The 95,478-nt window shown below is 43.5% G+C and carries 101 protein-coding genes and 1 tRNA gene; 40 read left to right on the top strand and 62 right to left on the bottom strand.

The genetic code is table 11. The annotated features are described in order from the left end of the window. Positions 1 to 597: 597 nt before the first annotated feature. Together F9817_RS04280 and F9817_RS04275 are read right to left on the bottom strand one after the other, a co-directional pair. Complete coding sequence (locus F9817_RS04280; protein WP_161153725.1) at positions 598 to 1,863, bottom strand: cyclic di-GMP phosphodiesterase; 1,266 nt, start codon at positions 1,861 to 1,863, stop codon at positions 598 to 600. 578 nt (positions 1,864 to 2,441) lie between these two features. Next, positions 2,442 to 2,526, bottom strand: a tRNA-Leu gene (locus F9817_RS04275). A gap of 319 nt (positions 2,527 to 2,845) precedes the next feature. Here F9817_RS04275 and F9817_RS04270 point away from each other — a divergent pair. The 3 genes from F9817_RS04270 to F9817_RS04260 are packed head-to-tail and all read left to right on the top strand — an operon-like array spanning position 2,846 to position 5,976. Then, on the top strand, positions 2,846 to 3,601 hold the full coding sequence (locus tag F9817_RS04270) for a glycosyltransferase family 2 protein (protein ID WP_161153724.1): 756 nt from the start codon (positions 2,846 to 2,848) through the stop codon (positions 3,599 to 3,601). After that, entirely contained in the window at positions 3,588 to 4,262 is a 675-nt protein-coding gene (locus F9817_RS04265) for a TVP38/TMEM64 family protein (RefSeq protein WP_161153723.1), read from the top strand. The genes F9817_RS04270 and F9817_RS04265 overlap by 14 nt, the downstream gene beginning before the upstream one ends. Further along, a complete protein-coding gene (locus tag F9817_RS04260; protein WP_161153722.1) occupies positions 4,255 to 5,976 on the top strand; it encodes an ArnT family glycosyltransferase in 1,722 nt (573 codons plus the stop codon). The genes F9817_RS04265 and F9817_RS04260 overlap by 8 nt, the downstream gene beginning before the upstream one ends. A 71-nt stretch (positions 5,977 to 6,047) precedes the next feature. Here F9817_RS04260 and F9817_RS04255 read toward each other — a convergent pair whose 3' ends face one another. The 3 genes from F9817_RS04255 to lptF all read right to left on the bottom strand — a co-directional run bounded on the left by F9817_RS04255 (position 6,048) and on the right by lptF (position 9,628). After that, the gene (locus F9817_RS04255; RefSeq protein WP_161153721.1) at positions 6,048 to 7,160 is read right to left on the bottom strand and encodes a glycerol dehydrogenase; all 1,113 of its coding nucleotides are present in this window, start codon (positions 7,158 to 7,160) and stop codon (positions 6,048 to 6,050) included. 290 nt (positions 7,161 to 7,450) lie between these two features. Further along, positions 7,451 to 8,521: an LPS export ABC transporter permease LptG gene (lptG, locus tag F9817_RS04250; RefSeq protein ID WP_161153720.1), complete on the bottom strand. Its 1,071-nt coding sequence runs from the start codon at positions 8,519 to 8,521 to the stop codon at positions 7,451 to 7,453. A 3-nt stretch (positions 8,522 to 8,524) separates the two neighbouring features. After that, positions 8,525 to 9,628: an LPS export ABC transporter permease LptF gene (gene lptF, locus F9817_RS04245; RefSeq protein ID WP_161153719.1), complete on the bottom strand. Its 1,104-nt coding sequence runs from the start codon at positions 9,626 to 9,628 to the stop codon at positions 8,525 to 8,527. Positions 9,629 to 9,819: 191 nt separating this feature from the next. On the opposite strand from lptF, the gene pepA reads away from it, so the two are divergent. The 3 genes from pepA to F9817_RS04230 all read left to right on the top strand — a co-directional run bounded on the left by pepA (position 9,820) and on the right by F9817_RS04230 (position 14,790). Then, positions 9,820 to 11,328, top strand: a complete 1,509-nt coding sequence (gene pepA / locus F9817_RS04240; RefSeq protein WP_161153718.1) for a leucyl aminopeptidase — start codon at positions 9,820 to 9,822, stop codon at positions 11,326 to 11,328. A gap of 59 nt (positions 11,329 to 11,387) precedes the next feature. Further along, positions 11,388 to 11,837 carry a DNA polymerase III subunit chi gene (locus F9817_RS04235; protein WP_161153717.1) on the top strand — a complete coding sequence of 150 codons (450 nt, stop codon included), beginning with the start codon at positions 11,388 to 11,390 and terminating at the stop codon, positions 11,835 to 11,837. Positions 11,838 to 11,928: 91 nt separating this feature from the next. Next, positions 11,929 to 14,790: a valine--tRNA ligase gene (locus F9817_RS04230; protein ID WP_161153716.1), complete on the top strand. Its 2,862-nt coding sequence runs from the start codon at positions 11,929 to 11,931 to the stop codon at positions 14,788 to 14,790. Between the two features lie 81 nt (positions 14,791 to 14,871). Here F9817_RS04230 and F9817_RS04225 read toward each other — a convergent pair whose 3' ends face one another. Together F9817_RS04225 and rluA are read right to left on the bottom strand one after the other, a co-directional pair. Then, the gene (locus F9817_RS04225; RefSeq protein ID WP_161153715.1) at positions 14,872 to 15,834 is read right to left on the bottom strand and encodes a D-2-hydroxyacid dehydrogenase; all 963 of its coding nucleotides are present in this window, start codon (positions 15,832 to 15,834) and stop codon (positions 14,872 to 14,874) included. A 42-nt stretch (positions 15,835 to 15,876) separates the two neighbouring features. After that, positions 15,877 to 16,614 (bottom strand): bifunctional tRNA pseudouridine(32) synthase/23S rRNA pseudouridine(746) synthase RluA, encoded by a 738-nt coding sequence (gene rluA, locus F9817_RS04220; protein ID WP_161153714.1) that lies wholly within the window; start codon positions 16,612 to 16,614, stop codon positions 15,877 to 15,879. A gap of 439 nt (positions 16,615 to 17,053) precedes the next feature. Between rluA and F9817_RS04215 the strand changes: the two genes are divergently transcribed. Beyond that, on the top strand, positions 17,054 to 18,325 hold the full coding sequence (locus tag F9817_RS04215) for an NRAMP family divalent metal transporter (RefSeq protein WP_161153713.1): 1,272 nt from the start codon (positions 17,054 to 17,056) through the stop codon (positions 18,323 to 18,325). Between the two features lie 76 nt (positions 18,326 to 18,401). Here F9817_RS04215 and rapA read toward each other — a convergent pair whose 3' ends face one another. Continuing rightward, complete coding sequence (rapA, locus tag F9817_RS04210; protein ID WP_161153712.1) at positions 18,402 to 21,311, bottom strand: RNA polymerase-associated protein RapA; 2,910 nt, start codon at positions 21,309 to 21,311, stop codon at positions 18,402 to 18,404. 534 nt (positions 21,312 to 21,845) lie between these two features. On the opposite strand from rapA, the gene F9817_RS04205 reads away from it, so the two are divergent. The 5 genes from F9817_RS04205 (at position 21,846) to F9817_RS04185 (ending at position 26,508) form a co-directional block, all read left to right on the top strand. After that, positions 21,846 to 23,222: a PhoH family protein gene (locus F9817_RS04205; RefSeq protein WP_161153711.1), complete on the top strand. Its 1,377-nt coding sequence runs from the start codon at positions 21,846 to 21,848 to the stop codon at positions 23,220 to 23,222. 132 nt (positions 23,223 to 23,354) lie between these two features. Further along, positions 23,355 to 24,359, top strand: a complete 1,005-nt coding sequence (gene argF / locus F9817_RS04200) for an ornithine carbamoyltransferase (protein WP_161153710.1) — start codon at positions 23,355 to 23,357, stop codon at positions 24,357 to 24,359. Between the two features lie 266 nt (positions 24,360 to 24,625). Further along, a complete protein-coding gene (pyrB, locus tag F9817_RS04195) occupies positions 24,626 to 25,555 on the top strand; it encodes an aspartate carbamoyltransferase (RefSeq protein ID WP_161153709.1) in 930 nt (309 codons plus the stop codon). 14 nt (positions 25,556 to 25,569) lie between these two features. Then, positions 25,570 to 26,031, top strand: coding sequence for an aspartate carbamoyltransferase regulatory subunit (gene pyrI, locus F9817_RS04190; RefSeq protein ID WP_161153708.1), 462 nt, complete (start codon positions 25,570 to 25,572; stop codon positions 26,029 to 26,031). Positions 26,032 to 26,118: 87 nt separating this feature from the next. Then, entirely contained in the window at positions 26,119 to 26,508 is a 390-nt protein-coding gene (locus tag F9817_RS04185; protein ID WP_161153707.1) for a RidA family protein, read from the top strand. A 351-nt stretch (positions 26,509 to 26,859) separates the two neighbouring features. On the opposite strand, the gene F9817_RS04180 is transcribed toward F9817_RS04185, so the two are convergent. The 8 genes from F9817_RS04180 to mlaF all read right to left on the bottom strand — a co-directional run bounded on the left by F9817_RS04180 (position 26,860) and on the right by mlaF (position 32,219). Then, a complete protein-coding gene (locus tag F9817_RS04180) occupies positions 26,860 to 27,585 on the bottom strand; it encodes a 1-acylglycerol-3-phosphate O-acyltransferase (protein ID WP_161153706.1) in 726 nt (241 codons plus the stop codon). Positions 27,586 to 27,654: 69 nt separating this feature from the next. Beyond that, positions 27,655 to 28,920, bottom strand: a complete 1,266-nt coding sequence (murA, locus tag F9817_RS04175; protein WP_161153705.1) for a UDP-N-acetylglucosamine 1-carboxyvinyltransferase — start codon at positions 28,918 to 28,920, stop codon at positions 27,655 to 27,657. 9 nt (positions 28,921 to 28,929) lie between these two features. Beyond that, positions 28,930 to 29,184, bottom strand: coding sequence for a BolA family iron metabolism protein IbaG (gene ibaG / locus F9817_RS04170; protein ID WP_161153704.1), 255 nt, complete (start codon positions 29,182 to 29,184; stop codon positions 28,930 to 28,932). Next, the gene (locus tag F9817_RS04165; protein WP_161153703.1) at positions 29,177 to 29,506 is read right to left on the bottom strand and encodes an STAS domain-containing protein; all 330 of its coding nucleotides are present in this window, start codon (positions 29,504 to 29,506) and stop codon (positions 29,177 to 29,179) included. The genes ibaG and F9817_RS04165 overlap by 8 nt, the downstream gene beginning before the upstream one ends. Next, positions 29,503 to 30,141, bottom strand: coding sequence for a phospholipid-binding protein MlaC (gene mlaC / locus F9817_RS04160; protein ID WP_161153702.1), 639 nt, complete (start codon positions 30,139 to 30,141; stop codon positions 29,503 to 29,505). Before mlaC ends, F9817_RS04165 begins: the two co-directional genes overlap by 4 nt. Continuing rightward, positions 30,141 to 30,635 (bottom strand): outer membrane lipid asymmetry maintenance protein MlaD, encoded by a 495-nt coding sequence (gene mlaD, locus F9817_RS04155; RefSeq protein ID WP_161153701.1) that lies wholly within the window; start codon positions 30,633 to 30,635, stop codon positions 30,141 to 30,143. The genes mlaC and mlaD overlap by 1 nt, the downstream gene beginning before the upstream one ends. Before the next feature lie 2 nt (positions 30,636 to 30,637). After that, positions 30,638 to 31,426: a lipid asymmetry maintenance ABC transporter permease subunit MlaE gene (mlaE, locus tag F9817_RS04150; protein ID WP_161153700.1), complete on the bottom strand. Its 789-nt coding sequence runs from the start codon at positions 31,424 to 31,426 to the stop codon at positions 30,638 to 30,640. After that, positions 31,410 to 32,219: a phospholipid ABC transporter ATP-binding protein MlaF gene (gene mlaF / locus F9817_RS04145; protein ID WP_161153699.1), complete on the bottom strand. Its 810-nt coding sequence runs from the start codon at positions 32,217 to 32,219 to the stop codon at positions 31,410 to 31,412. The genes mlaE and mlaF overlap by 17 nt, the downstream gene beginning before the upstream one ends. A 336-nt stretch (positions 32,220 to 32,555) precedes the next feature. Here mlaF and F9817_RS04140 point away from each other — a divergent pair, with 336 nt between their 5' ends. The 12 genes from F9817_RS04140 to mgtE all read left to right on the top strand — a co-directional run bounded on the left by F9817_RS04140 (position 32,556) and on the right by mgtE (position 41,864). Then, positions 32,556 to 33,521 carry a calcium/sodium antiporter gene (locus tag F9817_RS04140; RefSeq protein WP_161153698.1) on the top strand — a complete coding sequence of 322 codons (966 nt, stop codon included), beginning with the start codon at positions 32,556 to 32,558 and terminating at the stop codon, positions 33,519 to 33,521. A gap of 33 nt (positions 33,522 to 33,554) precedes the next feature. Beyond that, positions 33,555 to 34,529, top strand: coding sequence for an arabinose-5-phosphate isomerase KdsD (gene kdsD / locus F9817_RS04135; RefSeq protein WP_161153697.1), 975 nt, complete (start codon positions 33,555 to 33,557; stop codon positions 34,527 to 34,529). Further along, a complete protein-coding gene (gene kdsC, locus F9817_RS04130; RefSeq protein WP_161153696.1) occupies positions 34,529 to 35,086 on the top strand; it encodes a 3-deoxy-manno-octulosonate-8-phosphatase KdsC in 558 nt (185 codons plus the stop codon). The genes kdsD and kdsC overlap by 1 nt, the downstream gene beginning before the upstream one ends. Next, the gene (gene lptC, locus F9817_RS04125) at positions 35,083 to 35,646 is read left to right on the top strand and encodes an LPS export ABC transporter periplasmic protein LptC (RefSeq protein WP_161153695.1); all 564 of its coding nucleotides are present in this window, start codon (positions 35,083 to 35,085) and stop codon (positions 35,644 to 35,646) included. Before kdsC ends, lptC begins: the two co-directional genes overlap by 4 nt. Continuing rightward, the gene (gene lptA, locus F9817_RS04120; RefSeq protein ID WP_161153694.1) at positions 35,627 to 36,142 is read left to right on the top strand and encodes a lipopolysaccharide transport periplasmic protein LptA; all 516 of its coding nucleotides are present in this window, start codon (positions 35,627 to 35,629) and stop codon (positions 36,140 to 36,142) included. The genes lptC and lptA overlap by 20 nt, the downstream gene beginning before the upstream one ends. 7 nt (positions 36,143 to 36,149) lie before the next feature. Beyond that, the gene (gene lptB, locus F9817_RS04115; protein WP_161153693.1) at positions 36,150 to 36,875 is read left to right on the top strand and encodes an LPS export ABC transporter ATP-binding protein; all 726 of its coding nucleotides are present in this window, start codon (positions 36,150 to 36,152) and stop codon (positions 36,873 to 36,875) included. A gap of 51 nt (positions 36,876 to 36,926) precedes the next feature. Continuing rightward, positions 36,927 to 38,405: an RNA polymerase factor sigma-54 gene (locus F9817_RS04110; RefSeq protein WP_161153692.1), complete on the top strand. Its 1,479-nt coding sequence runs from the start codon at positions 36,927 to 36,929 to the stop codon at positions 38,403 to 38,405. Positions 38,406 to 38,428: 23 nt separating this feature from the next. Next, the gene (gene hpf / locus F9817_RS04105; protein ID WP_161153691.1) at positions 38,429 to 38,716 is read left to right on the top strand and encodes a ribosome hibernation promoting factor; all 288 of its coding nucleotides are present in this window, start codon (positions 38,429 to 38,431) and stop codon (positions 38,714 to 38,716) included. 2 nt (positions 38,717 to 38,718) lie between these two features. Then, positions 38,719 to 39,171 (top strand): PTS IIA-like nitrogen regulatory protein PtsN, encoded by a 453-nt coding sequence (gene ptsN / locus F9817_RS04100; RefSeq protein WP_161153690.1) that lies wholly within the window; start codon positions 38,719 to 38,721, stop codon positions 39,169 to 39,171. 17 nt (positions 39,172 to 39,188) lie between these two features. Further along, positions 39,189 to 40,049 carry an RNase adapter RapZ gene (gene rapZ / locus F9817_RS04095; RefSeq protein ID WP_161153689.1) on the top strand — a complete coding sequence of 287 codons (861 nt, stop codon included), beginning with the start codon at positions 39,189 to 39,191 and terminating at the stop codon, positions 40,047 to 40,049. 15 nt (positions 40,050 to 40,064) lie between these two features. Beyond that, the gene (locus tag F9817_RS04090) at positions 40,065 to 40,343 is read left to right on the top strand and encodes an HPr family phosphocarrier protein (RefSeq protein WP_161153688.1); all 279 of its coding nucleotides are present in this window, start codon (positions 40,065 to 40,067) and stop codon (positions 40,341 to 40,343) included. Positions 40,344 to 40,505: 162 nt separating this feature from the next. Further along, positions 40,506 to 41,864 carry a magnesium transporter gene (mgtE, locus tag F9817_RS04085; protein WP_161153687.1) on the top strand — a complete coding sequence of 453 codons (1,359 nt, stop codon included), beginning with the start codon at positions 40,506 to 40,508 and terminating at the stop codon, positions 41,862 to 41,864. A 75-nt stretch (positions 41,865 to 41,939) separates the two neighbouring features. Here mgtE and pmbA read toward each other — a convergent pair whose 3' ends face one another. Then, positions 41,940 to 43,283, bottom strand: coding sequence for a metalloprotease PmbA (gene pmbA, locus F9817_RS04080; RefSeq protein ID WP_161153686.1), 1,344 nt, complete (start codon positions 43,281 to 43,283; stop codon positions 41,940 to 41,942). 109 nt (positions 43,284 to 43,392) lie between these two features. Between pmbA and yjgA the strand changes: the two genes are divergently transcribed. Continuing rightward, on the top strand, positions 43,393 to 43,920 hold the full coding sequence (gene yjgA, locus F9817_RS04075; protein WP_161153685.1) for a ribosome biogenesis factor YjgA: 528 nt from the start codon (positions 43,393 to 43,395) through the stop codon (positions 43,918 to 43,920). A gap of 50 nt (positions 43,921 to 43,970) precedes the next feature. Here yjgA and thiQ read toward each other — a convergent pair whose 3' ends face one another. From thiQ to mpl, 4 genes are all read right to left on the bottom strand, one after another. Then, entirely contained in the window at positions 43,971 to 44,675 is a 705-nt protein-coding gene (gene thiQ, locus F9817_RS04070) for a thiamine ABC transporter ATP-binding protein (protein ID WP_161153684.1), read from the bottom strand. After that, entirely contained in the window at positions 44,669 to 46,255 is a 1,587-nt protein-coding gene (gene thiP / locus F9817_RS04065; protein ID WP_161153683.1) for a thiamine/thiamine pyrophosphate ABC transporter permease ThiP, read from the bottom strand. Before thiP ends, thiQ begins: the two co-directional genes overlap by 7 nt. Before the next feature lie 9 nt (positions 46,256 to 46,264). Then, complete coding sequence (thiB, locus tag F9817_RS04060; RefSeq protein ID WP_161153732.1) at positions 46,265 to 47,221, bottom strand: thiamine ABC transporter substrate binding subunit; 957 nt, start codon at positions 47,219 to 47,221, stop codon at positions 46,265 to 46,267. Between the two features lie 395 nt (positions 47,222 to 47,616). Next, positions 47,617 to 48,969 (bottom strand): UDP-N-acetylmuramate:L-alanyl-gamma-D-glutamyl-meso-diaminopimelate ligase, encoded by a 1,353-nt coding sequence (gene mpl / locus F9817_RS04055; RefSeq protein WP_161153682.1) that lies wholly within the window; start codon positions 48,967 to 48,969, stop codon positions 47,617 to 47,619. 271 nt (positions 48,970 to 49,240) lie between these two features. Here mpl and fbp point away from each other — a divergent pair, with 271 nt between their 5' ends. Then, positions 49,241 to 50,260 (top strand): class 1 fructose-bisphosphatase, encoded by a 1,020-nt coding sequence (gene fbp / locus F9817_RS04050; RefSeq protein WP_161153681.1) that lies wholly within the window; start codon positions 49,241 to 49,243, stop codon positions 50,258 to 50,260. A 73-nt stretch (positions 50,261 to 50,333) separates the two neighbouring features. On the opposite strand, the gene F9817_RS04045 is transcribed toward fbp, so the two are convergent. The 4 genes from F9817_RS04045 to tamA all read right to left on the bottom strand — a co-directional run bounded on the left by F9817_RS04045 (position 50,334) and on the right by tamA (position 56,613). Further along, positions 50,334 to 50,687 (bottom strand): DUF2799 domain-containing protein, encoded by a 354-nt coding sequence (locus tag F9817_RS04045; RefSeq protein ID WP_161153680.1) that lies wholly within the window; start codon positions 50,685 to 50,687, stop codon positions 50,334 to 50,336. A gap of 88 nt (positions 50,688 to 50,775) precedes the next feature. After that, positions 50,776 to 51,123: a gamma-glutamylcyclotransferase family protein gene (locus tag F9817_RS04040; RefSeq protein WP_161153679.1), complete on the bottom strand. Its 348-nt coding sequence runs from the start codon at positions 51,121 to 51,123 to the stop codon at positions 50,776 to 50,778. Between the two features lie 10 nt (positions 51,124 to 51,133). Next, positions 51,134 to 54,904, bottom strand: coding sequence for an autotransporter assembly complex protein TamB (tamB, locus tag F9817_RS04035; RefSeq protein WP_161153678.1), 3,771 nt, complete (start codon positions 54,902 to 54,904; stop codon positions 51,134 to 51,136). Then, the gene (gene tamA, locus F9817_RS04030) at positions 54,901 to 56,613 is read right to left on the bottom strand and encodes an autotransporter assembly complex protein TamA (protein ID WP_161153677.1); all 1,713 of its coding nucleotides are present in this window, start codon (positions 56,611 to 56,613) and stop codon (positions 54,901 to 54,903) included. Before tamA ends, tamB begins: the two co-directional genes overlap by 4 nt. Positions 56,614 to 56,765: 152 nt before the next feature. Between tamA and msrA the strand changes: the two genes are divergently transcribed. The 8 genes from msrA (at position 56,766) to F9817_RS03990 (ending at position 63,027) form a co-directional block, all read left to right on the top strand. Then, on the top strand, positions 56,766 to 57,404 hold the full coding sequence (msrA, locus tag F9817_RS04025; RefSeq protein ID WP_161153676.1) for a peptide-methionine (S)-S-oxide reductase MsrA: 639 nt from the start codon (positions 56,766 to 56,768) through the stop codon (positions 57,402 to 57,404). 195 nt (positions 57,405 to 57,599) lie between these two features. Further along, complete coding sequence (locus F9817_RS04020) at positions 57,600 to 58,157, top strand: YtfJ family protein (protein WP_161153675.1); 558 nt, start codon at positions 57,600 to 57,602, stop codon at positions 58,155 to 58,157. A 183-nt stretch (positions 58,158 to 58,340) separates the two neighbouring features. Then, the gene (locus F9817_RS04015; protein WP_486679362.1) at positions 58,341 to 58,559 is read left to right on the top strand and encodes a hypothetical protein; all 219 of its coding nucleotides are present in this window, start codon (positions 58,341 to 58,343) and stop codon (positions 58,557 to 58,559) included. 33 nt (positions 58,560 to 58,592) lie between these two features. Then, entirely contained in the window at positions 58,593 to 59,204 is a 612-nt protein-coding gene (zrgA, locus tag F9817_RS04010) for a zinc uptake protein ZrgA (protein WP_161153673.1), read from the top strand. 53 nt (positions 59,205 to 59,257) lie between these two features. Next, entirely contained in the window at positions 59,258 to 59,974 is a 717-nt protein-coding gene (locus F9817_RS04005; protein ID WP_161153731.1) for an ABC transporter ATP-binding protein, read from the top strand. Next, the gene (locus F9817_RS04000) at positions 59,971 to 61,230 is read left to right on the top strand and encodes an ABC transporter permease (protein ID WP_161153672.1); all 1,260 of its coding nucleotides are present in this window, start codon (positions 59,971 to 59,973) and stop codon (positions 61,228 to 61,230) included. The genes F9817_RS04005 and F9817_RS04000 overlap by 4 nt, the downstream gene beginning before the upstream one ends. 8 nt (positions 61,231 to 61,238) lie before the next feature. Beyond that, complete coding sequence (locus F9817_RS03995; RefSeq protein ID WP_161153671.1) at positions 61,239 to 61,757, top strand: DUF3299 domain-containing protein; 519 nt, start codon at positions 61,239 to 61,241, stop codon at positions 61,755 to 61,757. Between the two features lie 367 nt (positions 61,758 to 62,124). Further along, a complete protein-coding gene (locus tag F9817_RS03990) occupies positions 62,125 to 63,027 on the top strand; it encodes a TIGR03899 family protein (RefSeq protein WP_161153670.1) in 903 nt (300 codons plus the stop codon). Positions 63,028 to 63,081: 54 nt separating this feature from the next. Here the strand turns inward: F9817_RS03990 and cysC are convergent, their stop codons facing one another. The 5 genes from cysC to cobA all read right to left on the bottom strand — a co-directional run bounded on the left by cysC (position 63,082) and on the right by cobA (position 68,783). After that, complete coding sequence (cysC, locus tag F9817_RS03985; RefSeq protein ID WP_161153669.1) at positions 63,082 to 63,699, bottom strand: adenylyl-sulfate kinase; 618 nt, start codon at positions 63,697 to 63,699, stop codon at positions 63,082 to 63,084. A 54-nt stretch (positions 63,700 to 63,753) separates the two neighbouring features. Continuing rightward, positions 63,754 to 65,481: an SLC13 family permease gene (locus tag F9817_RS03980; protein ID WP_161153668.1), complete on the bottom strand. Its 1,728-nt coding sequence runs from the start codon at positions 65,479 to 65,481 to the stop codon at positions 63,754 to 63,756. A 44-nt stretch (positions 65,482 to 65,525) separates the two neighbouring features. Next, positions 65,526 to 66,953, bottom strand: coding sequence for a sulfate adenylyltransferase subunit CysN (gene cysN / locus F9817_RS03975; RefSeq protein ID WP_161153667.1), 1,428 nt, complete (start codon positions 66,951 to 66,953; stop codon positions 65,526 to 65,528). Positions 66,954 to 66,970: 17 nt separating this feature from the next. Then, positions 66,971 to 67,876 carry a sulfate adenylyltransferase subunit CysD gene (gene cysD, locus F9817_RS03970; protein WP_161153666.1) on the bottom strand — a complete coding sequence of 302 codons (906 nt, stop codon included), beginning with the start codon at positions 67,874 to 67,876 and terminating at the stop codon, positions 66,971 to 66,973. A gap of 79 nt (positions 67,877 to 67,955) precedes the next feature. Next, the gene (gene cobA / locus F9817_RS03965) at positions 67,956 to 68,783 is read right to left on the bottom strand and encodes a uroporphyrinogen-III C-methyltransferase (RefSeq protein WP_427916697.1); all 828 of its coding nucleotides are present in this window, start codon (positions 68,781 to 68,783) and stop codon (positions 67,956 to 67,958) included. Positions 68,784 to 69,173: 390 nt separating this feature from the next. Here cobA and F9817_RS03960 point away from each other — a divergent pair, with 390 nt between their 5' ends. Continuing rightward, positions 69,174 to 69,758: a Crp/Fnr family transcriptional regulator gene (locus F9817_RS03960; protein ID WP_161153664.1), complete on the top strand. Its 585-nt coding sequence runs from the start codon at positions 69,174 to 69,176 to the stop codon at positions 69,756 to 69,758. 19 nt (positions 69,759 to 69,777) lie between these two features. After that, positions 69,778 to 70,233 (top strand): GNAT family N-acetyltransferase, encoded by a 456-nt coding sequence (locus tag F9817_RS03955; protein ID WP_161153663.1) that lies wholly within the window; start codon positions 69,778 to 69,780, stop codon positions 70,231 to 70,233. A 66-nt stretch (positions 70,234 to 70,299) separates the two neighbouring features. Here F9817_RS03955 and F9817_RS03950 read toward each other — a convergent pair whose 3' ends face one another. Then, on the bottom strand, positions 70,300 to 70,860 hold the full coding sequence (locus F9817_RS03950) for a LysM-like peptidoglycan-binding domain-containing protein (RefSeq protein ID WP_161153662.1): 561 nt from the start codon (positions 70,858 to 70,860) through the stop codon (positions 70,300 to 70,302). A gap of 329 nt (positions 70,861 to 71,189) precedes the next feature. Between F9817_RS03950 and bamJ the strand changes: the two genes are divergently transcribed. After that, complete coding sequence (gene bamJ, locus F9817_RS03945) at positions 71,190 to 71,810, top strand: BamJ family beta-barrel-assembly machinery protein (RefSeq protein WP_161153661.1); 621 nt, start codon at positions 71,190 to 71,192, stop codon at positions 71,808 to 71,810. A 255-nt stretch (positions 71,811 to 72,065) separates the two neighbouring features. Here the strand turns inward: bamJ and rplQ are convergent, their stop codons facing one another. The 30 genes from rplQ to rnr form a co-directional block, all read right to left on the bottom strand. Then, positions 72,066 to 72,446, bottom strand: coding sequence for a 50S ribosomal protein L17 (gene rplQ / locus F9817_RS03940; protein WP_068715278.1), 381 nt, complete (start codon positions 72,444 to 72,446; stop codon positions 72,066 to 72,068). Positions 72,447 to 72,472: 26 nt separating this feature from the next. After that, positions 72,473 to 73,465, bottom strand: coding sequence for a DNA-directed RNA polymerase subunit alpha (locus F9817_RS03935; RefSeq protein ID WP_161153660.1), 993 nt, complete (start codon positions 73,463 to 73,465; stop codon positions 72,473 to 72,475). A 24-nt stretch (positions 73,466 to 73,489) separates the two neighbouring features. Then, positions 73,490 to 74,110 (bottom strand): 30S ribosomal protein S4, encoded by a 621-nt coding sequence (rpsD, locus tag F9817_RS03930; RefSeq protein ID WP_161153659.1) that lies wholly within the window; start codon positions 74,108 to 74,110, stop codon positions 73,490 to 73,492. Between the two features lie 27 nt (positions 74,111 to 74,137). Continuing rightward, positions 74,138 to 74,527, bottom strand: a complete 390-nt coding sequence (rpsK, locus tag F9817_RS03925) for a 30S ribosomal protein S11 (protein WP_161153658.1) — start codon at positions 74,525 to 74,527, stop codon at positions 74,138 to 74,140. Between the two features lie 19 nt (positions 74,528 to 74,546). After that, a complete protein-coding gene (gene rpsM, locus F9817_RS03920) occupies positions 74,547 to 74,903 on the bottom strand; it encodes a 30S ribosomal protein S13 (protein WP_161153657.1) in 357 nt (118 codons plus the stop codon). 148 nt (positions 74,904 to 75,051) lie between these two features. Beyond that, entirely contained in the window at positions 75,052 to 75,165 is a 114-nt protein-coding gene (gene rpmJ, locus F9817_RS03915; RefSeq protein ID WP_039969906.1) for a 50S ribosomal protein L36, read from the bottom strand. A gap of 42 nt (positions 75,166 to 75,207) precedes the next feature. Further along, a complete protein-coding gene (secY, locus tag F9817_RS03910) occupies positions 75,208 to 76,539 on the bottom strand; it encodes a preprotein translocase subunit SecY (protein ID WP_161153656.1) in 1,332 nt (443 codons plus the stop codon). A gap of 20 nt (positions 76,540 to 76,559) precedes the next feature. Then, on the bottom strand, positions 76,560 to 76,994 hold the full coding sequence (rplO, locus tag F9817_RS03905) for a 50S ribosomal protein L15 (protein ID WP_161153655.1): 435 nt from the start codon (positions 76,992 to 76,994) through the stop codon (positions 76,560 to 76,562). Positions 76,995 to 76,999: 5 nt separating this feature from the next. Continuing rightward, complete coding sequence (rpmD, locus tag F9817_RS03900) at positions 77,000 to 77,176, bottom strand: 50S ribosomal protein L30 (protein ID WP_161153654.1); 177 nt, start codon at positions 77,174 to 77,176, stop codon at positions 77,000 to 77,002. 7 nt (positions 77,177 to 77,183) lie between these two features. After that, positions 77,184 to 77,684 carry a 30S ribosomal protein S5 gene (gene rpsE, locus F9817_RS03895; RefSeq protein ID WP_161153653.1) on the bottom strand — a complete coding sequence of 167 codons (501 nt, stop codon included), beginning with the start codon at positions 77,682 to 77,684 and terminating at the stop codon, positions 77,184 to 77,186. 14 nt (positions 77,685 to 77,698) lie between these two features. Beyond that, positions 77,699 to 78,052: a 50S ribosomal protein L18 gene (gene rplR / locus F9817_RS03890; protein WP_161153652.1), complete on the bottom strand. Its 354-nt coding sequence runs from the start codon at positions 78,050 to 78,052 to the stop codon at positions 77,699 to 77,701. A gap of 9 nt (positions 78,053 to 78,061) precedes the next feature. Then, the gene (rplF, locus tag F9817_RS03885) at positions 78,062 to 78,595 is read right to left on the bottom strand and encodes a 50S ribosomal protein L6 (protein WP_161153651.1); all 534 of its coding nucleotides are present in this window, start codon (positions 78,593 to 78,595) and stop codon (positions 78,062 to 78,064) included. A gap of 15 nt (positions 78,596 to 78,610) precedes the next feature. Continuing rightward, a complete protein-coding gene (rpsH, locus tag F9817_RS03880) occupies positions 78,611 to 79,003 on the bottom strand; it encodes a 30S ribosomal protein S8 (protein ID WP_161153650.1) in 393 nt (130 codons plus the stop codon). Positions 79,004 to 79,032: 29 nt separating this feature from the next. Next, positions 79,033 to 79,338: a 30S ribosomal protein S14 gene (gene rpsN, locus F9817_RS03875; protein ID WP_161153649.1), complete on the bottom strand. Its 306-nt coding sequence runs from the start codon at positions 79,336 to 79,338 to the stop codon at positions 79,033 to 79,035. Between the two features lie 17 nt (positions 79,339 to 79,355). Then, complete coding sequence (rplE, locus tag F9817_RS03870; protein WP_161153648.1) at positions 79,356 to 79,895, bottom strand: 50S ribosomal protein L5; 540 nt, start codon at positions 79,893 to 79,895, stop codon at positions 79,356 to 79,358. A gap of 14 nt (positions 79,896 to 79,909) precedes the next feature. Further along, positions 79,910 to 80,224: a 50S ribosomal protein L24 gene (gene rplX, locus F9817_RS03865; RefSeq protein ID WP_161153647.1), complete on the bottom strand. Its 315-nt coding sequence runs from the start codon at positions 80,222 to 80,224 to the stop codon at positions 79,910 to 79,912. A 13-nt stretch (positions 80,225 to 80,237) separates the two neighbouring features. Continuing rightward, a complete protein-coding gene (gene rplN / locus F9817_RS03860; RefSeq protein WP_123016978.1) occupies positions 80,238 to 80,609 on the bottom strand; it encodes a 50S ribosomal protein L14 in 372 nt (123 codons plus the stop codon). A gap of 159 nt (positions 80,610 to 80,768) precedes the next feature. After that, positions 80,769 to 81,023, bottom strand: coding sequence for a 30S ribosomal protein S17 (rpsQ, locus tag F9817_RS03855; protein ID WP_161153646.1), 255 nt, complete (start codon positions 81,021 to 81,023; stop codon positions 80,769 to 80,771). Then, on the bottom strand, positions 81,023 to 81,214 hold the full coding sequence (gene rpmC / locus F9817_RS03850; RefSeq protein ID WP_004728606.1) for a 50S ribosomal protein L29: 192 nt from the start codon (positions 81,212 to 81,214) through the stop codon (positions 81,023 to 81,025). Before rpmC ends, rpsQ begins: the two co-directional genes overlap by 1 nt. Further along, the gene (gene rplP, locus F9817_RS03845) at positions 81,214 to 81,624 is read right to left on the bottom strand and encodes a 50S ribosomal protein L16 (protein WP_161153645.1); all 411 of its coding nucleotides are present in this window, start codon (positions 81,622 to 81,624) and stop codon (positions 81,214 to 81,216) included. Before rplP ends, rpmC begins: the two co-directional genes overlap by 1 nt. Positions 81,625 to 81,635: 11 nt before the next feature. Beyond that, positions 81,636 to 82,325 (bottom strand): 30S ribosomal protein S3, encoded by a 690-nt coding sequence (gene rpsC / locus F9817_RS03840; RefSeq protein WP_161153644.1) that lies wholly within the window; start codon positions 82,323 to 82,325, stop codon positions 81,636 to 81,638. 19 nt (positions 82,326 to 82,344) lie between these two features. Continuing rightward, positions 82,345 to 82,677 (bottom strand): 50S ribosomal protein L22, encoded by a 333-nt coding sequence (gene rplV / locus F9817_RS03835; RefSeq protein WP_161153730.1) that lies wholly within the window; start codon positions 82,675 to 82,677, stop codon positions 82,345 to 82,347. Between the two features lie 10 nt (positions 82,678 to 82,687). Beyond that, entirely contained in the window at positions 82,688 to 82,966 is a 279-nt protein-coding gene (gene rpsS / locus F9817_RS03830; RefSeq protein WP_161153643.1) for a 30S ribosomal protein S19, read from the bottom strand. A gap of 20 nt (positions 82,967 to 82,986) precedes the next feature. Further along, positions 82,987 to 83,811, bottom strand: coding sequence for a 50S ribosomal protein L2 (rplB, locus tag F9817_RS03825; protein ID WP_161153642.1), 825 nt, complete (start codon positions 83,809 to 83,811; stop codon positions 82,987 to 82,989). Between the two features lie 16 nt (positions 83,812 to 83,827). Next, entirely contained in the window at positions 83,828 to 84,130 is a 303-nt protein-coding gene (rplW, locus tag F9817_RS03820; RefSeq protein WP_161153641.1) for a 50S ribosomal protein L23, read from the bottom strand. After that, positions 84,127 to 84,729 (bottom strand): 50S ribosomal protein L4, encoded by a 603-nt coding sequence (rplD, locus tag F9817_RS03815; protein WP_161153640.1) that lies wholly within the window; start codon positions 84,727 to 84,729, stop codon positions 84,127 to 84,129. Before rplD ends, rplW begins: the two co-directional genes overlap by 4 nt. A 16-nt stretch (positions 84,730 to 84,745) precedes the next feature. Continuing rightward, a complete protein-coding gene (rplC, locus tag F9817_RS03810) occupies positions 84,746 to 85,381 on the bottom strand; it encodes a 50S ribosomal protein L3 (protein ID WP_161153639.1) in 636 nt (211 codons plus the stop codon). Between the two features lie 13 nt (positions 85,382 to 85,394). Next, positions 85,395 to 85,706, bottom strand: a complete 312-nt coding sequence (gene rpsJ, locus F9817_RS03805) for a 30S ribosomal protein S10 (protein ID WP_001181007.1) — start codon at positions 85,704 to 85,706, stop codon at positions 85,395 to 85,397. A 434-nt stretch (positions 85,707 to 86,140) separates the two neighbouring features. Next, positions 86,141 to 86,881, bottom strand: coding sequence for a 23S rRNA (guanosine(2251)-2'-O)-methyltransferase RlmB (gene rlmB, locus F9817_RS03800; RefSeq protein ID WP_161153638.1), 741 nt, complete (start codon positions 86,879 to 86,881; stop codon positions 86,141 to 86,143). A gap of 7 nt (positions 86,882 to 86,888) precedes the next feature. Continuing rightward, the gene (rnr, locus tag F9817_RS03795) at positions 86,889 to 89,333 is read right to left on the bottom strand and encodes a ribonuclease R (protein WP_161153637.1); all 2,445 of its coding nucleotides are present in this window, start codon (positions 89,331 to 89,333) and stop codon (positions 86,889 to 86,891) included. 233 nt (positions 89,334 to 89,566) lie between these two features. Between rnr and F9817_RS03790 the strand changes: the two genes are divergently transcribed. From F9817_RS03790 to F9817_RS03780, 3 genes are all read left to right on the top strand, one after another. Further along, positions 89,567 to 90,970 (top strand): amidohydrolase, encoded by a 1,404-nt coding sequence (locus tag F9817_RS03790; RefSeq protein ID WP_161153636.1) that lies wholly within the window; start codon positions 89,567 to 89,569, stop codon positions 90,968 to 90,970. A gap of 198 nt (positions 90,971 to 91,168) precedes the next feature. Then, positions 91,169 to 92,911 (top strand): ABC transporter ATP-binding protein, encoded by a 1,743-nt coding sequence (locus F9817_RS03785; RefSeq protein ID WP_161153635.1) that lies wholly within the window; start codon positions 91,169 to 91,171, stop codon positions 92,909 to 92,911. After that, on the top strand, positions 92,904 to 94,700 hold the full coding sequence (locus tag F9817_RS03780; protein ID WP_161153634.1) for an ABC transporter ATP-binding protein: 1,797 nt from the start codon (positions 92,904 to 92,906) through the stop codon (positions 94,698 to 94,700). The genes F9817_RS03785 and F9817_RS03780 overlap by 8 nt, the downstream gene beginning before the upstream one ends. A 41-nt stretch (positions 94,701 to 94,741) precedes the next feature. Here the strand turns inward: F9817_RS03780 and motX are convergent, their stop codons facing one another. After that, positions 94,742 to 95,386 (bottom strand): flagellar protein MotX, encoded by a 645-nt coding sequence (motX, locus tag F9817_RS03775; RefSeq protein ID WP_161153633.1) that lies wholly within the window; start codon positions 95,384 to 95,386, stop codon positions 94,742 to 94,744. Positions 95,387 to 95,478: the final 92 nt, after the last annotated feature.

Raw genomic sequence — 95,478 nt, 5'->3', positions numbered from 1 at the left:
AATGAATACTGAATAAATTGACTGTGCCAAGACCGAAGTCTTGATTGGTCACTCAGTTCATTGAAACCAATTGGAAACCGAAGTTTCTCATTTGATTATCATCAACGAGTGCCCACACAGATTGATAGGTTTAAATTGTTAAAGAGCTTGCTTTTCAAGAACTTTTCTCTCAAAGCGGAGGTGCATTCTAGCGATTTCGTTGTCAGTGTCAAACACTTTTTTCAACTTTCTCATTCGAGCGTCTTATCCTCTTACTGAACCGCTGAAGCCTTGTGGCGTCTGCCGTGTCAGTGAGGGCGCATTATAGGGAGTTNTTCTCTCAAAGCGGAGGTGCATTCTAGCGATTTCGTTGTCAGTGTCAAACACTTTTTTCAACTTTCTCATTCGAGCGTCTTATCCTCTTACTGAACCGCTGAAGCCTTGTGGCGTCTGCCGTGTCAGTGAGGGCGCATTATAGGGAGTTATTAAAAGTTGGCAAGCGGAAAATCGCTTTTTTTATCGAAAAAAAACGCGTTCGAACAAAGTTTCAACAGAACGGATTTTATACCCATTTACCCTCAAAAAAGAAACAATTTACCCACAGATTGCTGTGGATAACTACTCATTTCCTTCGAAGAAATAGGACACCCTTGCCCGTGGGTTTAGGTATTCACGAATTTTATCGGGCAGTTTATTCGGGAGGATGGCATTCACTATCTTTATATCCTTATCAGCTAAGTCAATTATTGGGGCTTGGTTTCTTGGTACTGAGGGATCATAAATAAGTACATTGGGAAATAGCAGGTTATTGGCATTAACAGAAATGACTAGCCCTACCATCTCATTAGAGAGCTGGACGACAGTGCCAGGAGGGAAAACCCCCATAAACTTCACTAAGATACTTAGATTCTCTGGATCATAAAGATGCTTACAGTTCTTAAACATATAAGAAAGAGCAATATAGGGTATCTTTTGTTCACTAGGAATATTGGGATGACATAGATTGTCGAAAGCATTCGCTACCGCAACAATTTGTGCTAGTTCATCAATCTCTGCTCCTTTTAGACCGTTAGGGTAACCAGAACCATCATTTAGTTCATGGTGTTGCTCAATCACTCTTTTCGTTGTTTCCGGAAAACTATCTATATTCGCAGCAAGCTCAAGTCCATACTTCGTGTGTAACTTTAAGTAGTTCAATTCTGGAGCGGTCAATTGCGTCTGTTTTCTAACGATAGCAGCTGGGACTCGGACTTTTCCCATATCATGAAATAATGCGGCGAAAGCTAACTGCTTTATCTTTTCTGGTGGGTACTCTTTTACCTTACCAATCATCATAGAAATGACGGCAACGTTTAATGAATGAAAATAGATATCCTCGAATTCACTTTTGCCATTCATTAAATGTAAAGTCACATTGTCTTCACTCAATAAAGTATCAACAATATCTTCGACCAAAACACTAGCTTCATTAACAGCGTCAACTGGGCGACTACGTATTTTGTTCATCACAGCTCGCATACGCGACAATGAACGTTCAAACTCTTTTTCTACCGCACTAACTTTACGTCGATAAGCACTCAGTCTTTCTATTCGTTTTTGCTTTTCTTGCCAAAGTTTATCAGCTTCTTCGGCTAATATAGCTTCCTGCTCTACATCTTTTTCTTCATTTTCATTTTCTTCAGCTTTAGGCGGTAGCGGTTCAACATCACTTTGGTTTGTATTCAAAAATACGTGCTGGATCCCCAAATGACGAATCATAGTGATCTGATCTTGTGACTTTATTTTAAAGCTATTAAATAGAAAGGGATGATCATTCCACTTAACAGGTAGTCGAATATGTAAACCCGGTTGTAGTCGATCTACTGTTATTTTGATACTCGCCACATTTACTTTCCCAACTCAAACAACACTGCTGTAAGTCTAGGATAAGAAATGAAATATGGAGTAATGGGTTACGATAATTTATCTCTATAGATCACTTTATAAATTATTCAGAGTGAGAAGGAATACAAGCTCAAAGCGACATACTAGATGAGTAACGTTTTATTCTCTATGGAGTTAGCAGTAAAAAAGCCGCTATAAATAGCAGCTTCTTCTAATTTGGTACCACTGGGCGGACTGATTGGACAGGCATTCCTGCCGCCACACCGAAGGCAACGCTCTATTCGATACAGATTTTAGGCGTAAAAAAAGCCGCTATAAATATCAGCTTCTTCTAATTTGGTACCACTGGGCGGACTGATTGGACAGGCACTCCTGCCGCCACACCGAAGGCAACGTTCTATTCGCTCCAGATTTTGGGCGTAAAAAAGCCGCTATAAATAGCAGCTTCTTCTAATTTGATACCACTAGGCGGACTGATTGGACAGGCATTCCTGCCGCCACACCGAAGGCAACGCTCTATTCGATACAGATTTTGGGCGTAAAAAAAGCCGCTATAAATAGCAGCTTCTTTTATAATTTGGTACCACTGGGCGGACTTGAACCGCCACGCCCGAAGGCAACGGATTTTGAATCCGTCATGTCTACCAATTCCATCACAGTGGCATCAGTGAAAAGGATAACTCCCTTTCGAATGGTTGGCATTATAACTAAGAAACTGACGGGTGCAATAGTAATTTTCTGATTTACTTACCGTTTGACGATATTTTCACCAAAGCGATTCTTTTTCTTACTTTTTGGCGATCTATCCCCCATTTATTTAAGCGCTCCCATTCAACATTTTCCATAATCGCCTTACTATAGGTGAACAAAACTATAAACAATACCTCCCCATTCATGAGTCAGGTTGTATGACTTTCACATTAACTTCATCAGTACGTCATACACTACACTATAAATATCAATCGGATATCGGCTTTTATATATGCTTAAACTTTCTGTTGTATTACCTGCCAAAAATGAACAAGGCAATATAGGACGCTTAATCGAAGAAATTCATACCGCACTCGTCAATCATCACTCTTTTGAAGTTGTGCTCACCGATGACGGGAGCACCGACAATACAGCTCAAGAAGCGATCGAAACAGCTGCACGCCTCAATTGCGCATTAACTCTTTTACATCATCCCAAAAGTTGTGGGCAAAGTACTGCCGTCCATTCAGCCGTAAGACATGCTAAAGGCGAATGGATTGCAACGCTTGACGCTGATGGTCAAAACGACCCTGCGGATCTATTAGCAATGCTAGATAAAGCCTCATCCCTACATAGTGAACACTTTTGTATCGCTGGATATCGCAATAAGCGTAAAGATACTGCTTGGGTGCACTTTCAATCACTTGTGGCGAATGCTGTACGCCAATTTTTTTTAAGAGACGGTGTTCCTGATTCAGGATGTGGTCTTAAAGTATTTCCTCGTAACACCTTCTTGCTACTTCCTTATTTTGACCATATGCACCGTTTTTTGCCTGCGTTGATAAGACGAATGAATGGAGAAGTTATCGTTCACCCAGTCAACCACAGAGAAAGAACCGTAGGTGAATCCAAATATAATGTTTGGAACCGACTATGGGTCGGCATTGTCGATATGATTGGCGTAATGTGGCTGCGTAAACGAACAAAGTGGCCAACGATTGAAGTAAAGCACAGTAGTCACAGCGAACAACAGAATGAAGATATTTAAAATTCTCTTTTTATTGCTTTTATGTATCGCTGTTTACGCAGCTTCAGATAGTGATATCTGGCAACATATAGCGGATAAAAACTGGATTGCCAATTATGTTCATCAAACTGGTTTTTCTGGATTAATACTTCTCTTGTCTTTCGGGGCAGTATTTACTGCTTGTGGAGGTCCAAGGCAGCTCATTGCGTTTACGTTTGGTTTCGCATTCGGCAGTGTATCAGGCACCTTACTTTGCCTGTTGAGTACTCTTGTTGGAGCTGTATGCACCTATACTTTGGCCTCTTGGGTTTTTAGACAAGCATTGATCAAGAAAATGGGAAGGCGTTATGAAAAGTTCAAACGCTTTATAGAAGTTCAACCATTCACAAAAGTGTTACTCCTTAGAACCTTCCCTATTGGGAGTAATTTGTTTACCAATTTACTTTCAGGGGTAACGGGTATTCGACTTTTATCATTTATGCTTGCTTCATTACTTGGGTATTTTCCGCAAACTTTTATCTTTGCTCTCGCCGGTTCTGGGGTCGGTTCAGCCTCTGAATGGCAATTAATTGTGAGTATTTTATTAGGTATTGTCAGTATGTTATTAACACACCGTCTATATCGAAATTATAAACAATCGACAAAATCTTCCGATCGTTTAGGAGACCACTCCAATGTTTAAATCCTTATCGGACCGTTTCTATAGCGACGACTATCATAAAGTCCTTTCTCTGCTACTCATTTTTGCTTTTGTTATTATTGCAATGGGGATCGGGCTCAGAGGACCTTGGCCTGCAGATGAACCTCGTTTTGCTGAAGCGGCCAAAGAAATGGTTGTATCTGGCAATTGGTTTTTTCCGCTTCGAGGGGGGGAACTTTATCCCGATAAACCGCCTATTTTCATGTGGGCGATTGCTTTTTTTTACTGGCTGACCAAAAGTATTTATTGGTCGTTCCTTATTCCTAATGCTTTAGCTGGATTACTCACCCTAGTATGTGTTTACGACATTGCAGCAAAACTATGGAATGTTCGAGTTGCCCGTAATGCGTTTTTATTACTACTGACGATCCCACAATTTGTCTTGCAAGCGAAAAGTGCTCAAATCGATGCCATGGTTACTTGCTGGATCACAGTGGCCATGTATGGTTTTATCCGCCACTACTTTATCAAACAAAGTTGGTTTTGGTACGGCATTAGTTGGGCATTCATGGGGCTGGGTATCATCACGAAAGGAGTCGGTTTCTTACCTATCTTCTTTTTAATCCCTGCACTCACTTACAGTATTCGCGGTGGTCAAACTTCGGCAAAACGAGCTGTTGGAGAAATTCTATTCGGCATCATCTGTATGCTATTAGTCCTATCTGCTTGGTTTTTTCCCATGCTTCATTGGGTTGAAGTCAGCCATAACCCTGATTACATAGCTTACCGCGACAATATTTTGTTTAAACAAACGGCAGAGCGTTATGCAGATTCATGGACACATCTAAAACCTTGGTATCACTTCATTCTTGAAGTCATTCCGGGCTTTTGGTTTCCTATGTCCCTTTTCCTATTTAGTAAAAGTTTCTGGAAGAAATACCATGATGATAAGGTCGTTCGCTCACTGCTCATTTGGGTAGTACTGGTCGTCTTTTTCTTTAGTATGAGTCCAGGTAAGCGTGGAGTTTATATTTTACCAGCCGTGCCAATGCTCGCCCTTTGTTTCTCACAATGGATTAGCGAACAATCTGTTGAACGTTGGATACAACGATTGATCAAAGGCGTGTGTTGGATTTTTAATCTGGCTTTCTTTGTTATTGCCATTTTGCTTCTTAACCACAACAAAGGGCTGATAAAAAATCTTGGTGACAACCCTAACATTACTGGATTCGCAATATTCTTTATTGCGGTAGGTGTGATTTGGTTTGCCATCAATTGGTTCATGCATCACAAGCAAGCTATCTGTCAGTTCGGTGCTTTAATGGCTACAACTTGGATATTATACAGCTCTTGGGGATACGTACTTTTGGATCCCATCCGAACCCCTGCTAAAGACGTAATGGAAAATGCCGCCAATGCCATCGGCCCTAATGGCCAGCTTGCCATCGTTAATTACCGTGAGCAATTCTTGTTGTACTCACCCGTAGAATTAACTCAGTTTAGCTATTTAGCTCCAGTAGAAGATCAATATCGAAATGCATGGCGTTGGATTCAGGAGCATCCTAATCGCTATGTCATAGGTAGAGATAATGAAGGCCTTGTTTGCTTTGATGCCGACAAAGCCAAATACATTGGTGAAGCTCACCGCCGTGATTGGTATCTATTTGATCGAGATAGTATTCTACCGAACTGTGATGAACCGACCAAAGTAAAACGATATGTGATGCCTTTTGCAAAACATGCCGTCACTGACTAATTATCCAGATCAAAAAATAACTAACCCCAGCCAAAGCTGGGGTTAGTTTTATCAAGCATACAATGAATGATTTATGCGCTTTCTTTATAACGATGAGCCATATTGTTAGCTGCAATCATAGCATTATATAACTCATCTTCTGACACAGGTTTTTGCATATTGCCCATGGTGTCATCTTTATCACAGGCGATAGCTGCAACTTTACGCCATTCCGCTTCAACGAATTTAGTTAACCCCATATCTTCGAGAGTTAAAGGCAAACCGACTGTTTTCACAATTCGAACCACTTCATCAATTTCAGCTTTAGGGGCATTTTCTAACACGAGTTGAGTCAGCAGGCCAAACACCACTTTCTCACCATGTTGAGCCTTGTGTAAATCTGGTACCGCAGACATCCCATTATTCACCGCATGCGCAGCTGCTAAACCACCCGCTTCAGCACCAACACCACTTAAGTAAATTGTCGCTTCAATAGTTTGTTCCAAAGCTGGAGTCGTGATTTTGTTTTTCAACGCATCCATTGCCGCTTCGACATTTTCACTTAACAGCTCATAACATAATTTGGCTAAGCCAAGACCTGTTCGTGATGGTTTTTTCAATACTAGATTGACACCATCGCAAGCATAACAACTGCGAGCTTCAAAATAAGTGGCTAACGCATCCCCCACTCCCGCAGCAAAGAAGCGAGCTGGAGCCCCCGCAATAATATTTGTATCGGCAATAACCGCATCAGGGTTTTGCGGTAAGAATAGATAATGGTCAAACTCACCATTGTTTTTATAGATAACCGCGAGAGCTGTACAAGGAGCATCGGTGGATGCGATGGTTGGGTATAAAATAACGGGTAGCTTTTGTTGATAACCTACCGCTTTGGCGCAGTCTAAGGTTTTACCACCACCGATACCAACAATCACATTGGCATGGGTATCGATAGCGAGCTTTTCATTACGATTAATTTCTTCTTGGGTACATTCGTAATTAAATTTTTCTGCAGTTGCAGTCAGTGCGCTATCTTTTTCTATCGCAGCAATAGCGTCTTCTTTTACTTTCGGCAGAATAAATTCATCACAAATGATATAGGCGTTATTACCAAAGTCTTTAATATAGTCAGGAAGTTGAGCAAGTAATCCTGCCCCTATATAGAATTTTTTAGGGGATGTTACTGTGCGTGGTGTGATATTCACGACTTACTCCTTTGTTTTTATAAAAGCACATGCATATTTTAACAAAGGTATATTCTGAATTTTTGAAGTCAGGCACGTAAATCACGTTTATATTTCCAAGTAACCTCAAGATACAGCGTTCAGAGCTTCATCAACGAGCCTAGGTCAAGCTCAATCACGGCAGGAATGGTCATTCCCTTTTAACGTGATTGGGCGATGAAACAGCATCTTGAGGTTACTTAGGTATAGTCATTTTATTAAAAAGAAAAAGGAAGCCGACGCTTCCTTTTTCTCATAATGACATCTACGAACTAAGCTTTTCGTCTCATCAACACTACCGCAACCATTAAGAAAACTAAGCTAGGGGCAACAGCACCGATAACCGGAGGAAACCCATACACTAAACTTAACGGGCCGAAAAACTCTGAAGAGATATAGAAAGTAAACCCAGCGATAACACCAGATAAAATTCTCGCCCCCATCGTCACAGAGCGTAATGGACCAAAGATAAATGACAACGCCATCAACATCATAACTGCAATAGAAAATGGCTGAGTCACTTTACGCCAAAACGCTAAATCGTAACGAGATGCATCTTGCTCAGATGCTTTGAGATAATGTACATAACTATACAAACCGCTGAGCGACAGTTCTTCTGGTTTAACCGTCACTACCTGTAATTTATCTGGCTCTAACGAAGTATGCCATGGGTATTCAGGTACTGTTTTTTTCGAGATAACTACCTTGTCACGCATATCAGTTAAGGTGGCATTTTTCATTAACCAATGTTTGCCTTTGACGTAATCGACCTCTTTGGCAAAAATCACTTCCGTTAATTTTTTATCATCATTAAAACGCCACATATTCACGCCATATAATTTATCGTCATTAATCTTAGTAATGAAAATAAAATCATTGGCATCTCGAGCCCAAACCCCTGTTTGTACTGATAGAATTTTACCGCCAGACGTTTCAAATGCGCGCATATCTCGAGCCAATTTTTGAGCTTGAGGAGCCCCCCATTCACCCAACAGCGTAATGATGATCATCAAAGGCACTGCCGTTTTAAGTACAGAGACACCAATTTGCAGTTTGGAATAACCCGCGGCTTGCATAACGACTAATTCAGAGCTGGAAGCCAACATCCCCAAACCAATCAATGCTCCGAGTAAAGCAGCCATTGGAAAGAACATTTCGATGTCACGCGGGATACTCAAAATCACAAAATATAGAGCACCGAGTAAGTCATACGTCCCCTTGCCGACTTTGCGCAATTGATCAACGTATTTGATAATTCCAGACAGCCCGACAAAGGTCATCAAAACCATCATGGATGTTGAAATGATAGTTCGGCCTATATAAACATCTAAAATTTTAAACACGACTTACGCTACCTTTTTCTTTTGTCGGAGTTTATCTTTGAACTTTCTCACTGCAAGACTATCTAGTGAGTTCACGATCAATGCTGCAACCAATAAGCCAGCATTAATTGGCCACATTCCCACAATTGCAGGTATCGCGCCATCTTCTAACGCTGACTTCGTGGCACTAATCGCAAGGAAATACACCAGATAAATAAAGATTGCCGGCCCCATTTTCGCAAAACGACCTTGGCGAGGGTTAACTGCCGATAAAGGGACGACAAGCATGGTTAAAATTGGAATACACACCACCAGCGAAATACGCCATTGCAGTTCAGCCTGTGCTTTTGGATTGGAGTCATGGAGCAACTGCATGGTTGGTATTGCTTCCCAGTCGCGATCCTCATGTTTCACTTCTCGTTGACCAATTAAACCTTGGTATTGATCAAACGTAGTAATCATGTAGTTCAGTTGTGTCGGAACCCCTTCATAACGAGTCCCGTTATACATGTTGATTACTTGGCGACCATCACTTAACTCTTTTACTTCACCTGAATCTGAGAACATCACGCTCGGTAAAATAGAGTCGCGTGGAGCAAGCTGTGCCACAAAGACATTGGATAATTTCTTATTATCAATGTCGTCGATAAATACGACAGATGAACCATCAGGTGAACGTTGGAATTGCCCTTTCTGTAGCAAATCGACGCTGTTTTCTGAAGAGAGTTGCTCCATCAATTGCGCGACTTTGTCTTGGCACCATGGAGAAAGCCACCATGAGTTAAACGCAGCAGCTGTCGATGTAATTAATGCTAACGACAAAGCAGCACGGATCAGAAATTTGTTACCGATCCCGGTCGCGTTCATGACGGTAATTTCACTTTCCGCATATAAACGACCGAAGGTCAGCAAAATACCTATGTACAAGCTCAATGGAAGCATTAAAAGCCCCATCGATGGCATATTCAAACCCACGATCGATAAAATCATTCGTGCAGGAATTTCACCATCTGAAGCATCAGCCAAAACTCGAATAAACTTCTGGCTCAGAAACACTAAAAAGAGCACAAAAAAGATGGCAAATTGACTCTTTAGTGTCTCGCGGATCAAATATCGGACAATAATCACGCTGAAATTACCTATACAAAACTTGTTTTTTTGGTTGAATCACTATAATTTCTCGTTGAACCTTTTATTTTTGAAATTTTCACTATTTGTTAGCACTCCATATTTAAAGGTAGTTCCCTATAGGGATTCAACAAGTAAGAGTGCATTATCCAACATTTAGTTCTATTTGTCTTTAGGATGTAGGAGTACGCATGGAGTTCAGTGTAAAAAGTGGCAGCCCGGAGAAACAACGTAGCGCTTGTATCGTTGTGGGTGTATTCGAACCACGTCGCCTTTCTCCAGTTGCAGAACAACTTGATAAAATCAGTGATGGTTACCTGAGTTCATTGCTTCGTCGCGGTGATTTAGAAGGTAAGCCAGGTCAGATGCTACTGCTGCATCAAGTTCCAGGTGTTCTGTCCGAACGCGTTTTACTCGTAGGTTGTGGTAAAGAGCGCGAACTGGGTGAGCGTCAATATAAAGAAATCATTCAAAAAACCATCAGCACCCTTAACGAAACGGGTTCAATGGAAGCCGTCTGCTTCCTAACGGAACTGCACGTTAAAGGTCGTGATACCTATTGGAAAGTACGCCAAGCAGTTGAAGCGACCAAAGATGGTTTATATACCTTCGATCAATTTAAAACGGTTAAACCAGAAACCCGTCGTCCGCTACGTAAACTCGTATTCAATGTGCCGACTCGCCGTGAATTAAACCTCGGTGAAAAAGCCATATCTCACGGTCTGGCGATCGCTTCTGGTGTTAAATCGTGTAAAGATCTTGGCAATATGCCACCAAACGTAGCCAACCCGGCTTATCTTGCTTCGCAGGCTCGCCGTCTTGCTGATGATTACGAAACGATCACCACGAAGATCATTGGCGAAGCTGAAATGGATAAACTGGGGATGTATTCTTACCTAGCTGTCGGTCGTGGTTCAAAAAATGAATCCATGATGTCAGTGATCGAATACAAAGGTAATCCTGATAAGGATGCCAAACCTATTGTACTGGTTGGTAAAGGCCTAACTTTCGATTCAGGCGGTATTTCTATTAAACCTGGCGCTGCTATGGATGAAATGAAATATGACATGTGTGGTGCAGCCTCAGTCTTTGGCGCGATGAAAGCGCTGGCACAAATGAATCTACCCATCAACGTTATTGGTGTGCTTGCAGGTTGTGAGAACATGCCAGGCAGCAACGCCTATCGTCCGGGTGACATATTAACCACTATGTCAGGTCAAACCGTTGAAGTACTAAACACTGATGCTGAAGGTCGTTTAGTATTGTGTGATGCGCTAACTTACGTTGAGCGTTATGAACCTGATTGTGTCGTTGATGTAGCCACTCTAACGGGTGCGTGCGTGATGGCACTAGGCCATCACTTAAGTGGTGTAATGAGTAACCATAACCCATTAGCACACGAGATCATTAGTGCATCAGAACAGGCAAGTGACCGTGCATGGCGCTTACCAATTACGGATGAATACCAAGAACAGCTCAAGAGTCCATTTGCGGACATGGCTAATATTGGTGGCCGCCCAGCTGGTGCTATCACCGCAGGCTGTTTCTTATCAAAATTTGCTAAGAAATATAACTGGGCACACATTGACATTGCGGGTACCGCATGGAAATCTGGTGCAGCTAAAGGCTCAACGGGACGTCCCGTCTCTTTACTTGTCCAATTCCTACTTAACCGTAGTGGCCAAGAAAACGAAGAGTAACAACGTTTTATAAAGGGCCGTCAGGCCCTTTTTTGTATCGTTCTTTTAAGGTATTTCCAATGGCAATGGCGACGTTTTACATCGTACAACAAGATACTCCTCAAGCCGAGCAACTAGGCTTTGAAGACTACGTGCTGTTTCTGACGCGTCATTTTGCTCATCAAGGTGCCAAAGTGTACCTACAATGCCACGATAAAGACCAAGCAGAACATTATGCAGAGAGATTTTGGCAAACCGAACCACATGATTTTATTGCACATAATTTAGTGGGGGAAGGCCCGAAATATGGCACTCATATTGAAATTGGTCATCAAAAAGTAAAGCCGTCTTACCATCGCCAACTCATAATAAATTTGGCTGATAATCAGACAACCTTTGCGCAGAACTTCGCTGAAGTGATAGACTTCGTCCCTTGTGAAGAAAATGCCAAACAACGGGCTCGTGAACGATATAAACTCTATCGACAAGCAGGATACCAACTGCAGACTATCGAGATCCAATATCCGTAGCAGTTCATCCTTATAGTTAAGCTCTCTTCACCAGAGAACTCACTTATAAAGATTAACTGATTAACCATTAAAGTATCCATTTAAGAGCACTATGGAAAAGACATATAACCCAACATCTATCGAACAAGATCTGTATAAGACTTGGGAAGAACAAGGCTACTTTAAGCCTCACGGTGACACCTCAAAACCTGCTTACAGCATCGTCATTCCGCCACCGAATGTCACTGGTAGCCTGCATATGGGTCACGCATTCCAAGACACCATTATGGATACTCTGATTCGTTGTCAGCGTATGAAAGGCAACAACACTTTGTGGCAAGTCGGTACTGACCATGCTGGTATCGCAACTCAAATGGTTGTGGAACGTAAAATTTCCGCAGAAGAAGAGAAAACCAAGCACGACTACGGTCGCGAAGCATTCATCGACAAAATTTGGGAATGGAAAGGCGAATCCGGTGGTAACATCACTCGCCAGCTTCGTCGTCTAGGTGCTTCTGTTGACTGGGATCGTGAACGCTTCACTATGGATGAAGGCTTCTCTAATGCGGTACAAGAAGTGTTTGTACGCCTATTTAAAGAAGACCTTATCTACCGTGGTAAACGCCTCGTTAACTGGGATCCAAAACTGCACACTGCGATTTCTGATCTTGAAGTTGAAAACAAAGACAAAAAAGGTCACATGTGGCACTTCCGCTACCCTCTTGCTGATGGGGCAAAAACTGCGGAAGGTAAAGACTACATCGTCGTTGCAACGACTCGTCCAGAAACCATGCTTGGGGATACTGGTGTTGCTGTTAACCCAGAAGATCCACGTTACAAAGATCTCATTGGTAAAGAAATCTTACTTCCTATCGTTGATCGTCGCATCCCAATCGTAGGTGACGAACACGCCGATATGGAAAAAGGCACAGGCTGTGTAAAAATCACACCAGCTCATGACTTTAACGACTACGAAGTGGGTAAACGTCATAATCTGCCAATGATCAACATCTTCACTTTAGATGCGAACGTACGTGACGCTGCTGAAGTATTCACAGCTAAAGGTGAAGCAAGTGATGCTTACTCGACTGAGATCCCTGAGCGTTATCAAGGTGTTGAACGTTTTGCTGCACGTAAAGCGATTGTCGCTGAGTTCGAACAGCTTGGTCTTCTGGTTGAAATTAAAGATCATGACCTAACGATCCCTTACGGCGATCGTGGCGGTGTGGTTATTGAACCAATGCTGACTGACCAATGGTATGTTCGCACTGCTCCTCTCGCAGAACCAGCGATCAAAGCCGTTGAAGATGGTGACATCCAATTTGTACCACAACAATACGAGAACATGTACTTCTCTTGGATGCGCGACATTCAAGATTGGTGTATCTCTCGTCAGCTATGGTGGGGTCACCGTATCCCTGCATGGTATGACGACCAAGGAAACGTGTACGTTGGTCGTAACGAAGAAGAAGTTCGTCAAGAGAATAACATCGCTGCAGATGTTGCTCTGCGTCAAGATGATGATGTACTTGATACTTGGTTCTCTTCAGCACTATGGACTTTCGGTACTCAAGGTTGGCCAGAACAAACGCCAGATCTTACCACCTTCCATCCAACGGAAGTGCTAGTAACCGGTTTCGATATTATCTTCTTCTGGGTTGCTCGCATGATCATGATGACCATGCACTTCATCAAAGATGAAAACGACAAACCACAAGTACCTTTCAAAACCGTTTACGTAACTGGTTTAATCCGTGACGAAAACGGCGACAAAATGTCGAAATCGAAAGGTAACGTACTTGACCCAATCGACATGATTGACGGTATCGATCTTGAGTCTCTAGTGACTAAGCGTACTGGCAACATGATGCAGCCTCAATTGGCAGCGAAGATTGAGAAAAATACTCGTAAGACCTTTGAAAACGGTATTGAACCATACGGTACAGACGCACTGCGCTTTACCCTTGCAGCAATGGCATCGACAGGTCGTGATATCAACTGGGATATGAAGCGCCTAGAAGGTTACCGTAACTTCTGTAACAAGCTGTGGAACGCAAGCCGTTACGTATTTATGAATACTCAAGAGCAAGATTGTGGCTTTGCTGCAGGCGCTGAGCTTGAGTACTCACTAGCAGACAAATGGATCGAATCTCAATTTGAATTGGCTGCAAAAGCATTCAATGAGCATATCGATAACTACCGTCTTGATATGGCAGCGAACACGCTGTACGAATTTATTTGGAACCAATTCTGTGACTGGTACCTAGAGCTAACTAAACCGGTTCTATGGAAAGGTACAGAAGCTCAGCAACGCGCAACTCGTCGTACACTGATTACCGTTCTAGAGAAAACGCTTCGCCTAGCGCACCCAGTGATTCCATACATCACTGAAACCATTTGGCAAAGTGTAAAACCTCTTGTTGAAGGCGTATCTGGTGAAACCATCATGCTTCAAGCGCTACCACAGTACAACGAAGCAAACTTCCACCAAGAAGCGCTAGACGATATTGAATGGGTTAAATCATTCATCACTAGCATTCGTAACCTACGTGCAGAATACGACATTAACCCTGGTAAACCGCTAGAAGTGATGTTGAAAGCAGCTAACGACGTAGATGCAAACCGCCTAGAAACGTGCACACAAGTTCTAGTGTCTCTTGCGAAACTAGAAAGCGTACGCGTGATTGCTGATAATGAAACATTACCAGCATGTGCAACAGCGCTAGTTGGAAAATCAGAGCTGCTTATCCCGATGGCTGGACTGATTGACAAAGACGCTGAGCTGGATCGTCTAGCAAAAGAAATTGCTAAGACTCAAGGTGAAATCAAACGTATCGAAGGTAAACTAGGTAACGAAGGTTTCGTTGCAAAAGCACCTGAAGCGGTTGTAGCAAAAGAGCGTGAAAAACTGCAAGGCTACAAAGATACCCTGGCAAAACTTGAAGAACAGAAAGTGACTATCGCAGCACTGTAATCTTCTTGTTTAGAAATGAAAAAAGGCAGCTTCGGCTGCCTTTTTTAAATTGTCTAGCTCTTGAGGTGAATTAATCGGTAATTAGATAACGCGATTCTGTTCATGTCCTGAAAAATAACCATCAATATTATCGATTAAAATACCAACAAGCTTGGTGATAGCGGAATCACTGCCCCATGCCACATGAGGCGTCAATAATAGATTAGGTAACTGCGCATTCGCTATGAGCGGATTACCCTCATCCGCAGGTTCTTGAGTAAAGACATCCACCCCAGCTCCAGCAATATATCCCTGTTCTAGTGCCTCAACAAGAGCACTCTCATCCACTAGCCCACCACGCCCGGTATTGATTAAAATGGCACTGGACTTCATCTGCGTGAATTCATCTCTACCAATCAAATTACGCGTCTGCTCCGTTAACGGGCAATGTAGGGTAAGAATATCAGATTGCTGAAGAACATCCTGAAATGGCATGTAGCCAGAACGACATGTTGACGAACCTTTATGTTCAGCAAAGATAACCTTCATCCCCAATGCTTTAGCAAGCTGAGCCATGGCTTGTCCTAGCACGCCGCCACCAATAATACCTAGTGTTGAGCCTGCAATATCACCAATGGGGTGAGTGAAGAAACAAAACTGCTTATTACGTTGCCACTCGCCAGCCTCAATATCTTGATGGTACCCTTTCAGGTTACGCCTCAAAGCAAACATCATCGCAACAACATGTTCAGGAACACACTGAGTCGCATAACCTTGAATATTGGTTACAGCGATACCATGAGCAGCACAATAGTCGAGATCGACATTATTTACTCCCGTCGCACACACCGCGATTAATTTGAGCTCTGGGAGTTGGGACAAGATATCGGCATTAAGAACCACTTTATTGGAAATTAAGACCTGTGCACCTAGGCTACGTTCTAAGGTTAATTCTGGACTCGTAAAATCATATTCTCGCCAAATATGATCCATTTTTAGTTGAGGGAGAATAATCTGCTCTGGAATCGTCGCTCTATCTAAAAAAACCACGGTAGGTTGTGACATCAATAGCTCCTTGCTTATTCACTCCCCACCGATTGTCATTCATTACGGGCGAGGGAGCGTTTTATAATCGGGTAATTGTCTCTCAGCATCAAAATGCTCGAAGATTTCTTCTCGTGCCTCTGGATAGAAATCACATGGAACGAATATGGAACGCAACCAATGACTGTGTGGATGGTAAAAACTCAGCTCTGCAGCATGTAATTCCAGCCGATGGGTAAAATCGATCGCTTCTTGGTGGGCGTAAAACTCATCACCAACAATAGGATGGCCGATTGCCAGCATGTGGACACGCAGTTGATGAGAACGTCCTGTTACCGGCAATAGACGTACGACAGAGGTTTGCGCTTCTTTTTTTACTACTTGGTAAATCGTCTTCGACGGTTTACCGTCTTCAAAACATACTTTTTGTTTTGGTCGATTAGGCCAATCACAAATCAAAGGGAGGTCGATCTCTCCTTCATCTTGTTCAAGATGTCCCCAAACGCGCGCATAGTAGATTTTATGAGTCAGACGATACTGAAACTGCTTCTTCAATGCAGATTCAGAATGTTTATCTTTGGCAAAGACCATTAATCCTGACGTAGACATGTCCAACCGATGTACCACTTGAATCTCTGGATACTCAGCCACTAATCGACTCCACATACTGTCATAGTGTTCTTCTAATCGACCAGGTACAGACAATAACCCCGATGGCTTGTTTACTGCAAGAATGTACTTATCTTCGTATACCACATCAATCCAAGGATCGGTCGGTGGATGATACTCAGTCATAGCCATGGCTGTTTACTCTTATTACAGGTTAAGGAAATAAAAACGCCGCATTATATACTTATCTCCCTGACCAATACACTAGGTAACCCTCGCCTTATTAGCGCTATTTCAACACCAGAGAATCCCCCAACCTCAAACATCTCCCACCGTGAAAGCATCCCTACCACTGTAAAATATAATTTACAATAATCATATAAAACCTCGCATAAAAGGTTACCAACTCAACTTAAGCCTTCCATACCAGTGTGAAACGGCTCGAAAAAGTAGTTTATAACACCAAATATAGGTATTTTTTAACATTAAATACTAATAAAAAATTTATTTTAGCCCAAGTGTACATATTGATTGACACTTTAGCTGAATATGTTTCAATCGTTCGCATCAAGATAGAAAAGAAGCTCTTTCAAAAGCTCTTGAGTCATGCAAAGAATGTAAAGGAATCCACATGGAGAATGCTGTTCCATACTCCACGCAAAAGCGCGGGGCTATTGCCAAAACTGTTCAATCTTTAGGGCCTGGTATTATGATGGCAGCCGCGGCTGTTGGGGGCTCACACCTTGTTGCCTCAACCAAAGCTGGTGCTATTTATGGTTGGCAACTTGCCATTCTTATCCTGCTGGTAAACCTATTTAAATATCCATTTTTCCGTGCTGGCGTTCAATTCACGATGGGCACCAACAAAAGTTTGGTTGAAGGGTACGCCAATATGGGTCGTCCATATTTATGGCTATTTTTCGTATTAAGTGCAGTGTCCGCTGTCGTTAACACAGCAGCATTACTGCTATTTACTGCCAGCTTGTTGAGCTACTTCATCCCTTTTCAGCTTTCCATGGGCACACTCAGCATCATTATTTTGATCACCTGCTTAGTCATTCTATTTGCAGGCCATTACAAGGCGCTTGATGCACTCTCAAAAATCATCATGGCGGTATTAACTATCAGTACCTTACTGGCACTAGTCTGTGCGGTAGGTAGTCCAGAACCGGCTCATGTTGTTACGGATACACCATCACCGTGGACAATGGCGGCAATCGGATTCTTAGTCGTGACAATGGGATGGATGCCAGCCCCAATTGAAGTAACGAGTATTACTTCGATGTGGTTAAAAAACCAATCTAAAGAAACCGAGGTGACCCCAAAATCCGCATTGTTTGATTTTAACGTCGGCTACATTAGTACTGCGTTACTGGCCCTAGTCTTTTTAGCCCTCGGAGCCATCGTATTACACGGAAATGGAGTGCCGTTAGCGAAATCGGGGGTTGGTTTTACCCACCAGTTAGTTGGCCTATATGCATCAACCATTGGTGAATGGTCACGCTACTTAATCGCTGTTATCGCATTTTTCTGTATCTTCGGTAGCACCATTACTGTTATTGATGGTTACTCCCGCGTTCTCAACGAATCACAACGATTGCTAACGAAAAAAGAAACGTCTTCTCAGAAAGCATTCCAAGGTTGGATGCTACTCGTGTCAGTACTTGCTGTCGCCATCGTATTGTTCTTCACGTCAGCACTACTACCAATGCTTAATTTCGCAATGATTTTAGCATTCATGACAACGCCAATCTTTGCTCTGTTGAACTACATTTTAGTGACTCGAACAGAGTTACCAAAAGCGCTCGCAGTCGGACCTAAATTAAAATCACTTTCTATACTGGGTCTGGTCTATCTATTTGGTTTTCTTGCCGTGTTTATTTGGTGGAAGTGGTTCCTATAAACCCTCAAAAAATAATAACCAACAAAAAAGGCCTTCGCTTAAAAACGAAGGCCTTTCTTTTATCATCACTTAAAGATTAATTATGCGAAACCACAATCAAACGGAGTGAATCTAATTGGTATTGAGCACGTGCAATAAAACCTGTTAACTCATTGATTTGCTCTTGCAATGCAGACACTTCTTCATCACGAATATTAGGATTCACCGCTTTCAATGCGACCATTCGATCCAATTCACCGCGAAGTTGTGATTCCATCTCTTGTTGAGCTTGTTCACGAATTGCACCAATTTGAGCTTCAACTACTGGCGTACCACACTCAATCAAATCGTGAACTTGTGTTTGAACAGAAGACACTAGTTTACTTGCTAAATGACGGTTCACTGGGCTCAATTGTCGATTGAAACCTTCAAACTCCACTTGAGATGACAAGTTATTACCTTTGCCATCCAATAGCACACGAATTGGTGTTGGTGGTAAGAATCGACCGATACCACTGCGTTTTGGTGCTTGAGCATCAACCACATACATTAACTCGAGCAAGATAGTACCAACAGGTAATGCTTTGTTTTTCAAGAGCGATACTGCAGATGTACCCACCCCTTCACTCATAAGCAGATCAATACCACCTAAGATCATTGGGTGTTCCCAGCTAATTAGCTGCACATCTTCACGAGCAAGCGCAGTTTCACGGTCAAATGTCACCGTTGCTCCCTCGGTTGGTAACCCAGGATAGCTCGATACCATCATGTGCTCTGTTGGATGCAGCACAATCGCGTTATCGCCACGATCATCTTGGTTAATGCCTACGGTATCAAACAGGCTAATCGCAAACGTGACTAGGTTAGTATCACCATCGGTTTGAGCAATTTGCTGAGCGATACATTGCGCTTTTTCACCGCCATTAGAGTGCATTTCTAATAGACGATCACGACCTTGCTCCATCGCAGCTTTCAAGCCTTGATTCATTTCAGCGGATTGCTCAATGATTTCATCAAGCCCATCTGTACTTACCGCAGCCAATAACTCAATTAATTGCTCGCTGAACTTATCATAAACCATACGTCCGGTAGGACAGGTTTCAGAAAAGGCATTCAGCCCCTCATCAAACCAGCGCGCTAAAATTTCTTGCGCAGTGCCTTTTAAGTAAGGGACATAAATATCAATGTCTTGCGTTTGACCAATACGGTCTAAACGGCCAATACGTTGCTCTAAAAGATCAGGGTTAAACGGTAAATCGAACATGACCAATTGGTTAGCGAACTGAAAGTTGCGACCTTCTGAACCGATTTCACTACAAATTAGAACTTGAGCACCGCCCTCTTCCTGAGCAAAATAAGCGGCGGCTTTATCACGCTCTAGAATAGACATACCTTCATGGAAGACAGTGGCTCGGATACCTTCACGTTCACGTAGAGCTTGCTCTAATTGCAGCGCAGTGCTTGCTCGAGAAGCGATGACAAGAATCTTATCACTGCGTTTTTCTTTAATCTTCTCAAGTAACCAGTTCACTCGTGAATCGAACTGCCACCAGCTAGAATCTTCCCCTTCAAATTCTTGGAAGATCTCCTCTGGATAAAGCATTTTTATAGCCCGAGCTTCCGGTGCCATTTTACCACCCAACATACCCGCCACACGCATGGCAGTAGTGTATTGCGTAGGAATATCCATCGGTAACAAATGTAGATTACGCTGTGGGAACCCTTTCACTCCTGAGCGTGTATTACGGAATAAAACACGTCCAGTCCCGTGACGATCCATGAGGTTATCAATCAGATCCTGACGAGCAGTTGCTTTTTCTTCTTCGCTGGCATCACTTTCTAACACGCTAAAAATAGGAGCTAGATCTTTATCTCGTAAAAGGCCACTTATTTGATCTTTTTCTTCTATCGATAGTGTATTACCAGATAACAGCGCGGTTACCGCATTAGCCACTGGTGCGTATTTTTCTTCCTCTTCAACAAAGGCGTCGTAGTCATAAAAACGGTCTGGATCTAGAATACGTAAACGTGCAAAGTGACTCTCACGCCCTAACTGTTCAGGCGTTGCGGTTAAAAGTAGTACTCCGGGCGTTTTCTCAGCCAGCGCTTCAACCACTTGGTATTCTCGACTTGGCTTATCTTGGCTCCACTCTAAGTGATGAGCCTCATCCACCACCAATAGGTCCCAATCAGCGTCTAATGCCTGCTCAAGACGACGGCGACTTTTACGAAGAAAATCTAAAGAACACAGCACATATTGTTGGGTATCAAATGGATTATCCGCTTCAGCGAACGCTTCAACACAACGCTCTTCATCAAAAATAGAGAAATGAAGATTAAAACGGCGCATCATTTCTACGAGCCACTGATGCTGCAGAGTTTCAGGCACTACGATCAAAATTCGTTCAGCACGACCCGCTAATACTTGTTGGTGGATGATCATCCCCGCTTCAATCGTTTTACCTAATCCCACTTCATCGGCTAATAAAACGCGCGGCGCATGGCGACGTCCTACTTCATGAGCAATATAAAGCTGATGAGGAATCAAACCAGCACGCATACCGCACAAGCCACGCATTGGGCTTTTTTGCTGCTGATACTGATTATTTAGCGCGTGATAACGCAGAACGAAGTTATCCATACGATCGATCTGACCGGCGAACAACTTATCTTGCGGTTTATTAAAACGAATTTGATGACTCAAAAAGATTTCACGTAACGCAACATTCTCTTCTTGCGTATCTTGGCGAACACCAACGTAAGTGATTACACCTTGATCTTCATTGACTTCTTTTACTTCAAGAGACCAGCCTTCTTGACTGTCTACGACATCACCTACATTAAAGGCAACACGTGTTACTGGGGAATCGTTACGCGCATAAACTCGGTTTTCTTCTGATGCAGCAAACATCAATGTTACCGTTCGAGCATCCATCGCTACCACTGTCCCTAAACCTAAATCGCTTTCCGTATCGCTTATCCAGCGTTGCCCTAAAGCAAAAGTCATGAATCGACTACCTCATTAATTTTGGATTGGATATACCTAAGTAACCTATAACCGTTCTATTTCGAAGGCCGTTGGTTCTCGTTAAACCGATTGAATGAGAGATTGAATCTCACCTAAAAAGTCACTTGGGTATACGATTATATTATTCTGCTGTTCGAACCACATCTAAAGAATGCTAATTATGACGTGTCCCGAAGAGCTGTGTAGAAAAGGCCGCTAATCTTACTCGAAGGCGTGATACAGGTCACGAGCAAACCATCATAATCCTTAAGTTTTTTCAACTTTTGATGCTTGACATAAAACTGTAAAACTTTGATGGCATTTCTAACATTGTTGCTATACTGATTTTTAGATGGCGACCATTCAACAGGAAAGTTGGCACAGTGTCTGCTTATCTAAACAGTGAAGTATCAAATTGGGTTTGCAGTAAGTCGTCAAGTGATCGAGAGCCTACCCTATGCGCAAGAGCACTTAGCGACTGTCATGCAAACAACCTTTGCATAGCAAGGCTACATTAGTAGCAAGGAGACGCTTATGGGCGATACCGATCGGAAACTGTTTGTACTGGATACCAATATCCTGCTCCATGAACCTCAAGCTATTTACTCCTTCCAAGAACATGATGTGGTCATTCCCATGACCGTCCTCGAAGAACTCGACCGAATCAAAGACAGTAAACGTGACGTTGCAAGGGACGCCCGAGTTGCGATTCGTTCTTTAGAAAATTTATTCCACGATGCCACACCGGATGAAATTACCGAGGGCATTCCCTTAAACAAACAGAGTAACACCACCGGATCGATATCGATTCTTGCCGATTATGAACTGGTCGATACCTTTAAAGCCTTTACCGATAAAGAAGGCGATAATCGTATTTTAAATGCCGTTTTATATTTGCAAAATAAACGCGCCCCTCGCCCCGTTGTTTTGGTCACCAAAGACATAAACATGCGCTTACGGGCCAAAGGGGCAGGAGTCCTATTTGTTGAAGACTACCGCACTGACCAACTGATTGACGACGTTCAATACCTAACCAAAGGATTTCAAACGCGCCCAGGAGCTTTTTGGGATAGCGTGGATGACGTTAACAGCCATACACTTGATGGCCATACCTTCCATACTTTAGACCGCGAACCCTTCGACCCTACATACATCAATCAATATGCGATTGATGAAGACAGTGACTTTGCAGCTAGGGTAGAAAGAATTCACGATGATAAACTCACCTTACGCGACATGAGTCGTGAACGAATGATGCATCGCAAAGCTTGGGATATCACCCCGAAAAACATCTATCAAGCGATGGCGTTAGATGCACTGCTTGACCCTGATATCGATTTAGTCATCTTAACGGGAGCGGCTGGCAGTGGTAAAACTCTGCTTGCCATGGCGGCGGCACTCGAACAGACGGTTGAAAAAAACCGTTTCGATAAAATCATTGTCACGCGTAATACCCCAGATATCGGTGAGTCTATCGGTTTCTTACCAGGCACAGAGGAAGAAAAAATGCTGCCGTGGTTAGCATCTGTGACCGATACATTAGAGGCGCTCCACAAGCACGATCACTGTACAGAGGGATCACTCAAATACATTTGCGATAAAGCCAATATCCAATTTAAATCCGTCAACTTTATGCGAGGTCGTTCAATTCAAGATGCGTTTGTACTTCTAGACGAATGCCAGAATTTAACGGCTTCACAAATCAAAACCATCATCACACGTTGTGGTGAAGGCACCAAAATTGTCTGTTCGGGTAACCTTGCCCAAATAGACTCCCACTATCTAACCCCTGTTACATCAGGGCTAACTTATATGGTTGAACGCTTCAAAAACTTCGAAGGCAGTGCCAACATCCACCTCAATGGAGTTGTACGCAGTCGCCTAGCTGAGTTTGCTGAAGAGAATTTATAAGTATCAAAGGCGAGATATAACCCAAATATCTCGCCTTTATTTAAAATAAATATTCACTTTTGCAGCATTTATATGTTTTACTAGCCATATTATTTTCTCGTAACAATTTACCTTGCATCTAAGGACTGGGATATGGCTTTCAATTTACGTAATCGCAATTTCCTTAAGCTATTGGATTTCTCTGCAAAAGAAATTCAATTCTTGCTCGATCTCTCTGCCCAATTAAAACAAGCGAAATACACTGGCACAGAGCAAAAAAATCTCTTGGGTAAAAATATTGCCCTTATCTTTGAAAAGTCCTCTACCCGAACACGATGCGCTTTTGAAGTTGCTGCACACGACCAAGGCGCACAAGTCTCTTACCTTGGCCCGTCTGGCTCGCAAATTGGCCATAAAGAATCAATGAAAGACACGGCTCGTGTTCTTGGTCGTATGTATGATGGCATTCAATACCGCGGTTACGGGCAGAACATTGTCGAAGAGCTTGGCGCTCATGCTGGCGTTCCCGTTTGGAACGGCTTAACTGATGAGTTTCACCCAACGCAAATTTTGGCTGATTTCTTGACGATGCAAGAACACAGCCGAGGTAAACACTTACATCAAATTAAGTTTGCTTACCTTGGCGATGCGCGCAATAACATGGGTAACTCACTGATGGTTGGCGCAGCCCAAATGGGGATGGACATCCGCTTAGTTGCACCAAAAGCGTACTGGCCTGAAGAGCATTTGGTGCAAGAGTGCCTAGAAATCGCACAAAAGACTGGGGCAAAAATCACCTTAACTGAAGATGTAAAAGACGGTGTGCTCGGTTGTGATTTTCTTTATACCGATGTTTGGGTTTCGATGGGAGAAGCGCCAGAAGCATGGGACGAACGTGTTGCTGTCATGAAACCGTATCAGATTAATATGGATGTGATTAAAGCCACAGGTAACCCTAATGTGAAATTTATGCACTGCTTACCTGCATTCCATGATGATCAAACGACAATTGGCAAACAAGTAGCTGAAAAATATGGAATGAATGGGTTAGAAGTAACAGATGATGTTTTCGAATCTGATTATTCTATCGTGTTTGATGAAGCAGAGAACCGTATGCACACGATTAAAGCCGTGATGGTTGCAACACTAGGTCTCTGATTTACACCACAACAAGTTGCATAAATCTCCCCGCAAATGATGTGATGTAATCGCTTGCACTCATCAAACTTAGGGGTATAATGCCGAGCAATTTGTCTAAGGGGTAGCCAATGAAATTCACCGTTACAGTGCTCAATGCACCCGTAAATTTCCGTAAGCATCATTGCTTACGTGGCGTTATTTTTCCTCTTGATGATCATTAATTATTAAGCCTCCCAGATCGGGGGGCTTTTTTATGGCTGTTGGAAAAGATAGGGATAAAGATCATGGCGAACTCGCTGTATAAAAAACACATCATCTCCATTTCTGAGCTGTCGCGTGCAGAGCTGGAATTGATCGTAAATACCGCTGGAAAATTGAAAGCTCAGCCAAATCCTGAATTGATTAAAAATAAGGTAGTGGCAAGCTGCTTCTTTGAACCATCCACTCGTACGCGCTTATCTTTTGAGACTGCGATTCAACGTATCGGCGGAAATGTCATAGGATTTGATAACGGTGGTAATACATCGCTAGCAAAGAAAGGGGAAACACTTTCTGATTCCGTACAAGTGATTTCTAACTATGTTGATGCCTTTGTCATGCGCCATCCTCAAGAAGGTGCGGCACGTCTTGCATCAGAATTTTCACATGGCGTTCCTGTAATTAATGCCGGTGACGGTTCAAACCAACACCCATCTCAAACGCTATTAGACTTATTTACCATCTATGAGACTCAAGGTCGCTTAGATGATTTGAATGTGGCCTTTGTCGGCGATCTAAAATATGGCCGTACAGTGCACTCACTGACTCAAGCCCTATCTAAATTCAACAATATCCGCTTTTATTTCATCGCACCAGAGGCACTCGCGATGCCTGATTACATTTGTGAAGAATTGGATGAAGCCGGTATTCAATACAGCCTACATACCGATATGGAGAGCGTGATTCCTGACTTAGATATTTTGTACATGACTCGCGTGCAAAAAGAACGCTTTGATGAATCAGAATATGCTCATATCAAATCTGCTTATGTACTGACAGCTGCGCACCTAGAAAATGCTCGCGAGAACATGAAAGTACTTCACCCACTACCACGTGTTGATGAAATCACGACAGACGTAGATAAAACACCACATGCTTACTTCTTCCAACAAGCAGGTAATGGTGTATTTGCACGCGAAGCATTACTTGCACTTGTTCTTAATGAGTCACTTTAAGGAGCACTGGAATCATGATTAAACAAAACCAACTACAAGTAGAAGCCATTAAAAATGGTACCGTTATCGACCATATTCCAGCAAAAGTTGGGATCAAAGTGCTGAAGCTATTTGATATGCATAACTCTAATCAGAAGGTAACGATTGGTTTAAATCTACCGTCTTCTGCATTAGGGAGTAAAGACCTCCTTAAAATTGAAAATGTGTTTATCACGGAAGAGCAAGCGAGCAAACTGGCGCTATACGCACCTCACGCAACCGTAAACCGCATCGAAAATTACGAAGTAGTGAAAAAACTTCCTCTCGAACTACCAGAACATATTAATGATGTATTTGCTTGTCCAAACAGTAACTGTATTTCTCATAATGAACCGGTAGAAAGCAGCTTTTCAGTACAAGAAAAAGGCCACGATATTCGCCTTAAATGTAAATACTGTGAGAAAGTTTTCGACCGCGACATAGTCGCAGATCGTTAACGCTAAATATGTTCTTCCCTCTTTACCTTCACCGGAAGACAGGGCAAACTGAACATAGATTTTTCAGTAACTAATGGAACAGTAACAATGACTAAAGTACTACATACGGATTCTGCACCAGCAGCAATTGGCCCATACGTTCAAGGCGTTGATTTAGGTAATATGGTAATGACTTCTGGACAAATTCCAGTTAACCCAGCAACGGGTGAAGTCGCAGCTGATATTGCAACGCAAGCTCGTCAATCTCTTGATAACGTTAAAGCAGTAGTAGAAGCTTCTGGTCTGACTGTTAGTGATATCGTTAAAATGACTGTATTCGTTAAAGATTTGGGTGACTTTGGTACAGTTAACGAAGTCTACGGTAAGTTTTTCGATGAGCACGATGTAGCGAACTACCCTGCTCGCTCTTGTGTTGAGGTTGCTCGCCTACCAAAAGATGTGGGTATCGAAATTGAAGCGATTGCAGTACGTAAATAATCAATATACCCAAATGACCTCAAGATGCAGGATTCAGAGCTTCATCAACGAGCCTAGGTCAAGCTCAATCACGGCAGGAATGGTCATTCCCTTTCAACGTGATTGGGCGCAGAAATAGGTTTGTTGATGAGCTCCCAGAGGGCGAGTTTTATTCGCTCCTAGGCGGTGTTACTGATTTTCAACGTAGAATCACTATGTCTTCAAATCAGTGCCTTGCCTAAGAGCGAATACATTCTCGCTAAAACAACATCTTGAGGTTACTTGGGTATAGTTACGTATACCAAATAAAAGAAAGGGTTGCTTATGCAACCCTTTCTTATAACAATACTTTCTAGAAACATAGCAACAATATTATTTGCGATTGAGCTCTTCCACTTCTGCATCTAACTCAGCCAATTTTTGCTTCATCAGATCATGACATTGATTTGCTAATTTACGCACATCTTCTTTGCCACAATTTTCAGTGCTAATCGGCGGCAACATTTCAATGATGACATGGCCATTGTTCCAACGATTCAATTTCAACTTATTCGTTGAACTGCACACAATTGGCGCGATCGGTACACCTGCTCCAATTGCGGCATGAAAAGCGCCGGTTTTAAATGGTAATAAGCCACGACCACGTGAGCGAGTACCTTCAGGGAACATCCACACCGATACTTTGCTATTTTTAATACTTTTAACAACTTGATCAATGGTGCCTTTTGCCTTGGCTTTATTTGCACGGTCAATCAATATGTTGCCAGACAACCAATACAATTGACCAAATAATGGCAGGTAAGCAAGGCTTTTTTTACCAACAGTAACGACATTAGGCGTTACTGCTCTAGATACAGTAAACATATCCCAGTTACTTTGGTGGTTAGCAATATAGATATGTTGACCACGTTGGTAAATATCGTCTGGCGCGCGGAAAATAATTTTAATACCAAAAACGGGAGCCATTGCAGAGAATAGCCGGCCGAAGGTGAATACATGTTTTGGATTACGAGGGCTAAGCAAACAATAGGCACAGCCAAAGATAAACATGACGATAGCAAATAACGCTACGACTATTACACGAATGAGTGCGATCATCGAAATCTCCAAAGGAGCTAAAATAAAAAAGCCGAAACACTCGGTTTCGGCCCGTAGAATAGTGAGATTCTAACTTGCTTCACTGATACGCTCAATATTTGCGCCCAATGCCGACAGTTTATCCTCGATTTTTTCGTATCCTCGATCGATATGATAAATACGATCGACGATAGTTTCACCCTTAGCAATACACCCAGCAATCACTAAACTCGCTGACGCACGCAAATCTGTCGCCATGACTTGAGCACCGCTTAAACGCTCAACATCACCACAAATAACAGTATTACCTTCAATTTCTGCTTTAGCGCCCATACGCATCAGTTCAGGAACATGCATAAAACGATTTTCAAAAATGGTTTCGGTAATAACGCCACTACCTTTTGCAATCATATTAAGTAGCGTAAATTGTGCTTGCATATCAGTTGGAAAGCCAGGATGCGGCGCAGTACGGACAGTCACAGCCTTTAGCTCTCGTTCGGTCATGTCTAAGCTAATCCAACGGTCACCCGTTTCGATGTTAGCGCCCGATTCCTCTAGCTTAGACAGCACAGCTTCAAGAAGGTGTGCATCGGTATTACGGCATACAATTTTACCTTTTGACACAGCAGCCGCGACGAGGAATGTGCCAGTTTCAATACGATCAGGCACTACTTCGTGTTTACCACCACCAAGGCGTTCAACCCCTTCAATGGTGATTGTATCAGTCCCAGCTCCTGAAACTTTCGCTCCAAGCTGGTTTAAAAATTCTGCTGTATCAACGATTTCAGGCTCACGAGCCGCATTGTCTAATACCGTTTTGCCTTCAGCCAGAGTTGCCGCACACATAATGGTGATCGTAGCGCCGACTGAGACTTTATCCATCACAATATGAGCGCCTTTTAGACGACCATCTACTTCAGCTTTGACATAGCCATCTTCGAGTGTGATCGTGGCACCTAACTGCTCTAAACCATGGATGTGTAAATCGACAGGTCGGGCTCCGATGGCACAGCCACCAGGCAAAGACACCTGACCTTCACCGAAACGTGCTACAAGAGGACCTAAGGCCCAAATAGACGCACGCATCGTTTTGACTAAATCATAGGGCGCACATAACTGATCAATACCGCTTGCATCAACATGCACAGAACCATTACGTGTCACTTTCGCACCAAGGCGCTTAAGCAACTCCATAGTGGTGTCGATGTCGCGTAAATGAGGTACGTTAGCAACCTCTACTGGCTCTTCAGCCAAGATAGACGCAAACAAAATCGGTAGTGCAGCATTTTTTGCACCAGAAATGGTCACTTCACCTTGCAGTGGAGCGGTAGAACCAATAACTCGAAACTTTTCCATTAACAAACCTTACAGCGACATCAATTTCTTATCGCGAGCCCACTCGTCTGGGGTAAACGCTTTGATGGATACTGCGTGAATATCATTACGTTGAATGTACTCCATTAATGGAGCATAAATCAGTTGCTGTTTTTTCACACGGCTCATACCATCAAAACACATATCTACAGCAACCACTTCGTAGTGACTGCCTTCTCCCTTCACGTGAATCTCTTGAAGATTGAGTGCTTGTTCTAATATCTGTTTTACTTGTGAGCTATCCACAATTCACCCCTGCTGAATTCTCGATGTGTTGAGCCATCATTGGTTCGATGTTACTCAGTTGGAACAAAGTGCGCAGTTGTTCTGGCACAGAACTCAACATTATATGACAGTTTTTCTGTTTTGCATGCTCTATTAAGTGAATTAGCATTACCATACCTGCAGAATCGATACGTGAAACGGATTCTAGTGATACATCTAGTTGCTTAGAACTAGGTGTCCAACCGCTTAATTCACGCCATAACTCTGGCACAGTATCGCGATCTAAATCACCGCTCAGCAATACTTGCTGAGCGTTTGCTATTTGCCATTGAGGGTGACTCATTTGGACTTACTCTCAAAATGAATCGGTTGATCTGCTAAGTGTTGTAGATCTTTCGCAACGGACGCAATGCCTTCACGACGGATTTTACTACTCCACTCAGAGCGCTTACTTGAAAGCAAACTCACGCCTTCAGCGATCATGTCATACGCTTTCCATTCTCCCGACTTTTCTTTGCGAAGTTGAAACTGTAAATGGATATCAGGACGAGGTGTATCAACAATATTTAATTTAACACTAGTGATACGACGATCATCTGGCACTTCAGACTCAGGGCCAAATTGAATCGTTTGATCCGTATATTGTGTCAGTACTTGAGCATAATTTGTTACGAGGTAAGCACGAAATGCAGTAATAAAGGCTTCAACATCATCATGTTTAGCTCCGCGTAAATTAGGGCCCAATAACTTTAACGCCGCATATTTAGCATTCACATAAGGCATCAGTTCTTCTTCAACAATCTGTTTTAGATACTGAGGATCTTGGTGAATTTTAGTCTGCTCATTTTTCAAACGTGCAAACGCTTGAGTAGCGACTTGCTTCATCATGGTATAAGGATGCGTTTGGTCGACCTCTTGCGAATGTACCGCCCAAGAAAGAACCAAACTCAACATGAGAACGAAGTATCGTTTCAACATTATTTATCCCCGTCTTTATTGTCTTTATCACCAGCGCTATATAAGAACTGGCCAATGAGATCTTCAAGAACCAAAGCTGATTTGGTGTCTTCTATGCGATCGCCATCTTTCAGCATAGTGCCTTCATCTTCGTAAACAAAACCAGGAACTAGACCTATGTATTGTTCACCAATCAATCCTGATGTCAGAATTTTTGCGCTCGAATTATCAGGGAATTGATTGTACTGCTCGTCAATATCCATTGTCACTAGAGGCAACATCGACTTTTTATCCAACGAAATCGCAGCAACTCGTCCCACAACAACGCCACCCACTTTAACTGGTGAACGGACTTTTAGTGTTCCGATATTGTCAAACTCCGCCGTTAAGGTGTAAGTATCATTACTTCCAAGTCCTTTCACGTCAGCGACTTGAAAAATCATTACTAGGATTGCGCAAATTCCTGCCAAGACAAAACCGCCAACCCATAATTCTAGTTTTCGCGTTTGTTGCATGATTAATTCCCAAACATCAATGCAGTAAGTACAAAATCCAGGCCAAGAACAGCAAGAGAAGAATGCACTACAGTTTTCGTTGTGGCTCGGCTAATTCCTTCCGAAGTTGGAACCGCGTCATAACCGTTAAACAATGCGATCCAAGTACAAGTAATCGCAAAGATTACGCACTTGATGGCACTGTTACCAATATCTTTTCCAAATTCAACTGATGACTGCATCGTAGACCAAAAGCTACCGCCATCAATTCCTTTCCAATCCACACCGACTAATTGACCACCCCAGATACCGACAGCCATAAAGATCATCGCCAACAAAGGTAACGAGATAAGGCCAGCATAAAAACGGGGGGCAATCACTCGTTTTAGTGGATCAACCGCCATCATTTCTAAACTAGAAAGTTGCTCGGTTGCTCGCATTAAACCAATTTCAGCCGTTAATGCAGAACCGGCTCGACCTGCAAATAGCAAAGCAGTCACCACTGGCCCTAGCTCTCTTAGTAACGATAGAGCAACCATCTGTCCTAAACTGGTTTCAGCACCATAATCCACCAAGATGACGTAACCTTGTAGGCTAAGTACCATCCCGATAAATAAACCAGAAACAACAATAATGGCGAGAGATTGAACACCAACGCTATAGAGTTGCTTAATGAGTAAAGGAAAATGTTTTATTTGTGGCCGACCACTTAATGCACCATACATCATTAGTGTCGCGCGGCCAGCCGATTGGCAAACAGCGAGAGAACGCCGCCCGATACCACTCACCCACTGTTCAAGATTCGCTAACATTAAATAAGTCCTTCTCGATCGGTTGGGCAGGGAAACGAAATGGCACAGGGCCATCTGCATTACCTTGTAAGAATTGCTGCACTCGTGGATCGCGCTCTAAAGACAATTTCTTCGGAGTGCCTTCTGCAATCACTTTGCCATCAGCAAGTATATATACCCAGTCAGCAATGCTCATAACTTCGGGTACATCATGCGAAACCACAACCGATGTTAATCCTAGAGCTTCGTTTAGATCATGAATCAGTTGCACCAGAACGCCCATAGTTATAGGGTCTTGCCCAACAAAAGGTTCATCATAAAGAATTAATTCTGGGTCAAGAGCAATAGAGCGAGCTAATGCCGCACGCCGCGCCATCCCACCAGAAAGCTCACTTGGCATTAAATTAGCCGCGCCACGCAAACCCACCGCTTCTAATTTTAGTAAGACAAGTGTACGTAACAAAGATTCATCTAAATTAGTGTGCTCACGCAGAGGAAAGGCTACGTTGTCAAAGACGTTGAGATCAGTAAATAGCGCTCCCGATTGAAATAGCATGCTCATTTTCTTACGAGCTTGATATAACTGGCTGCGAGTCAGCGCTGGTATGTTTTCGCCATCAAACCAAATCTCTCCTTGTTCAGGCATTAACTGACCGCCAATCAGCCTTAACAAGGTGGTTTTCCCGATTCCCGATGGCCCCATAATGGCCGTTACTTTCCCTTTAGGTACTCGTAAACTGATATTGTCGAAAATCTTACGCCCGGCACGGGAAAAAGTCAGATTTTTGATGGTGACTAAGTCATTATCAGACATGTTATTTTTTCGCCCTTTGGCTTACTCATCCATTAGAATGAGCAATCATAAGCAGATTAATGTAAAATATAAAGCACTGTGCAATTACAACAAAGATAGAATGCATTTTTGTCAAAAAGGTTCAAATTTTATTGTATAAAGTGTTGTAACAAATACGCTTATATGCACTATGATCTCATGCTAAGATTATGGGCAGCAAGCATAAATTGATCCACGATGGAGAATTCTCTCTTAAAATGGAATAATTAATGAGATAATCGTCTTCACTTTTATTGGCCAACACGTCAAAATTACCCATTTTATGTTCCACGATTATCAACACTATCAGGATTATTCATGTTTGAAGCGGTTGGATTGCTCATTGTCGGTCTTGTTCTCCTTGTATGGAGTGCAGACAAACTAGTCTTTGGGGCAGCAGCTGTCGCCCGAAATTTTGGCATATCTCCGTTAGTTATCGGTATGACCATATTGGCGATGGGTTCATCAGCACCAGAAATGATGGTGTCTGCGACCGCCGCCCTTAGCGACAAAACCGACACAGCCGTCGGAAACGTTCTGGGTTCAAATATCGCAAATATTGCGCTGATACTTGGCATTACCGCCATTATCAAACCACTATCCATTAGTTCTAGCGTTATCCGCCGTGAATTGCCACTTATGATGGGTGTGACGATCCTCGCCGGCATCTTACTACGTGATAATCATCTTGGCTTTGGCGAAGGTATTTTATTATTCGTACTCTTTATCACCTTTATTCTTGGCATGTTACAGATTAGCCGCAACGAGAAAAAACGTGGTGATTCCCTATTCGATGAACACGAATCAGAGATCCCTGATGATGTGCCTAACGCAAAAGCGCTCATGTGGGTCTTATTTGGCTTAATACTCCTTCCTATAGCAGCTAACCTGCTGGTTGATAACGCAGTTATTATTGCTAAATACTTTGGGATGAGCGATCTTGTCATCGGCCTCACTATCATCGCTATCGGCACTAGCCTACCCGAGCTTGCCGCCTCTTTAGCTGGTGTTCTCAAAGGTGAAGACGATATGGCCGTTGGTAATATCATCGGTTCTAACGTATTTAATATCCTAGCCGTCATGGGGTTACCGGGCATACTGAATCCCTCGATTGTTAGTGAACATGCAATGGGCCGCGATTTCTGGGTACTACTCGGGGTATCCATTTTATTAGTCATCATGGCATTAGGTAGATCGCGCAGTATCAATCGAATTGAAGGTGCAATATTGTTTATTGTCTTTATTGCGTACCAGAGTTATCTATTTTTAAACATGAGTGCCTAATGCAAAAAGCATAGGCATTAAGTGGGGGAAACCATGTCTTCTGGCTTTGATTACCAACAAGCAGCCAAGAATGTATTAGCCACTGAAATTGAAGGCTTACAGCAACTTGACCAATATTTTAACGAGGATTTTTCTCGGGCTTGTAAACTGCTCTTAAACAACACTAATGGCAAAGTCATTGTGATGGGTATGGGCAAATCAGGTCATATTGGGCGAAAAATAGCGGCAACGCTTGCAAGTACAGGGACATCCGCTTTCTTCGTTCATCCTGGAGAAGCAGCGCACGGCGATTTGGGTATGGTGACTGCGCAAGATATCGTACTAGCCATTTCTAATTCCGGCGAATCATCGGAAATCGTATCGCTATTTCCCGTTCTTAAACGTTTGAATGTCAAAATCATTAGCATGACGGGTAATCCTGACTCGAACATGGCCAAACTAGCCAATATTCACTTGCAAATCAGTGTTCCTCAAGAAGCTTGTCCTCTAGGACTAGCCCCAACGTCAAGTACCACTGCGACATTGGTCATGGGAGATGCCCTAGCCATAGCGTTACTGCAGGCTCGAGGATTTACTTCCGAAGATTTTGCTCTATCCCATCCAGGTGGTGCATTAGGTCGTAAGTTGCTGTTGAAGTTAAGTGATATCATGCACACTGGTGACGAGTTACCTAAAGTCAAACCTAGCGCACTGATTCGTGAAGCATTGCTAGAAATTAGTCAAAAAGGTCTGGGAATGACCGCAATTGTGGATGACAACGACCAGTTAATCGGTATCTTTACTGACGGCGACTTACGTCGCATTTTAGACAAACGCGTCGATATTCACAGCGCGACAATCGATACGGTTATGACACAGCACCCAACCACTGCTACACCAAACATCCTGGCGGTTGAAGGTGTGAATTTAATGCAAGAGAAACGCATTAATGGTCTGATGTTGGTTGAAAACCACAAATTAGTGGGCGCATTAAACATGCATGATTTATTAAAAGCGGGAGTAATGTAATGGCCCAACAGGTTGAAACATTGTACGGCAACGTCGATGCCGAGCTAATTGAAATAGCAAAATCCATTAAGCTATTAATCTGTGACGTTGATGGCGTATTCTCTGATGGCTTAGTTTATATGGGTAACCAAGGCGAAGAGCTAAAAACCTTCCACACTCGCGATGGTTATGGCGTCAAAAGCCTTATGAATGCAGGCATTGAGATTGCTATCATTACCGGCCGTGAATCACAGATCGTCACCAACCGAATGAACGCGCTTGGTGTTTCTCTTGTCTATCAAGGACAAGATGACAAAGTAAAAGCTTATCAAGATATTTGTGAGAAACTATCCATTGCCCCACAACATACTGGTTATATCGGTGATGATCTGATTGACTGGCCAGTCATGGAAAAAGTTGCGTTGCAAGTTTGTGTCGCAGATGGGCACCCACTGCTAGCGAAACGTGCTAACTACGTCACCAAGACCAAAGGTGGTCATGGCGCAGTACGCGAGGTATGTGATTTGATCTTACAAGCACGGGATGAGCTTGACGTGCACAAAGGTCTAAGTATATGAGTATATCCCGAATCATTTATGTGATTCTGATATTTATCGCTTCTTGGTCCATCTATTATATGATGAGTTCAGAAAGCAAACCGGACATTCAGGTAGCTCCTAATTCGGAGCTACCGATGTTTACTGGTAACCAACTGAACAATATCTCATATAACGAACAGGGCGTGCGTAGCTATGTGATTCAATCGACTCACTTAGAATATTACGCAAAAAGCGGTGACACGATTTTCCAAAGCCCAATCTTAAAGGTGTATCAAAACGGCACCGACCAAGAGTGGCAAGTCACTGCGAAACGAGCAGTACTATCCAAAAAACAAGTACTGACGCTTTATGATGATGTCGTAGCCAAAAACCTATTTAAAGATTCTGGTTTTGACAAAATGACGACAAAAGAGCTCAGTATTAAGCTTGATACCCGAGACTTCTGGGCCGATAACCCAGTTAAGCTAACAGGGCCTCAATTTGAAAATAATGGTCAGGCGATGAAAGGCAATTTTGCTGATAATTCGGCTCTCCTATATAAACATGTTCAAGGTAGATATGAGAATTTCACACCTTAGTCTTTTGGCCTGCTTACTCATTAGTAGCCAGACATTTGCGCTATCGACGGATAGCAAGCAGCCCGTTTATATTGACTCAGACAGTCAGCAGTTAGATATGAAAAGTAACCGCGTGACTTTTATTGGTGACGTTAAACTTAAGCAAGGCAGTATTAACATCAATGCGGATAAACTGATTGTGATTCGTAACGAACAGTCTGGGAAAATTCAAGATATTGAAGGATATGGCAAGTTAGCCACCTTTTCGCAATTGACCGATGAAGGGAAAACCCTTTACGGTGAAGCTGAGCAGCTTTATTACAAAATGGCGGATGATGAACTGATCATGATTAATAAAGCCATGTTGGCTCAAGATGACAGCGAAATCCGTGGTAAAAAAATTCGTTACAAAATCTCATTACAAAAACTAATTGCAGATAGTAATGGTGATGGACGAGTATCAACTGTGCTACAACCACAGGCGATACAACAGCAAGATGAAGAAAAAGATAAGTAACTAAACTATGGCAGTACTTAAAGCGGAACATTTAGCGAAAAGCTACAAAAAACGCAAAGTTGTCTCAGACGTGAGTCTAGAGGTACAAGCCGGCCAAATTGTAGGACTTCTTGGTCCTAATGGTGCTGGTAAAACGACATCTTTTTACATGATTGTCGGCCTTGTTGCGCGTGATGAAGGTAAAATCTCCATAGACGACAAGGACATAAGTGTGTTACCTATGCACAGTCGCTCTCGTATGGGAATCGGTTATTTACCACAAGAAGCATCGATCTTCCGTAAATTATCAGTAGAAGATAATATTATGGCAGTGCTACAAACTCGTGATGAAATGACTCGAGAGCAACGTCAGGATAAACTGGAAGACTTATTAGAAGAATTTCATATCCAGCATATTCGTAAAAGTGCAGGTATGGCCTTATCTGGTGGCGAACGACGCCGTGTTGAAATCGCCCGAGCTTTGGCCGCTAACCCACAATTTATTTTGCTGGATGAACCGTTTGCTGGGGTTGACCCAATCTCAGTCATCGACATTAAAAAGATTATTGAACACCTGCGCGACCGAGGCCTTGGTGTTTTGATCACGGACCATAATGTGCGTGAAACACTGGATGTGTGTGAAAAAGCATATATTGTAAGCCAAGGACATCTAATCGCTGAAGGTACACCTGAAGAGGTGTTAAACCACGAGCAGGTTAAACAGGTTTATCTTGGGGAACAATTCCGTCTATGATGGATGGACAGATACAGACCAAGATAAAAAGATAAGGTAGTTGGATACTGAATGAAACCGTCGCTACAGCTCAAACTAGGTCAACAACTGGCAATGACGCCGCAGTTACAGCAAGCTATTCGTTTGCTGCAGTTGTCTACGCTCGATTTACAACAAGAGATCCAAGAAGCATTGGATTCCAATCCTCTGTTGGATGTAGAGGAAGGCAACGACGACATTGCTAATGCTGCAGATAACGATAAAAACTCTGTAAGCGAACGCGAGGAGAAAGAGCCTAGTGCAGATGTTGTTTCAGAACCAGAGCCTCAAGATAGCTCCGATGTGTTTGAAAAATCAGAAATCAGCACCGATTTAGAAATTGATACAACATGGGATGATGTCTATAGCGCTAATACCGGTAGCACTGGTTTGGCAATGGATGACGATACACCTATCTATCAAGGGGAAACTACGCAATCGCTACAAGATTACTTATTGTGGCAGTTAGAGCTTACCCCATTTACAGAAACAGACCGCACCATCGCAGTCGCATTAATTGATGCTATCGATGATTACGGTTACTTAACGTTGTCGTTAGAGGACATTCTTGAAAATTTCGATAACGAAGAAATTGAGATTGATGAAATTGAAGCAGTTCGTAAAAGAATTCAACAATTTGATCCCCTTGGTGTCGCATCTCTCAATTTACAAGATTGCCTTCTATTACAACTGGCTACCTATCCTAAAGACACACCATGGTTAGATGAAGCCAAACTACTCCTTTCTCAGTATATTGACCAGCTCGGTAACCGCGATTACAAACTCATATTAAAAGAGACTAAACTCAAAGAAGATGAGTTGCGTGAAGCACTCCAACTAATACAACAGTTGGACCCTAGACCAGGCAGCCGTATTGCTGAGGATCATGCGGAATACGTCATTCCAGACGTTTCGGTATACAAAGAGCACGGTAAATGGATTGTGGCCATCAATCCAGATAGCGTGCCCAAGCTCAAAGTCAATCAGCAATACGCCGATCTAGTTCGAGGGAATAATGCGGAAAGCAACTATATTCGCTCAAATCTTCAGGAGGCGAAATGGTTAATCAAAAGCTTGGAAAGTCGTAATGAGACTTTACTCAAAGTTGCTAAATGCATCGTTGAACATCAACGAGATTTTTTCGAATATGGTGAGGAAGCCATGAAGCCGATGGTGCTGAATGACGTTGCTCTCGCGGTGGACATGCATGAATCAACCATTTCTCGGGTGACCACTCAGAAATTTATGCATACCCCTCGCGGTATATTTGAATTGAAATACTTTTTCTCAAGTCACGTTAGCACCGATAACGGTGGAGAGTGTTCATCAACCGCAATTCGCGCACTGATTAAGAAATTGGTTTCGGCAGAAAACCCAGCGAAACCCCTCAGTGACAGCAAAATTGCGGCATTACTTGCTGACCAAGGGATACAAGTCGCACGACGTACGATAGCTAAGTACCGAGAATCTTTGGGAATAGCCCCTTCAAGTCAGCGCAAACGCCTACTTTAAGGCCTAACCGAGAAGGAAAGTCTATGCAAATCAATATTAATGGCCACCACGTTGATCTTACTGATTCAATGCAGGACTACGTTAATTCGAAATTTCAGAAGCTTGAACGCTTTTTTGACCAAATAAACAACGTTCAAGTGATATTACGTGTTGAAAAACTTCGTCAGATCGCAGAAGCTACGCTCCATGTGAGTCAAGCTGAGCTTCATGCGACCGCGGAAAGTGACAATATGTACGCCGCAATCGACGAGCTGGTGGATAAACTCGTACGACAACTTAACAAGCATAAAGAAAAGCTAAGTAGCCATTAATCATGCAATTAAGCGAAGTATTAACCTTGGACTGCACGAAAAGTGCAGTCCAATGTTCTAGTAAAAAAAGAGCACTGGAAATTATCAGTGAAATTGCCGCCCAGCATACCGGCCTTAATGCAACCGACCTGTTCGAGTGCATGCTAAGTCGTGAAAAAATGGGTAGTACAGGTATCGGTAACGGTATTGCGATTCCTCATGCTCGAATGACTGAAAGTGAAGATGCTGTCGCAGTTCTCGTTCAGTGTGAAGAGCCCATTGAGTTTGATTCGATAGACAATCGACCGGTTGATCTTTTATTTGCGCTATTGGTCCCAGAAGCCCAATGCAAAGAACACTTGAAAACTCTGTCTTGCATGGCTGAGCGTTTAAACGATAAACAAACGCTTAAACAGCTGAGAAATGCACACAGTGATCAAGAGCTCTATGACATTATGATCAATCAGCAACACTAAGCAGGACAGGTAGCGTTATGCGGTTAATAGTGGTCAGTGGACAATCAGGAGCAGGCAAAAGTGTCGCCCTACGTGTGCTGGAAGATCTCGGTTATTACTGTGTTGATAACTTACCACTCAACCTCCTCGATGCTTTCATAAAATCCGTGCAAGGCGGCAGCCAAAATGTCGCTGTTAGCATCGATATTCGTAACTTACCCAAAGACCCAGGGACGATTGAGCCAGTCTTAGAGGATCTCAAACGCAACAATGAAGTCAGCGTTTTATTCCTCGATGCGTCGGCTGATACCTTATTAAAACGCTATAGCGAAACTCGTCGTATCCATCCTCTATCTCTCTCCAAAGAGAAACCTTCTCTGGCATTAGCCATTGAAACAGAACGTAAAATTCTTGGCCCACTGAAAGAACAGTCAGATCATGTTATCGATAGCTCAAAAAAATCGATCCATGAACTCAGCGAATTAGTACGAACTTATGTCGAAGGCCATGAGCGTAAAAAGCTGGTGATGGTTTTCCAATCGTTTGGTTTTAAATATGGTTTACCAACCGATGCTGACTATGTTTTTGATGTTCGCTTTCTACCTAACCCGCATTGGGAACCTGATTTACGTCCTCTCACCGGACTAGAAGCTCCGATTAAATCATTTCTTGAAGGTCATCCTGAAGTTATTGAACTCAAACTTCAGATTCAAAAATTTATTGAATATTGGTTACCTATGCTAGAGAAAAGTAATCGTAGCTACTTAACCGTTGCCATTGGTTGTACTGGAGGAAAGCATCGTTCAGTGTATATTGCCCAACAGCTCGGGGAATACTTTGCCGAACTAGGCAATCAAGTACAAATTCATCATAATACTCTTGAGCAATCCCACTCTTAAGCCAAGGAACACTCTATGCCAGAACTGAGCCGTACTGTATTAATTCAGAATAAGCTTGGCCTTCATGCCCGTGCTGCAGTAAAACTCGTAGAACTCGCACAATCCTTTGATGCCGTATTAACAATACAAGGGCAAGATGGTAAAGAAGCAACCGCTGATACAGTAATAGGTTTATTGATGCTGGAGTCTGCTCAAGGGCAACATATCACAATATCGTCTTCTGGCTCGCAAGCCGAACAAGCACTAGATGCTGCTTGTCATCTTATCGAAGGTAAGTTTGACGAAGCGGAATAAGTGCGTCCGAAAAATCCAAATCAATCCAACTTGCAAAGTATTAATATTAAGATGTTGTGAGTGAATATAAACAATTCACCAAACTAAGATAATATTAAAAGAACAAGAAAAATTAAGTTACTATTCTGCAAGTTATCACTTTTAGAGCGTTAGGGGGCACCAATGGCAGAGCAAATAGAATTTGATCAAGCTCACCAAACCCTCCATGAAATTACTCAGGCTTTAGACAACGGTCGTTTTGTTCATGTTCGTCGCCAATTGCAGGACATGGAACCTGAGGATATTGCAGTCCTCTTAGAAGCGTCGCCACGTAAAGCCCGTGAAGTTTTATGGCAATTAACTGACCCTGAAGATTATGGTGAAATCCTCGATGAGCTAGCAGAGGATGTAAAAGACGCCTTAGTCTCTAAAATGGCTCCGGAGAAATTGGCCGAAGCAACCGAAGGGATGGATACCGATGATGTGGCCTACGTATTACGTAGTTTGCCAGATGATCTCTCTCGTGAAGTTTTAGCACAAATGGATACCGCGGATAGGCTAAGAGTTGAAACAGCCCTATCCTATCCTGAAGACACTGCTGGTGGCTTAATGAACACCGACGTAATTACCATTCGTGGTGACGTCGATGTTGATGTTGTCTTACGTTATTTGCGTATGCGGGGGGAATTGCCTGAAGCCACGGATGCGCTATATGTGGTCGACAATGAAAACAAGCTAATTGGCCATTTATCACTGACAACCCTTTTAACGACCCAACCTGATACCCCGGTCAGTGAAGTCATGGATGATGCCGACGAAGCAATCAAAGTCGATACGAAAGATTCCGATGTCGCTAGCTTGTTTGAGCGGCGTAATTGGGTCTCAGCCCCTGTCGTCGATGAACACCAAATTCTGGTCGGTCGTATCACTATCGATGACGTTGTTGACGTTATTCGTGAAGATGCTGAGCACTCTATGATGAGTATGGCGGGTTTGGATGACGATGAAGATACCTTTGCCCCCGTTTTTCAATCCGCTCGTAAACGGAGTATCTGGCTGGGTGCGAATGTATTAGCCGCATTAGCTGCAGCTTCCGTCTCGAATATGTTTGAAGGGACTCTACAAGCGATGGCATCGGTGGCAGTGTTAATGACCATAGTGCCATCAATGGGTGGGGTTGCCGGTAACCAAACAGTTGCTCTCGTTATTCGCGGTTTAGCACTAGGTCATATCGGTCAAAGTAACAAACGGGAATTACTGCTAAAAGAAGCGGCTATCGGCTTACTCAACGGCGTATTGTGGGCAGTGTTAATTGGTTTAATCATTGTGATATGGAAAGGTGAGGTCGAACTAGGCATTATTATTTCAGTAGCGATGTTAACTAACCTGTTTGTGGCAGGTATTGCTGGGGTAGTCATTCCTATGGTGCTGAAGAAAATCAATATCGATCCTGCACTGGCAGGAGGAATGGCGTTAACGACCGTTACAGATGTTGTGGGACTCTCAGCATTCCTTGGTCTAGCCACATTTATGATTCATTAAAGCCTTTCGTTGCTTAACGACTCAAAACAAAAATGCCGAACCTCTGGTTCGGCATTTTCATGAGTTCAACACAAATCACTCACCGGCAATCTTCATCTTATCAATCAAGATTGAACCCGTTTGAATCTGTGAACGCATTTCAATATCAGAACCCACAGCAACAAATCCTTTAAACATATCTTTAAGGTTACTTGCTACCGTAAAACCAGAAACAGGATATTGAATTTCACCATTTTCGACCCAGAACCCTGCGGCACCGCGTGAATAATCACCAGTAACGATGTTGACGCCTTGCCCCATCACCTCAGTTACAAGTAGCCCCGTACCAAGCTCTTTAAGCAGTTGCTCAAAGTTTTGACCCGTCGATTTTACAAACCAATTGTGAATACCACCAGCGTGACCAGTCGGAGACATATTCATCTTCCGCGCCGCATAGCTTGTAAGAAGATAAGTAGCCAAAGTACCGTCAGTAATGATGTCTAGATCTTGCGTTGCCACGCCTTCACTGTCAAATGGGCTCGATGCTAAACCACGCAGAATATGTGGGCGCTCTTGCACATTAAACCAATCCGGTAGCACTTGTTTTCCTAGATGATCGACTAAGAATGATGACTTACGGTATAGATTGCCACCACTGATGGCCATGACCAAATGCCCCATCAAACCTGTTGCAACATCGTTGGCAAACAGCACTGGATAATGGCCCGTTTTGACCTTCTGAGCATCAAGGCGACTTACAGTTTTTTCCGCAGCTTTTTCACCAACAAGACTTGGTGCCCAAAGGTCATCTTTGTGACGCGCAACAGTATAGCTGTAATCACGTTCCATCTCGCCATTTTGACCTTGGCCTATCACGCAACAGCTGGTGCTATGACGACTTGATGGATAGCTAGCTAACAAACCATGGCTATTACCGTAAACACGGATACCATAATGGCTATCATAACTCGCTCCATCACTTTGCTTAATTTTGTCACTGTAATCCAACGCCACTTTTTCCGCTTCAATAGCGATTTGTGCCGCTTTATCTGGGTCAGGGATATCCGGGTGGAACAAGTCCAAATCAGGAATATCTTTGACCATAAATTCTTTTGGTGCAGGGCCAGCACATGGATCTTCAGAAGTGAAATGAGCAATGTCCAAGGCGGCTTGAACCGTTTGTTGAATCGCCTTCTCACTTAAATCTGAAGTCGATGCACTCCCCTTCCGCTGACCACGATATACGGTAATGCCAAGAGCACCATCGCTATTAAACTCCACATTTTCTACCTCACACATACGGGTAGAAACGCTTAGGCCTGTACTTTTTGAAATGGCAACTTCAGCGGCATCAGCACTCTGTGAGGCCATATCTAACGCTTTAGCAACAGCGGCTTCGAGTTCCACACGCTGCGCAGCGACTTGCTGTTTTACATCCATATTTTTCCCAAACTTTTAGGCATCGTAACGATAGGATAACAAGAATTTCGCTTTCTCCCCATGATTCTTGCTAAAATAGCTGACATAGCTAACTCATATAGTGATGAAAATGGCCCGTAAAAACCAAAAAGCTCCTTGGGAAGAGGAAGAAGAGATCATCTGGGTAAGTAAAACCGAGATGAAAAATGACATGCTTGAACTGCAAGAACTTGGTGAAGAGCTCGTTGCATTAAAACCAAGCGTACTTGAAAAATTTCCTCTACCAGACGAACTTGCTGAAGCGATCCGTGATGCGCAGCGTTTTAAAAACGAAGCGCGCCGCCGTCAACTTCAGTATGTTGGGAAAGTAATGCGCAATATCGATCCAGAGCCAATTCAAGCAGCTTTGGATAAATTCCGTAATAAACACTCTCAAAATACCGCCGTATTGCATAAGCTCGAAGAGCTACGTGATCGTGTTATTGCGGATGGTGATGATGCTATTGCTGATGTATTGGAGATGTATCCTGCTGCCGATCGTCAACGTTTACGCCAACTTGCTCGTCAAGCACGTAAAGAAAAAGAGCAGTCAAAGACACCAAAAGCAGCTCGTGAAATCTTTCAAACCTTAAAAGATTTGAACGACGAAGAGTTTTAAATCACAAAGCCAGATATCATTATCTGGCTTTTTTATGTTCCCCTCAGACCTCAACTGCCTGCACGAACAAATGCCGCTAATTCTGTATTGGGATGCTGGCTATTCAATTGGTCGATTGGCGCTGTGATTTTTACACTGCCTTCTGCCATATAGGCAAAATCAGTCGCAATAGTCTGCGCATCTGATACATGATGCGTCACCATCAATACACTCGCACCACGCTCTCTCGCTAAACGATGAACTAATCCCAACATCTCTTCGCGAAGTACTGGGTCTAATGCTGAAAACGGTTCATCCAATAACCATACGGGATGCGACTGAACAAAACATCTTGCCAACCCTACTCTCTGCCGTTGGCCACCAGATAAATGCTCAGGCATACGATCAAGCACATGAGCTAGCCCCACTTGCTCAGCCGCTTCTTCCACTTGCTGTTGCTGCTTTGCATTCAATTTCAGCCCAGGATGTAATCCCAAACCAATATTTTGCCGAATGGTTAGGTGTGCAAATAAATTGTGTTCTTGAAACAGCATTGCAAAAGGCCGTTGATAAGGAGCAAGTCCGACTAATTCTTCTCCTTGAAACGAAATCGAACCAAAGTTCGGGTCAATAAATCCTGCGACAAGGCTAAGTAAGGTCGACTTTCCAGAACCACTTGGTCCCATAAGTGCAAGAATACTGCCTTGCTGCATTGTTAAATCAAATTCGAACCACTCTTGTTGGTACTCATATTTCACACCATCAAGGACTAACATGCTCGACTCCGTTTTTTCCACGTAAATAGTTTTTCGACTAAGTAAAACACCCCTACACTAAATAGCAGAAGGGTTAAAGAAACCACCGCAGCCGCTTTCATCTGATAAGAGCCCAGCAACTGATACAAATACAAAGGCAAGGTACGAAAGTCTTCATTACCAAACAGAGCAATAGCACTGAGATCGCCCATTGAAAGTAGAAAGCTCAAACTAAACGCTTGGGCCAGCGGCACTTTCAATGCTTTCATCTCTACCATACGTAAACGCTGCCAACCTTTCATTCCCAAACTCGCACATAAAAAGCGATATTGTTGCTCAATATGCAGTAACGGCTGACTTAAACTCTTAATGACATAAGGTAAAGCCATCAGTGCATTAACCAACACAACCACCCAATAGGCATGACTAAAAACATCTATCCATTGACGCAGTAACAAAAATAACCCAGTACTGATCACCAACCCTGGAGTCACAAGAATGATAGTACCGATTAATTCCAACCCATTGGCTTGACCATTTTTTGCTTGTAAGCGTAGCGCCCGACTGGAAAGTAAAATCGCCAATCCAGAGATACAAGCAGTGATACTTGCCAATAAAGCAACACGAACTGATGTCCCAAGAGCTTGCCAATACGCTGAGGTTGTCAGCACTGAAAATAGTTGATCATTTATGCCACTCACAACCACCATCACTAAAGGTGGCATCACCAATAATGCGACAAGGACAATCCACACACCATCCCAAACTTTCATTCTCCAGCCATCTCGCAACCACTGCATACTGGAGTGAATAGCGCCATTTGCAACAGGCTCCAAACGAGCAAAGTAATGGAGTAAAAAGTACAGTGAAGAGCAGAGTATCATCTGCCAAATGGCTAATAAGGCACCAGTTTGCAGGTCAAAATCATATTTAATTGCCTGATAGATAGCGAGTTCAATAGTCGTGGATTTAGGTCCACCTCCCAATGCCATTACTGCAGCAAAGCTGGTAAAACAAAGCATAAAGACTAACCCACCGATATGAGGCAATTGCTGGCGAATCCGATGCCATTCTACCCAGCGAAACTTCTGCCAATGCGACATACCAAGGTGAGCACATAACTTATGCTGATCCTCAGGAATCTCTTGCAAGCTTTGCAAAATTAATCGGCTGGAATAGGGCAAGTTAAAAAACACGTGGGCCAACAAAATCCCACCCAATCCGTAGATTTGAAATGGCATCGTGATGCCTAATTCAGTCAGCCATCCACTCCGTCCGTAGATGGCGAGTAAACCAAATACCGCAACGAGCACGGGTAAGACTAGCGTCATACTAAAGAGCTTTAACAGGACATTTCGCCCCCAAAACTGGCGACGATATAATGCTAACGCTACAGGAATGGCTAGCACTAAGCTAATTGCTGTCGATAAGCACGCTTGATAGAAACTAAACCACGTTACATACAGATAGTAGGAATCATGCCAAATTGCATCACTGGTATGACCCAGAGGTGCTTGCCGCAGTAATGAAACCACGGCAGACAACACAAATAGCACCACAAAAGCCCCAACAATGAGGCCTAATTTGGGAATTTTATTCAACACGGCTCCTTAAAATGCAACCGCATGTTGCCATTCTCGAATCCAAGCTTTGCGATGTGCGGCCACTTGCTCAGGAGAAAATTCCAACGCGTGTTTCGGCTTATCTAGTTGTTGGAAACCTTGAGGTAACTGAGTAGCCACCACAGGATACATCCAGTTCGTTGTTGGAATCTCTTTTTGGAATGAATGGCTAACCATATAAGATAAGAATTGATCGGCTAATTGAGAGTGCGGTGATCCTTTCACCTTCGCAGCCACTTCCACTTGTAAGTAATTTCCTTCGGCAAAATCTGCCGTTGCGTAATCATGATTGTTTTCAGCAATCACGTGGTAAGCCGGAGACGTTGTGTATGACAACACCATATCCGACTCCCCTTTTAAGAACATCGAATAAGCTTCTGACCACCCTTTTGTCACAGTAACGGTTTTTTTCGCCAAACGTTGCCATGCTTGTGGTGCCTTATCGCCATAGACCGATTTTACCCACAGCAATAAACCTTGACCGGGAGTCGATGTGCGAGGATCTTGATAGATAATAGTAAGATCGTTACTTTTATCTACCATTTCACGTAAAGAGTGTGGAGGATTGGTAAGTTTTTTCTTGTTATAGACAAAGGCAAAATAGCCGTAATCGTAAGGAACGAAAGTGGTATTTGTCCATCCGTTGGGCACTTGCAATTTGGTTACATCAACGTTAGATGAAGTAAATAAGCCGGTTTTTTGTGCTTCAGTAATTAGATTGTTATCCAACCCTAAAACCACATCAGCTTTGCTATGTGAGCCTTCTAGACGCAATCGGTTAAGAATCGAGACGCCATCTTCTAAGGGTACAAATTTCAGCTCACACCCACATTGACTCTCAAACCCTTTTTTCATTGCTGGGCCCGGCCCCCACTCTGATGTAAATGAATCATAGGTATATACAGTGAGTGTCTCTGTTTTTGCCCATACAGAGCTAGACAGCATTGCGGAACTTAAAACAGTCAGAGACAGTAAGTGAGATAAAGAAACAGAAGGTGGGTTTAGTCGTTTTGTTTTAGATAGTAATTTCAAGGCTCGCTCTCCTAGTATGATGAGCGGCACAGGCTTGAGGTGGATGAGAAGAATCAGAAGTTCGATTTTGACAGCCGCACTCAATTCCTACGCCAGCATTATCTGGTTCAGGTGTTTAATCACTAAGATGTGATTAACGGGTCCCGGATATCTTCCGATCTCAGCGCCGCTAACGCGGTTGGCTCCCCGATGAGTGCCGCAAATTGTAAAGCGAATTAGCTAAAGAAGCTACAATGTTGTGAATGATAAACGCGATTTTTGTGGGGTTGACCATGGCGATGAATCACCATCAACATCCAGTGAAAGAGTTACTTAGCTAATGCCTTAAGTAGCTTGTCGTGAATACCACCAAAACCACCATTACTCATCACCAAAATCTGGTCACCCGGTTGAGCTTCTTGTACGATCGCCGCAACTAAACTATCAATATCGTCTTTTACGATCGCTTTTTGATCACAGTGATCGGCAACGTCTTGCACCGACCAAGGAATGTTATTGGGTTGGAATAAAAACACTTCATCAGCGACCGATAACGAACGAGCTAAAGTTTCTTTATGAACACCTAACTTCATGGTCGCAGAACGGGGCTCAAGTACAGCCAAAATACGCTGTTGGCCAACTTTGTTACGTAAACCGCCTAAAGTCAGCGCTATCGCAGTTGGGTGATGAGCAAAATCATCATAAACAGTGATACCTCTAACCTCGCCTTTTAGCTCTAAGCGACGTTTGGTATTTACAAATTTAGCCAAAGACTCACACGCTAAATCAGGAGTCACTCCCACATGCCGCGCTGCCGCTATCGCCATTAGGGCGTTATGCATATTATGATCGCCGACCAAATCCCATTTCACATGCCCGACAACCTGGCCTTCGAATAGAACATCGAACTGACTGGCATCCGCGGTCTGTTTTACGCCATTCCACTGATCGTTATCACCCAGAAACTCCGTTTCACTCCAACAACCACGCTCTAATACATCATGTAATGCTTCATCTTGGCGTGGTGTAAAAATACGACCATTTCCAGGAACAGTACGGACTAAATGGTGAAATTGGCGCTTGATCGCTTCCAGATCATCAAAAATATCGGCATGATCAAACTCAAGATTATTCATGACCAATGTGCGAGGATGATAGTGGACAAACTTAGAACGCTTATCGAAAAAAGCACTGTCATATTCGTCGGCTTCAACCACAAAAAACATGCTTTCACCCATACGAGCCGAGACACCAAAGTTCCCCAGCACACCTCCAACCAAAAATCCTGGCTGATAACCACAATCTTCGAGAATCCAAGCTAACATGCTAGAAGTCGTTGTTTTACCATGTGTACCAGCCACAGCTAATACCCAACGGTCATACAGTAAGTGTTCCTGTAACCATTGCGGTCCAGAGGTATAACGTAGATTGTGATTCAGTACATATTCAACGCAGGGATTACCACGACTCATTGCATTACCAATTACTACCAAATCAGGTTGTGGCTCTAATTGTTTTGGGTCGAAACCTTCTATTATTTCAATACCTTGAGATTCAAGCATCGTACTCATCGGCGGATATACATTGGCATCACTACCCGTCACCTTATGTCCTGACTGGCGCGCTAACATTGCCATCCCTCCCATAAAGGTGCCGCAGATGCCCAAGATATGAATATGCATAGATATGTGCCTTACAAAAAGAGTATGTTGTTTATTAAGAGGTAACGTCTTGCTCGCCCATTATCCTCATTCAATCCGTAAAAGCGAGTCAAGCTTTATCAGGACAATGTCATTTTCCTCGTTACCATTGCTAATTTGAGACCTAAAGCAATTACTTCAGTACTCGTAATAAGTAAAGCACTCTAAAATCGCAGTAAGTGCTTGTGTTATTAAGTTGTCAGTCACTAAATCAAGCATGGAAAACTCTAAAAAGACAAAATAAGGAAAAGACATGTCTGAATTGCGTACACTCGGGGAATTCATTGTTGAAAAGCAACATGACTTTCCTCACGCAAGTGGAGAATTGTCTTCACTGTTAGCCTCCATCCGTCTCGCGGCAAAAATTGTTAACCGTGAAATTAACAAAGCCGGTTTGGTGGATATCACAGGCTCAACAGGCGTTGATAATGTCCAAGGTGAAGAGCAGCAAAAGCTCGACGCTTTTGCGAATGAAAAATTTAAAGCGGCTCTAGAAGCGCGAGACCAAGTCTGCGGCGTGTGTAGTGAAGAAGAAGATGAAGCGATTGTATTTAGCAAAGAACTCAACCGTAATGCTAAATACGTTGTGTTAATGGATCCTCTCGATGGCTCAAGCAACATTGATGTCAATGTCTCTGTTGGTACCATATTTACCATTTATCGCCGTGTTTCTCCAGTTGGCTCACCTCCTACTCAGGAAGATTTCCTACAACCTGGTAATAAGCAGGTTGCTGCTGGCTATGTTGTCTATGGTTCTTCAACCATGCTGGTCTACACCACGGGTAACGGTGTCAATGGCTTTACGTATGATCCATCCATTGGTACGTTCTGTTTATCCCATGAAAACATGACGATTCCAAAAGATGGCAAGATTTATTCGATCAATGAAGGAAACTACATTCGTTTCCCGCAAGGTGTGAAGAAATACATCAAGTATTGCCAAGAAAATGTTCCAGAAGATAATCGTCCGTATACTTCACGTTATATTGGTTCTCTTGTAGCAGATTTCCACCGTAACCTACTCAAAGGTGGCGTCTATCTTTACCCTAGTACACAAAGCCATCCTCAAGGTAAACTCCGCTTGTTGTATGAATGTAATCCAATGGCATTTTTGATCGAACAAGCTGGCGGCCAAGCTACCGATGGAAAAACCCGTATCTTAGATCTAAAACCGACTGAGCTACACCAACGTGTACCATTATTCATTGGCTCAACCAACATGATGAATACGGTTCATGAGTTCTTAGAAAAATATCCAGATTCAGATTATTAATCCAGATTTGAGAACCACACGCTCAAATATAAAAAAGCCAGCTGATGCTGGCTTTTCTTGTTAAATACCTGAGTTAATCCATCATTATACCGTCATCCCAAGCATCACCTTGACGATAGCGGTCACCAAAATTAGGATTCATATCATCACAAACGCCACGATACGGACGATGACGAATACCAAGCTCATAAGGGTCTTGGCTACAATATTGTTGGACACCAGCAACATACCCATCTCGGTATGACGTATATAAGGTATCTGTTATCGCATGTTCACTCTGCTCTTTTAACTCTGCTATGGTCAGTTCGATTTGACCCGTCTTACCTTGTTCAAACCCATAATTTTGCCAAGCGTTTGAATCATCAGACATTGGTGCCTGCGAGCTACATCCTGCCAACAATCCTGCAAGTAGTAAGTAGTATTTCACGTGCGTTCTCCTATCCTGAATCGCCGCCTTCAGTATAGAAGTGGAATCAAGATCACTCTTACTAACGACACAATTAATTACAGATAATTTACACGCGCTGACACCAATCACCAGATTCAATTAACGTATCAAGATGATCACTATCTTGATAGATATAAATCCAAGCATCACCAAACGTGGTCGCAATAAGTTCACGTCGATACTCTACGGGAACATCTTCCAGCTCATCTAGCTTAGCTAGTGTCGCATCATCAACCATATAAACTTCACCTCTTATGGTGTGATGTCCCTCGACTAACCCAGGATATGGACCCAAATCGTATAAGGCGAACTCTGCTTTGGTTTCAAAATGCCCAAGCAATTGGCTATTAACCAAATACGAGTGATTACACTCCCCTTGGCGTAGGGTGCCATAAACAAAAACAAGATGTTGCACAGCGCTCTCCTTAGTCAAATTCGAACTGATACAGAATATCAACCGCGCTGGTTAACCCTGATACCGCTTCGACATACAAATCCTTCATTAACCGATAACGTACTGTAAACTCGCCCACAGAGTTAAAGATTCCCACACCATATTTCACCTGTAGACCAGGTAAAATATAACCACTGACGGTCACTTGAGAATCATCACCCGATCCTGACGTATCGAGCTGCAAATCTTGAACGCCTACAGCTTCACCAAGCTCACCCACCAGCTTACCACTTTGTGCAAGACTTAAACCGATCAATGTCGTAGTCATGGAGTTTCCTCCACCTTCTCCATCAATATCTTGACCTCTTAAGAGATAAGACAAGGCATTTGCTTGAGGCATACTAGGATCAGAATAGACGCTAACTTTTGGTTCATCGACTGGACCCGTCACTTTTATTCCCGCCGTCACATCATCTTCGGTATTATCTGGATTACGGATCGCATTGATCGATAAATAAGGCTGATCAACCGGCCCATTCATCAAGATCTTACCTTCTTTAATAATCAAGTCTTGACCAAAAGAGGTGTAAGTACCGTCTTCTAAATTAACTTCACCGGTCACAAATGGGCCTTTGTCCTTTTGCGAGACATTTAGGTGACCAATTAATCCGGCTTTCAAACCAAACGCATCCAAAAGAAAATCGTCACCAATATCAATTGAGACTGCCGTTTGTATTTCAAATGGGAATCGATTGGTCTTATCCACCGGTTTCAGATCTTTATTCAGTATGACTTGATCTTTCGACACACTGACAGCACTTGGTGGTAATTCTTCAACGGTTACACGCCCCCAAGGTAGTTTTATATTCCCCGTTATTGAGGCCAATTTGGGTTTGAGAGATAAAGATAAATCTGGAACGACTTTCGCTTCAACCATTGGTGGCATATCAACTAATAGAGATTGAGCACCAACGTGGGCATTGACTGCCCATTTGTCCATATCGGCCCAATCCGCATTTCCGGTTAATTGCAGCTTGCCATCCTGCGTTTCTATATCTGAACGCAATTGAGCTTGATAACCTGAGAAACCAATTTGAATATCGCCAGATTTTACTTCAACGGGCGTCACATCCCCACTCACGCCAATTTGTTTCACATTCAGTTGCCCCTGAATTTGAGGATGCAACATTTCACCTTTAAAGGATAAATCCGTATCAATATGAGCGGCAACTTTACTGTAGTCACCAAATTGATTCGCGAGGAAATCGATATTAAGCGGAGTGAGTTTAAGATGTCCCTGCATCTGTCTCTGTGCTTGGGTGACATCTGGAATCATAATATTCCCAGTCAGATCACCATTATTCGTCACATCGATAGACCAATCTGCAGTTAATTTATTGCCACGTAATTCACTATTCACTGAGACCTTATCCCAATGAATAACAAGTGGATTCGTTAACTCCTGAGTCAATTGGCCTTTGCTTACTGTAGCAGCTGCCTTCACTTGTGGTGGGTGATCTTTGGACCATTTAGCGGTGACCGACATATCGGCAACACCTTTAACACGAGTCTCTTGGGGTAAAAAATCATCAATTTGAGCAAAGTTAAGCTGATGAATCGATACATTCACAGCACCGCTTTTTCCAAGTGACGCATCCTTATCAAGACAAATCGACGCGTCTCCCTGCTGCCAGCAATGCGCTGCAATGTGTGCCGTTTTCTGCGCGACGTCTAAGCTTAACGCCGTTGCTTTGTTAATAGCCCAACTCCCTTGTGGAGAAGTGATACTCCATTGGTCAATTTGCCCTTGCCATTTAATGGTTGGTTTTTGCGTCAACTTACCAGAGACAGCCAAGTGAGTACTCAATTTAGGGTCAGGTGCAGTCAGATCTAGCGATACATGATGTTTGAGCTCTGAACCTTGCGCTTTTATAGTCACTCGGCTGATTTTTTCTTGTTGATAACGAATATTCTCGCCTTGAACCACCAAATCTAAGGTCGGCTCAACCAAAGGTGATACAGAACCTGTAAGAGAAACCTGATCAATATCGACTAACTTTTGCCAGTGGATTTGCTTACCAGCGACCGATAATTGAATATCAGGTTGCTTTGCTTGACCACGAAATTGCAGCGTTCCTTCAATATTGCCTTGTGCATCAGGCAAAGATTTACTTAAGTCGGGAACATGAACGGCCACATCCAAATTCCACACATCATCAAGCGTGCCATGAGCTGTAATTTTATTTAGCCCGTGGGCAAGTGTTATGCCTTGTGTCTTAACTTTAACCTGACCACTAGCGCTAGCATCACTGGCCGTTAGCTGCCCAGCAACGTGTAATGGATAATCTCGAACTTCCCCATCAACACTTAACTTCGGTAACTGAATTTGCCAACCACCTTGCTCAGTTAAAGACCCTGAGGTTTCAACATGACCACTGATATTTCCTTGGGCTTGTGGCCATTGCTTGCCTGGCTGGATATCTTGCATATCGACATTCGCTTGCCAATTCACCAGGCCTTGCCAGTTAGCCGCAGCAGTACCTGATATATGGCCGCCCAATGTATCTAAAGCCAAGGAAGAAAGCTGGATATCATGCAATGAGCCTTTGCCTTGCAGATTAAAGTGCGTCGTAGGGATCGCCTTGCCTGAAGCTAACCCTTGCAAAGCAATACGATATTGCTGCAGATTTCCTTGCGCAACCAAATCAGGAGACTTAAGTTGGTAATCGGCCTCTCCCCGTAGTGGCCATTGTGCATCCACCTGAGTGACATTCAGAGCAAATGGCATATTTGGCTCTAAGGTTTTTAACTGCCCCTGCAATCGAGCTTTCGCTTGTCCAGACAACTGAGCTTGCATGGTTAGATTAGCCACGCTGCCGTTAGCTGTTAATTGAATGCGTTGCCCAGCAAACTCTTTCAAATTAAGCGTCGTGTCTAAGTTTAAATTAAGAGGATAACCACCACTTAATGTCGCCTGCCCATACAGATTGGCTTTGCCTTGCGGCATAGTGACATTCAACAGCTTAATCGTCACATCATGGTTATACGCAGAACCCTTTAAACCAAGATGACGAACAATAATGGGGGAATCTTGCACCAAGGTAAAATCATTCACATCAAATTGTTCAACATCGATATCCACCGGTATGGTTATCTCGGGCAATGTGATTGGCGAAACCTGCTTGTTTGATTGCGCTTTTTTCGGAGCCTGTCCTTGCGGCTTAGCCTCAGATTTAGCCAATTGTAATTGCACGCTCTGCCACAATGTTTTCCCCAACTCAATTCGATTACCTCGCATCGAAGCTCGCGTTTCAAGATGCTGCCAATTCAGTTTGGTTCCATGAATATCAAGTTCGGTATCATCTGCGATCAATAACGGAATATACAGAGGGATTGGCGTAGCAATGCCAGTGACAGAACCAGAATCAGCGGAAGTCTCCTCTGCTGATGGCTCTGTCGAACGAAGAGTAAGATGTAATCCAGTCGTTTTTACTGTACGCAAGCAAATTGCGGGCTCAAGTAAACAGTGGCCTTTGATGCCTAAACTCAATGAATCAGCTGTAAGATCTATCCCCAAATCAGGATTGTTATAGCGCACACCTTTCAAGGTAAAACTGGGATATAAGGCGCCAGATGAGTCCTTAATTGTTAATTGAGGAACCCAGCTCTGAACAGCGACAAGAATCGTTTTCAGGCCTGAATGACTAAACAGTAAAGAACCAACAAAAACGGCAGTAATGAGCAGTAATGCAGTTAAAAACAGCGAGACCAACTTGGTCCATTTCAACGCAATATGGATCATAATTCAGGGCCTAGCGTAAAGTGAATACGGAATTGATCGCCAGGATCTTTATTAAGCCCCCATGCAAAATCGAGACGTAAAGGTCCAACAGGTGAGATCCAACGAACACCAAATCCCGTACCTGTTTTCCAATTTGGCAGGGTGTCAAAAGCATCACCACCATCAACAAATAAAGCGCCCCACCAATTTCCCGTAATTCGATATTGATACTCTAACGATCCGGTGGCTAGATATTTGGCTCCCGCTAGTGACCCACTAGAGTCTTCAGGAGAAATGGATTCATATTCGTAACCACGAATGCTGTTATCACCACCAGCAAAGAAACGTAAAGAAGGGGAAATTTTATCAAAATGTTGAGCAAGGTTAGCTCCACCATCAAGACGAATGATCCCACGATGGTTTTGCCCATAACTACGAATCCAAGAGGTTCCAGCCTGCACTCGAAAAACTTGGGTCTCAGAGAACAAAGAAGGATCGCCATATTCTAAAGTGATCGATTCTTTATCACCCCACATAATGACTGAGTTTTTAATTCGCGTTCGGGTTCGAGTATAAGTCACCCCTGGCAGCACGAAGCGACCAATATCATCCAATTCACCCTGTTCATAGTTTTCAACCAAATAACGAGCAAAAACAGTTCGATGCCAGCCATCATCCATTAACCAGTGACGTTCTATGGCTAAATTAGATTCTAAGCTTTTGGTGTCGAGACTATCGACATGCTTCATACCATATGCAATACGATAGTACTGATGTAAGACATCTTCGAGAGGAATCTTATAACTTAGTGTGATGACCTGCTCAGGCTCTGAAATAGAAAAACTACTATTAAAACTGTGGCCGTATTTGTTTACCCAAGGCTTTTTCCATGTCAACGTCCCTTTCACTCCGACATCAGTTGAATAACCTATCCCTGTTTCGAGTTGATTACGCGCCTGCGGAGCCAAAGAAACATTCATTGATAATTTTCGGCTTTTATCTAGGTTGGATAAGTCAGGCTCAACTAATACCGATGAGAACCATTCTGTTGTTGAAAGCGCCTGATTAAATTGCCCAACTTTCGATACATCGTATGGGTCACCTTCTTTGTATGGCTGTAGCGAAGCGACACGATCCGTTTCAATTTGGTTACCAGTGATGGTCGTCGAGCCAAATTGATAACGAATACCACTGGCAAAATGCAGTTGTATAAATGCTTGATTTAATTCGGGAGAAACACCTAACTGATTTTTGGTGAATTTGCCATTAAAGTAACCTTTACGTAACGCTAAGTTACTGATATTACTTTTTAGCTTGTCGTATTTGCTGTGATCTAAAGGATCGCCCACCTTCAATCCAGACTGGCGAATAAGATTTTGAAAATCTTTATCGCTGTCTGCTTCACCCGTGATCTCAACATCCACTTTGGCGATCTTAGTGACAACGCCCGGACTCACCGTCGCAATTAATTTATCGTCACCTTCCACCTCAAAACTGACCGCAGGATGGTAGTAACCAAGTGCATTCAATGCCTCAATGATGTCTTGCTTAACTTGAGACTGAAAACGTAATTTAGTGGAATAGTCTTCATTAGGAATAGAAGATAAATACGCCTGTACATTCTTCTCAAGGGAACCATCAATTCCCTGGATGTCTAAATCGACATTGGCGAAAGAAGAAGCAGAAAATAGCATTGCGCTGATAAACGCTGGAAAAGATGTTCGTCTCATGCTTAATTAAGGGAAATCATGTTCAGCAGGTTCTATGTCGTTAGCTAATAATCATACAGTGAAACGATAACCTCGTCTGTACGGAAACAGTCAAATATCGAATAAGTCTCTAAAAGAGAGTCTCGGTCAGCGCCAACAACAAAGGAATCACTATGCTCAATAAACAAGAAATGATCACTGCGGAAACCGCATTACCAGGTCGTTCAACCCCAATGGCAATCGAAGACACTCACTACGTCAATCAAACCAGCATGACGGCAGAACCAACGGAAGGTCAGGAACAAATTCTGATTGGTATGGGTTGCTTCTGGGGAGTCGAACGTCTGTTCTGGCAACTTGATGGCGTTATTTCTACTTCAGTAGGTTACTCAGGTGGCTTTACACCAAATCCAACCTATGAAGAAGTCTGCACCGGTAAAACCGGCCATGCCGAAGTCGTTCGCGTTATTTACGACAAAGCCGCCCTACCAATAAAAGAGCTATTGACCTACTTTTGGGAAAAACACGATCCTACCCAAGGCATGCGTCAAGGCGGTGATTTAGGTACGCAATACCGTTCTGCTATTTACTATTTCACAGAAGAGCAAAAAGCGGCGGCTGAAGAAACGAAACAAGCTTATCAAGCACTGCTGTCTGATAATGAGATGAACAACATCACCACGATTATCGAACCAGCACAACCTTACTACTATGCAGAAACTTACCACCAACAATACCTCGCCAAGAACCCAGAAGGTTACTGCGGGTTAGGCGGTACAGGTGTTTGCTTCCCTCCTAGTCTACAAGGCTAAACGCGCGTTTTCCCTGCTGGAGATTGATCTCCAGCAGGCTCTACTCCAACTATGGCTATCCCATTTTTCAGTTTGATCATTCATGCCAAAAATATGTTAGGGTGCACCGCTTTCACCGTACTCAGTTTGATCAACGGCCTCAGCTAAACGTCGCCATTTAGCAACACGCTAATGACTTAAAATGTAAGGATTGCTATGAAGCTATTTGTTCCTATTGCTCTATTATTGAGCGTGATTACTTTTACCTCGCAAGCACACAATTTAAAAATCGGTCACTCTGTACCTGCAGTGAAAGTGCAACATCAAGGCGAGATTTTTTGGCATCATAATAAAATCACCTTTGCACCTTGGTCGAGCAGTCAAATGGTAGGAAAAGTTCGTATCATCCAAGCGATTGCTGGGCGAAGCAGTGCCAAAGCAATGAATGCCCGATTGATGCAGGCCATTACTAAAGCAGAATTCGACTCCAATCGTTATCAAACAACCACGATCGTTAATCAAGATGACTCGATTTGGGGAACAGGCTCTTTTGTAAAATCTTCAGCGATTAGTGCGAAGAAAGAGTACCCGTGGTCATCAATCGTGCTTGATGAAAATGGTCAAGTCGCCGCTCGATGGCACTTAAAGCCCGAAAGTTCTGCCATTATTGTTCAAGATAAGAATGGCAAAATTTTATACACACACGAAGGCAAACTCTCTCAAGATGAAATAGAGCATGTTCTTCATTTAGTCCAAGTTGAGCTTCATTCGTAACAATTTATTAATAGTATCAATTAATCTTAGCTAGCCTTATTGCCACTTTGTTATGCTATAACATACTTACTCGCAGTGTTTAAATTTTGGTAACCAATGAGGCTAACTGTTGCACCATTCACCACAATAAGTCTGAAGTCATTAGCATCGTTGGCAATGGCGATTTGTGTTCTATGGATGAGCGTGGCTTTCGTAGCCCATGAAACAGATTATGATGTGTCACATCACCATCATATGTGTCAACATTACCACCATGTAAATACTGCGCTACTTCCCCACGTTCCAGCTCTGCCGATTTGGCAACCTCACACGATAAACTCACCTTTAGAGCGTGACTTACCCTTGCGTTTTATCGCCATTACTCGTCAGGCTCGCTCACCACCTTACAACTCTCCAATTTAAATTCACTACTATTTTTATTATTTGGAGTTGTCGATGTTTACCAAATCACTATTAAGCTTAACGCTATCTGCAGCCCTAGCCTCTACCGCTATGGCAAATGAAGAATTTACCCAACATGAAGCGCATGTACATGGGCATGTCGAATTAAATATTGCTCAGGATGGTCAAGACCTATTAATCGAAATCGATGCCCCTGGCGTCGATGTCGTTGGCTTTGAACATGAGCCGACCAATGCAGAACAACATAAAAAGATTGAACAAGCGCTAGCGCTATTAAACGACTCTGGGCAGTTGTTTTCCTTAAGCCATGCCGCCGGCTGTAAAAGTATCGACGTATTGGTCACGACCAGTGTTGGCGATGAAGATCACGACCATGACGAGCATGAGCATGAGCATGAGCATGAGCATGAGCATGAGCATGAAGAGCATAGCCAGCACCATGAGCACGAAGAAGAACATCATGAACATGGGGCTTTCAATGCACAATATCAGTTCCGTTGTGACCACATTGAACAATTGAATACACTCGAAACACATTGGTTTAAGCACTTTTCCAGCACTCAAGAGTTGGACGTCAACGTGTTCACTGACAAGCGACAAACCTCACTAGAACTCACACCAGAACGTCACATTATATCTCTATAAGTGACTTTAGGAGGTAAGTGCCCACTTACCTCCTATGGATAGAAGGATTTATGATGAGCGTCGAACAAACTGTAAACTCATCGCCAGTCATTGAACTAAACAGCGTTCATTTTCAATGGCCAAAAGCTTCCCGTAATACATTAGAGATTGAGACTTTGTCAGTAGCAGCTGGTGAGCACTTATTTATAAAAGGGCCAAGTGGTTGTGGTAAATCAACGTTACTTGGGTTGCTGACCGGAATTACTCAAGCGACTCAGGGAACAGTAAACGTGTTACAGCAGGAATTAACACAGCTACGAGCCAGCCAACGAGATAAATTTAGAGCCGATAACATCGGGTATATTTTTCAGCAATTTAACTTACAGCCTTATCTTTCAGTGATCGAAAATGTCACCTTACCTTGCCAATTGTCATCACAACGCAAAGCCAGATTAAAACAATCCCCAGAGCGCAGTGCATACCAACTACTCTCTAGATTGAAAATACCGGAATCATTATTAAACAAACCGGTCATTGAGCTCAGTATCGGCCAACAACAACGGGTTGCTGCCGCGCGAGCCGTGATTGGAGAACCTAGTTTGATTATTGCTGATGAACCGACATCGGCTCTTGATTTCGATACGCGCAGTACTTTTATTGACCTCCTGCTAGATGAATCTGACCGAGCGAACTCAACACTTATTTTTGTCAGTCATGATCCTACGTTAGAAAAGCGATTTAACCGAAGTGTGTACTTACCTGATTTAAATCGAGCAGGAGGAACACAATGAGAGTTATCTTTAATTTAGCGTGGAAGAGTGTCTTAAACCGCAAAACGACGGCACTACTTGTTGTTCTAACGGTCGCAATATCTGTCGTCTTATTGCTGGGAGTAGAACGAATACGAACTCAAGCTAAAGCGAGTTTTGCAAATACGATTTCAGGCACAGACCTTATCATTGGCGCTCGCTCAGGTCAGGTCAATCTACTGCTCTACTCCGTCTTTCGTATCGGTAATGCGACCAATAACATTGATTGGCAAAGCTTCCAAAAATTTGCTCACCACAAAGCGGTAAGCTGGGCTATTCCTATCTCTTTGGGCGATTCTCACCGAGGCTTCCGGGTAATGGGAACCAATCAAGATTATTTTACGCATTATCGCTATGGACGTAAGCAACCACTAACTTTTCAAGCAGGTAAACCATTTAAAGGGCTATTTGACGCGGTTATCGGCTCAGACGTTGCTAAAAAGCTCGGCTATCAAATAGGCAGTAAAATTATTATCGCGCATGGCATAAGTGATGTGGGTTTTAGCCGTCACGACAACTTACCTTTTACTGTGGTCGGGATATTGAAGCCAACCGGAACTCCGGTAGATAAAACCGTCCATGTGTCATTACCGGCTATTAAAGCCATTCATGTGGGGTGGGAATCAGGAGCGCATATTGGCGCAACACCGAGTGCAAATACCCTCAAACAGCATAGTTTCGCACCACAACAAATCACAGCCATGCTAATCGGTTTGAAATCAAAAATTCAGACCTTCGCTTTACAGAGAACCGTTAATAATTATCGACAAGAACCATTGAGTGCAATCATGCCCGGCGTTGCGTTACACGAACTATGGAGCATGATGTCTGTTGCAGAACAAGCCCTAACAACAATATCCGCCTTTGTCGTTATTGCGGGCTTACTCGGAATGTTAAGTAGCTTGCTGACGAGCTTGCAAGAAAGACGACGTGAGATGGCAATACTGCGAGCGATGGGAGCAAGGCCAAACCATATTTTTGCCCTGCTAATCAGTGAAGCAAGCCTGCTCACTTTTACCGGAATTCTGCTGGGATTATTACTCCTCTATGCACTGTTAACCATCGTCAGTCCGCTCATAGAACAAAGCTACGGCATCGTGATCGATTTTACAGGCATCAGCAACTACGAGTGGCACCTTATCGCTTATATTCAACTCGCAGGAATCATCATTGGTGTTATTCCAGCTCTGCGAGCTTATCGTCAATCTCTCAGTGATGGCATGACCATCAGATTATAGGAAACAGAATGACCAAATCGCTTTTTATACGAGTCTTACTTTGCCTTATATGGCTTCCGAGCTGTGCGTATGCCGAAGATGCGCTTACTCTAGATTGGATAGATTTAATTCCTCAAAGTGAGCGAGCACTCTTCGATAAACAAGGCATGCCAGTAACAAACCACAACGGAAATGCGCCTGCGGCTCAATCTAAATTGGGCGGAGTTCGCAAAGAATTAAATGGCAGCGTGGTGAAAATCCCCGGATTTGTCATTCCGTTAGAGGGAGATGAAAATCAAATTACCGAGTTTTTGCTGGTGCCTTACTTTGGTGCTTGTATCCATGTGCCACCACCACCGCCCAACCAAATTATTTATGTAAAATTTCCGCAAGGAGCAGCAGTTCAAGAGTTGTGGGATGTCGTTTATGTGACGGGAAAACTCAAAACAGAATCGACTGACTTAGAACTTGGCCAGACAGGTTATACATTGGAAGGAACAACAATCTCTATTTATGAAGATGGCGAAGAAGAAACCTCGATTAACTAGAGTTAGCATTTTGATTTAACCTACGATTAATACCAATCAGCGCAGTAAAAATGACTGTGAAACTAGTGAACCAATATTGCGCAATTACTGGAGAAAAAAGATTGGTATTAATCGAGATAGCTGGATAAGTAAATTAAAAGAGCAACATAAGCTGCGATGATTACGCCAATGACTAGGTGCCTCTTAAATCTCAATGTTTTCTGGTTTTTCATTTACACACCTCTGAGATAGGCAACAATTTTAACAAATTATTAGCATATTAGGTAGCGCAAATTTGTGCACTCTACTCCAGACTTTTACTAGCTCATCTAGCAATAAACGGGTACATTTTACTCTATGAACCTTTTTTCACCGTTTCAGGAACACCATGTCAACGCCGAAAAATCCAGTCGTTATCGAACATGAGGAAAGCGCCAATCACTCAGGTAATGAAAAGAAAAGTACCTATGTGAAAGACAGTGCAAGCCGTATTCTGAATATTGCGCATCAGCAAGGCTTAGACGCGCTATTACAAGACGAAAAGCCTAAACACACGCCTTATGAAAGAGCGATAAAACGGGAAAGAAAACGCCGTGAAGAAAGGCAGCGTAATTTAGAAAAGATCATTAAATTGGCACATGTCTCTTGTCACAACGAAACGGCTGGCGATCCTGATCAAGATTGGTTGCATCGCTTTTTTGACATGGCCCAAGATATTCACAACTCCTCAATGCAACGACTGTGGGCTCAGGTATTGAAACGAGAAGTGACTAATCCGGGCTTTACTTCAATGAAAGCACTGAAAATATTACAGGACATGACGCCGAAAGAAGCACAGATCCTTCAGCGCGCTGCAGCACTTTCGTGTAGTTTTGGCAGCGATCATAGCCTTAAACTTCTTTTTGGTGTACGAGCGCAAAATGGCAGTATATTCCGGTTAGGTAAACGGGATTCGACCGTAACCGTCAATATTGGTAACTTCAATCTCCCTTACTCAAGCCTATTGGTCCTGATTGAACTAGGTCTACTGCACGCCACAGAATTAGAATCAGGGGAAATAGAAATGGATCCACCATTGAGTTTGGCTTATCAAGGAAAGAACCTCGCATTGCAGCCATCGGGAAAAGGTATACGCTTGCTTTATTATCGTTTCAGTCCTACAGGGAATGAGCTTTGTCGACTATTAGGTAATAAACCGAACATGTCGTATTACGACCAGTTAGTCGCTTTACTTAGTCAAAAATTTACCATTCAGAGTGAAGTGACCAGCACTTTCCATCATGAAGTCTAAAAAACAAAAATCAGGTGATTACCTGATTTTTGCAACAACAGTAACATATTATGATTAGGTGATAATTGTTCTCTGCCTTAACGCTTCAAGACACAAATCCACTAGCTCATTAATGGATGCTTCACCCGCGGGTAAGTCAATCTCAGGGCTCTCTGGTGCTTCATAAGTAGAATCGATTCCGGTGAAATTAGCAATTTCACCTGCACGAGCCTTTTTGTATAAACCTTTTGGATCGCGTGATTCACACACATCAAGTGACGTATTAACAAAGACTTCGATAAACTCACCTTCGGGCAATAGATCACGAACCATTTGACGCTCAGCTCGATGCGGTGAGATAAAAGCGGTTAAAACAATTAACCCGGCATCTGCCATTAATTTTGCTAACTCACCAATACGACGAATGTTTTCTCGGCGGTCTTGTTCAGAAAATCCCAAATCACTGCATAAACCATGGCGAACGTTATCGCCATCAAGTAAATAGGTGTGAAAACCTAACTGAGCTAAACGGGTTTCTAACGCGCCAGCAATCGTCGATTTTCCTGCACCGGATAGGCCAGTAAACCACAGTACGGCAGGCTTTTGCTGTTTTAACTCGGCTCGTAAGTGCTTATCCACCGCATGTTGATGCCACACGATATTGTCATCTTTCACTTTAGGTGCTGAGCTCATAGTCTCATCCTTCTACAGATTATTGTTAATGAGCCACACCATTGGCTCATTAACTTAAAATGGAAAAAATACCGGAATTAATGTGATAACTAAGGTCGAATAAACCAAAGAAATCGGAATACCAATGCGTACATAATCACGTAGTTTGTAATTCCCTACGTTGTAGACCAATAAATTAGTTTGATAACCATAAGGAGATATAAAACTGGCGCTCGCCCCAAACAGCACAGCCATAATAAATGGCATGGGATCCACCCCATACCCGACAGCCATGCTATATCCAATGGGAAAAGCCAGTGCTGCGGCGGCATTATTGGTAACTAATTCGGTGAGCACTAACGTGACCAAATAGGTTGCGACCATGGCTCCAAATGCCCCCCATCCATTAAACGCATGGATAAACATCGCCCCCATTTTTTGCGACAAGCCAGTACTTATCATCAATTGAGCGATAGAGAGTGCAGAACCAACAATCATAATAATGTCGACAGGAAACCGGCGACGCAAATCACTAATCGTCAAGATTCCTGTGGCTAATAACAGGATAAGGTATCCCGCCAAGCCTTTAATTATTGGACATAAATGAAGTAACGCACCAGCAATCACCGCTATAAATCCCAACAATACTAACCAAGATTTCTGACTATCCAGTTTGGCGCTAGTATCCAAATCGTTAATCAATACAAATTCACGACTGTGCTCATCACGTTGTGATTCAAATTGCTTACCCGGCACCAGTACTAACGTATCGCCAGCAGTTAAAACGATATTGCCTAGCCCACCATCCAGACGCTCATGCCCGCGACGAATGGCAACAACAACCGCATCAAAACGTTCCCTAAATCGAGACGATTTTAATGTCTTATTACAAACACTGGCTGAAGAACTCACAACAACTTCAACAAAGTTTTGCCCATTAAGTTCTTTCTGCCCAAACAGGGTTAAACCGGAAATCTCTTGTAAAGTAGAAACACTTTCAACATCGCCACAAAATAGTAAGTGATCATTGGCTTCGAGAACAAAATCTGGGGTGACAGAAGGTAAACTGTGCCCTGATCGAATCACTTCAGCTAGATACAACTTACGCAATTCACGAAGATTATTTTGCGCAATGCTTTTACCGATGAGTGGTGAATCATCTTCTACAATCGCTTCTAAAAAGTAAGGTAAATCTCCACCTTGAGTTTGTTCATCTGTATTGGGCAATAAATAACTCAAAGGGATAAGAATTAATACGCCAACTATCATTACCGCTAAGCCAATAGTGGTAGGCGCAAAAAACGTTAATGCAGGTAATCCTGCATCCTCAACAAAGCTATTAATAATCAGATTAGTTGAGGTGCCTATTAGCGTTAATGTGCCACCAAATATTGCTGCATATGATAATGGAATCAGCAACTTAGAAGGCGCATGCTGTTGATTACGCTTAATAGCCCCAATCAATGACACAACGACCGCAGTATTATTGGTAAATGAAGACAAAAAGGCCGTAGAAAGGCCCAGTTTGGCAATGACAGTACCTAGGTGTCCGGTGGAAATGTTCCGACTTACCCAACTAATCAGTCGCGTTTTTTCCAGTGCTGCAGACACTAAGATCAGTAACACTAACGTGACTAATGATGAGTTAGTAAAATTGACAGCTAAGTCTGAAACATCCATCAATCCGGAGAAATAGGCGATGACAGTAGCGCCAGCGAACACAATACTAGGCTTGAGTCGAGTAACCAATAAACACGTTATAACAGCAAGCAATATTGCTAATACCAGCCCCTGTTCCCACATAATCATCCCTAAATAGGGAGGGAGAGCTTCCCTCCCTCACACGATTACTTAAGTAATTGGCTTAAATCTTTCGCACCCCAATGAGGGAAATGCTTACGAACCAATGCATTAAGTTCTAATTCAAACGCGCTGAATTGATCTGCTTGAACAGCCACATTATGTAGACTTTCACGAATCATCCCAGCACCAACGGTCACATTGCTCAGACGGTCAATAATGATAAAACCACCGGTATCGGCACAGTCTTGGTATTTATCAAGAGCAACTGATTCATTGAAAGACCATTCACACAAACCAATGCCATTGAGAGGCAGTTGCTGAGTTGGTGATGTTTCAAGGGTATTGATGTCGTATTGATGACGAATACTCTCTACATGCCCTACTGTTTTCTTGCCAGCGATCTTAATGTCGTAATCACGATTGGCTTCCAACGGTTGATCAGTCATCCAAACGACATCGGCTAACAAGTGGTTGGTATGCGCAACATCAGAGCTTTGTGGCACAATCAGGTCGCCACGACTGATATCAATCTCATCCGTTAGCGTCAATGTGACAGCTAGACCAGCTTGAGCCGATTGCAAGTCTCCATCGAAGGTAACAATACGTTCAATCGTTGATTCTTTACCTGACGGTAGCGCCTTAATTTTATCGCCAACGTGGACTGTGCCAGCAGAGATAGTGCCCGCAAAACCACGGAAATCGAGGTTCGGACGGTTAACATACTGCACAGGGAAACGAAAATCTTCATTACCTTTTGGTGCATCTATATCTACGTCTTCAAGAAGTTCCAGCAGGGTTGGACCTTGATACCAAGTCATATTCAGACTTTGATCTACCACGTTATCGCCTTCTAAAGCCGAGATCGGAATGATCTTAATATCTGTTTCCCCACGTAAGTGTTCTGAGAAATCTAAATACTGCTGTTTGATTTCTTCAAAACGATCTTGTGAGTAATCGACCAAGTCCATTTTATTTACGGCAACGACAAAGTGTTTAATACCCAGTAGATTCGAAATAAACGAGTGACGACGTGTTTGATCCAATACACCTTTACGACCATCGACCAAGATAACTGCCACTTCACAAGTTGATGCACCAGTTGCCATATTACGAGTGTATTGCTCATGTCCTGGAGTATCAGCAATGATGAACTTACGTTTCTTGGTTGAGAAATAACGGTAAGCAACATCAATGGTGATGCCTTGTTCACGTTCTGCTTGAAGACCATCCACAAGCAAAGCCAAGTCTGGGCGTTCACCAGTAGTACCAACACGTTGACTATCAGAACGAACAGCCGCCAGTTGATCTTCATAAATTTGTTTTGAATCGTGTAGCAAACGGCCGATTAAGGTACTTTTACCATCATCTACGGATCCACAAGTAAGGAAGCGCAGTAGTGATTTGTGTTGGTGTTGATTGAGGTAACCTTCAATACCTAGCTCAGCAAGTTGAGCTTGAACTGCATTATTCATACTCTTTCCTTAGATCCTTAGAAGTAACCTTGACGTTTTTTCATTTCCATCGATCCGGACTGATCGTGGTCGATCGCACGGCCTTGACGTTCACTTGAGGTCGTCACCAGCATCTCTTCGATGATTTCTGGCAGAGTTTGCGCTTCAGACTCCACTGCACCAGTTAATGGGTAACAACCTAACGTACGGAATCGAATACTTTTATGCTGCAGCTCTTCACCAGGAAGCAGTTCCAGACGATCATCATCTTTCATAATGATCATGCCATCACGCTCAACCACTGGGCGCACCGCTGAGTAGTAAAGAGGAACGATTTCAATCCCTTCTAGGTAGATGTATTGCCAGATATCTAACTCAGTCCAGTTAGATAGCGGGAACACACGAATACTCTCGCCTTTGTTGATTTGGCCGTTATAGGTATGCCAAAGCTCTGGACGTTGGTTCTTAGGATCCCAGGTATGGTTTTTGTCACGGAATGAGTAAACACGCTCTTTCGCACGTGATTTTTCTTCATCGCGACGAGCGCCACCGAAGGCGGCATCAAAACCATATTTGTTCAGTGCCTGTTTCAGTGCCTGAGTTTTCATCACATCAGTATGTTTTGAACTATTTTCAAAAGGACTGATATTCATCGCTAAACCTTCTGGGTTCTTATGCACGATTAAATCGAGATCGAATTTTTTCGCGGTATTATCACGAAACTTGATCATCTCTTTAAACTTCCAATTGGTATCGACATGCAGCAACGGGAAAGGAATTTTGCCCGGATAAAACGCTTTACGCGCTAAGTGCAGCATGACCGATGAATCTTTACCAATCGAATACATCATGACAGGATTGGAAAATTCAGCCGCCACTTCACGGATGATATGGATGCTTTCAGCCTCAAGTTTTTTCAAATGAGTTAAGCGTTGTTGATCCATCTTATTGCTTCCTTTTAGTTTGCCGACAAGCTAGCTTGCTTTCTCTCAAACTGAGCTTTGTGACTCTGCAATATGAATATTAAGCGTATTGGAATTGAGTATGTGGTTGTTGCTCACTGCCAAACCATTGCAGCTTATCGGCCAATGAGACCACTTCACCTACGACAATCAATGCCGGTGATTGCGCCTCTTTTGCCAACTCAGCTAACTGGTTTAACTGACCACGGAATACTTTCTGTGTTGCCTGAGTACCGCGTTCAATAATGGCAATCGGTGTTGATGCTTGACGACCATGGGCAATAAGCTGTTGAGCAATAAATTGGGATTTCATCAACCCCATATAAATAACCAGTGTTTGATGACCTCTAGCCAGCGTTGACCAATCCAGATCATCAGCATCTTGTTTTCGGTGTCCGGTCACAAACAACGCTGACTGAGCAAAATCACGATGAGTGAGGGGGATACCTGCATATGCAGTAGCACCCGCAGCGGCAGTAATTCCAGGGACGACATGAAAGCGAATCCCTTCATCGAACAATATTTCTAGCTCTTCACCACCACGACCAAACATAAAGGGATCGCCACCTTTAATGCGTACGACACGATGACCTTGTTTGGCAAAATCAACGAGCAGTTGGTTAGTTTTTTCTTGAGGAACACTGTGATGACCAGCACGTTTACCTACGCAAACTAAGATGACATCACTTGGAACCAAAGCCATGATTTCTTCTGATACGAGATAGTCGTAAAGCAAAACATCTGCTTGCTGCAGAAAGTTTAACGCTTTCACAGTTAACAGCTCTGGGTCACCAGGACCGGCACCAATTAATGCCACTTCACCAGCAGGCAATTGGCTGCGAGAAAGCTGAGTCACAGCATTAGTCAGTGCCTGTTTTTCAACTGACATTAAATTTGGGGATTTACGAGCTATTGAGGATACGTCTATCACGTCTGCCATCTTTGTCATCCTTTACTCAATTCATGGGTTGCATTATGAGCAGAGGAAGTTATTACCTGAAATTCTAAAATTTCATTTTTTATTCGAAAAATTGATATAGCATTGGCATGATTGAAGCATTGATTAATCAAAAATACAGTCAATACTTTGTTACACAAGGGTTACAAGCAAACACGACATAAAATGTGGGTATGATAAACAGCCGCACTTTTCTCAGGTTACCTAGTCAATAAAATTATTTTTACCTTAGATTGACGAAAATAGTGATGTTGATTTGCTATGAAAAGTTGTAAACCTATGCGTAAATCTGCAAACAACGAGAGCCAGTAAGGAGATTGTATGTCCCTGAACATCTTCAAAAACTATTTAAGCCAACACCAATTTTCAGCCAATGATATTGCCTTACTGTGTGAACACGCTTCTCTTATCGAGTTGCCCACTAGTCACGTTTTTATCCATCAGGGACAAAATCCGCAATACGCTTACTTTTTACAATCGGGTTTATGTCATGCCAGCTACCTGACTGCAGCAGGGGAAGAAATTGGAAAAAGTTTCTTTTGGGAAGAAGATTGGATTATAGGCTTTGAAAGCCTTATTACTCAGGCACCTAATCCTTATTTGCTTGAGTCATTAACCGATGTTAGCGTAGTACAGATTCCTCTCGACTTACTACAAGAGTGGCGTGAGCAAACAAACCCGCTATACATGCGCTTATTGGAGATGGAATGGCTGTTGAAAGAACAGAAAGAACGCTTCCAACTCTTTTATAGTGCGCAAGAGCGCTATCAGCTATTCCAGCAACAGTTCCCTCATTTGCTAGAACAGATCAGCAATAAAAGGCTGGCAGATTATTTAGGAACAAATGAACAAGCACTATTAGAGATGAAACAAGCTTTTCTTGACGATTCTCACCGTAAATCATAAAAATTAAATAGAGGCAAAAATGGATATTAATTGGCAATGTGTCAGCTTTGATGAACTATCAACACGCCAACTCTACGAAATCATAAAACTGCGTGTCGACGTCTTTGTCGTGGAACAAAATTGCCCCTATGAAGAATTGGATAATAAAGACCATCAGTCAGGCGTTAAACATCTCCTAGGCTACCTGAATGATGAACTGGTTGCATACTCGCGCCTACTACCTGCTGGTATTAGTCTTCAACACTTAAGCATAGGACGCGTCATCACTAAGCAGAGCGCTAGAGGTTCTGGCCTTGGTAACCAACTACTTGAGCAAGCAATTAACCACTGCAACCAATACTGGCCTAATCAAATCATAGAAATCGAAGCACAGGCCCATTTACAAAAATATTATGAGCACCATGGCTTCGTTAAACATTCAGAACCATTTATGCTCGATGGCATTCCCCACATTGAAATGCAAAGAGCCAACTAAAGAAACAACCAAAGGAATTGATAGCGATTCCTTTGGGTTAACTATTTACAGCTATGCGATACCCTATCATTTGCTCCGGCCAAAGCTGCCATTCGACATGCGGAAAAACATCACAGATTTATCATTTTTTTCCAACTGTAAGATGTCGAGTTCGCCCTGCTTATTCAATTTATATCTGACTAACTGACCACGTTTAATGTGGCTAAGTGGCTTATCGCTTCCTTCAATCTTAACCAATGCGCCAAGATCCGCCATCGAGAGATCGTTATTACGGAACACAGCGGCTAGTGTATCTCCTTTTTGCACGATATATTGATGCCATTGCTTAGATTTCGGCGCGCTATTCTCACTACTCAGTTGCTCACTTAAGCCCACCGTATTCACATCAATACTGATTCGCTGTTCTTGAGACGGTTGCTGCGTAGAGTTAAGTTTAGGTAGCGGAATAAAAGCAATAACGAGCACAACTGGAATAAGTATTTTAAGCCACAATCGATGGCGCTTGGGCAATAACATCCAACACGCCTTACCAGCTGCGGGAAAATTACGCCACTGAATGCTACCAACCCATTTAGAGACAAATGCAACGTAATCAGTTTCCTGCTTTTTCTTCTTACGACGATTCATGGTGTTCCGCCTGTTGATCAAGTAAGTGTAATCCAAAGGACTTTACAAACTTGTCTAGCAAAATGCCCGAGTCCTTGGTGGAAGCCTAAAATAACATTAATGAAATATCAGAGGCTTGCGCTATAAGTATAAAAACTCATTCAGCGAGAGTATAGAGCTAAGAAGGGTTTCTTCTGAACCTTGACAAAATCTTGTATTTTTAAACATTCAGATCAGGAAGCAAGTCACACCTTGGATGGTTTCTATGCTCTTTTGTCTCCAACCGTTTAATCCAACCTGTTAACCTGTTATGCTTTCGCCTTTATCCATCAAGACAAAGAGTGACTTGTATGTCTGAAGTGAAATTTGAAACTGTAGAGCAAAAAGCAAGCTACGGTATTGGTATCCAAATGGGCCAACAACTTGCAGGTAGTGGTCTAGAAGGCCTAAACGTTGACGCAATCGCTGCCGGTATCGCAACTGCACTTGCAGGTGACGTACCAGCTGTTGAAATCGATGAAATCAACCAAGCGCTACAAGCAATGCACCAACGTGCAGAAGAAGTTCGTCAAGAAGCCGCTAAAGTAGCAGCATCTGAAGGCGAAACTTTCCTTAAAGACAACGCACTACGTCCAGAAGTGACCGTTCTTGAGTCTGGTCTTCAATATGAAGTACTAACTGAAGGCAATGGCGAAATCCCAACTTCAGACAAATCTGTACGTGTTCACTACCACGGTGAACTCGTTGACGGTACTGTATTCGATAGCTCAGTACGTCGCGGTCAACCAGCTGAGTTCCCTGTAACTGGCGTAATCAAAGGCTGGGTTGAAGCTCTACAAAAAATGCCTGTAGGCTCTAAATGGAAACTGTACGTACCACACGATCTTGCTTACGGCGAGCGCGGTGCTGGTGCAGCAATCCCTCCATTTGCAGCACTTGTATTCGAAGTTGAACTACTAGATATCCTGTAATTCTACTTCTTGTTCATAAAGAACACAGTCAATTAATAGCAACGGCGCTCTTTGAGTGCCGTTTTTTTATTTTTCGATAAGCAGGAGGTAAAACGCGAAATAATTGATATGAGACTAAGTAGAGAAATTAGAAAGAAAGAAAGAAGAAGAAATGAGAGAGAAAGATTTGTAGAGATAACTGGGAGGGAATAATGTTTTTAGGTATAAAAAAGCCGAGCATAAATGCTCGGCTCTTCTTTTAACTACGAACTGATATTACTCAGCAGCAGCTTCTGCTTCTGGGCGGTCTACAAGCTCAATGTATGCCATTGGAGCTTTATCACCTGCACGGAAACCACACTTAAGAATACGAGTGTAGCCACCTTGACGTGCTGCGAAACGTGGACCTAGTTCGTTAAATAGTTTTGCTACAACTTCGTTATCACGAGTGCGAGCAAATGCTAGACGACGGTTTGCAACGCTGTCAGTCTTAGCTAGTGTAATCAAAGGCTCAACGACGCGACGTAGCTCTTTTGCTTTTGGTAAAGTTGTCTTGATAACTTCATGACGTACCAGAGAGCTAGCCATGTTGCTAAACATCGCTTTACGATGTGAGCTGTTGCGGTTGAGTTGACGACCACTCTTACGATGGCGCATGACCTAATCCTTCTAACTAGTATCGATTAATCTTCTGCAATTGACGCTGGTGGCCAGTTTTCTAGGCGCATGCCTAGAGACAGACCGCGTGATGCAAGAACGTCTTTAATCTCGGTAAGAGATTTTTTACCTAAGTTTGGCGTTTTCAGAAGCTCAACTTCGGTACGTTGCACAAGATCACCGATGTAGTGAATCGCTTCTGCTTTTAGACAGTTAGCAGAGCGAACTGTTAGTTCAAGATCGTCTACAGGACGCAGTAGGATAGGATCGAATTCAGGCTTCTCTTCTTTCTCCTCAGGTACACGTACATCACGAAGATCTACGAACGCATCCAATTGTTCAGCAAGAATAGTTGCTGCACGACGGATAGCTTCCTCAGGTTCTAAAGTACCATTCGTTTCCATATCGATAACAAGCTTATCCAAGTCAGTACGCTGCTCAACACGAGCTGCAGCCACAGAGTAGGCAATTTTGTCTACTGGGCTGTAGATTGCATCTACAAGCAGGCGACCGATAGGACGCTCATCTTCTTCAGTATGGATACGAGCGGATGCCGGAACATAACCGCGACCACGTTGAACTTTGATGCGCATAGCGATCTCAGCGTTATCATCGGTTAGATGACAAATAACGTGCTCAGGGTTTACGATCTCCACATCACCGTCATGGGTGATGTCACCTGCAACCACAGGGCCCGAGCCTGATTTGTTTAGTGTAATGAACACTTCATCTTTGCCGTCAGCAACGCGAACTGCTAAGCCTTTCAGGTTAAGAAGAATCTCAAGGATATCTTCCTGTACACCCTCTTTGGTGCTGTATTCGTGAAGTACGCCTTCAATCTCTACTTCCGTGACTGCACAGCCAGGCATAGAAGATAGAAGAATACGGCGAAGTGCATTACCCAGAGTATGGCCGAAACCACGCTCTAACGGCTCAAGAGTTACTTTTGCGTGTGTCGTGCTGATCTGTTCGATATCAACAAGACGTGGCTTAAGAAATTCTGTTACAGAACCCTGCATTGTGTCCTCTCTTTAGTTTAAACCTTACTTAGAGTAAAGCTCGACGATCAATTGTTCGTTGATGTCAGCTGATAGATCTGAACGTTCAGGCAAACGCTTGAATGTACCTTCCATCTTGCCAGCATCTACTTCAATCCAAGTTGGTTTTTCGCGTTGTTCTGCAACTTCTAGAGCTGCTTTAATACGAGTTTGCTTTTGAGCTTTCTCGCGAATTGCAACAACGTCGCTAGCCGCAACTTTGAAAGAAGGAACGTTTACAACTTTACCGTTAACTAGGATAGCTTTGTGGCTAACTAGCTGACGAGCTTCTGCGCGAGTTGCGCCAAAACCCATGCGGTAAACTACGTTATCTAGACGACCTTCTAGAAGCTGAAGTAGGTTCTCACCAGTGTTACCTTTAAGGCGAGCTGCTTCTTTGTAGTAGTTACGGAATTGTTTTTCCAGAACGCCGTACATACGACGAACTTTTTGCTTCTCACGAAGCTGAACGCCATACTCAGATAGACGACCGCGACGAGCGCCGTGTACACCTGGTGCGTTATCAATTTTACACTTGGTATCTACCGCGCGAATACCTGACTTAAGGAACAAGTCAGTACCTTCACGACGGCTAAGCTTAAGCTTAGGACCCAAATATCTTGCCATGATCTTTCTCCAGTATTCTAAAAAACGTTATACGCGACGTTTCTTAGGTGGACGACAACCGTTATGAGGGATTGGAGTCGCATCAACAATGTTAGTGATACGGAAACCAGCTGCGTTCAGTGCGCGAACAGTAGATTCACGACCTGGACCAGGACCCTTAACCATAACTTCCAAGTTCTTCAGGCCGTATTCTTTAGCCATTTCAGCACAACGTTCTGCAGCAACCTGTGCAGCGAACGGAGTTGATTTACGAGAACCGCGGAAACCTGAACCACCTGCAGTTGCCCATGCAAGAGCGTTACCTTGACGGTCAGAAATGGTTACGATTGTGTTGTTGAAAGATGCGTGGATATGCGCTACGCCATCAGCAATTTGCTTGCGAACGCGTTTACGTGCGCGAGTTGGTTGTTTTGCCATTGTACTCTACCCTTCCCGACTATTTCTTGATCGGCTTGCGCGGACCCTTACGAGTACGTGCGTTGGTTTTAGTACGCTGTCCACGTAGTGGTAGACTGCGACGATGACGAAGACCACGGTAACAGCCAAGGTCCATAAGACGCTTGATGTTCATGGAAACTTCACGACGTAGATCACCCTCTACAGTGTACTTAGCTACACCATCACGCAGTAGATTGATCTGCTCTTCAGTTAGTTCACTGATCTTAACATTTTCAGCAACACCCACTTCAGCTAGGATAGCTTGAGAGCGAGTCTTACCGATGCCGTAGATTGAAGTTAATGCAATCACAGCATGTTTTTGATCAGGAATGTTAATGCCTGCTATACGGGCCACTATTCACTCCTAGTACTCTATATAAAGAATTACCCGCAGCAGAGCCCGTTGAGGATACGCTGCGGTATACTACTTCTTTTGCACGCAAAAGGTAGGCCGAGGACTATACTCGACACTACCTTATTTTTCAAGTAAAAATTTCTGCTAATTAGCCTTGGCGCTGCTTGTGCTTAGGCTCACTGCAAATTACTCGCACAACACCGTTGCGCTTGATGATTTTACAGTTACGGCAGATTTTTTTAACGGAAGCACGAACTTTCATTGCTAAACTCCGTAAATGTAATCTGGGGGGCAATAAAGTCGATTAACGACCGTAGCCTTTCAGATTAGCTTTTTTCAACACAGACTCATATTGATGAGACATCATATGTGTCTGTACCTGTGCCATAAAGTCCATGATCACAACCACTACGATAAGTAGCGACGTACCGCCAAAGTAGAAACGTACGTTCCACGCTGACATCATGAACTGAGGGATCAGACAGATAAAGGTAATGTACAGTGCACCAGCTAATGTTAGGCGCGTCATCACTTTATCGATATATTTCGCTGTCTGCTCACCTGGGCGGATACCGGGTACGAACGCACCGGACTTCTTCAAGTTATCCGCTGTTTCACGTGGGTTAAATACCAACGCAGTATAGAAGAAACAGAAGAAAATAATTGCTACTGCATAAAGTATTACATAGAGCGGTTGGCCAGGGCTTAACGCCAAAGACACATCTGTTAACCAGCTAAATGCCGGATTACCGCTTTTACCAAACCACTGAGCCAAAGTCCCAGGGAAAAGGATAATACTTGATGCAAAAATCGCAGGGATTACACCGGCCATATTTACTTTTAATGGCAAGTGTGTGCTCTGCGCTGCAAAAACCTTACGACCTTGCTGACGTTTCGCATAGTTAACGACGATTCGACGTTGACCACGTTCCATGAAAACAACGAAGTAAATAACTGCAAAAGCAATTACTGCAATTAGCAGTAGAAGAAGTACATGCAGTTCACCTTGACGCGCTTGCTCGATAGTTTGTCCGATTGCCTTAGGCAACCCAGCAACAATACCTGCAAAAATAAGCAATGAAATACCATTACCTATTCCTCGCTCTGTAATTTGTTCACCTAACCACATTAAGAACATGGTACCAGTTACTAAACTTACGGTGGCAATTAGCGTAAACATGGTTTGGTCGATAACGACCAGATTAGAGACCATATTTGGTAGGCCAGTTGCGATACCAATAGCTTGGAAAATTGCAAGTACAAGCGTGCCGTAACGCGTATATTGGCTGATCTTCCGACGGCCTGCTTCACCCTCTTTTTTGAGTTCCGCTAACGCTGGATGAACTACAGTCAACAATTGGACAACAATTGACGCCGAAATATACGGCATGATGCCCAATGCGAATATAGATGCACGCGAAAGTGCACCACCAGAGAACATGTTAAACATCTCAATGATGGTGCCTTTTTGCTGTTCGAACAAATCGGCGAGTACAGCAGCATCAATACCAGGAATCGGCACAAAAGAGCCAGCTCGGAATACTAAAAGTGCACCCACTACGAATAATAAGCGCGACTTCAGCTCACTTAAGCCGCCCTGAGCACTACGAAAATCTTGTCCTGGTTTCTTAGCCATCTGTACCTCAATCCTCGAGATTATTCCTCGATTTTACCGCCTGCAGCTTCGATTGCAGCTTTAGCGCCTTTAGTCACGCGTAGACCTTTAACAGTCACAGCTTTGCTGATCTCGCCAGATAGAACAACTTTAACATTTTCGATGTTCTTAGCAACAACGTTAGCTGCTTTAAGGCTGTTTAGATCAACTACGTCACCAGTCACTTTCGCTAGCTCACCTAGACGAACTTCAGCAGACACTAAGCTCTTACGAGAAGTGAAACCGAATTTAGGTAGACGTTGTTTCAATGGCATTTGACCGCCTTCGAAACCTGGACGAACTTTACCGCCAGAACGTGACTTTTGACCTTTGTGACCACGGCCACCTGTTTTACCAAGGCCAGAACCGATACCACGACCTAAACGCTTCTTAGAAGGTTTAGAACCCGCAGCCGGTGATAGAGTATTCAAACGCATTCTGATTACTCCTCAACTTTAACCATGTAGTTAACCTTGTTGATCATACCGCGTACACACGGTGTATCTTCAAGTTCAACTGTATGGTTGATGCGACGAAGGCCTAGACCACGCAAAGTAGCTTTATGCTTAGGTAGGCGACCAATTGAGCTTTTAGTTTGAGTTACTTTAATAGTTGCCATGGTGTTCTTACTCCGAAATAGATTCAACAGTTAGACCACGTTTAGCAGCAACCATTTCTGGTGACTTCATGCTACCTAGTGCATCGATCGTAGCACGAACGATGTTGATAGGGTTCGTAGAACCGTATGCTTTAGATAGTACGTTGTGTACACCGGCAACTTCTAGTACTGCACGCATCGCACCACCTGCGATAACACCTGTACCTTCTGATGCTGGCTGCATGTAAACTTTAGAGCCCGAATGGCGACCTTTCACTGCGTGGTGAAGAGTGCCTTCGTTAAGCGCGATAGTAGTCATGTTACGACGCGCTTTTTCCATTGCTTTTTGAATCGCTGCAGGTACTTCACGAGCTTTGCCGTAACCGAAACCTACACGACCGTTACCGTCACCAACTACTGTTAGTGCAGTGAAGCTCATGATTCGACCACCTTTAACCGTCTTAGAAACACGGTTAACTGCGATTAGCTTTTCTTGCAAATCATTAGCTTGTTGTTGTTCTTTAGCCATCTTCCAACCCTACCTTAGAATTTCAGACCAGCTTCGCGAGCAGTATCTGCTAGCGCCGCTACTCGACCGTGGTATTGGAAACCAGAACGATCAAATGCAACTGCAGTTACGCCTTTTTCAAGCGCACGCTCAGCAATAGCTTTACCTACTGCTTTAGCAGCATCGATGTTACCGGTGTTTTTAACCTGCTCACGGATCGCTTTTTCTACAGTAGAAGCTGCTGCGATAACCTCAGAGCCATTAGCTGCAATCACCTGTGCGTACACGTGACGAGGAGTACGGTGTACTACTAGGCGAGTTGCACCCAGTTCTGCAATCTTACGACGTGCGCGAGTGGCACGACGGATGCGAGATGCTTTCTTATCCATAGCGTTACCTTACTTCTTCTTAGCTTCTTTAGTACGCACATTTTCATCTGCGTAACGAACACCTTTACCTTTATAAGGTTCAGGTTCACGGTAAGAACGAATATCCGAAGCAACTTGACCAACTAATTCCTTAGAACAACCAGAAATTACGATGTCAGTTTGAGTTGGACACTCAGCCTTAATACCTGCTGGCAATTCATGCTCAACAGGGTGCGAGAAGCCTAGAGTTAGAGCTACAGCGTTGCCTTTAACAGCAGCACGGTAACCAACACCTTTAAGAACTAATTTCTTAGAGAAGCCTTCAGTAACGCCGATAACCATGTTGTTAACTAGTGCACGAGCAGTACCTGCTTGTGCCCAAGCGTTTGCAACACCTTCGCGTGGACCGAAAGTTAGGTGGTTTTCTTCTTGAGCAATAACAACAGCGTTGTTGAATGCACGAGTTAATTCACCTTTAGCACCTTTTACAGTGATCTCTTGGCCGTTTAATTTCACCTCTACGCCAGCTGGAATAGCGACAGGTGCTTTAGCAACACGAGACATATCCTACTCCTTAAATTAAGCTACGTAGCAAATGATTTCACCGCCAAGACCCGCTTTGCGAGCTGCACGGTCTGACATCAGACCCTTGGAAGTGGAAACAACAGCAACACCCAGACCGCCCATCACTGATGGTAGCTCGTCTTTTTTCTTGTAGACGCGCAGACCAGGACGTGAAACACGTTGGATTTGCTCGATTACTGGTTTCGCTTGGAAGTACTTAAGAGTAACTTCTAGCTCAGGTTTTGCTTCGCTGTTTACAGCGAAGTCAACGATGTAACCTTCAGCTTTAAGTAGTGCAGCAATTGCAACTTTAAGCTTTGAAGAAGGCATTTTAACAGCAACTTTGTTTGCTGCCTGACCGTTACGAATACGGGTCAGCATATCCGAAATCGGATCTTGCATGCTCATAAACTTTACTCCAAATGATTAAGTGGCAATTACCAGCTAGCCTTACGAAGTCCAGGAATCTCGCCTTTCATGCAAGCTTCACGAACTTTGATACGGCTCAGACCGAATTTACGTAGGTAACCGTGTGGACGACCAGTTTGGTTACAACGGTTGCGCTGACGTGATGCACTTGAATCACGTGGAAGAGCTTGCAGTTTAAGAACTGCTGCCCAACGTTCTTCTTCAGATGCGTTTACATCGCTGATTGTTGCTTTTAGCGCTGCACGCTTTTCAGCATACTTAGCTACTAGCTTCGCACGTTTATCTTCACGTGCCTTCATTGATTGTTTAGCCATAACAGTAACCCTTCACCTTACTTACGGAATGGGAAGTTAAAGGCAGCCAGCAGAGCACGGCCTTCCTCATCGGTGCTTGCAGTAGTCGTGATAGTGATATCAAGACCGCGCACGCGATCGACTTTATCGTAGTCGATTTCCGGGAAGATGATTTGCTCGCGAACGCCCATGCTGTAGTTACCGCGTCCATCAAAAGATTTTGCGCTAACACCGCGGAAGTCACGTACACGTGGAAGTGCAATCGAGATTAAACGCTCGAAGAAATCCCACATGCGTTCGCCACGCAAGGTTACTTTACAACCAATTGGGTAGCCTTCACGAATTTTGAAACCTGCAACAGATTTACGAGCTTTAGTGATCAGTGGTTTTTGACCAGAGATCGTAGCCATATCAGCTGCTGCGTTTTCTAATAGTTTCTTATCGTTGATTGCTTCACCAACGCCCATATTGAGGGTGATTTTCTCAATTCTAGGGACTTGCATGACGCTTGTGTAGCTGAACTGTTTGGTCAGATCAGCGACTACAGACGACTTGTAGTAATCATGCAGTTTCGCCATAGTAGAACTCCAAATTACTTAATTGTTTCGCCGTTTGACTTGAAGAAACGCACTTTTTTGCCTTCTTCAAAACGGAAACCGATACGGTCCGCTTTACCAGTAGCTGCGTTAAAGATAGCCACGTTAGATGCATCAATCGCTGCTTCTTGCTCAACGATACCACCTTGAGTACCAAGAGCTGGAACAGGTTTTTGATGTTTCTTAACTAGGTTGATACCTTCAACGATAACTTTACCAGTTGTTAGGACCTTAGTTACTTTACCTTTCTTGCCTTTGTCTTTACCAGCAAGAACGATTACTTCGTCGTTACGACGGATTTTAGCTGCCATTGTTTGCCGCTCCTTACAGAACTTCTGGAGCCAGTGATACAATCTTCATGAATTTCGCATTACGAAGTTCACGAGTCACTGGACCAAAGATACGTGTACCGATTGGTTGCTCAGTGTTGTTATTCAACAATACGCAAGCATTACGGTCGAAGCGAATGACAGAACCGTCCTGACGACGTACGCCTTTACGGGTGCGCACTACAACCGCCTTCATTACATCACCTTTTTTAACTTTACCGCGAGGAATTGCTTCCTTAACAGTAACTTTAATGATGTCGCCCACATGAGCGTAACGGCGGTGAGAGCCACCCAGAACCTTAATACACATTACGCTGCGAGCGCCTGAGTTATCAGCTGCGTCCAGCATACTTTGCATTTGGATCATGTTAGTGCTCCGCTAAATATAAAAAAACTAGACCCTCTCGGGTCGGGCTGCCTCTTTAAAAGGGACGCGAATTGTACCACCCTTTTTTTAGAAAGGGTAGTCAAAAAACAAGCGGCTCCAAAAAATTCCGGAGCCGCTTTTGTTTTTAGAAAAGGAAAATTAGATTTTCGCTTTTTCCAAAACTTTTACCAATGTCCAAGATTTAGTCTTAGACAGTGGACGACACTCTTGAATTTCAACTACGTCGCCTTGGCCACATTCGTTGTTTTCGTCGTGTGCGTGCAGTTTAGTCGTACGTTTAACGAACTTGCCGTAAATTGGGTGTTTTACGAAACGTTCGATAGCAACAACAATAGACTTGTCCATTTTGTTGCTGATAACACGACCTTGCTGGGTACGGATTTTGTCGCTCATTATGCGCCTGCCTTCTCAGTCAAAACAGTTTTCACACGTGCGATATCACGGCGTACAGCTTTCAGAGTATGAGTTTGCTGTAGTTGACCAGTTGCAGCTTGCATACGCAAGTTGAACTGTTCTTTCAACAAATTCAATAGCTCAGCATTAAGCTCTTCAACGCTCTTTTCGCGTAGATCTAGTGCTTTCATCACATCACCTGCTTAGTTACAAATGTAGTCTTGAATGGCAGTTTACGTGCCGCTAGACGGAACGCTTCACGAGCCAATTCTTCAGGTACACCATCAACTTCGTACATAACCTTACCAGGTTGGATTTGGGCTACCCAGTACTCAACGTTACCTTTACCCTTACCTTGACGAACTTCAAGTGGTTTTTCTGTGATAGGTTTGTCTGGGAAAACACGGATCCAGATTTGACCTTGACGCTTAATGTGACGTGTCATAGCACGACGTGCCGCTTCGATTTGACGAGCAGTTAGACGACCACGGCCTACAGCTTTCAAACCGAAAGTACCGAATGATACTTCAGTACCTTTAGCTAGACCACGGTTACGACCTGTATGAACCTTACGGAACTTAGTACGTTTAGGTTGTAGCATCTGTCGACTCCTTACTTACGGCCTTTGCGCTGCTTCTTAGGCTTTTCACTCTTAGGTTCAGCAACTGGCATACCGCCTAGAATCTCACCTTTGAAGATCCAAACTTTAACGCCAATCACACCGTATTGAGTGTGAGCAGAAGAAGTCGCGTAATCAATGTCAGCACGAAGAGTGTGTAGAGGCACACGGCCTTCACGGTACCACTCAGTACGTGCGATTTCAGCGCCGCCTAGACGACCACTTACTTCAACTTTGATACCTTTAGCGCCTAGACGCATTGCGTTTTGTACCGCGCGCTTCATAGCACGACGGAACATAACACGACGCTCTAGCTGAGACGCGATGCTATCAGCCACTAATTGACCGTCTAGCTCAGGTTTACGTACTTCAGCGATGTTGATTTGTGCTGGTACACCTGAAATTTTCGCTACAGCTGCGCGTAGCTTCTCAACGTCTTCACCTTTCTTACCGATAACAACACCTGGGCGAGCAGTGTGAATAGTCACACGGATGCTCTTCGCAGGACGTTCGATAACGATGCGTGATACTGACGCTTTTACCAATTCCTTGTTTAGGAATTGACGTACCTTGAAGTCGCCGTCTAGGTTGTCAGCGAATTCGTTGGTGTTAGCAAACCATGTAGCATTCCAAGGCTTAACGATGCCAAGACGAATACCATTAGGATGTACTTTCTGACCCATTGCTTACTCTCCTAGTCTCTTAGCGATCTGCGACAACCACAGTAATGTGGCTTGAACGCTTCAAGATACGATCCGCACGGCCTTTAGCACGAGGCATAATACGCTTCATGATAGGGCCCTCATCTACGAAGATTTTAGCGACACGTAGATCGTCAATGTCAGCACCTTCGTTGTGTTCCGCGTTAGCGATAGCTGACTCAAGAACTTTCTTCACTAGCTCAGCAGCTTTTTTGTTGCTGAAAGTTAGAACTTCTAGAGCTTGGTCTACGCTTTTACCACGGATAAGATCTGCTACTAAGCGAGCTTTCTGAGGAGAAATGCGAGCAAAGTTATGTTTAGCTAAAGCTTCCATCATCTACTCCTTATTTCTTCTTAGTTTTCTTATCCGCAGCATGACCGCGGTAAGTACGTGTAGGCGCGAATTCGCCCAGTTTGTGACCGATCATCTCGTCAGTTACGAAAACTGGCACGTGTTGACGACCATTATGGACAGCGATGGTCAAACCGATCATTGTAGGAATGATCATTGAACGACGGGACCAAGTCTTAATAGGCTTTTTGTCTCCGCTTTCCACCGCTTTCTCTACCTTCTTCAGCAAGTGTAGGTCAATAAATGGACCTTTCTTGAGAGAACGTGGCATGGCTTATCCTCTTTAATAGATTACTTATTACGACGACGTACGATGTACTTGTCAGTGCGTTTGTTCTTACGGGTCTTGAAGCCTTTAGTTGGCATGCCCCATGGAGATACAGGGTGACGACCACCAGAAGTACGACCTTCACCACCACCGTGTGGGTGGTCAACCGGGTTCATTACCACACCGCGAACGGTAGGACGAACACCGCGCCAGCGAGTTGCACCTGCTTTACCAAGCTCACGAAGCATGTGTTCGTGGTTGCCAACTTCACCGATAGTCGCACGACCTTCAGAAAGAACTTTGCGCATTTCGCCAGAACGTAGACGGATAGTTACGTATGCACCATCACGAGCAACGATTTGTGCGTATGCACCAGCAGAACGAGCTAGCTGTGCGCCTTTACCAGGTTTAAGCTCAACGTTGTGTACAGTTGAACCTACTGGGATGTTGCGCATAGGTAGTGCGTTACCCGCTTTGATTGCAGCGTCAGCACCAGACTGGATTTGATCACCAGCTTTGATACCTTTAGGTGCAATGATGTAACGACGTTCGCCGTCTTTGTATAGTACTAGAGCAATGTTCGCACTACGGTTTGGATCGTATTCGATACGCTCAACTGTAGCTGGGATACCATCTTTAGTACGTTTGAAGTCAATCACACGGTAGTGTTGCTTATGACCGCCACCGATGTGACGAACAGTAATACGACCGTTGTTGTTACGACCACCGTTCTTAGAGTTTTTCTCTAGAAGTGGTGCGTAAGGCTTACCTTTATATAGGTCAGCGTTTACGATTTTAACAACGTGACGACGACCAGCCGAAGTCGGCTTACATTTAACAATAGCCATTTTTCAACTACTCCTGTTATTCCGCGCCGCCAACAAAGTCAAGATCTTGACCTTCTTTCAAAGTAACGTACGCTTTTTTAACGTCGCTGCGGCGACCTTGGCGTAGACCTTGACGTTTGGTCTTACCCTTAGTGATAAGAGTATTTACAGACTTAACTTCAACTTCAAATAGCTTTTCTACAGCTGCTTTGATCTCTTTTTTAGTCGCATCAATCGCTACTTTGAATACGATAGTGTTACCGTTTTCAGCAGCCATAGTTGCTTTTTCAGAGATGTGCGGAGCACGTAGAACTTTTAGTAGACGCTCTTGTTTGATCATCCTAGCATCTCCTCAACTTGCTTAACTGCAGCTGCAGTCATTACAACTTTGTCGAACGCGATTAGGCTTACTGGGTCGATACCAGAAGCGTCACGAACGTCAACTTTGTATAGGTTACGAGCAGCTAAGAATAGATTCTCGTCTACTTCACCAGTAACGATAAGTGCATCGTTAAGCTCAAGTTCTTTAAGCTTAGCTACTAGTTCTTTAGTTTTTGGTGCTTCTACTGAGAATTCTTCAACAACGATTAGACGCTCTTGACGAACTAGCTCAGAAAGAATTGCTTTCATAGCACCACGGTACATTTTTTTGTTTACTTTTTGGCTGTGATCTTGTGGTTTCGCAGCAAAAGTAACACCACCTGTACGCCAGATTGGGCTACGGATTGTACCAGCACGAGCACGGCCAGTACCTTTTTGACGCCATGGCTTAGCGCCACCGCCAGAAACTTCTGAACGTGTCTTTTGAGCACGAGTACCTTGACGAGCACCTGCTGCATATGCAACAACTACTTGGTGTACAAGAGCTTCGTTGAACTCACGTCCGAAAGTAGTTTCGGAAACAGTTAGTGCGTTAGCACCTTTAACCATCAATTCCATTACTTACTCCTAGACGTTATGCTTTAGCTTTAACAGCTGGTTTCACGATCACGTTACCGCCAGTTGAGCCTGGTACTGCACCTTTGATAAGAAGCAGATTGCGCTCAGCGTCAACACGTACGATCTCTAGGTTTTGAGTCGTTACACGCTCAGCACCCATTTGACCTGCCATTTTCTTGCCTTTAAATACGCGACCTGGAGTCTGACATTGACCGATAGAACCAGGAGCACGGTGAGACAAGGAGTTACCGTGAGTCATATCTTGAGTACGGAAGTTCCAACGCTTAACTGCGCCTTGGAAGCCTTTACCTTTAGATGTACCAGTAACGTCTACTTTTTTTACTTCGTTGAAAAGTTCAACAGTTAGTTCTGAACCAACTTCAAACTCTTCGCCGTTTTCTAAACGGAATTCCCAAAGACCGCGACCAGCTTCAACATTTGCTTTCGCAAAGTGACCAGCTTCTGGTTTAGTAACGCGGTTAGCTTTCTTAGCACCAGCTGTGATCTGGATTGCTGAGTAACCATCAGAATCAAGAGATTTAACTTGAGTCACACGGTTCGCTTCAACTTCCACAACAGTTACTGGGATAGAAACGCCTTCTTCGGTAAATACGCGGGTCATACCCACTTTACGTCCGACTAGACCAATCATTATTCTAACTCCCTTAACCTAGGCTGATTTGAACATCAACACCAGCCGCAAGATCTAGACGCATCAGAGCATCAACAGTCTTGTCAGTTGGTTCTACGATGTCGATCAGACGCTTGTGAGTACGAATTTCGTACTGGTCACGTGCATCTTTGTTTACGTGTGGAGAGATAAGAACAGTGAAACGCTCTTTACGAGTAGGTAGTGGGATAGGACCACGAACCTGTGCGCCGGTACGCTTAGCTGTTTCAACGATTTCCGCAGTAGAAGCATCGATTAGTTTGTAATCGAACGCTTTAAGGCGGATACGGATGCGTTGGTTCTGCATGAGACAGAGCTCCAATTATTAAAAATTACACAAACAATATCGCCACTCTGGCTCGCATAGGGCGAGAGAATGCCGATTGATTTATGTGAAACCGTAGTGTCCGGATTGGACACATTGTCAGCTAACAAAAAAAGATATTATATATCAAAAATTATTAACTGCGAACATAAGCAGAGTATACATTACCTTATAAATCAACAAGGATTTACTAGCTCCTCGCCGCTCATTGGTTCACAACTGGCTTAACCAGTGGAGCGCATTATACAGGTTGCTGGAGCACATGCAAGTGCTGGTCGAAAATTAAACGAAATTAATTTTGTGCTTACTATGCCTTTATTCTGCTACAAAAAAGCCCTACTCACGAGTAGGGCTCAAGCATAGATATATTGTGCTGATCACTTACCTCGATAAGTCACTATCAATACGTAATACGTTTAGCGCACTAGACGCTGACGTACCGCTTCAAACAGACATACACCAGAGGCAACAGACACGTTCAAGCTCGAAACCGAACCTGCCATTGGAATTTTAATCAGGTCATCACACGTTTCACGAGTTAGACGACGCATGCCATCCCCTTCCGCACCCATCACGATCGCTAAAGGACCAGTAAGTTTGCTTTGGTAAATATCGTGTGTCGCTTCACCAGCAGTTCCTACAAACCAAATGCCTTGTTCTTGCAATGCACGCATAGTACGAGCAAGGTTTGTTACTCGGACTAAAGGTACTGTTTCTGCTGCGCCACACGCGACTTTACTCACGGTAGCATTCATCGCTGCTGATTTATCTTTTGGTACGATAACCGCGGCAACGCCAGCTGCATCTGCATTACGTAAACATGCCCCGAGGTTGTGAGGGTCTGTAACACCATCAAGCACAAGTAACAAAGGCTGCTCATGCTGGGCAAGAATGCCATCAATATCGTGTTCATTAAGTACTTTGGCAGGCGTTACTCGAGCAATCAACCCCTGGTGATTTGCTCCCTTCGCTTTATCGTCTAGCGCTTTACGCCCCATTTCCTGAATAGATACACCAAGACGTGCTAATTCATTCAATACAGGCAGTAACCGCTCATCTTGACGTCCTTTTAGAACATACGCTTCAATAAAGCGGGCAGGATCACGCTCAAGCACAGCTTTTACTGCGTGAATTCCATAAATCATTTCGTTACTCATTCGTTACCTATTTCTTTTTCGCTTTGCCGGTTTTATTACGGGCTTTGTTTTTACGCGCTTTCTGAGCTTTGGTCTTGTTACGAGTCCGAGTTGAGCCATCTTCATCAGGACGTTTAGTCGGCTCTATATCCGGCATGGCTTTTTGAGCTTTTCCTAACGATTGGTTAGGTTTATTGCCACGAACTTTTGCTCTTGCTTCTGCTGCGCGTTTTTTCGCAGTTTTACCACGGCCGCGTACTTTACGACTTGTTTCGACTAAAGCAAAGTCAATTTGTCTTTCATCTAGATTAACTGCTTGGACTTTAACTTTTACAGAATCGCCCAAACGATAGATTGCACCAAAAGATTCACCTACCAAGCGTTGACCGACGGGATCAAATTGATAGTAATCATTTGCCAGTGACGAAATATGCACAAGGCCATCAATGTGAAGCTCAGTTAAGCGTACAAAGAAACCGAAACCAGTCACATTAGCAATCACACCATCTAATACTTCACCAACGTGATCTTGCATGTATTCACATTTGAGCCAATCAGACACTTCACGAGTGGCATCATCAGCACGACGTTCAGTCGTCGAACACTGCTCACCATAGAAATCCATATCATCGAAGGAGTAATGGAACCCTCCGGTTGGTGTCCAACGATCTTTATTTTGGCCTTTTTCTTTCGCAATAAGATATTTTATAGCGCGGTGCAGTAATAAATCCGGATAACGGCGAATTGGCGAGGTAAAGTGCGCATAACGTTTAAGTGCTAAACCAAAGTGACCACAGTTATCCGCATTGTAAACGGCCTGCTTCATAGAACGTAGCAGCATGGTTTGGATAAGCTCTTTATCCGGACGCTGGAAAACTTGATGCATCAGGTGTGCATAATCCGTTGGTGATGGTTCTAATCCACCGTTCAAGTTCAAACCAAGTTCACCCAAAAAGTCTCTAAAGCTAACTAAGCGCTGCTCTCCCGGAGATTCATGGATACGATACAAAGCAGGTTCTTTCGCTTTTTCCACCAGCGAGGCTGATGCAATATTGGCCAAAATCATGCACTCTTCAATGATCTTGTGTGCATCATTACGAATCACAGGTTCAATACGATCAATCTTACGATTCGCATTGAAGATAAATTTAGTTTCAACTGTTTCGAACTCGATCGCACCACGAGCTTCACGTGCTGTTTTTAGCACTTGGTACATGCGATACAGTTCTTCGAGATGAGGAACAAGCGGAGAGTAGCGTTCACGTAACTCTTCGTCCCCTTCCAGCATGTCAGCGACTTTATTGTAAGTAAGGCGCGCGTGAGAATTCATTACCGCTTCGTAATGTTTATAGCCTGACAACTTACCGCTTTGCGATACCGTCATTTCACACACCATGCACAAACGGTCAACTTGCGGGTTCAATGAACACAGCCCATTCGACAGAACTTCCGGAAGCATCGGCACAACTTGTGAAGGGAAATAAACCGAGTTACCACGGTTAATCGCTTCTTTATCTAACGCAGTATCAGGGCGAACATAATAGCTTACATCCGCAATGGCTACCCACAGACGCCAACCGCCGCCTTTTTTCGCTTCACAATACACAGCATCGTCAAAGTCACGTGCATCTTCGCCATCAATGGTCACGAGAGGAAGAGAACGTAAGTCAACACGTCCTTGCTTCGCTTCCTCTGGTACTTCTTCTCCTAAACCTTGAATCTGTTTTTCAACCGCTTCAGGCCATTCGTGAGGAATTTGATGGGTGCGAATTGCGATTTGAGTTTCCATACCTGGCGCCATATTTTCGCCAAGCACTTCCACTACACGTCCGATCATACCGCGATTGCGAGTCCCTCGATCCGTAATTTCAATCACCACAACATTGCCCATACGAGCTCCCATGCGGTGCTCTTCAGGAATAAGAATATCTTGGTGAATGCGCGAATCATCAGGCACAACGTAGGCATAGCCTTGATCAAGGAAGAAACGACCGACGATTTGTGTCTTACGTTCCTCAAGAACACGAACCAAGCGGCCTTCTTTTCGACCGCGCTTATCCGTGCCTGCAGGCTGAACTAATACATAGTCTCCGTGGATGATGGTTCGCATCTGGTGATGTGGCAGCAAAATGTCATTATCTTTGCCAGTGCTTCCATCAGGGCGAACCCATCCATGACCATCGCGATGACCAATAACATAGCCTTTTACTAGCTCAAGTTTTTCAGGTAAGGCATAACACTGGCGGCGGGTAAACACTAATTGCCCGTCTCTTTCCATTGCACGCAGCCGGCGACGCAGGCCTTCATACTGCTCTTCACCTTCCAGTTCCAAAGCTTCGAATAAGTCATTGCGATTCATTGGTACATTAGCTTGCTTTAAGAACGCCAATATGAACTCACGGCTTGGCACCGGATTTTCATATTTTTGAGATTCACGCTCAGCAAAAGGGTCGTTCTTGATATTGTCTGACATTCATCGTCCTACTGTTGTGCTCGAAAAAAGAGGGGTATTAGCTACCTCTATTAGGGGTAAGTATATCTAAGTCTATGAGTAAGCTACACCCATGTGAGCGAAAACCACTAAACTTTGACGTTTTATCCCAGTTTAATTCCGTAAATTGCTCATTCTGATACATCAGGGTTACAACCCTAACCAACTGATTTATCATAGCCACTGGATTTTATAGCTCGATAGGACATCATTTTATGCGCTTTTCTCTTCCCCTATTACTGACAGCCATGGCAGGTGTATTACCCTTTACGGCATCAGCAGCCCAATCTGCCGATATTGTTTTGAAAAACGGCCTTGTATTAACTATGAATGGGGATAAAACGGTTTATTCCAAAGGCGCAGTTGTGATTAAAGATCACGAAATCATTGCCGTAGGCGATGATTCAATTACCAATCAGTACCAAGCGAAAAAGACAATGGATGTCGATGGCGATATCATTATGCCGGGTCTAATTAACACCCATACCCATGTATCAATGACCGTATTTCGCTCTTTAGCCGACGATGTACCAGACCGTTTGCATCGCTATATTTTCCCTTTGGAATCCAAATTGGTTTCTCGTGACATGGTTCGTATCGGCGCTAACTTAGGTAACGTTGAGATGGTTAAAGGGGGCGTAACCACTTACGCCGACATGTATTACTTCGAAGATGAAGTGGCCAGAACCGTCGAAAACATCGGGATGCGAGCAATACTAGGCGAAACCGTCATAAAATTTCCGGTCGCAGATGCTAAAAACGCAGACGCAGGTATCAATTACGCGATGAAATTCATTAAGCAATACCGCAATAACCCGCTCATCACGCCAGCGTTCGCACCTCATGCTCCTTACAGTAACACGACCGAAACACTGCAAAAGGTAGCTAAACTATCAGAGCAGGAAAATGTCCCTGTACTCATTCACTTGGCAGAAACTCATCATGAAGCTGAAGTGATAGCCAAACGCTCCAATGGCCTATCACCCGTGCAATACATGGAAAGTATCGGCGCTCTGAATAACCATGTTGTCGCTGCGCATATGATTTTGGTGAATGACAAGGATATCGCGATTGCGAAGAAAGAAGATATTGGCATTGCGCACTGCATGAGCGCCAATATTAAAGCCGCCAAAGGTGTCTCCCCTGCTCTCAAAATGTTTGATGATGGATTACGTATAGGTTTAGGTACGGATGGGCCAATGTCTGGTAATACATTAAGTATCATTGATGAATTCAACCAAGTGGCCAAACTTCATAAACTCGTCAATCACGATCGTAGTGCAATGCCACCAATTAAAGTCATTGAAATGGCAACGATTGGCGGAGCCAGAGCATTACATATGGAAGATAAAATAGGTTCTCTTGAAGTTGGCAAACTTGCAGATGTTATTGTCATAGATACCAAAGCGCCTAACATGGTACCTATCTATAACCCATATTCTGCGCTGGTTTACTCGGCAAACTCTGCTAACGTTAAAGATTCCATTATCAACGGTAGACTGATCATGCAAAATCGTCGTGTATTAACTGTTGATGAAGACAAAATTCGCCAACAAGCCATCGACTACACTCAAGTCGTACGCGACACAGTCATCAAGTCTGGCGAACAGGTGTTATAGCAAACCGTTACTTGTATGGTAATTGCCCATTTAAATTTTAAATTAGTAAAGAGTGATATATAGTTATCACTCTTTAATTCACACCATAAGTAACCATAAAAATCTCGTTAAACGTCACTTTCGGTTTATCTGGCGGTAGATAGTCAAACATCGCACAGGTTACACTGGCAATCGGTTACCAGGAATCCCAAAACTTATATGCAATTATTTAATCACCTAGGATGGTTTTTCCGTCGCTATTGGCATACCTATTCCCTAGCCCTACTGATGCTCTTTTCAGTTGGGCTAATTAATATGGCTATTCCATGGATCATCGGCCAATCTGTTGACCAATTACTAGCGACAAAAGACATGGCTCATACTGAGCATTTACTCTGGTTATTGCTCGCTGCTGGGGTGAGTGTCTATTTATTACGCTATGGTTGGCGACGTTTGCTGTTTGGTACTTCTTACTTATTAGGAAACAAACTGCGCGAACAGTATTACCAACGTTTAACAAAACAGGGCCAGGCATTTTACAGCGCGAATTCGACCGGCGATTTAATGGCTCGAGCAACGAACGACATCGATGCGGTAGAAACCGCCGCTGGTGAAGGGATACTGTCAGGCTTTGATGGCTTTCTCACCTTTGTGTTAGTCATTATTATGATGTTCGTCTTTATCGACTGGCGCTTAGCGGCGTTAGCCTTACTTCCTTTTCCTTTTATGGGATTCCTTTTTTATCGCTTATCCAGCCTGATTCATCGTCAATTTAAAGAAACTCTTGATAAATTTTCGACCCTTAACGATCAAACTCAACAAGCCATGGTCGGCATCAGAATGATCAAATCAATGGGAAGAGAAGAAATAGAGAAACAACAATTTAATAAAATTGCTGAACAAGCGGCAGAAAGTAATTATCGCGTGCAACGGTCAGAAGCAAAATTTAACCCTATCATTCAAATTAGCCTAGGTGGGTCTTTGCTTATCACCCTACTCGTTGGTGGTTGGCAAATTCATCAAGGATTGCTCACTGTGGGTCAGCTCACCAGCTTTACTATGTACCTTTCTGAACTGATTTGGCCAATGTTTGCTTTCGGCTGGTTAATGAATATATTGCAACGAGGTAACGCTGCAATTGGCCGTTTACATGAATTACTGTCTTTACCTGACACCATTGCTGATCACGGAACGCAAACGCCTATTCGCTATGACATTCACATCCAAGATTTGACATTTAATTACCCCAATACTCCACACCCTAGTTTAAAAAATATCAATTTGAACCTAGAGGAAAATCATGTGTTAGGAATTGCTGGAGTCACCGGTTCCGGTAAAACCACATTACTCCAAGTACTCATGCGTTATTGGGAAACGACAAATCATTCCCTTTATATTGGGAATATTAATATTCAGGATATAGAGTTAGAAAAGTTACGCTCAACCTTTGCTTATGTTCCCCAAGACTCCTTCTTATTTAGTACATCAATTTTAGAAAACATTCGCATGGGACGATCAGGAGCAAGTGATGAGGAGGTTTTTCAAGCAGCTCAACTTGCTGCGATTCATGAGGATATTCTGCAATTTCCTGAAGGTTATGCCACTTTGGTTGGAGAAAGAGGTGTCACTCTATCAGGAGGGCAACGCCAGCGGGTTGCTATTGCTCGAGCCCTCATAAGTGTTGCGCCAGTTCTTATTCTGGATGATGCTCTATCTGCTGTCGATGTAGGCACAGAGCAAACCATCCTCGCTCACTTACGCGAACGTCAAGCACAAAGCGTCATTATTATCAGTCATCGCTTATCCGCGATTGAGCATGCTGATGAAATTATCGTACTCGCTCATGGATCTATCGCCGAACGGGGAACTCATCAACAATTAATAACCCAAGATGGCTGGTATTCCAGAATGGCCGCTTATCAACAAATGGCTCAAGCAATAGAAGGGGCGGATAATGACTAATCCCAACACAGATTCGACAAACAGCCCATCTGGCTCTTTTAAGCTGCTAATGGGCTATGTCTTTGCCGACCGTCCGCTCTTAATCAAAGCCGTTTTGTTGGTTGTGTTTGCAACCGCCCTTGATGTACTTGGCCCAATGTTGAGCAAGGTATTTATCGACCGTTTCATCATGCCCGATCACTACCCTTTCTGGCCGATTGCTGGGGTGGTCTCTCTATACGTTATCGCCACACTCTTAGGCACCTATTTAAAATATCAGCAGACACTCAAGTTCGTTGATATTGCCTTAAATGCAGTTCTTGATATTCGTGAGCGCGTCTTTGGCCACGTATTACGCTTACCCATGTCTTTTTTCGACTATGCTCGAACCGGTCAATTGGTCAGTCGTATCACCAATGATACGGAATCAATTAAAGACATCTATGTGCAGTTCCTCTCTAATGTCTTGTCTAGCGTAATTTTATTAATTGGTATCCTTACTGCCATGGCAATATTAGATGTCCACCTAATGTTGGTAGCACTCGCCTTGATACCAGCGATTGTGATTATGATTTATATCTATCAAAAGTTGAGTGGCAATATCGTCGCCGATAGCCGTCAACTCCGTTCAGATATCAACGCTACGATCAGCGAATCTATCGGTGGTATGGCCGTCATTCAAGCCACTAATCAACAACAGACAAAACTTGATCAATTCGATCATATTAACCAGCGTTATTATGGCACCCGCCTACGTACCATTACGATAGGATCATTTCTATTACGCCCTGCGATCAACTTACTGAGCATTATGGTACTCGCTGGCGTCGTGTGGTTCTTTGGTTTAAAAGTCGTCCAAGGGTTTACGGAAATTGGTGTGCTTTATGCCTACCTCAACTATTTAGGTCGCTTTACTGAACCATTGGTTGAAATTACTCAGCGTTTTAGCCTTTACCAACAAGCAATAGTGGCCGGGGATCGAGTATTCGAACTTCTGCAAGAGCCAACAATGACGCCTGACAATCACACTCACGCCCAAATTGAGCATGGAAAACTTAATTTCAACCAGGTCTCTTTTGGCTACCAAGCCGACAAGCCCGTATTGCACCATCTAGATATTGAAATTGGCGCAGGGCAGTTTTTCGCAGTTGTCGGACATACTGGCAGCGGTAAAAGTACCCTGCTGAGTCTGTTGCTGAATTTCTATCAACCTCAACAAGGCACAATAGAGATTGATGGACACCCACTCACAGATTTTGACCATGACACACTCCGTGCAGGGATGGGGTTTATTCCACAAGAGCCTTTCATTTTGGCTTCAACGCTATTCGATAACATCGATATGGGACGAAACCTAAATCAATACGACATTGAAGAAGCAGCGAAAAAAGCACACCTGCATGATGTCATCATGGAGATGCCAGAAGGTTATCAAACGGAATTGGGGGAAGGCGGGTTACGTTTATCCACGGGACAACGACAGCAACTCATCATTGCACGCGCTTTAGCAGGGTCGCCGAAAATTTTACTCCTCGATGAAGCCACCGCGAATGTCGATAGTGAAACAGAACAAGTGGTGCAAAAAGCACTGCAACGCTTACAAGGGAAAGTCACTATGATTGTGGTTGCCCACCGATTGTCAACGATTCATCATGCCGATCAAATATTAGTTCTCGACCGTGGTCAGTTAATCGAACAAGGTAACCATGAGCAATTAATGAATATTGAAAACGGAAAATATCGGGCAATGTATCAACTGCAACAACAAGAACAGAAAGTTTCGCAAGCCGAGCAGTCACAGAACAGTTGATAAGGATACTAATTTAGCAGTGGTAACCAGATGAGTTCTGGTTACCAATAGGTCTCTTTACGTTTAGCTCGAGCAATAATGTTTTGTGGCATTCTCTGCTCAAGCCCCTCACGTAATAAGGTAATACGTTTATGCTGACGCTTATCTGCCGTTACCGAGTTGTATAACCAGCGGTACGCATCTTCGTAGTCTAACGGGCTACCATAATCTCTCAACAATAATTCAGCGAGCTGAATACGGGCATTAAGGTCGCCCATTTTAGCGGCCTCTCTTAGATATGGGATAGCCTTTTCGCGATCCTGCTGTACAAAAGTACCATGAGCGTAATACGACCCCATTCGCTCTAAAGCGGCAGGTAAACCCTGATGAGCCGCGCTTTCGATATAGTACAAACCAAGCTCGATATCTCGATCAACACAGACTCCCCAACTTAACATATCCCCATACAGAAACTCATAAGAAGGCAAGTTGATACGAGTCGCACGCGCAACGATATCTTCCACTAACTGGCACTTATCCGCTTTTACACGTTCTAAATGTTTGTTCTGCTCAATCAGTTTGATGAGCTCAGATTCGCTGTAAATCGGTACAGGTTCACCTACGTCCGTTAGCTCAGCTGCTTTTGCTGTTGCCAAGGAAGCATGGAGCACCAATATCAGCGAAGCTGCGATAGTTCGTAGCTTCATTGCTGTACTCTTATCAATTCTATTAGCCATCATTTTTTTAGTGTACGACGTGCACACTGGCTAAGCTTGATCTTTGTATCGACCATCTAGAG

Source organism: Vibrio eleionomae, assembly GCF_009874545.1.
Lineage (GTDB): Bacteria > Pseudomonadota > Gammaproteobacteria > Enterobacterales > Vibrionaceae > Vibrio > Vibrio nitrifigilis.
Note: the sequence above shows the minus strand (reverse complement) of the source record. Positions and strands in the feature narration are given on the sequence as shown.

Excerpts from the sequence above, each read along its gene's own strand:
- mlaD (WP_161153701.1), bottom strand. The coding sequence starts at position 30,635 with ATGCAACAAACGCGAAAACTAGAATTATGGGTTGGCGGTTTTGTCTTG.
- rpsE (WP_161153653.1), bottom strand. The coding sequence starts at position 77,684 with ATGGCTAAAGAACAACAACAAGCTAATGATTTGCAAGAAAAGCTAATC.
- argF (WP_161153710.1), top strand. The coding sequence starts at position 23,355 with ATGGCTTTCAATTTACGTAATCGCAATTTCCTTAAGCTATTGGATTTC.
- rplD (WP_161153640.1), bottom strand. The coding sequence starts at position 84,729 with ATGGAATTGATGGTTAAAGGTGCTAACGCACTAACTGTTTCCGAAACT.
- cobA (WP_427916697.1), bottom strand. The coding sequence starts at position 68,783 with ATGTCAGTTGAAAAACAGGCACTGACTAATGCTGTGACTCAGCTTTCT.
- rapZ (WP_161153689.1), top strand. The coding sequence starts at position 39,189 with ATGCGGTTAATAGTGGTCAGTGGACAATCAGGAGCAGGCAAAAGTGTC.
- mlaE (WP_161153700.1), bottom strand. The coding sequence starts at position 31,426 with ATGTTAGCGAATCTTGAACAGTGGGTGAGTGGTATCGGGCGGCGTTCT.
- F9817_RS03995 (WP_161153671.1), top strand. The coding sequence starts at position 61,239 with ATGACCAAATCGCTTTTTATACGAGTCTTACTTTGCCTTATATGGCTT.
- F9817_RS03935 (WP_161153660.1), bottom strand. The coding sequence starts at position 73,465 with ATGCAGGGTTCTGTAACAGAATTTCTTAAGCCACGTCTTGTTGATATC.
- yjgA (WP_161153685.1), top strand. The coding sequence starts at position 43,393 with ATGGCCCGTAAAAACCAAAAAGCTCCTTGGGAAGAGGAAGAAGAGATC.
- F9817_RS03990 (WP_161153670.1), top strand. The coding sequence starts at position 62,125 with ATGTCAACGCCGAAAAATCCAGTCGTTATCGAACATGAGGAAAGCGCC.
- F9817_RS04180 (WP_161153706.1), bottom strand. The coding sequence starts at position 27,585 with ATGATCGCACTCATTCGTGTAATAGTCGTAGCGTTATTTGCTATCGTC.
- rplF (WP_161153651.1), bottom strand. The coding sequence starts at position 78,595 with ATGTCTCGTGTTGCTAAAGCACCTGTCGCTATTCCAGCTGGCGTAGAG.
- rplB (WP_161153642.1), bottom strand. The coding sequence starts at position 83,811 with ATGGCTATTGTTAAATGTAAGCCGACTTCGGCTGGTCGTCGTCACGTT.
- F9817_RS04000 (WP_161153672.1), top strand. The coding sequence starts at position 59,971 with ATGAGAGTTATCTTTAATTTAGCGTGGAAGAGTGTCTTAAACCGCAAA.
- F9817_RS04205 (WP_161153711.1), top strand. The coding sequence starts at position 21,846 with ATGGGCGATACCGATCGGAAACTGTTTGTACTGGATACCAATATCCTG.
- F9817_RS04020 (WP_161153675.1), top strand. The coding sequence starts at position 57,600 with ATGAAGCTATTTGTTCCTATTGCTCTATTATTGAGCGTGATTACTTTT.
- thiQ (WP_161153684.1), bottom strand. The coding sequence starts at position 44,675 with ATGTTAGTCCTTGATGGTGTGAAATATGAGTACCAACAAGAGTGGTTC.
- pmbA (WP_161153686.1), bottom strand. The coding sequence starts at position 43,283 with ATGGATGTAAAACAGCAAGTCGCTGCGCAGCGTGTGGAACTCGAAGCC.
- F9817_RS03950 (WP_161153662.1), bottom strand. The coding sequence starts at position 70,860 with ATGAATCGTCGTAAGAAGAAAAAGCAGGAAACTGATTACGTTGCATTT.
- rplR (WP_161153652.1), bottom strand. The coding sequence starts at position 78,052 with ATGGATAAGAAAGCATCTCGCATCCGTCGTGCCACTCGCGCACGTCGT.
- rpmJ (WP_039969906.1), bottom strand. The coding sequence starts at position 75,165 with ATGAAAGTTCGTGCTTCCGTTAAAAAAATCTGCCGTAACTGTAAAATC.
- kdsD (WP_161153697.1), top strand. The coding sequence starts at position 33,555 with ATGTCTTCTGGCTTTGATTACCAACAAGCAGCCAAGAATGTATTAGCC.
- ptsN (WP_161153690.1), top strand. The coding sequence starts at position 38,719 with ATGCAATTAAGCGAAGTATTAACCTTGGACTGCACGAAAAGTGCAGTC.
- pepA (WP_161153718.1), top strand. The coding sequence starts at position 9,820 with ATGGAGTTCAGTGTAAAAAGTGGCAGCCCGGAGAAACAACGTAGCGCT.
- fbp (WP_161153681.1), top strand. The coding sequence starts at position 49,241 with ATGTCTGAATTGCGTACACTCGGGGAATTCATTGTTGAAAAGCAACAT.
- rapA (WP_161153712.1), bottom strand. The coding sequence starts at position 21,311 with ATGACTTTTGCTTTAGGGCAACGCTGGATAAGCGATACGGAAAGCGAT.
- rpsJ (WP_001181007.1), bottom strand. The coding sequence starts at position 85,706 with ATGCAGAACCAACGCATCCGTATCCGCCTTAAAGCGTTCGATTACAAA.
- pyrI (WP_161153708.1), top strand. The coding sequence starts at position 25,570 with ATGATTAAACAAAACCAACTACAAGTAGAAGCCATTAAAAATGGTACC.
- F9817_RS04230 (WP_161153716.1), top strand. The coding sequence starts at position 11,929 with ATGGAAAAGACATATAACCCAACATCTATCGAACAAGATCTGTATAAG.
- rpsD (WP_161153659.1), bottom strand. The coding sequence starts at position 74,110 with ATGGCAAGATATTTGGGTCCTAAGCTTAAGCTTAGCCGTCGTGAAGGT.
- bamJ (WP_161153661.1), top strand. The coding sequence starts at position 71,190 with ATGTCTGAAGTGAAATTTGAAACTGTAGAGCAAAAAGCAAGCTACGGT.
- mlaF (WP_161153699.1), bottom strand. The coding sequence starts at position 32,219 with ATGTCTGATAATGACTTAGTCACCATCAAAAATCTGACTTTTTCCCGT.
- rplE (WP_161153648.1), bottom strand. The coding sequence starts at position 79,895 with ATGGCGAAACTGCATGATTACTACAAGTCGTCTGTAGTCGCTGATCTG.
- zrgA (WP_161153673.1), top strand. The coding sequence starts at position 58,593 with ATGTTTACCAAATCACTATTAAGCTTAACGCTATCTGCAGCCCTAGCC.
- rpsN (WP_161153649.1), bottom strand. The coding sequence starts at position 79,338 with ATGGCTAAACAATCAATGAAGGCACGTGAAGATAAACGTGCGAAGCTA.
- rplQ (WP_068715278.1), bottom strand. The coding sequence starts at position 72,446 with ATGCGCCATCGTAAGAGTGGTCGTCAACTCAACCGCAACAGCTCACAT.
- rpsC (WP_161153644.1), bottom strand. The coding sequence starts at position 82,325 with ATGGGTCAGAAAGTACATCCTAATGGTATTCGTCTTGGCATCGTTAAG.
- cysC (WP_161153669.1), bottom strand. The coding sequence starts at position 63,699 with ATGAGCTCAGCACCTAAAGTGAAAGATGACAATATCGTGTGGCATCAA.
- rlmB (WP_161153638.1), bottom strand. The coding sequence starts at position 86,881 with ATGAGTAACGAAATGATTTATGGAATTCACGCAGTAAAAGCTGTGCTT.
- mgtE (WP_161153687.1), top strand. The coding sequence starts at position 40,506 with ATGGCAGAGCAAATAGAATTTGATCAAGCTCACCAAACCCTCCATGAA.
- tamB (WP_161153678.1), bottom strand. The coding sequence starts at position 54,904 with ATGATCCATATTGCGTTGAAATGGACCAAGTTGGTCTCGCTGTTTTTA.
- F9817_RS04235 (WP_161153717.1), top strand. The coding sequence starts at position 11,388 with ATGGCAATGGCGACGTTTTACATCGTACAACAAGATACTCCTCAAGCC.
- thiB (WP_161153732.1), bottom strand. The coding sequence starts at position 47,221 with ATGCTGTCTAGCTCTGTATGGGCAAAAACAGAGACACTCACTGTATAT.
- F9817_RS03780 (WP_161153634.1), top strand. The coding sequence starts at position 92,904 with ATGACTAATCCCAACACAGATTCGACAAACAGCCCATCTGGCTCTTTT.
- F9817_RS04185 (WP_161153707.1), top strand. The coding sequence starts at position 26,119 with ATGACTAAAGTACTACATACGGATTCTGCACCAGCAGCAATTGGCCCA.
- rnr (WP_161153637.1), bottom strand. The coding sequence starts at position 89,333 with ATGTCAGACAATATCAAGAACGACCCTTTTGCTGAGCGTGAATCTCAA.
- F9817_RS03955 (WP_161153663.1), top strand. The coding sequence starts at position 69,778 with ATGGATATTAATTGGCAATGTGTCAGCTTTGATGAACTATCAACACGC.
- rpsQ (WP_161153646.1), bottom strand. The coding sequence starts at position 81,023 with ATGAGCGACAAAATCCGTACCCAGCAAGGTCGTGTTATCAGCAACAAA.
- F9817_RS04110 (WP_161153692.1), top strand. The coding sequence starts at position 36,927 with ATGAAACCGTCGCTACAGCTCAAACTAGGTCAACAACTGGCAATGACG.
- hpf (WP_161153691.1), top strand. The coding sequence starts at position 38,429 with ATGCAAATCAATATTAATGGCCACCACGTTGATCTTACTGATTCAATG.
- rplO (WP_161153655.1), bottom strand. The coding sequence starts at position 76,994 with ATGCGTTTGAATACTCTATCACCGGCTGCGGGTTCTAAACCTTCTAAG.
- msrA (WP_161153676.1), top strand. The coding sequence starts at position 56,766 with ATGCTCAATAAACAAGAAATGATCACTGCGGAAACCGCATTACCAGGT.
- pyrB (WP_161153709.1), top strand. The coding sequence starts at position 24,626 with ATGGCGAACTCGCTGTATAAAAAACACATCATCTCCATTTCTGAGCTG.
- kdsC (WP_161153696.1), top strand. The coding sequence starts at position 34,529 with ATGGCCCAACAGGTTGAAACATTGTACGGCAACGTCGATGCCGAGCTA.
- cysN (WP_161153667.1), bottom strand. The coding sequence starts at position 66,953 with ATGAATAATGCAGTTCAAGCTCAACTTGCTGAGCTAGGTATTGAAGGT.
- F9817_RS04265 (WP_161153723.1), top strand. The coding sequence starts at position 3,588 with ATGAAGATATTTAAAATTCTCTTTTTATTGCTTTTATGTATCGCTGTT.
- F9817_RS04225 (WP_161153715.1), bottom strand. The coding sequence starts at position 15,834 with ATGTCACAACCTACCGTGGTTTTTTTAGATAGAGCGACGATTCCAGAG.
- F9817_RS04005 (WP_161153731.1), top strand. The coding sequence starts at position 59,258 with ATGAGCGTCGAACAAACTGTAAACTCATCGCCAGTCATTGAACTAAAC.
- rluA (WP_161153714.1), bottom strand. The coding sequence starts at position 16,614 with ATGGCTATGACTGAGTATCATCCACCGACCGATCCTTGGATTGATGTG.
- rpsK (WP_161153658.1), bottom strand. The coding sequence starts at position 74,527 with ATGGCAAAACAACCAACTCGCGCACGTAAACGCGTTCGCAAGCAAATT.
- mpl (WP_161153682.1), bottom strand. The coding sequence starts at position 48,969 with ATGCATATTCATATCTTGGGCATCTGCGGCACCTTTATGGGAGGGATG.
- secY (WP_161153656.1), bottom strand. The coding sequence starts at position 76,539 with ATGGCTAAGAAACCAGGACAAGATTTTCGTAGTGCTCAGGGCGGCTTA.
- rpmD (WP_161153654.1), bottom strand. The coding sequence starts at position 77,176 with ATGGCAACTATTAAAGTAACTCAAACTAAAAGCTCAATTGGTCGCCTA.
- lptA (WP_161153694.1), top strand. The coding sequence starts at position 35,627 with ATGAGAATTTCACACCTTAGTCTTTTGGCCTGCTTACTCATTAGTAGC.
- lptB (WP_161153693.1), top strand. The coding sequence starts at position 36,150 with ATGGCAGTACTTAAAGCGGAACATTTAGCGAAAAGCTACAAAAAACGC.
- F9817_RS04260 (WP_161153722.1), top strand. The coding sequence starts at position 4,255 with ATGTTTAAATCCTTATCGGACCGTTTCTATAGCGACGACTATCATAAA.
- rplW (WP_161153641.1), bottom strand. The coding sequence starts at position 84,130 with ATGATCAAACAAGAGCGTCTACTAAAAGTTCTACGTGCTCCGCACATC.
- mlaC (WP_161153702.1), bottom strand. The coding sequence starts at position 30,141 with ATGTTGAAACGATACTTCGTTCTCATGTTGAGTTTGGTTCTTTCTTGG.
- rplX (WP_161153647.1), bottom strand. The coding sequence starts at position 80,224 with ATGGCAGCTAAAATCCGTCGTAACGACGAAGTAATCGTTCTTGCTGGT.
- rpsH (WP_161153650.1), bottom strand. The coding sequence starts at position 79,003 with ATGAGCATGCAAGATCCGATTTCGGATATGCTGACCCGTATTCGTAAC.
- F9817_RS04090 (WP_161153688.1), top strand. The coding sequence starts at position 40,065 with ATGCCAGAACTGAGCCGTACTGTATTAATTCAGAATAAGCTTGGCCTT.
- tamA (WP_161153677.1), bottom strand. The coding sequence starts at position 56,613 with ATGAGACGAACATCTTTTCCAGCGTTTATCAGCGCAATGCTATTTTCT.
- F9817_RS04215 (WP_161153713.1), top strand. The coding sequence starts at position 17,054 with ATGGAGAATGCTGTTCCATACTCCACGCAAAAGCGCGGGGCTATTGCC.
- rplP (WP_161153645.1), bottom strand. The coding sequence starts at position 81,624 with ATGCTACAACCTAAACGTACTAAGTTCCGTAAGGTTCATACAGGTCGT.
- F9817_RS04140 (WP_161153698.1), top strand. The coding sequence starts at position 32,556 with ATGTTTGAAGCGGTTGGATTGCTCATTGTCGGTCTTGTTCTCCTTGTA.
- rplC (WP_161153639.1), bottom strand. The coding sequence starts at position 85,381 with ATGATTGGTCTAGTCGGACGTAAAGTGGGTATGACCCGCGTATTTACC.
- rplN (WP_123016978.1), bottom strand. The coding sequence starts at position 80,609 with ATGATCCAAATGCAAAGTATGCTGGACGCAGCTGATAACTCAGGCGCT.
- rpsS (WP_161153643.1), bottom strand. The coding sequence starts at position 82,966 with ATGCCACGTTCTCTCAAGAAAGGTCCATTTATTGACCTACACTTGCTG.
- rpmC (WP_004728606.1), bottom strand. The coding sequence starts at position 81,214 with ATGAAAGCACTAGATCTACGCGAAAAGAGCGTTGAAGAGCTTAATGCT.
- F9817_RS04165 (WP_161153703.1), bottom strand. The coding sequence starts at position 29,506 with ATGAGTCACCCTCAATGGCAAATAGCAAACGCTCAGCAAGTATTGCTG.
- F9817_RS03785 (WP_161153635.1), top strand. The coding sequence starts at position 91,169 with ATGCAATTATTTAATCACCTAGGATGGTTTTTCCGTCGCTATTGGCAT.
- F9817_RS03790 (WP_161153636.1), top strand. The coding sequence starts at position 89,567 with ATGCGCTTTTCTCTTCCCCTATTACTGACAGCCATGGCAGGTGTATTA.
- F9817_RS03960 (WP_161153664.1), top strand. The coding sequence starts at position 69,174 with ATGTCCCTGAACATCTTCAAAAACTATTTAAGCCAACACCAATTTTCA.
- cysD (WP_161153666.1), bottom strand. The coding sequence starts at position 67,876 with ATGGATCAACAACGCTTAACTCATTTGAAAAAACTTGAGGCTGAAAGC.
- rplV (WP_161153730.1), bottom strand. The coding sequence starts at position 82,677 with ATGGAAGCTTTAGCTAAACATAACTTTGCTCGCATTTCTCCTCAGAAA.
- F9817_RS03980 (WP_161153668.1), bottom strand. The coding sequence starts at position 65,481 with ATGTGGGAACAGGGGCTGGTATTAGCAATATTGCTTGCTGTTATAACG.
- motX (WP_161153633.1), bottom strand. The coding sequence starts at position 95,386 with ATGAAGCTACGAACTATCGCAGCTTCGCTGATATTGGTGCTCCATGCT.
- murA (WP_161153705.1), bottom strand. The coding sequence starts at position 28,920 with ATGGAAAAGTTTCGAGTTATTGGTTCTACCGCTCCACTGCAAGGTGAA.
- lptC (WP_161153695.1), top strand. The coding sequence starts at position 35,083 with ATGAGTATATCCCGAATCATTTATGTGATTCTGATATTTATCGCTTCT.
- F9817_RS04270 (WP_161153724.1), top strand. The coding sequence starts at position 2,846 with ATGCTTAAACTTTCTGTTGTATTACCTGCCAAAAATGAACAAGGCAAT.